The sequence below is a fragment of the Paraburkholderia sp. BCC1876 genome, assembly GCF_902833695.1.
Classification (GTDB): Bacteria; Pseudomonadota; Gammaproteobacteria; order Burkholderiales; family Burkholderiaceae; genus Paraburkholderia.
The window spans coordinates 1-90,904 of sequence record NZ_CADFGI010000018.1; the positions used below are offsets into that span (position 1 = coordinate 1).

General features: G+C 61.9%; 79 protein-coding genes, 2 tRNA genes and 2 pseudogenes. 32 read left to right on the forward strand and 51 right to left on the reverse strand.

What is annotated here, in order from left to right:
* Positions 1-352 precede the first annotated feature (352 nt).
* The 3 genes from HWY05_RS36255 to HWY05_RS36265 all read right to left on the reverse strand — a co-directional run bounded on the left by HWY05_RS36255 (position 353) and on the right by HWY05_RS36265 (position 2,925).
* Positions 353-1,690 carry an ATP-binding protein gene (locus HWY05_RS36255; RefSeq protein ID WP_176061324.1) on the reverse strand — a complete coding sequence of 446 codons (1,338 nt, stop codon included), beginning with the start codon at positions 1,688-1,690 and terminating at the stop codon, positions 353-355.
* A complete protein-coding gene (locus HWY05_RS36260) occupies positions 1,687-2,427 on the reverse strand; it encodes a response regulator (protein WP_176061325.1) in 741 nt (246 codons plus the stop codon). Before HWY05_RS36260 ends, HWY05_RS36255 begins: the two co-directional genes overlap by 4 nt.
* 126 nt (positions 2,428-2,553) lie before the next feature.
* Complete coding sequence (locus HWY05_RS36265; RefSeq protein ID WP_176061326.1) at positions 2,554-2,925, reverse strand: GFA family protein; 372 nt, start codon at positions 2,923-2,925, stop codon at positions 2,554-2,556.
* A 273-nt stretch (positions 2,926-3,198) separates the two neighbouring features.
* Between HWY05_RS36265 and HWY05_RS36270 the strand changes: the two genes are divergently transcribed.
* Positions 3,199-3,738: a thioredoxin family protein gene (locus HWY05_RS36270; protein ID WP_176061374.1), complete on the forward strand. Its 540-nt coding sequence runs from the start codon at positions 3,199-3,201 to the stop codon at positions 3,736-3,738.
* An 86-nt stretch (positions 3,739-3,824) separates the two neighbouring features.
* On the opposite strand, the gene HWY05_RS36275 is transcribed toward HWY05_RS36270, so the two are convergent.
* From HWY05_RS36275 to HWY05_RS36285, 3 genes are all read right to left on the reverse strand, one after another.
* Positions 3,825-4,856, reverse strand: coding sequence for an alpha/beta hydrolase (locus tag HWY05_RS36275; RefSeq protein WP_176061327.1), 1,032 nt, complete (start codon positions 4,854-4,856; stop codon positions 3,825-3,827).
* 200 nt (positions 4,857-5,056) lie between these two features.
* Positions 5,057-5,806, reverse strand: coding sequence for a creatininase family protein (locus tag HWY05_RS36280; protein ID WP_035561605.1), 750 nt, complete (start codon positions 5,804-5,806; stop codon positions 5,057-5,059).
* A 97-nt stretch (positions 5,807-5,903) separates the two neighbouring features.
* Positions 5,904-7,199: an MFS transporter gene (locus tag HWY05_RS36285; protein ID WP_176061328.1), complete on the reverse strand. Its 1,296-nt coding sequence runs from the start codon at positions 7,197-7,199 to the stop codon at positions 5,904-5,906.
* A gap of 149 nt (positions 7,200-7,348) precedes the next feature.
* On the opposite strand from HWY05_RS36285, the gene HWY05_RS36290 reads away from it, so the two are divergent.
* The 4 genes from HWY05_RS36290 to HWY05_RS36305 all read left to right on the forward strand — a co-directional run bounded on the left by HWY05_RS36290 (position 7,349) and on the right by HWY05_RS36305 (position 10,981).
* On the forward strand, positions 7,349-8,281 hold the full coding sequence (locus HWY05_RS36290; RefSeq protein WP_176061329.1) for a LysR family transcriptional regulator: 933 nt from the start codon (positions 7,349-7,351) through the stop codon (positions 8,279-8,281).
* 253 nt (positions 8,282-8,534) lie between these two features.
* On the forward strand, positions 8,535-9,887 hold the full coding sequence (locus HWY05_RS36295) for an epoxide hydrolase family protein (protein ID WP_176061330.1): 1,353 nt from the start codon (positions 8,535-8,537) through the stop codon (positions 9,885-9,887).
* 265 nt (positions 9,888-10,152) lie between these two features.
* Positions 10,153-10,485 carry a DUF4148 domain-containing protein gene (locus HWY05_RS36300; protein ID WP_035561593.1) on the forward strand — a complete coding sequence of 111 codons (333 nt, stop codon included), beginning with the start codon at positions 10,153-10,155 and terminating at the stop codon, positions 10,483-10,485.
* Positions 10,486-10,564: 79 nt separating this feature from the next.
* Positions 10,565-10,981, forward strand: a complete 417-nt coding sequence (locus HWY05_RS36305) for an organic hydroperoxide resistance protein (RefSeq protein ID WP_176061331.1) — start codon at positions 10,565-10,567, stop codon at positions 10,979-10,981.
* Here the strand turns inward: HWY05_RS36305 and HWY05_RS36310 are convergent.
* Complete coding sequence (locus HWY05_RS36310; RefSeq protein ID WP_176061332.1) at positions 10,978-11,907, reverse strand: LysR family transcriptional regulator; 930 nt, start codon at positions 11,905-11,907, stop codon at positions 10,978-10,980. The genes HWY05_RS36305 and HWY05_RS36310 overlap by 4 nt on opposite strands.
* Before the next feature lie 142 nt (positions 11,908-12,049).
* On the opposite strand from HWY05_RS36310, the gene HWY05_RS36315 reads away from it, so the two are divergent.
* Positions 12,050-12,694, forward strand: a complete 645-nt coding sequence (locus HWY05_RS36315) for a glutathione S-transferase family protein (protein WP_176061333.1) — start codon at positions 12,050-12,052, stop codon at positions 12,692-12,694.
* Positions 12,695-12,753: 59 nt separating this feature from the next.
* Positions 12,754-14,817, forward strand: a complete 2,064-nt coding sequence (locus HWY05_RS36320) for a pyridoxamine 5'-phosphate oxidase family protein (protein ID WP_176061334.1) — start codon at positions 12,754-12,756, stop codon at positions 14,815-14,817.
* A gap of 13 nt (positions 14,818-14,830) precedes the next feature.
* Here HWY05_RS36320 and HWY05_RS36325 read toward each other — a convergent pair whose 3' ends face one another.
* From HWY05_RS36325 to HWY05_RS36360, 8 genes and pseudogenes are all read right to left on the reverse strand, one after another.
* Positions 14,831-16,864, reverse strand: coding sequence for a biotin carboxylase N-terminal domain-containing protein (locus HWY05_RS36325; protein WP_176061335.1), 2,034 nt, complete (start codon positions 16,862-16,864; stop codon positions 14,831-14,833).
* A gap of 3 nt (positions 16,865-16,867) precedes the next feature.
* Positions 16,868-17,730: pseudogene (locus tag HWY05_RS36330) on the reverse strand (carboxyl transferase domain-containing protein).
* Positions 17,731-17,784: 54 nt separating this feature from the next.
* The gene (locus HWY05_RS36335) at positions 17,785-19,005 is read right to left on the reverse strand and encodes an MFS transporter (RefSeq protein ID WP_244146794.1); all 1,221 of its coding nucleotides are present in this window, start codon (positions 19,003-19,005) and stop codon (positions 17,785-17,787) included.
* On the reverse strand, positions 19,002-20,087 hold the full coding sequence (locus HWY05_RS36340) for an aminotransferase class I/II-fold pyridoxal phosphate-dependent enzyme (RefSeq protein ID WP_176061336.1): 1,086 nt from the start codon (positions 20,085-20,087) through the stop codon (positions 19,002-19,004). The genes HWY05_RS36335 and HWY05_RS36340 overlap by 4 nt, the downstream gene beginning before the upstream one ends.
* Positions 20,088-20,495: 408 nt before the next feature.
* Positions 20,496-20,993, reverse strand: coding sequence for an Lrp/AsnC family transcriptional regulator (locus HWY05_RS36345; protein WP_176061337.1), 498 nt, complete (start codon positions 20,991-20,993; stop codon positions 20,496-20,498).
* A gap of 44 nt (positions 20,994-21,037) precedes the next feature.
* Positions 21,038-21,763 (reverse strand): haloacid dehalogenase type II, encoded by a 726-nt coding sequence (locus HWY05_RS36350; RefSeq protein WP_176061338.1) that lies wholly within the window; start codon positions 21,761-21,763, stop codon positions 21,038-21,040.
* Positions 21,764-21,789: 26 nt separating this feature from the next.
* Entirely contained in the window at positions 21,790-22,515 is a 726-nt protein-coding gene (locus HWY05_RS36355; RefSeq protein WP_176061339.1) for a haloacid dehalogenase type II, read from the reverse strand.
* Between the two features lie 140 nt (positions 22,516-22,655).
* Positions 22,656-23,126, reverse strand: coding sequence for a hypothetical protein (locus HWY05_RS36360; protein WP_176061340.1), 471 nt, complete (start codon positions 23,124-23,126; stop codon positions 22,656-22,658).
* Between the two features lie 366 nt (positions 23,127-23,492).
* Here HWY05_RS36360 and HWY05_RS36365 point away from each other — a divergent pair, with 366 nt between their 5' ends.
* Positions 23,493-24,371: an NAD(P)-dependent oxidoreductase gene (locus HWY05_RS36365; protein WP_176061341.1), complete on the forward strand. Its 879-nt coding sequence runs from the start codon at positions 23,493-23,495 to the stop codon at positions 24,369-24,371.
* Positions 24,372-24,434: 63 nt separating this feature from the next.
* Here HWY05_RS36365 and HWY05_RS36370 read toward each other — a convergent pair whose 3' ends face one another.
* Positions 24,435-25,049 carry a 2-hydroxychromene-2-carboxylate isomerase gene (locus tag HWY05_RS36370; protein ID WP_176061342.1) on the reverse strand — a complete coding sequence of 205 codons (615 nt, stop codon included), beginning with the start codon at positions 25,047-25,049 and terminating at the stop codon, positions 24,435-24,437.
* Between the two features lie 311 nt (positions 25,050-25,360).
* Here HWY05_RS36370 and HWY05_RS36375 point away from each other — a divergent pair, with 311 nt between their 5' ends.
* A complete protein-coding gene (locus tag HWY05_RS36375) occupies positions 25,361-26,107 on the forward strand; it encodes an SDR family NAD(P)-dependent oxidoreductase (RefSeq protein WP_176061343.1) in 747 nt (248 codons plus the stop codon).
* 113 nt (positions 26,108-26,220) lie between these two features.
* Entirely contained in the window at positions 26,221-26,808 is a 588-nt protein-coding gene (locus HWY05_RS36380; protein WP_176061344.1) for a TetR/AcrR family transcriptional regulator, read from the forward strand.
* A gap of 52 nt (positions 26,809-26,860) precedes the next feature.
* Here HWY05_RS36380 and HWY05_RS36385 read toward each other — a convergent pair whose 3' ends face one another.
* From HWY05_RS36385 to HWY05_RS36400, 3 genes are all read right to left on the reverse strand, one after another.
* Positions 26,861-27,028 carry a cystine transport ATP-binding protein gene (locus HWY05_RS36385; RefSeq protein WP_347880829.1) on the reverse strand — a complete coding sequence of 56 codons (168 nt, stop codon included), beginning with the start codon at positions 27,026-27,028 and terminating at the stop codon, positions 26,861-26,863.
* A 123-nt stretch (positions 27,029-27,151) separates the two neighbouring features.
* Positions 27,152-27,529: a LysM domain-containing protein gene (locus tag HWY05_RS38525; protein WP_244146795.1), complete on the reverse strand. Its 378-nt coding sequence runs from the start codon at positions 27,527-27,529 to the stop codon at positions 27,152-27,154.
* A 750-nt stretch (positions 27,530-28,279) separates the two neighbouring features.
* A complete protein-coding gene (locus tag HWY05_RS36400; RefSeq protein ID WP_176061346.1) occupies positions 28,280-28,549 on the reverse strand; it encodes a porin in 270 nt (89 codons plus the stop codon).
* A gap of 82 nt (positions 28,550-28,631) precedes the next feature.
* Here HWY05_RS36400 and HWY05_RS36405 point away from each other — a divergent pair, with 82 nt between their 5' ends.
* The gene (locus HWY05_RS36405; protein WP_035561540.1) at positions 28,632-28,946 is read left to right on the forward strand and encodes a hypothetical protein; all 315 of its coding nucleotides are present in this window, start codon (positions 28,632-28,634) and stop codon (positions 28,944-28,946) included.
* 381 nt (positions 28,947-29,327) lie between these two features.
* On the opposite strand, the pseudogene HWY05_RS36410 reads toward HWY05_RS36405, so the two are convergent.
* Positions 29,328-30,056: pseudogene (locus HWY05_RS36410) on the reverse strand (PDDEXK nuclease domain-containing protein); the annotation flags it as partial.
* A 987-nt stretch (positions 30,057-31,043) separates the two neighbouring features.
* On the opposite strand from HWY05_RS36410, the gene HWY05_RS36415 reads away from it, so the two are divergent.
* The 3 genes from HWY05_RS36415 (at position 31,044) to HWY05_RS36425 (ending at position 33,394) form a co-directional block, all read left to right on the forward strand.
* A complete protein-coding gene (locus HWY05_RS36415) occupies positions 31,044-31,313 on the forward strand; it encodes a response regulator (RefSeq protein ID WP_176061347.1) in 270 nt (89 codons plus the stop codon).
* Positions 31,314-31,338: 25 nt separating this feature from the next.
* A complete protein-coding gene (locus HWY05_RS36420; protein ID WP_176061348.1) occupies positions 31,339-31,725 on the forward strand; it encodes a DUF3331 domain-containing protein in 387 nt (128 codons plus the stop codon).
* A 118-nt stretch (positions 31,726-31,843) separates the two neighbouring features.
* Positions 31,844-33,394, forward strand: a complete 1,551-nt coding sequence (locus tag HWY05_RS36425; protein WP_176061377.1) for an acetolactate synthase large subunit — start codon at positions 31,844-31,846, stop codon at positions 33,392-33,394.
* A gap of 267 nt (positions 33,395-33,661) precedes the next feature.
* On the opposite strand, the gene HWY05_RS36430 is transcribed toward HWY05_RS36425, so the two are convergent.
* Positions 33,662-36,766, reverse strand: a complete 3,105-nt coding sequence (locus HWY05_RS36430) for an AAA family ATPase (RefSeq protein ID WP_176061349.1) — start codon at positions 36,764-36,766, stop codon at positions 33,662-33,664.
* Positions 36,767-36,914: 148 nt separating this feature from the next.
* Positions 36,915-37,715, reverse strand: a complete 801-nt coding sequence (locus HWY05_RS36435) for an acetoacetate decarboxylase family protein (RefSeq protein ID WP_035561527.1) — start codon at positions 37,713-37,715, stop codon at positions 36,915-36,917.
* Between the two features lie 424 nt (positions 37,716-38,139).
* Here HWY05_RS36435 and HWY05_RS36440 point away from each other — a divergent pair, with 424 nt between their 5' ends.
* Complete coding sequence (locus HWY05_RS36440) at positions 38,140-39,849, forward strand: thiamine pyrophosphate-dependent enzyme (protein ID WP_035561524.1); 1,710 nt, start codon at positions 38,140-38,142, stop codon at positions 39,847-39,849.
* Positions 39,850-39,973: 124 nt separating this feature from the next.
* Here the strand turns inward: HWY05_RS36440 and HWY05_RS36445 are convergent, their stop codons facing one another.
* A complete protein-coding gene (locus HWY05_RS36445) occupies positions 39,974-40,900 on the reverse strand; it encodes a LysR family transcriptional regulator (protein ID WP_347880830.1) in 927 nt (308 codons plus the stop codon).
* Between the two features lie 315 nt (positions 40,901-41,215).
* Between HWY05_RS36445 and HWY05_RS36450 the strand changes: the two genes are divergently transcribed.
* Positions 41,216-42,868, forward strand: coding sequence for an AAA family ATPase (locus HWY05_RS36450; protein ID WP_156126792.1), 1,653 nt, complete (start codon positions 41,216-41,218; stop codon positions 42,866-42,868).
* A 51-nt stretch (positions 42,869-42,919) separates the two neighbouring features.
* Here HWY05_RS36450 and HWY05_RS36455 read toward each other — a convergent pair whose 3' ends face one another.
* The 4 genes from HWY05_RS36455 to HWY05_RS36470 all read right to left on the reverse strand — a co-directional run bounded on the left by HWY05_RS36455 (position 42,920) and on the right by HWY05_RS36470 (position 47,835).
* Positions 42,920-43,906 carry a catalase gene (locus HWY05_RS36455; protein WP_176061350.1) on the reverse strand — a complete coding sequence of 329 codons (987 nt, stop codon included), beginning with the start codon at positions 43,904-43,906 and terminating at the stop codon, positions 42,920-42,922.
* Between the two features lie 204 nt (positions 43,907-44,110).
* The gene (cydB, locus tag HWY05_RS36460; RefSeq protein ID WP_035561522.1) at positions 44,111-45,118 is read right to left on the reverse strand and encodes a cytochrome d ubiquinol oxidase subunit II; all 1,008 of its coding nucleotides are present in this window, start codon (positions 45,116-45,118) and stop codon (positions 44,111-44,113) included.
* Between the two features lie 4 nt (positions 45,119-45,122).
* Positions 45,123-46,511, reverse strand: a complete 1,389-nt coding sequence (locus HWY05_RS36465; protein WP_176061351.1) for a cytochrome ubiquinol oxidase subunit I — start codon at positions 46,509-46,511, stop codon at positions 45,123-45,125.
* Positions 46,512-46,761: 250 nt separating this feature from the next.
* Positions 46,762-47,835 carry a LuxR C-terminal-related transcriptional regulator gene (locus tag HWY05_RS36470; RefSeq protein WP_231585165.1) on the reverse strand — a complete coding sequence of 358 codons (1,074 nt, stop codon included), beginning with the start codon at positions 47,833-47,835 and terminating at the stop codon, positions 46,762-46,764.
* Here HWY05_RS36470 and HWY05_RS38530 point away from each other — a divergent pair.
* On the forward strand, positions 47,767-48,390 hold the full coding sequence (locus HWY05_RS38530; protein ID WP_244146799.1) for a hypothetical protein: 624 nt from the start codon (positions 47,767-47,769) through the stop codon (positions 48,388-48,390). The two genes, HWY05_RS36470 and HWY05_RS38530, sit on opposite strands and share 69 nt — an antisense overlap.
* Before the next feature lie 167 nt (positions 48,391-48,557).
* Here the strand turns inward: HWY05_RS38530 and HWY05_RS36480 are convergent, their stop codons facing one another.
* The 7 genes from HWY05_RS36480 to poxB form a co-directional block, all read right to left on the reverse strand.
* On the reverse strand, positions 48,558-48,956 hold the full coding sequence (locus HWY05_RS36480) for a MucR family transcriptional regulator (protein ID WP_176061353.1): 399 nt from the start codon (positions 48,954-48,956) through the stop codon (positions 48,558-48,560).
* 170 nt (positions 48,957-49,126) lie between these two features.
* Positions 49,127-50,599: a mechanosensitive ion channel family protein gene (locus HWY05_RS36485; RefSeq protein ID WP_176061354.1), complete on the reverse strand. Its 1,473-nt coding sequence runs from the start codon at positions 50,597-50,599 to the stop codon at positions 49,127-49,129.
* A complete protein-coding gene (locus HWY05_RS36490; RefSeq protein WP_176061355.1) occupies positions 50,600-52,144 on the reverse strand; it encodes an efflux transporter outer membrane subunit in 1,545 nt (514 codons plus the stop codon).
* 4 nt (positions 52,145-52,148) lie between these two features.
* On the reverse strand, positions 52,149-54,305 hold the full coding sequence (locus HWY05_RS36495; RefSeq protein WP_244146798.1) for an FUSC family protein: 2,157 nt from the start codon (positions 54,303-54,305) through the stop codon (positions 52,149-52,151).
* Between the two features lie 5 nt (positions 54,306-54,310).
* Positions 54,311-55,402 (reverse strand): multidrug transporter subunit MdtN, encoded by a 1,092-nt coding sequence (gene mdtN, locus HWY05_RS36500; protein ID WP_035561504.1) that lies wholly within the window; start codon positions 55,400-55,402, stop codon positions 54,311-54,313.
* A 25-nt stretch (positions 55,403-55,427) separates the two neighbouring features.
* Entirely contained in the window at positions 55,428-55,799 is a 372-nt protein-coding gene (locus HWY05_RS36505) for a YtcA family lipoprotein (protein WP_244146797.1), read from the reverse strand.
* Between the two features lie 13 nt (positions 55,800-55,812).
* Positions 55,813-57,534 carry a ubiquinone-dependent pyruvate dehydrogenase gene (gene poxB, locus HWY05_RS36510; protein ID WP_176061357.1) on the reverse strand — a complete coding sequence of 574 codons (1,722 nt, stop codon included), beginning with the start codon at positions 57,532-57,534 and terminating at the stop codon, positions 55,813-55,815.
* Positions 57,535-57,569: 35 nt separating this feature from the next.
* Between poxB and HWY05_RS36515 the strand changes: the two genes are divergently transcribed.
* Positions 57,570-57,797: a hypothetical protein gene (locus tag HWY05_RS36515; RefSeq protein WP_176061358.1), complete on the forward strand. Its 228-nt coding sequence runs from the start codon at positions 57,570-57,572 to the stop codon at positions 57,795-57,797.
* A gap of 112 nt (positions 57,798-57,909) precedes the next feature.
* Positions 57,910-58,164, forward strand: coding sequence for a LacI family DNA-binding transcriptional regulator (locus HWY05_RS36520; RefSeq protein ID WP_176061359.1), 255 nt, complete (start codon positions 57,910-57,912; stop codon positions 58,162-58,164).
* A gap of 228 nt (positions 58,165-58,392) precedes the next feature.
* Here the strand turns inward: HWY05_RS36520 and HWY05_RS36525 are convergent.
* The 7 genes from HWY05_RS36525 to fdnG all read right to left on the reverse strand — a co-directional run bounded on the left by HWY05_RS36525 (position 58,393) and on the right by fdnG (position 67,662).
* Positions 58,393-58,488: transfer RNA gene (locus tag HWY05_RS36525), tRNA-Sec, on the reverse strand.
* A gap of 54 nt (positions 58,489-58,542) precedes the next feature.
* On the reverse strand, positions 58,543-60,462 hold the full coding sequence (gene selB / locus HWY05_RS36530) for a selenocysteine-specific translation elongation factor (protein ID WP_176061360.1): 1,920 nt from the start codon (positions 60,460-60,462) through the stop codon (positions 58,543-58,545).
* Positions 60,459-61,889 carry an L-seryl-tRNA(Sec) selenium transferase gene (gene selA / locus HWY05_RS36535; RefSeq protein ID WP_035561492.1) on the reverse strand — a complete coding sequence of 477 codons (1,431 nt, stop codon included), beginning with the start codon at positions 61,887-61,889 and terminating at the stop codon, positions 60,459-60,461. The genes selB and selA overlap by 4 nt, the downstream gene beginning before the upstream one ends.
* 23 nt (positions 61,890-61,912) lie before the next feature.
* Positions 61,913-62,908, reverse strand: a complete 996-nt coding sequence (gene fdhE, locus HWY05_RS36540) for a formate dehydrogenase accessory protein FdhE (RefSeq protein ID WP_035561489.1) — start codon at positions 62,906-62,908, stop codon at positions 61,913-61,915.
* Between the two features lie 94 nt (positions 62,909-63,002).
* Complete coding sequence (locus tag HWY05_RS36545) at positions 63,003-63,665, reverse strand: formate dehydrogenase subunit gamma (RefSeq protein ID WP_035561486.1); 663 nt, start codon at positions 63,663-63,665, stop codon at positions 63,003-63,005.
* Entirely contained in the window at positions 63,652-64,584 is a 933-nt protein-coding gene (fdxH, locus tag HWY05_RS36550; protein ID WP_176061361.1) for a formate dehydrogenase subunit beta, read from the reverse strand. Before fdxH ends, HWY05_RS36545 begins: the two co-directional genes overlap by 14 nt.
* Before the next feature lie 9 nt (positions 64,585-64,593).
* Entirely contained in the window at positions 64,594-67,662 is a 3,069-nt protein-coding gene (gene fdnG, locus HWY05_RS36555) for a formate dehydrogenase-N subunit alpha (protein ID WP_156126789.1), read from the reverse strand.
* 207 nt (positions 67,663-67,869) lie between these two features.
* Between fdnG and selD the strand changes: the two genes are divergently transcribed.
* From selD to HWY05_RS38675, 4 genes are all read left to right on the forward strand, one after another.
* Positions 67,870-68,934, forward strand: coding sequence for a selenide, water dikinase SelD (gene selD, locus HWY05_RS36560; RefSeq protein WP_035561474.1), 1,065 nt, complete (start codon positions 67,870-67,872; stop codon positions 68,932-68,934).
* Between the two features lie 189 nt (positions 68,935-69,123).
* Positions 69,124-70,191 carry a tRNA 2-selenouridine(34) synthase MnmH gene (gene mnmH, locus HWY05_RS36565; protein WP_035561471.1) on the forward strand — a complete coding sequence of 356 codons (1,068 nt, stop codon included), beginning with the start codon at positions 69,124-69,126 and terminating at the stop codon, positions 70,189-70,191.
* A 40-nt stretch (positions 70,192-70,231) separates the two neighbouring features.
* The gene (locus HWY05_RS36570; RefSeq protein ID WP_176061362.1) at positions 70,232-71,287 is read left to right on the forward strand and encodes a permease; all 1,056 of its coding nucleotides are present in this window, start codon (positions 70,232-70,234) and stop codon (positions 71,285-71,287) included.
* 3 nt (positions 71,288-71,290) lie between these two features.
* Complete coding sequence (locus HWY05_RS38675; protein WP_035561465.1) at positions 71,291-71,425, forward strand: hypothetical protein; 135 nt, start codon at positions 71,291-71,293, stop codon at positions 71,423-71,425.
* A 57-nt stretch (positions 71,426-71,482) separates the two neighbouring features.
* Here the strand turns inward: HWY05_RS38675 and HWY05_RS36575 are convergent, their stop codons facing one another.
* Positions 71,483-72,805, reverse strand: a complete 1,323-nt coding sequence (locus HWY05_RS36575; protein WP_176061363.1) for an MFS transporter — start codon at positions 72,803-72,805, stop codon at positions 71,483-71,485.
* Between the two features lie 261 nt (positions 72,806-73,066).
* Here HWY05_RS36575 and HWY05_RS36580 point away from each other — a divergent pair, with 261 nt between their 5' ends.
* The 7 genes from HWY05_RS36580 (at position 73,067) to HWY05_RS36610 (ending at position 78,667) form a co-directional block, all read left to right on the forward strand.
* Entirely contained in the window at positions 73,067-73,810 is a 744-nt protein-coding gene (locus HWY05_RS36580; protein WP_035561458.1) for an IclR family transcriptional regulator C-terminal domain-containing protein, read from the forward strand.
* 60 nt (positions 73,811-73,870) lie between these two features.
* Positions 73,871-74,923: a cyclase family protein gene (locus HWY05_RS36585; RefSeq protein ID WP_176061364.1), complete on the forward strand. Its 1,053-nt coding sequence runs from the start codon at positions 73,871-73,873 to the stop codon at positions 74,921-74,923.
* Between the two features lie 40 nt (positions 74,924-74,963).
* The gene (locus HWY05_RS36590) at positions 74,964-75,665 is read left to right on the forward strand and encodes an SDR family oxidoreductase (protein ID WP_176061365.1); all 702 of its coding nucleotides are present in this window, start codon (positions 74,964-74,966) and stop codon (positions 75,663-75,665) included.
* 2 nt (positions 75,666-75,667) lie between these two features.
* A complete protein-coding gene (locus HWY05_RS36595) occupies positions 75,668-76,627 on the forward strand; it encodes a 3-hydroxyacyl-CoA dehydrogenase (RefSeq protein ID WP_176061366.1) in 960 nt (319 codons plus the stop codon).
* 69 nt (positions 76,628-76,696) lie between these two features.
* Entirely contained in the window at positions 76,697-78,025 is a 1,329-nt protein-coding gene (locus tag HWY05_RS36600) for a TIGR00366 family protein (protein WP_176061367.1), read from the forward strand.
* A gap of 48 nt (positions 78,026-78,073) precedes the next feature.
* Complete coding sequence (gene catC / locus HWY05_RS36605; protein ID WP_176061368.1) at positions 78,074-78,358, forward strand: muconolactone Delta-isomerase; 285 nt, start codon at positions 78,074-78,076, stop codon at positions 78,356-78,358.
* Positions 78,359-78,370: 12 nt separating this feature from the next.
* Positions 78,371-78,667 carry a YciI family protein gene (locus tag HWY05_RS36610; RefSeq protein ID WP_176061369.1) on the forward strand — a complete coding sequence of 99 codons (297 nt, stop codon included), beginning with the start codon at positions 78,371-78,373 and terminating at the stop codon, positions 78,665-78,667.
* Here the strand turns inward: HWY05_RS36610 and dhaK are convergent.
* The 9 genes from dhaK to HWY05_RS36655 all read right to left on the reverse strand — a co-directional run bounded on the left by dhaK (position 78,658) and on the right by HWY05_RS36655 (position 88,300).
* Positions 78,658-80,385, reverse strand: coding sequence for a dihydroxyacetone kinase subunit DhaK (gene dhaK / locus HWY05_RS36615; protein ID WP_176061370.1), 1,728 nt, complete (start codon positions 80,383-80,385; stop codon positions 78,658-78,660). The genes HWY05_RS36610 and dhaK overlap by 10 nt on opposite strands.
* 261 nt (positions 80,386-80,646) lie before the next feature.
* A tRNA-Val gene (locus tag HWY05_RS36620) sits at positions 80,647-80,723 on the reverse strand.
* Positions 80,724-80,802: 79 nt separating this feature from the next.
* The gene (locus tag HWY05_RS36625; RefSeq protein WP_176061371.1) at positions 80,803-82,293 is read right to left on the reverse strand and encodes a M81 family metallopeptidase; all 1,491 of its coding nucleotides are present in this window, start codon (positions 82,291-82,293) and stop codon (positions 80,803-80,805) included.
* A complete protein-coding gene (locus tag HWY05_RS36630; protein WP_176061372.1) occupies positions 82,290-83,582 on the reverse strand; it encodes a Zn-dependent hydrolase in 1,293 nt (430 codons plus the stop codon). The genes HWY05_RS36625 and HWY05_RS36630 overlap by 4 nt, the downstream gene beginning before the upstream one ends.
* 33 nt (positions 83,583-83,615) lie before the next feature.
* Positions 83,616-84,317, reverse strand: coding sequence for an ABC transporter ATP-binding protein (locus tag HWY05_RS36635; RefSeq protein ID WP_035561430.1), 702 nt, complete (start codon positions 84,315-84,317; stop codon positions 83,616-83,618).
* Entirely contained in the window at positions 84,314-85,081 is a 768-nt protein-coding gene (locus tag HWY05_RS36640; RefSeq protein ID WP_035561427.1) for an ABC transporter ATP-binding protein, read from the reverse strand. The genes HWY05_RS36635 and HWY05_RS36640 overlap by 4 nt, the downstream gene beginning before the upstream one ends.
* Positions 85,078-86,157, reverse strand: a complete 1,080-nt coding sequence (locus HWY05_RS36645; RefSeq protein WP_176061373.1) for a branched-chain amino acid ABC transporter permease — start codon at positions 86,155-86,157, stop codon at positions 85,078-85,080. Before HWY05_RS36645 ends, HWY05_RS36640 begins: the two co-directional genes overlap by 4 nt.
* Positions 86,154-87,014 carry a branched-chain amino acid ABC transporter permease gene (locus tag HWY05_RS36650; protein ID WP_035561421.1) on the reverse strand — a complete coding sequence of 287 codons (861 nt, stop codon included), beginning with the start codon at positions 87,012-87,014 and terminating at the stop codon, positions 86,154-86,156. The genes HWY05_RS36645 and HWY05_RS36650 overlap by 4 nt, the downstream gene beginning before the upstream one ends.
* A 77-nt stretch (positions 87,015-87,091) precedes the next feature.
* The gene (locus tag HWY05_RS36655; protein ID WP_035561418.1) at positions 87,092-88,300 is read right to left on the reverse strand and encodes an ABC transporter substrate-binding protein; all 1,209 of its coding nucleotides are present in this window, start codon (positions 88,298-88,300) and stop codon (positions 87,092-87,094) included.
* 285 nt (positions 88,301-88,585) lie between these two features.
* On the opposite strand from HWY05_RS36655, the gene HWY05_RS36660 reads away from it, so the two are divergent.
* Positions 88,586-89,431 carry an FCD domain-containing protein gene (locus tag HWY05_RS36660; protein ID WP_176061379.1) on the forward strand — a complete coding sequence of 282 codons (846 nt, stop codon included), beginning with the start codon at positions 88,586-88,588 and terminating at the stop codon, positions 89,429-89,431.
* Between the two features lie 963 nt (positions 89,432-90,394).
* Positions 90,395-90,859, forward strand: coding sequence for a hypothetical protein (locus HWY05_RS36665; RefSeq protein WP_035561410.1), 465 nt, complete (start codon positions 90,395-90,397; stop codon positions 90,857-90,859).
* Positions 90,860-90,904: the final 45 nt, after the last annotated feature.

The following is a 90,904-nucleotide window of genomic DNA, read 5'->3' on the forward strand; positions in this document are numbered from 1 at the left end:
TGCCGCCAGCGTTCAATCTGAGCCAGGATCAAACTCTTCAGTTCAAACCTGTTACTGTTTTTCGGTTCCGTTAAGAACCGGTCGCTCACTCAACGTACTGACGAATTGTTCGATCGTCTTTCGACGGCCAAACCTTCCTTTCATTACTGTGTGAGACTTGATACTTTCGCTTTGCGGCAGATCCCGAAAGATCCACCTCGCGTCTCGCATCAAGCGCCCACACTTATCGGCTGTTAATTTTTAAAGATCATTTTGCTCAGAAGCTCTGCTTTCTTCGCGTCCGTCATCTAACGGGAGGCGAATTATGCAGACTGAGATTTCATTGGTCAACCCTATTCGCGAAATATTTTTTTCACGGCCTTTTCGCCGTCTCGCTCAAGTTCTTCAACGTGAGTCTCGCTTCCAGTCCGCCGCCCTCGCGATTGTGCAGAGAGAGCGTCGCGTCCATTGCGAGAGCGAGTTGTCTTGCGATGGCGAGACCAAGACCGGTTCCCCCCGTATTGCGATTACGCGATGCTTCGAGTCGGAAGAACGGTTCGAATACGGCCTCCAGCGACTCGGCGGGAATACCGGGGCCGCGGTCCGACACGGTGATCGTGGCCTGCCCATCGTGCAACGCCGCGACCTGGATCTCGGCGGCGCCGCTGAACTTCAATGCGTTGTCCACGAGATTACCGACAATGCGACGCAACGCCTGGGGCCGCGTCATGATCGGCGCGCCGAACGATCCCTGCAACGACACCGACTGTCCGGCGTCGACGTAGTCGCACACCAGACTGTCGAATAGCGCGTCGGGATCGATACGGCAGCGCACCTCCGTCGCGCCGTGCAACGTCCGCGCGTACGTCACGCCCTCTTTCACCAACGCTTCCATTTCCTGCAGATCCTGACGCAGTTTCGCGCCTTCAGGTTCGCCTTCCATCACGTCAACGCGCAATCGCATACGGGTGATCGGTGTTTGCAGGTCGTGCGAGATCGCCGCGAGAATCTGCATGCGTTCGGTCATGTACATCGCGATGCGGTCCTGCATGGCGTTGAACGCTCGCGCGGCGCGCGCCACTTCGGACGGCCCTTTCTCCGACAACCTCGCCGCCTTCAGATCGGGGCCGAGCGTATCGGCGGCGACGGCCAATTCATGCAGCGGACGTGTCGCCAATCGCACCGCCAGCCAGCAGCACGCAATCAGCACGATCAATTGCAGCAGCAAGCCGGATAACAGCCAACCGGACAGCGGCGCGCTCGACATGGGCCGCAGATCGATCGTCAACGGCGCGCCGTCCGAGAGCTTCAGATGAACCTGCAAGCGCTCGTCGTCGCCTGGCACCGCATTGACCGTCAGCGGATAGTTGGTCCCGATCCCATCGGAAATGGAGGCGGCAATTCGTGCCGACAAATTCGCATCGACCGGGCCGCCGCTCACGCCAGGCCCGAGAATAAATTCGTAGCTGCGCCGCGCGAGACGCGGCAACCATTGCGCGCGCTCATTGGCCGGCAAATGATCGAGCAACGCGACCGAACTCGTCACTTCCCGTTCGATATAACCAGTCATGATGTTCGTCATCGTCTGGTCGCGTTCGGTCATGGTGAGCCAGAACGACAACGCCTGCGCCGACGCCAGACCAATGAAAAGAATCACCGTCAGCCGCGCGAACAGCGAGCGCGGCCAATGCAGCCAGGCACTCGCGTTCATTGCTCGTCCTCGATCACGTTGACCGCCGCGGAAAACACATAACCCTCGCTGCGCAGCGTCTTGATGTAACGCGGCTCGCGAGCCACGTCGCGCAGGCGCTGACGCAAGCGGCTCACCATCAGATCGATCGAGCGGTCGAACTGATCGGCTTGCCGACCCTGGGTCAGATTGAGCAACTGATCGCGCGTCAACACGCGCTGCGGATGATCGAGAAACACACGCAGCAACCGGTATTCCGCGCCGCTCAACGCGACCATGGTGCCCTCCGCGTCGAGCAGATGGCGCGCGGTCGTATCGAGCCGCCAGTCGCCGAATCCCAGCATCTGCGAGGACTCCGAGACCTGCATGCCGGGCGGCAGCATGCGCGCGCGGCGCAGTATCGCGCGAATCCGCGCAAGCAGTTCGCGCACGGCAAACGGCTTGGGCAGATAGTCGTCCGCGCCCATTTCCAGACCGAGAATACGGTCGGCTTCTTCATTGCGAGCCGTCAGCATCAGCACGGGCACCGACCGGAACTTGCTGGCCCGCAGTTCGCGGCACAGCACCAGGCCATCTTCACCCGGCATCATCAGATCGAGCACGATCAGATCCGGCGCGCCGTGCTCCAGCGCGGCATGCATCTGCCGTCCGTTGGCCGCGAGCGAGACGCGCATGCCATTCTTCTCGAGGTAGCCGGCAATCAGTTCGCGAATGCCGCGATCGTCGTCGACGATCAGTACATGGTCGGTCGTGTCCATCAACGCATCATCTCTTTTGACGTTTCACCTGCACCCGGCTCGAATTGAGCAACGAACACTGCACCGGGTGCGCTAATTCCGCGGCCAGGCCGCCTGCCACGAAGGCGATGATCGACAGCAGCCGCCTCATGCGTCCTCCACCACGGACAGGCTGGCGCCGTTGGCAACACCGGCTTCCAGCGTATACGGGTCGATCCCGTCAAGGCAACCGATATTGGCGCGCCACAGCAGCGGGTCTTTACGCGTCTGATGAAACGGGTAGATACCGCAATGGCGGCAGAAATAGTGCTTCGCCACCCGCTTGTTGAACTGGTACAGCGTGAGGTCCTCTTCGCCCTGAAGAATCGTCAATTCATTCGCGGGGAACAGCGGCGTCATCAGCGCGCCCTTGCGGCGGCACAGGCTGCAATTGCAGCGCCCGGCGGGTTCGATCGGGGCACGAATTTCGAATTTGACGGCCCCGCAATGGCAGGACCCTTTCAATACATTGGCGCTCATACAGCTCTCCGTGATCAGGCAATGACTGCTTTATAGCGCGGCTTGCCGGGTGATTTGTGTCGCAATGTATCTGCCCTGTCGCCAGACACAAAACATTGCACCGGGACACACCCGCCGACACAAGCCAGATACCCGCGAGCGTTCCAATAAAGCCATGCGATCAACGGCACGACGGCCATGAGTTCTTCTCCGCTACGCCGTTCGATCCGCAAGCAGGTCTGCCGGATGGCGCCTGCATTCGCCACTTACTACTCGCCCCGAAAGGACTACAACATGCTGAATCTCAATCGACTGAAAACGCTGGCCATGACCGCCGCATTCGCCGCCACCGCGGTCATTGGTACGGCCGCCATCGCGGAGCCGCTCAAGACGGGCCCTCGCGCGCCGGAGTTCACCGGCATCAGCACATGGCTGAACAGCGATCCGCTCACGATCCAGAAACTGCGCGGCAAGGTCGTGCTGGTCGATTTCTGGACCTATACCTGCATCAACTGCATCAACACGCTGCCGTATGTGAAAAGCTGGAATCAGAAGTACAAGGATCAGGGACTCACGGTAATCGGCGTCCACACCCCCGAGTACCCGTTCGAGCGCGATACGGATAACGTCAAGACCGCCATCAAGCGTTTCGGCATTACCTATCCGGTCGCGCAGGACAACCAGTATGCAACGTGGAGCGCTTACAACAACCAGTACTGGCCCGCGTTCTATCTGATCGACAGGAAAGGCCAGCTGGTCTACACGCACTTCGGCGAAGGCGACTACGCCAAGACCGAAGCGGCCATTCAGGCACTGCTTGCGCAGAAAGAGTAACGCGCAAATGGTCGAACGGGCCGCAGCGATAAACCTATCGCTGCGGCCCGTTTTTTATGAGCGACTCGTCCGAGTCGCTCACCGTATTAAAGATGGGCAACGTCGATCACCGCATCGGCGAACGCTTTCGGCGCTTCCTGCGGCAGGTTATGGCCGATACCGCCGCCAATGTTGCGATGCGCGTACTTGCCGGTGAACTTCTTCGCGTACGCAGCCGGATCGGGATGCGGCGCGCCGTTGGCGTCGCCTTCCATGGTGATGGTCGGCACGGCAATAGTCGGCGCCGTGGCGAGACGCTTCTCCAGCTCGTCGTATTGCGGCTCGCCCTTGACCAGCCCCAAACGCCAGCGATAGTTGTGGATCACCACCGCGACATGGTCCGGATTGTTGAACGACTCGGCCGAACGCTCGAACGTCGCGTCGTCGAAATTCCATTTCGGCGAGGCCGTATGCCAGATCAGCTTGTTGAAGTCGTGGCGGTTCGCTTCGTAACCCGCATAGCCGCGTTCCGTGGCGAAATAGAACTGATACCACCAGGCCAGTTCCGCTTTCGGCGGCAACGGCGTGCGATTCGCTTCCTGGCTGCCGATCAGATAGCCGCTCACCGACACCATCGCCTTGCATCGCTCCGGCCACAGTGCCGCAATGATGTTCACCGTGCGCGCGCCCCAGTCGAAGCCGCCGAAAATCGCCTTGTCGATCTTCAGCGCATCCATCAGCGCGATGATGTCCACAGCGACCACCGCCTGCTGCCCGTTGCGCGGCGTATCCGCGGACAGAAACCGCGTGGTGCCGTAGCCGCGCAGATACGGCACGATGACGCGATAGCCGGCCGCCGCGAGCAACGGCGTGACTTCAGCGAAACTGTAGATGTCGTAAGGCCAGCCGTGCAGAAGAATCACCACCGGACCATGACGCGGACCGGCTTCCGCGTAACCCATGCTAAGCGTGCCGATGTCGACCTGCTTCAGGTTGTCGAACGACACGAGGCGGGACCCCGCCGGCGTGTCGTTGGACTGCGCGTTGGCGATTCCGCTCAGGCCCAGTTCCAGCAGGCTGAGCCCCGCAATCGTCGTGCCGAGCAAACGACGGCGCCGGGTATTGATCTGATCCGACATGGCTAATTCCCCTAATGTAGTTGCGCTTTGAAAAGCCCATTCGTTGTTGAAGAAACGAACTGGCCTTGAAACCCTTGAAACCATTAGACGCCGCGGACGTATCCCGCTTATGTCGGGAAAGAGCCCTGGTGAATCCTTATGTACCGTACGACGCTACGGATACAGTGCGATACAAACCCACGACAACGCCGCGCGGTTTTTCAGTCCGGCACGCTTTCGCGACTGAACGCCTCCATCTCGCGGATCAGGCTTTGCGCGGCCAGTTCGACCAGCGCGCCGCCCCGCTCCTGCGAAGCTTGACCCGGATCGGAGCCCATCCGTCCATCGGCAAAGCGCGCGCGAAAATCGAGCGCTTCGCGGATCGGCCCCGACGGCGCGATCTGCGGACTGTAGGCCGCGTGCCTGATCGACTCGGGCAGCGCCCATTGCGTAATCGCGATCTCGGACGGCGTGGCATGCGCGCCGTGCCCGGTCGGAAATTGCTCGCGCGCCAGTTCGCCGACGCCTTCGAGGTCCCACCAGTTGCACAGCTTCAGCGCGAAGCCCGCGCGACGCCGCGCGAAGCTGGCCTCGGCATACAGTTCGGAGAATGCGGCTTCGATCGACGCGATGTTGCCGCCATGACCGTTCAGAAACAGGATCTTCTCGAAGCCGTGCAGCGCGAGCGATCGGGTCCAGTCGCCAATGGCGGCAATGAAGGTCGACGGTCGCAGCGAAATGGTGCCCGCGAACGCGAGGTGATGCTGCGCCATGCCGATGTTGAAGGTCGGCGCGATCAGCAGGTCGGCGCGTTTCTCGGCTTCGTACGCGATGATTTGCGGGCACAACCAGTCGGTGCCCAGCAGGCCCGTGGGACCGTGTTGTTCGTTCGAACCGATCGGCACGACGATCGAGCGGCTGCGTGTCAGGTATTGGCCGACTTCGGCCCAGGTCGACAGATGTAAAAGCATTTGAGGTTCTCCGCTTCGCCGTTTCCGGGTGGAATACGGCATGTTGAGTTGCTTGGGGATGCGGGTTTATCGGCGCGGTTTGTACCTGCGCATCGCATCACGTCGACGGCGGCCGCTTAACGGCCAACAACCCATACAACAACCCTGCACCGCACAACGCCAGCGCCGCCACGATCAACAGACCGAGATGCAGATTGCCGGTCGCCGTCCTGGCCCAGCCGAGAATGGCCGGCCCCCAGAATCCACCGGACAGGCCGATCGTATTGATCAGCGCAATGCCGCCCGCGGCCGCATCGCCTTTGATGTGTTCGGACGGAACCGCCCAGAACACGGTATAGGCCATCCAGAGCGAGGCCGTGGCAAGTGTCAGCAGCGCGAGCGTGACGAACAGATGGCCGTCGCTGAGCACCACCGCACACAACAACAACGCCGCGAGCAGCGCCGGCACCGAACTGTGGTAGCGCCGTTCGCCGCGTGCGTCCGAGCGACGGCCGATATAGACCATGCCGAACGCAGCGCCGATATAAGGAATCGCCGCGTACCAGCCGAGTCGGATCGTGTCGTCCACCCCTTGCGATTTGACGATGGTGGGCAGCCAGAAGCTCATCGCATAGATCGACGCGATGATGCAGAAATAGGCACAAGCGAGCAGATAGATCTTCGGGTTGCGCGCTACGTCCCTGAACGAATGACGGCCCTCCGGGACCGGACCCAGTTCGGCCGCGAGCAGACGCTTCTCGTCGTCGCTTAGCCACCTGGCGTCGGCGGGCCGATCCGACAGCACGAACAGCGTCAGCACGCCCATCACGATGCAGGGCAAGCCTTCGGCGAGGAACATCCACTGCCAGCCGGCCAGACCGGCGGTGCCGGCGAGGCGCGTCATCAGCCAGGCCGACAACGGCCCACCGACAATCCCGCCGATCGGCCCGGCAAGAAACACAATCGCGATCGCCCGCGCCATACGCGTGGGACCGTACCAGCGCGACAGATAGAAGATCATGCCCGGCGCGAAACCGGCTTCGAAGATGCCGAGCAGAAAGCGCATGCCGTAGAACATCGGCACGTTGCGAACGAACAGCATGCAGGCCGACGTAATGCCCCACAGCACGAGGATGCGGAAAAACGTTTTGCGCGCGCCGATCTTCGGCAGCATCAGGTTGCTCGGCAACTCGAACAGCACGTAGCCAAGAAAGAAAATGCCGGCGCCGACACCGTAGGCGGCGTCGGAAAAACCGAGGTCGCTTTGCATCTGCAACTTCGCGAAGCCGACGTTGACGCGATCCAGATAAGCGAACAGATAGCAGACCAGCAGAAACGGCAGCAGCCGCCAGTTGAGCCGGTCATAGAGGGCGGACACTTCGTCGCCTGCGAGTGCGGTCTGAGTTGCGGCCATTCCAGTCTCCATTTCAACGTTGTATCCGGCTCATCGTGTAAAGCCAGTTTGGCAACGCCAAATGCAACTAGCAACAGCAACTAAGTTCACGTATCGTTGCCCACAGAGCAACACTAGCCTCGGCCCAAACGGAAGCGAAACGCCCGACCATGCGCGAAATCAATCAGCAACGCCTGCGGTATTTCCACGAAGTGCTGACGCACGGAACGATTCGCGGCGCGGCGGACAGCCTGAACACGTCGCCGTCCGTGATTACGCGGCAAATCAGGCTGCTGGAGGACGAACTCGGCACGACGCTGTTCGAGCGTCAGGCGCGCGGCGTCAAGCCCACCGAGGCGGCGGCGCATCTGCTCGAGTTCTGGCGCGGCTACCGGTCGCAACAGGAAAAGCTCGAAGACCGGCTTCATGCGTTGAAGGGCCTGCAACAGGGGAATGTGCAACTGGCGATCAGCGAGGGCTATATCGACATGCTGGTCGACGAAGTGCTCACGCCGTTCTGTGCGCGCTACCCGAAGCTGGAGATCGGCGTGCAGATGCTGCCCGTCGACGACCTGCTGAACGAAGTGGCGGAAAGCCGCGCGCATATCGGCCTCGCCTACAATCCGCCGCCCGATCCGCGTGTCGAGTATCGGGCCAGTTCGGCGCAGCCCGTGGTGCTGCTGGTGCGGCCCACACACCCGCTGGCGGTACGAGGTGGCGCGGCCAGCATTCACGAGGTGCTGGCCTATCCGCTGGCCTTGATGCCGGCCACCTTCGGCATCGGTCATGCGGCGAAGATGCTGGAGTTCGCCGAGAACATTGAAATACGCGCCACCCTCACCACGAATTCGCTGACCGGGCTCAAGCGGATCGTCGCGTCCGATAATTTTGTAACCCTGGTCGGCGAGTTCGCCGCGTATCGCGAGATCGCGGCTGGCGAGCTGACGATCGTGCCGATCGACCATCCCCTATTTCGCGGCGCCAAGGCGCGCGTGCTCGTCAAATCCGGCCGGCCGCTGGTCGCCGCCGCGCACGAACTGCTCGAGTGGATCTTGCGCCGCATGAGCATGTTCGCGCAGCAAGACGACGCCAAACGCGCTTAGGCACGCCGACGCCGACCCAGTCCCAGGCTTGCCCCTTTGTATCGCAACGTATCTACTGGGTAGATCGATACACGCGCTTGCAGAAACCGTGCTTCACGGAAACAGGCGGGATACATCGGCGCGTTCCAATACGCCCACGCGGAGCGCACTCCGCGTGGCAGGTTGTCTCCACTCGTCCAGCGTTCGGCAACAGCAGCGCCTTCAGCGACGAGACTCCTTCCGACAACCTGCCTTTCCTCCCATCGGAAATCGTATGCCCAACACCACCCTTCCCGAATCGCCGTCACGCCGCCGCTTTGTCGGCGTCGCGGCGGCGGCCGTTGCCGCGGGCTCGCTGAGTCAGCTCGCTTTTGCCGACGGCAATCAGTCCATTACCGACATCGCGACGCCGCCGGGAGGCGACAAAACCGCGCTTCGTCCGCTTCGTATTCACGTGCCGGAATCGCAGCTCAGCGACCTGCGGCGACGCATCAAAGCGACGCGTTGGCCGGACCGTGAGATCGTCAACGACGACTCGCAAGGCGTGCCGCTCGCCACGATTCAGACGCTCGCGCAACATTGGGCGACCGATTACGACTGGCGCAAATGCGAGGCGAAACTGAACGCGCTGCCGAATTTCGTCACCGAAATCGACGGGCTCGACATTCATTTCATCCACGTCCGGTCGAAACACGAAAACGCGATGCCGCTGATCGTCACGCATGGCTGGCCTGGCTCGGTGATCGAACAGCTCAAGATCATCGATCCGCTGACCAATCCGACCGCGCATGGCGCGAGCGCATCGGACGCGTTTCATCTGGTCATTCCGTCGCTGCCGGGCTACGGCTTTTCCGGCAAGCCCACCACGATCGGCTGGGGTCCGGAGCGCACCGCGCGCGCGTGGGTCTTACTGATGAAGCGCCTCGGCTACGCGAAATTCGCGGCGCAAGGCGGCGACCTCGGCGGGATCGTGGCGAACGTCATGGCGAAACAGGCGCCGCCGGAATTGATGGGCATTCACGTCAACTTCCCTGCGACGATTCCACCGGACATCGCCAAGGCGCTTCAGGTCAACGATCCGCCGCCCGCCAGTCTTTCCGCCGACGAAAGGCTCGCCTACGACCAGTTAAGCGCCTTATCCAGGCGACGCGCCTACGCATTGGAGCAGGGCACGCGTCCGCAAACGCTCTACGGTCTGGCCGACTCGCCCATTGCATTGGCAAGCTGGCTGCTCGATCACCCGGACGGTAATGGGCAACCTGCGGCGGCACTCACGTCGGCCGTACTCGGGCGCACGATCAACGGACACGCCTCAAGCGACGTGACACTGAACGACGTGCTCGACGACATCACGCTGTACTGGCTGACGAATACGGGCGTTTCCGCGGCACGCTTCTATTGGGAGTCGCACTTCAACTTTTACGCCGCCGCCGACGTCTCCATTCCCGCCGCCGTGAGTGCCTTTCCCGGCGAGAACTATCAGGCGCCGAAGAGCTGGTCGGAGCGGGCGTATCACAACCTGATCTATTACAACCGCCCCGAGAAAGGCGGCCATTTCGCCGCATGGGAACAGCCGCAAATCTTCGCTGAAGAAGTGCGGGCGGGCTTAAGACCGCTGCGTACGTAACGGTTTTGACATGGCGCGGAGAGTCGCTTTTCGCGCCATGTCCTCGTGCTGTTCCGATTCACCGCCTCATGAGTTTGTATCGCACTGTATCCCGCGAAAACACAGACACACACCGATTCAAAACACCCCTCGACCAGACACAAGCCAGATACCTCCAGACGTTCCAATACACCCATGCCGAACACAGATGCATCGCCGGACACCACAGACCCGGCAAGCACTGCAAGTTGCCGGCAGGCCCTATTCAACGCTCGAGGTATTCATCATGAAATCGTTCGCTCAAGTCGCTCAAGCCGCTCTCGTCGCCGTCGCGCTCGCCGCTCCGCTCGCTTCGTTCGCCCAGTCGAATCAACCCGTCACCCGTGCTCAGGTTCGCGCGGAACTGGTGCAACTGGAACAGGCCGGCTACAACCCGTCGCGCAGTTCGGACACGACCTATCCCGCCGACATCCTCGCCGCCGAGGCACGCGTCGCCGCACAGAATGGCGGGAACACGGGCGTGGGCGGTACGCACAGCAGCTCGTCGGAATCCGGCGCGCGGGTCACTTCGCACGCGCAAGCTTTCGACGGTTTGAAGCCGGTGTATTTCGGCCAGTAAGTCATACGGCGGCCGTGGACGCGCCGCGCGCGGACCGGCCGCTGAGCCCGCATTGCCAACTCAACTGGAGCAAACCCTCATGACCCGCATCGAAAATGTGCTGTACACCGCGAAGACCCACACGACCGGCGGACGCGACGGCGCCGCGCGCAGTTCAGACAACCGGCTCGACATCAAACTCTCGTCCCCGGGTTCCTCGGGCGCGGGCACGAACCCGGAGCAACTGTTCGCGGCCGGCTGGTCGGCCTGCTTTATCGGCGCGATGGGCCTCGCCGCCCGCGCGTTGAAAGTGACGCTGCCCGCCGACACCCAGGTCGATGCCGAAGTGGACCTCGGCACCACCGAAGGCGCGTATTTCATCCAGGCGCGCCTGAACGTGAGCCTGCCCGGCCTCGCTCCCGACGTGGCTCAGGCCGTGGTCGACCAGGCGCACCAAACCTGCCCGTATTCCAAGGCCACGCGCGGCAATGTGGACGTCACGATCACGCTCGTCTAGATCACCTCCGAGCGCGCGCCGGCCGTCGCCTCCCACTGCGCCCTGACCGCGTCGATCAGCACCCTGACCTTGCGCGACGGAAACTTCGTCGCGGGAAAAATCGCCTGAATGCTTGCCGGGGCCGTCGTCCAGCCGTCGAGCAAGCGCACCAGGCGACCCGCAGCGACGTCGTGCGCGATCGAGAAATCGGTGAGCAGCGCGACGCCGCCGCCCGCCAGCGTCGCCGCCCGGCACGCCGTGGCGGTATTGGTCAGAAACGCGGTTGGGTAACGCAGGCTGTCCTTGCGTCCATCGCGATGTTCCAGCGCCACCGACAAAGGCCGCGGCAACGTGGCCACCGCGACATACGGCATGCCGGCGAGCGTCGCCAGTTCCGTGTGCTCGCCGTCGGCGCCCGCCACCGCCGGACTCGCCACCATCCACTTGACGAACTCGCCGATCTTCACCGCGCGGTAGTTCGAATCGGCGAGCCGCCCTAACCGGATCGCCACGTCGATCCCCTCGCCCACCAGATCGACGTATTGATCGACGCATTGCAGGTCGACCTCCAGCTCGGGATGCGCGCGCCGCATCTCCACCAGCGCCGGCGCCACGAACAGCGAGCCGTAGTCGATCGGCGCATTCACACGCAGCATGCCGCGCAACGGCCCGACCTCGCCCGCGATCGCCGATAAACCCTCTTCTGCCGCGCGCAGCACCAGACAACTGGCGTCGTAAAAGGTCCGGCCCGCTTCGGTCACGTTGAGCCGCCGCGTGGTCCGCACCAGCAGGCTGGCGCCCACCTCCACCTCCAGCCGCTGCATGTGCTTGCTGACCATGGTTTTCGCGAGGCCGAGCCGCTCGCCCGCGCCGGTCAGCGAGCCGGCTTCCACCACGGCCACGAACACCGCCAGCCGGTTGAGATTCACATCGCGTACGTCAGCCATGACCGATTGTCCATTATCAGGGGATTATGTTTCGCCAATTATCCCCCTTTCGGAACCGATCGGCACTGACTACTCTTCAGGTCAAGCATCGATACAGCATTTTTTCGACGCCAGCCCATCTCAACTTTTTCGGATCCCCATCATGCCTACCACGCAACCCGCCGCCCCCATCCGCCTTCACACGACGCTGCTGTCGGGTCACGGTCATCGCGTCAGGCAACTTCTCACGATGCTGGGTCTGCCGTTCGAGATCGTCCCGATCGACATGAAAGCCGGCGACAACCGCCGTCCCGAATTTCTCGCGATCAGCCCGTTCGGCCAGGTGCCGGTAATCGAAGACGGCGACGTCGTGCTGTTCGATTCGACCGCGATCCTGGTGTATCTGGCGAAGCGCTATGGCGACGCCTCGTGGCTGCCGACCGATCCGCTGGGCGCGGCCGCCGTGCAACGCTGGTTGTCGCTCGCCTCCGGTCAGATCGCTTACGGCCCGTGCCGTGCGCGACTCGTGACGGTGTTCGGCGCGCCCTACGATCACGAGACCGCCAAGTCGATCGCGGTGAATCTGTTCAACGTGATCGAAACGGAATTCGCCCACAAGCGCTTCGCGGCCGGCGACGAACCGACCATCGCCGATATCGCCGCGCACGCGTATATCGCGCATGCGCCGGAAGGCGGCGTGTCGCTCGAGCCGTATCCGAATCTGCGTGCCTGGCTGCGACGTGTCGAGGCCCTGCCGGGATTCGTCGCGATGCCGGCGAGCAAGGCCGGCTTGCTGGCCGACGCTTGATGCGCTGAACCCAGCCGTCTATTCCCACGTTATTCGCCGCGACGCGCAGAGGCTCTCTCATGTCCGATGTCTACATTCCCCTCGCCGATCTCTCCACGCCGGGTTCGCCGTTTCACGCCGGCGAACTGGCGGTGCAGACGCGCGCCGGCGTCGTCGACTTTGCGAACTCGGTCGGCCGTCGCAGCATTCGCACCGAGATGCCGGAGCAGCATCAACAGTTCTTCGCGGAGCGGCCGTTCATGGTGCTGGGCGGCATCGACGCTTCCGGTCAGCCGTGGGCAACCCTGCGCGTCGGCGCGCCGGGCTTCGTGTCAGCGCTGGACGCGCGCACGCTACGCATTGCCGGCAGCGCGCTGCCCGGCGATCCGCTGGCGGGCACGTGGCAAGTCGGCGCAATGATCGGTGGGCTTGGCGTGCAACCGGAAACGCGCCGCCGCAATCGCGTGAACGGCGTAATCACGTCGCTCGATGAAAACGCGGTCACGCTGAGGGTCAGCCAGAGTTTCGGCAACTGCCCGAAGTACATTCAGAGCCGCACGCCAAGCTTTATTGCGCGCGACGCGGCCGAACCGCTGCTGCCGCCAACCCGCTCGACCGAGTTAAGCGACGCCGATCGCGTGCTGCTGCAAAACGCGGATACGTTTTTCATTGCAAGCGCCAACGGCGCCGACGACGCCGGTTCGGCGCGCGGCGTGGACGTGTCGCATCGCGGCGGCATGCCGGGCTTTGTGCATATCGACGCAGCCGGCACGCTGACCGTGCCCGACTTTAGCGGCAACCGTTTTTTCAACACGCTCGGCAACCTGGTGCACGATCCGCGCGCCGGTTTGCTGTTCGTCGATTTCGCGAGCGGCGATCTGGTCTATATCGCGGTCGATGCGGAAATCATCTGGGAAGGCGCGGAAGTCGCGAGCGTTGCCGGTGCGGAACGGCTGATGCGCTTTCATGTGCGCGAAGTGCGGCGCACGCCGGGTGTGTTGCCGTTTCGCTGGTCGCCGGTCGAGTACGCGTCGCAATTCGCGTCGATGCGCAGCGAACCTGCGGCGGTAAAAGTCGAGAATCCCGCGAACGTATGGCACACGTTCAACGTGGTCGACGTGCAGGAAGAAACGCCGGGAATTCGCTCGTTCTATCTGCAGGCAGCGGACGGCCGTACGCTGCCCGCGTTCGAACCGGGTCAGTATTTGCCGATCCGGATTCCCGTTGCAGGCAGCGATCAGCCGCTGGTGCGCACCTACACGTTGTCCGCTGCGAGCGACGGTTTGCGTTACCGGATTTCGGTCAAGCGCGAGGGGGTCGCGTCGACGTGGCTGCATGAACACGCCAAGGTCGGCACGCGCGTTCAGGCACGCACGCCGCGCGGCGCTTTTACCTTCGACGCCGCGAGTACGCGGCCCGCGGTATTGCTGTCGGCGGGTATCGGCATTACGCCAATGACGGCGATTCTGCACAGCCTGATCGCGGCACGGTCGACCCGGCCGGTGTACTTCATTCACGGCGCTCGTACTTCGCAGGACCGGCCTTTCGCGAACGTGTTGCAGCAGATCGCGTCGGCGCATCCGCATGTCGCGGTGCATCTTCTGAACAGCTCGGGCGATTCGTCGGTTGTCGCGCTAGATGGAACACGCGCCGGCCGTGTCGAAATCGACATGGTGAAACGGCTGCTGCCGTTCGACGACTACGACTTCTATCTGTGTGGCCCCGCTGCTTTCATGAGCGACCTGTACAACGGCTTGCGGGCGTTGAATGTACCGGACGAACGTATCCGTTTCGAGGCGTTCGGACCGGCCAGCGTAAAGCGCACGCCGACGATTTCCGCCGCCTCGGCGCCCACTGCTTCGACCATTCCGGCGCACACCGCCGAAGTGATCTTCGCGCGCTCGCAACGCACGGTGCAGTGGTCCGCGCAAAGCGGCACGTTGCTGGAGTTGGCCGAAGCCAACGGCATACCGGTCGAATCGAGTTGCCGGATCGGCGAATGCGGCACCTGTTCGACACGCCTGCAAAAAGGCCGCGTTGCGTATCAGGGCGAGGTCGCGGCGGATATCGAAGCAGGTTGCGCGTTGTTGTGCGTCGGCAGGCCGGATGCGGCGGAATCCGGCCCGGTGGTGCTCGATCTTTAAAGCACTGACGGCGTCATGGACCTCGACCTCGACGAGCGACGCATGCAAGCGGGTCTGGGAACATTAAAACTACGCCGTGCCGGTTGCGATGCTGGCCAGCGTTTTGCCCCGCCGCCACGATGTCGCCCAGGCGGCAGTGCAGCGCGCTCAGCGTGCCGGCAGCCGGCGCGTAGATGCGATTCTCCATCTTCATCGCTTCCACGATCGCGATCACATCGTCCTGCTCGACCCGGGCGCCGATCTCGATGGGCAGCGCAACCACGGCGCCCGGCATGCGCGTGACGACATCGCCGCCGTTTGCCTTGTCGAGCTCGCCCGCCACATCCTGGCGAGTCAGCAATTGAACCCGGGTGCCCGCCACGTTCAATTCCAGAACATCGCCGAACCTGGCGGCGGCCCAAACCCGCTCGCCGATGCGGCCTTTCCATAAGCCGCCGGTTTGCGTTCCGCTTACCGCGAAACGCTGCTGCGCCACCTCGACTTCCGCGCCATCGTGGTCATGCCGGAGCAAGCCGGCTTGCAAGGCCTGGCCCTGGCACTGATAGGTCAGCCTGCCCAACGGCGCGTCAGGATCCAGCGCGATCCGGTCCAGCGGACCGATACTGCCGGCCCATGGCGAACGCGCTTCGTGGCCGGCGGCCGCGATCGCGTCGGCGCTGTCCACGAAAGCCGCGCATGCGACAGCCGGCTCGATCGCGGACAGCGGCGCGGCACGACCGATGAATTCATCCACCCGATGCGTATCGATCTGCCCTGCCTGTACGCGCGGGTCGCGCAGCACGCGTTGGGCAAACCCAAGGTTGCTCGTCAAGCCGAGCAGGGTCGTCTCCGCGATGGCGGCCAGCAGCCGCCGCAAACTCTCCGGCCGATTCGCGCCATACGCGATCAACTTGGCGACCATCGGGTCGTAAAACGACGGCACCGGTCCCTGCCGGTCAAAAGCCGCATCCACGCGGCAACTATCCGGCCATTGCACCCGCAACGCTTCGCCGGGCATCGGGCAGAAACCCTGATCCGGATCTTCCGCGTAGACCCGGCATTCGATCGCGTGGCCGGCAAAGCGGATCGCGTCCTGCTGCAACAGCAACGCTTCGCCCGCCGCTATCCGCAATTGCCACTCGACCAGGTCGAGGCCGGTAATCGCCTCGGTCACGGGATGTTCGACCTGAAGGCGGGTATTGACCTCCAGAAAATAAAACTGATCGTCCGGCGCAAGAATGAATTCGAAGGTGCCGGCGTTGACGTAGCCGATGGCTTGCGCGCCACGCACTGCCGCGGCCAGCAACCTGGCGCGCACGTCCGCCGGCAGATTGCTGGCGGGCGCTTCTTCGACGATTTTCTGGTGACGTCGTTGCAACGAGCACTCGCGCTCGAACAGATGCACCACGTTGCCATGGCTATCGCCGACTATCTGCACCTCCAGATGCCTCGGCGTGGCGATATAGCGCTCCACCAGCAGACGGCCGTCGCCGAAATTCGCTTTGCCGATACGGATCGCCGCATCGATCGCCGCGGCCAGCTCGCGGCCCTCCGTGACCACCTGCATGCCTTTGCCGCCGCCGCCCGCCACCGGCTTGAGAATGACGGGGTAACCGATCTCCTCGCAGGTTTCGCGAATCAGACCGTGCGATTCGGTCGCCTCGCTCGAACCGGGCACGACCGGCACACCGGCGCCGGCCAGCATTTTTTTGGCCGTTGCCTTGTTGCCCATACTGTCGATCGTCCGCGCGTCCGGCCCGATAAAGACCAGGCCGGCCTGCTCGACCGCCGCCGCGAACGCCGCGTTTTCCGACAGAAAGCCGTAACCGGGATGAATCGCTTCGCAGCCGGTGCGAAGCGCCGCGGCAATGATCGCTTCGGCGTTCAGATAGCTGCTGCTCGCGGGCGCCTCGCCGATCGGCTCGCGCTCGACCGCGCCCTCGAGATGGGCCGCGTTGCGATCCGCCGCCGAATAGACCGACACGTATTCCACCTCCAGGCGCCGGCAGGTTCGGGCGATGCGGCGGGCTATTTCACCGCGGTTCGCAATCAATATTCGTTTGAACATGGGTTACATCCTGAAGACGCCGAAGCGGGTTTCCTGGAAGGGTGCTGCCGCGGCGAGGGCCAGACTCAAGGTGAGCCACTCGCGGGTCCGGGCAGGGTCGACAATGGCGTCCACCCACATTCGCGCGGCGACGTAGAGCGCTTCCCCTGGCGCTCATAGGACTCGCGAATCGGGCGCTTGAATGCCTCTTCCTCTTCCGGCGTAAACGAAGTGCCCTGTTTCGCCGCCTGTTCCGCGCGGATCAAGGCCAATACGGTGGCAGCCTGTTCGCCGCCCACGACCGAGGTCTTGGCGTTGGGCCACATCGCCATCAATTGCGGGCCGATCGAGCGGCCGCACATCGCGGACATTTCGGCGATATTGCGAAAGATCTTTCCGAAGTGATGTTCGTCCGGAAAGATCTCTTCCTGCAACGGCAGATAGACACCGCCGGAATCGACCAGGTACAGGCACGGCAAGCCCTGCTCCCGCGCGATCTGCTGGGTGCGCAAATGCTTGCGCAGAGTCAGCGGATAGTAAGTGCTGCCCTTCACCGAAGCATCGTTGGCAAAAATCGCCACCGCGTGTCCCTCGACGATCCCGATGCCCGTGACAATGCCGGCGCACGGCACCGCGTGATCGTAGACATCATGGGCCGCCAGTTGGCCGATCTCCATGAACGGCGTGCCGGGGTCGAGCAGCAACGAAATGCGTTGCCGCGACGCCAGCTTGCCCCGGGCTCGCTGACGCGCCTGGGCCTCCTTACCGCCGCCGAGTACAGCCGCTTCGCGCACGGCGTCGATCTGCTCGCGCAATGCGCCAAAGGCCGCCATGTTCCTGATAAACGCTTCTCCCGACGACGGGATGCGTGATTCGATACGTGACATGATCGGTATTCCTGTTTTTGACGGACCGGCCGTCATCCGGCCGGCACCGGCGCATCAAAGCGATCGGGTTCTTACTTTCAACTTCACTTGAAGCAGGGTCAGCGCACCGAGCGCGAACACGGCTAGCGTCCACGTACCGTCGTGATGCAGTAGCACCGAGACCGTCGCGGCGACGCCCGCCAAGCCTTGCTGCAGGAAGCCGCATAGGGCCATTGCATGCGCGCCGTAGTCGTGGGCGTCGCTGACGGCGGTCGCCATGCTGTTGGGAAACAGCACCGCCTGGCCGAAAATCGTCAGGCAATACAGCGCGATGAAAATCCACAGGCCGGCAAAATGATTCAGCAGGCCACCCAGCCAGGACACCAGCATCAGCGTGGTCGCGAGCGCGATCAGCGTCGCGCCGGCATGCATCAGCCGCGCGCCGCCGAACCGGCTCACCAGGCGATTGACCAGCATCGCGCCACTGAAATAGGCGACGCCGATCAGCAGGCCGATGCTGCCGAAGCCCGTCACCGGCAGTCGAAAATGCTCCTGGAACACGAACGGACTCACTTCCTGCAAGGTCACGGTCGTGGCGAATCCCAGCCCGCCCGCGCAGGCCGGCCACAGGAACCCGGGGCGTCGCAGCACCGCCCAGTAGGTCGCGGCCATGGCCGAGGTGGCGGCTGTGCGGCGCCCCGTCTTCAACGGCAACGAATACGACATGCCGATCGCCAGCGCGGCGGTCACGGCCATCAGCACGAAACCCGCTTGCCAATGGCTGTACTGCCCGATCAGTCCGCCGATAAACTGGCCGCCGCCCAGCGCCGTGATGAAGGCGATCGACAACACGGAAAGCCGCCGCGCCAGTTCGTCGCCACGCCAGTTATCCCGCACGATGATGCGGGCGATGATCGCGGCGCCGCCGCCCGCAATGCCCTGACTGGCGCGCAACACCAGCAACGCCAGTGCGGAAGTACAGCTCGCGAGCAGCAGACTGCTGGTCACGAACAGCAGCAGCGAAATCAGCAAAGGCCCGCGTCTTCCCCAGCGCTCGGCGGCGGCACCCCAGAACAGGACCGGTAGCGCCGCGCCGATCACGTAGGCGGAGATCGACAACTCGACGGCACTCTGCGTCATCTTCAACTCGCGCATGACGATCGGCAAAGACGGCAGATAAACCGTCGTCGCCATTTGCGCCATGAAGACGATCAGGCACGCCAGCGCCATCGCGCGAAACGCCGAGGCGGCGTTTTCCAGCGGTGCGTCGGCGGCGACAGCAGGCTTGTCACTCATGACGTGTAGAAGCCTTGCTCCAGCAGGCTTTTCGCAAAGAAAATCGTATTGTCTTCGGAGCCGATGGAAATGAAACGGATCGGCAATCCGTCACCGCGGCTATCGGATTCGATCTGTTCGTCGAAATAGCGGACGTTGTCCTGCAAGCGGTTTTGCAGTTGCGGTAACGCGTCCGACCGATGAATCGCCGCGGATGCGATGATCGCCCCCAGACCCGCGGTATTGATACGTTGCGACCAGGTGATCGGGCCGCCGAAACGCGTGGCCAGGTTATGGCGCTGGTGGTTATGACGCGGCCCGAGAAAGATCGCGCCGCCCGACGCGCCGAAGCCCTTGTTCAACGACGTGACGATCAGGGTCCGGTCGTTGATCGCGCCCATCTCTTCGAGCACCAGTCCACGGCCATGCCGCCCCAGGGTCGAGAAACCATGCGCTTCGTCGAAGAACAGGAACAGGCCGTATTTGTCCTGCAATTGCAGCAATTCCCTGACCGGCGGCTGGCCGCCGGTGCTGTAGACGCCATCCGCGACGTAAGCCACGCGCGGCCGGGTCTTGCAAAGGTCCTCCAGCGCCTCGAGATCGTTGTGCCGGAGGGTGACGACTTCCGCTTCGTCGGCGCAAATCGGCTTCATCAGGTTCAGGCAGAAATGCGCGTTCTTGTCGAACACCATTAGCGGCGCGACCTCGTCGGTCAATGCGCCGGAGGCCAGCAAGGGCAAGCTCGCCGCCGCCGCCGCGGCGCACGAGGGCGTGGTCAGCACGTCGGCGTCGACCAACTCCGCCAGCGCTTCTTCCGCGCGTTGCAGAATATCGAACTGCACCCGGATTCTGGAAATGGACGTATTGAGAGAACCGGTTTCCAGCACGGCATCGGCCGCCGCCCGCAGAATAGCCGGATGCGAGTCTAATCCGAGGTACGAATACGACGACATGTTGAGAAACGATTTTCCCGTGGCAATCGCTTCATGCACGCCGTCGTTCAGATTGCGGGAGACGATATTGGCCAATCCAGCCTGGGTGGTGACGTCCCAGAAATTATTGCTGATCTGGATAGCCTTTTTTGTATTAGAGAATAAATGCATGGAATGTCCGGAGATGACCAGCCGGCGCCGACCCGCACTCCGAAGAGACGGATCACGCTATGCGATAGGGTTATTTATCAACCCCGGTGGCCGCAGGTTAAAAATCAGGCTGAATCGGATCTGGACGACCGATATTCAATGCAGCAAGCCTAACTTTCCCCCGGAAATAAACCTAAATAATTTTTCGATATAACGATAGCTGCCTTGATAAGGCGCTATGTTTTCATGCGGTTTTCAGGCGAAATCAACGCATTATCGCTATATCGAATAATTATTCTATTGATCCGTTTTCAGAAAAACCTAATACGCAAAACTATCAATCCGCATTTTTTAATCTGATTGAAAGGCCGCTGCCGAATAGGGCGCATACGCACCGTCCGCTCAAACGGCACACGTCGGCGACCGGCTTTATGTCTCATCATCCGTCAACAACCGTTCGAGCGGCGCGGCATGCTTCACGAACGGCGAGCGAATGACGATATAGCTGAAGTACTTCTCGATCCCAAGGTTCAGATCCAGCAGCTTCTCGACCACCTCCTGATAGTGGCCGATATTGCCCACCAGAAACTTCAGCAGGTAGTCGTAGCCGCCGCTGACCAGATGGCATTCGGTGATTTCGTCGATTTCATGCACGTTTGCTTCGAAGCGGATGAAATCTTCACGCCGATGGTCTTTCAGCATCACCTCGGTAAAGACGGTCACCGTGCTCGTCAATTTCGACAGGTTGATATGCGCGCCGTAGCCCGAGATCACGCCGGACGCCTCGAGCCGTTTGACACGCTGAAGGCACGGACTCGGCGAAAGCCCCACCGCATTCGCCAGATTCGCGTTCGTGATGTTGCCGTTCTTTTGCAGCTCCGCCAGGATCTTGATGTCGATCCTGTCCAGTTTTTGTCGAATGCTCATGTCGTGCTCTCGCGTCGGCTGATGCTGCTGGCTGCGTGATCCGTTCACCCTTTGCTGAGTTCTTCGTGGTGCGCCTTCACCAGTTGCGCCATGCTCGTCCACTTGAACTCGACCGCGGGTTCACCCACCGTGCGCACGGTCGCGCCAAAACCGCGCTGTTCGAAGCGGCGGTAGATCCAGCAGGATCGGAGACCGAGTTCGCTGCACGGTTGAAGATCGTGAAAGTGGCTGTCCGCGACATGCAGCACTTCGTCCCTGCGCACGCCGAGCGACGGCAGAAGATCGAGCATGTAGTCGAAATTGCGCCGCGCCGGCTTATAGGAACCCACGTCTTCGGCAGTGATCACCGCGTCGAAATCGACCTGCAATTTCGCGTTGCTATGCGCGAAGCTCTCATTGTCCACATTCGACAACACCACCAGCTTGAAGTACTTCTTCAGGTATTGCAGCGTGCTCGCGGAGTCGGGAAACGCGGGCCATTGTTTCACCGATTGCCCATAGGCCGCGGCTTCGTTTGCCGCTGCGTGGACACCCCATTCTTCCGCCAGTCGCCTGAACACGACGGCAAGCAGATCGCTATACGGCATCTCCGGCGTGTAGCGCTGCTGCTGCGATTCATGGCGCGCGTGCGCTTCGAGCACCTCGTCGCGCGTCAACGGCTTGCCGGCGCGTTCGACCAGCGGCGCAAGCGCGGCCGTGATACCGCGCTCCCAGTCGATCAGCGTGCCGTAACAATCGAAGGTCAGCGCCCTGAAATCCGTGAGTCGCATCGCAGCCTCCCCAAGAGTCGTCGCCATTACTTCTGCAGCACAGCGTCCTGATGCGCCTTGACCAGATCGGCCATGCTGTCGAAGCGGAAATCCACCTTCGGCTGCAAGCCCGGATTCATGGTGGCGCCGAACCCCTCCTGCCCGTGACGGCGATAAATCCAGCACGACGCGAGACCGAACCCGTTCGCGGGCTTGTGATCGTGGAACAGGCTTTCGGCCGTATGCAGAATCTTGTCTTTCGCGATGCCGCGCTCGCCGAGCTTCTCCAGCATGTAATCGAAATTGCGCGGCGACGGCTTGTACGAGCCCACGTCTTCGGCGGTGAAAATCGCGTCGAACTCGACCTGCAATTTCGCGTTGCTATGCGCAAAGCTCTCATTGTCCACATTCGACAGAATCACGAGCTTGTAGTACTTCTTCAGGTACTGCAATGCGGCGACCGAGTCGTCGAACGCCGGCCAGTTCTGCACCGACTGGCCGTACGCGACGCAATCGGCGAGCGTGAACGGCACTTGCCATTCCTCGGCGAGCCGCTTGTAGACGATCGGCAGCAGATCCCGATAGCGCCGGGCCGGCGTGTACTTCTGTTGCGACGATTCGTGCCGCGCGTGCGCTTCCAGTACCTGATCGCGTGTCAGCGATTGCTTCACACGTTCCAGAAGCGGCCGCAGCCCCTCGAAAATGCCGGTTTCCCAATCGATCAACGTTCCGTAACAGTCGAACGTCAGCGTATTGAAGTCGGTGAGATTCATGCCAGGTCCTTTTGTGGGTTCACAGAATGAACTCACAGTGTATTGACTCGTGGCAGCAGGGGTAGCCGAAGTGAAGGGCGCCAGCGGCAGCCGGTTTCGCGCGAGCGCAGCCGGACAGCAGATTCTGCTGTCCGGCGGGCTTATTTGAACGGCGCCTTTTCCGGCTCGGCCGCGTACTTGTCGCGGATCGCGTTCACGCAGGTGGTGAAGCGTGTGCGGAAACCGACGGGGTCGACGCTCGGCGGCCGAAGTCCGTCGGAGGTCACGGTCCAGCCGTCGGCGGTACGGGTGGCATCGAGATCGAAGGACTCGCCCGGCTCGTCTTCGAGAATCACCGTCTCCCGCACATCGCGACCTCCCGCGCGGATCATCGCCTGGCACGCCTGGCGCAACCGGCCGGTGGTATGCGTATTGCCGGCGCCCGGGGCCAGGTTCTCCGGCACGGCGCCGTACATTCGGATTGACTGGAATTGAGCCGGCGTGCCGGCGGTCACGAAGGCGATGTCGGTATCCGACATCCCGTCACTGCAGGCGGTGAGTCCGCCGGCAATCGCAGTCAGCATGAGGCAGGCGAACGCGCGCCGGGATCTCGGGAGGGTATGGCGTAGCATGGTCGGTCCAGGTACTCGCGGTATGTTGTTGTAAGTGTCTTGCGGTGGTGTCTTGCAGTGGCCGGAGCCCCGGAACAGCATCAACGAGAACATGTCGATCTCGCCCGGTCCAATGCGGCAGTAAGGATAGCCGATAGCGATGGCAACGATCTAGCTATCCCTATCAAACGAATGCGAAGCGGAGGCCGGGCGGTCGCGCTGCCGTCTGCGGCAAGCCTTGAGTACGGGAAATGAGGTGAGTGCGCCTCATCTGTCGTCAACATTTTTTCCTTTGCCGCCGCATGCTGTACCTGACATGATTCTTTCGATAAGCGCCGGATGATCTCGCATGCCGAACCCGGTTGCGGACCGGCAACGGAGATAAGCATGGATCTGGGTTTCATCGGTATCGGTGTCATGGGCCAGCCTATGGCGCTCAATCTGATCCGGGCGGGCACGCCGCTGACTGTCTGGAATCGGTCGCTCGACAGCGTCGAACCGTTGCGCGCATTGGGCGCAACGGTGGCGGCCAGCCCGGCCGACGTGTTCAGACGAACCTCGGTCGTCATTCTGATGCTCGCTCACGGCGACGCCATCGACTCGGTACTCGGCCGCGGCACACCTGAATTCGAGGCCAACGTCGCTCGGCACACGATCCTGCATATGGGCACGACCTCGCCCGAGTACTCGCGCGCGCTCGACGCCGACATTCGCGCTGCGGGCGGCTTCTATGTCGAAGCACCGGTTTCCGGTTCGAGAAAACCCGCCGAAGCGGGAGAACTCGTGGCCATGCTAGCCGGCGACGCCGACGTGATCGAAGCAGTCCGCGCGCTGCTCAAGCCCGTCTGCCGCGAGACTTTTGTGTGTGGACCGGTGCCGAATGCCTTGCTGATGAAGCTGGCGGTCAACATCTTTCTGATTACCTCGATGACCGGGCTCGTCGAGGCGGCTCACTTTGCCGACCATCATGGCCTGGACATGCAGCAATTCCGCGCGGTCGTCGATGCGGGGCAAATGGCTAGCAGTATCTCGCGCGTCAAGTCTCTCAAGCTGGTGGATCGCGACTTCACGGTTCAAGCGTCGATCACCGACGTTCTGAAGAACAATCGGCTCATTGCCGAAGCCGCGCGAGAAGCCAAAGTGGCGTCACCGCTACTGGACGCGTGCTATGCGTTATTCGGCGAAACCCATGCATTGGGGTACGACAAGGACGACATGATTGCAGTGGTCCGGGCGCTTGAAGCGCGTACCCGCTCGCTAAGCTGATCGTGCTGTTCGCTGGCGCGTGATAGGTGCCGGTGTGCGCGCGGTGTGACATTGCGTCGCTCTTTATCGAGCAGCTAGCGATATCGCGTCTTCTAAACGATCGTTGCCCCAGAACATTTCGTCACCGACAAAGAACGTAGGCGCGCCGAAAATACCGCGCCGCACCGCCTCGTCCGTTTGCGCGCGCATATCGCGCTTGTTTTGCTCAGACAGTGCGGTGGCGATGATCTCTTCTGCCGGCAAATCGAGCTCGCTCAGCGCCTGCGCGACGACGTCCGGATCGTCGATATGCCTGTCATCGACGAAGTTGATCTGCATCATCCGCTTGCAGAACGCCCCGATCCAATGCTGCTGCGCACCAACCAACGCGACGCGCAGCGGAAGCAGTGCCCGGCGCGGAAACTCGCTGGGCTGGGTCCAGGGCAGGTCGTATTTCTCGCACTGGCGAACCATATCGCGCCATACGTAAGCGCCCTTCTCTTTCTGCAACACGAACGGCGAGTTGTCCCAGCCAAACGACCTGAAGATCGCACCCAATAAGAACGGACGCCATTCGATTGCGACGTCGCTTTGCTGCGCCAACGCCTCGATGCGCATCATGCTCAGATAGCTGTAAGTGCTGCCGAAATCGAACCAGAACTGCAGTGAAGGGCGCGTCGTGAAATCGGGGCTTGTCATGGGTTCTCCGAAACCGGTCGTTTGGTAGCGAGGCATCGCGCCTCGCTATTTTTATTTCTGTCTGCAGCATGTGCCGGCCTGGCGATTCGAAGTCGGCGAGCCGGACTTTGTCCGCGAATTATAGTCTGGCTGCTTGAACGCCTCTTACGCCTCGGGCGCCTCACTTTTGAAGCCCCGCGATTGTTGAGCCTGGTGAAACGGTGCATTCATTTCCAGGTGCTTTATCGATTTAATACGTTCGTCCATATTACGCACACACCGATGCCTCTCTAACGACAGGCATCGACACCCTCCCCTTTGAGAGACACATCATGAAAACGACTGGCAACACGATTCTTATCACCGGCGGCGGTTCAGGCATTGGCCGCGGTCTCGCTGAAGCGTTCCACCGGCTCGGCAACCAGGTCATCATCGCGGGTCGGCGTCGCGCGAATCTCGACGAAACCATCGCTGCCAATCCGGGCATGCAGGCCATTGAGCTCGATATCGGCGATCCTCAGAGCATTGCTGCGGCGGCCCGTGAATTGATCGCCAGGTGGCCTTCGCTGAACGTGTTGATTAACAACGCCGGCGTGATGCATATCGACGATCTCAGCCAGCCGGTCGATGACGCGATGCTGGTGTCCACGCTGACCACCAACGTGATGGGTCCAATCCGGCTGACGGGCGCACTCGTCGAACATTTGAAACAGCGGGCGGATGCGACGATTATCAACGTGTCGTCGGTACTCGGTTTCGTACCGATGGCGATGGCCGGCGTGTACTCGTCGACGAAAGCCGCGATGCATTCGTATACGCAATCGTTGCGTTACAAACTGAAAGACACGTCGGTACGCGTGGTCGAAATCGCGCCGCCGTGGGTTCAAACCGACCTGCTGAATAGCAAGGACGAACCGCGCGCCATGCCGCTCGCGCCGTTCATCGAGCAAACCATGCACGAACTCGGCACGGATGCCGAGGAAGCGCTGGTCGAAGTCGCCCGGCCGCTGCGCAACAACGCCGGCCCGAACGAAGCGGCCTTCGTTACGCAGTTCAACGACATGTTCGCTGCCGGCTGACGCGCTTTTCATCAACTGGCTCGGCATGTCGAACTGATTGAATCGAGCTCACACGGCTCGGGCGAGCGGATGACATAATCCGCTCGTCCATCTTTTTCAATAGGGAATTGACGATGCCGAAACCTTCCCATAAAGACACGTTGATTACCGAGGGCATGCGTGTCATTCACGAATACGGCTTCAACGGCGCCAGTGTGCGCGATATCGTTCAGGCGGCAGGCGTACCGCATGGTTCGTTCACCAACCACTTCGCGTCGAAAGAAGCGTTCGGGCTCGAAGTGATCGAGTTGTATTTCGCGGCGGCCCAAAGCGACCTTCGCGACACGCTGTGCAATGACGGGATGAAGCCGCTCTTGCGGCTGCGCAAGTATCTGGACGTGCACATCAAACTCATCAGCCGCAACGACGCTCGCAACGGCTGCCTGCTCGGCAACTTCGCGCTCGACTCGAACGACAGCGAGCCGATCCGTGCGCGCATCAGCGAGATTTTCGCCGAGGTCGAGCGGTGTGTGGTGTACTGCCTGGATGCCGCGGTCGAAGCCGGTGAATTGCGATCTGCGATCAGCAATCAGCAGCTCGCCTCGTTCATCGTGGCGTCCATGCAGGGCGCGTTTCTGCTGGCCAAAGCGCAGCGCGATCCCGCACCGGTCGTCAATCTGAAGGACATCCTGTTTTCAACCGTGCTGCAACGAGCGAAATAGGCCTAGGCCCCGGCAACCTCGGTGTCGACGACATCCCAACGCGCAACCTCAATCAAATTTCGATGAGATTGAGAAACTGACGCACGCGTTCGCTGCTCTGCTCGCCGAAAAACGGCTGCGAGGTAGTGTCTTCCAGAACCATCCCGCCATCCATAAAGACGACTCGACCGGCGACGTCGCGGGCAAAGCGTACCTCGTGCGTGACGATCAGCATGGTCATCCCTCGTCCGTCAAGATCGCGCATTGCCGTCAGCACGTCTTCGCGCAGTGGCGCGCCGGCAGGTTCGGTGTGGTATCCCCCACCGCGTGGCTGGGGTCGTACGGTTTGAACGTTTTGCCGTCTTTATTGATGCCGCCGGACGTCGTCGGAATCGTCAGCGTCTGGCCGACCTTGGTCGGCGCCGCTGCGCAGGTTGTTGGCATCCGCGATCAGATACCACAACGGGTTGTCGCCGTACGCACTGCGCGCGATCGACTGCAGCGTGTCGCCCGTCATCACCCGGTAGCTGCCCACGCCCGCCGACGGATAGCTCACATCGATCGGCCGATAGCCGATGTTGAAGCGCTGCGTGTCGGTAAAGTTCGGCTTGCCGTTGCTGGCCGGATTCTGCGCGTCGATGCCCATCCCCGATGCGCCGATCTCCTGGCCGTTCGCGCAGATGAAGTACTCGCGATTGCCGCCCTGGTTGCGGTACAGCACATGGCCCGCGGCATCCTTCACGAGGCTGCCCCTGCACGATGCCGCCTTGGGGCGTCGTGCCGTCGACCACCATCTGGCGGTTCATCGCATCGTAGGCATACCAGAGGTCGCTGTCCTTCGCGGGGTCCTGCATGGTCAGAACGTGCGTGTGCTCATGCACGCGGTTGCCCGCGTTGTCGTAGTCGATCGTCAGATGCACGCGCGTATCGGCCACATCCCTCAAGCGCCCGAGTGCATCGTAGGCGAGATGGCTGTCCTGACAGATCACGCCACCCTGAGTCGTCCTCTCCAGCACGCGAGCCCCGGACGCGTTGTAGGCGTAGTCGGTTTGCTGGCCGATGGCGGCGTCGTCGATATGAACGAGCTGGCCGACGGCGTCATATCGATCGCCGAACGCGTTGTACGCGTGACGCACCAGGACGCCGTCGGCGTGCCGCTCCGACGCTGGGTTCGTCTCCGCGTTCGTAGCCGGCCGCCACATTCCACGGCCCATTGATGTACTGGACGACCACGTTGTAGAACCCGATGCCCTTACCCGACCCGGTCGACGAGTCACGCAATGCCGCCATGAATTTGGCATTCAGCCCGTTAAACGTGGGTGTGTAATAGGAAATACCATTGTTCGGCGCGGACGATCAGGCCGTTGAAATTATTCATGGGCGACGCAATGCTTTTAACCCACGAAGGATCCGTTGCTGCTTGCAGCACGTCGTATTGCGGCGAGTTTTGCAAGCCGAAGCGGACTTCGCCGAAACCGCCCGACAGCCCGACTTACGCCAGACGATTGAACGCTTCGGCCGGGTTGGTCGCCGTTCCCGTCTGACCGGAGAAGGCCTGCTCCAACTGGAAATTGACGTGCAGGCCGCCGCCGATATCCTCGCTGCCCTTGAAGCCGTAGCGTGTCGCGAAAAGTCCGCCGGGTACGGCGCGGATCGCCGAATTGCTGCCGCTTGAACTTTGATAGACGAATCCATTGTCGAGCACGCCATACAGTGTGACCGTGGACTGCGCGAACGCGGGGGTGGCGCACGCGCAGGACAAGACCGCGCCGGATGCGAGAGTGCAAAACCTTTTCATGCAATGCCCGCTGCTAGAATAACGGACCTTTTCTTAGGAGCAACAAATGTCCTGGTTCATCTATGAAGTGCCTGAATACCACGAAGACGGGGCGCGTATCGAACCGTTCGGCGACCTGCGTAACCGTGTCCTGAAAGTAAGCGGGCAAGCAATGGTCGACGAATTGGAGAGCGTCCGCGCGAACGCCGCGACGACGGCGGACACGCCCACGCGCCCCTTGCGCGCGGCGGAAAATCCGCTTGTATTCCCCATTCCCTACGCCGACTCGATGATCCTGGTGGGGTTCATCTTCGAACTGAAACGCGAGCTCCGGCAACTGGTGGTGTCGCCGGTGGAAATGCCGTGGTTGAAAGACGCGTGAAAATGGCCTGATCAAGGCAGCACCTAACCGGAGATGCGAACCAGACGGTCGGTGGCGTCAATTGACTGGCTGAAGAATCGGGCAGAGAACTGACAGCTTCGATCGCTGACAGTTGAGCGTCGCCCAGCCCGTACCTGCGTTTGATGTCGCCGGCGAGACTCCGGGCGGCATCCCGACACTCGGGCAAGCAGGTCCTCACTTGGGCCAGGAGTATCTGGAAATCAGGGCTGTCGGGATTTGTAGGGTGATGTACTTAATATGCCAGATCAGTTAGAGCGACAGCGCCACAATATAGTGTAGGCACGCATGGATGCTCGCTATCGCCCACCGGTCTCCGCGCAATCGAGCAGCCCAACCCGCTTTCGCGGGTATCGGTGAACTTCATATGTTCTCCAGCAGGCGGGCGATGGCTTCAGGCGATGGCAACTGATCCTTCAGCTTCTTCGGCAGCGTCTTGGTGATTTCGTAGGTCGCTACACCGATGGGCTTGCGCGCGTCGCGTAGTGCGTACTCGACGATAATGCGCTTCTTATCCTTGCACAGAATGATGCCGATGGAGGGGGTTTCGTCCCCTTGCCTCACCTGAGCATCCAGCGCGGCAAGGTAAAACTGCATCTTGCCGACGAACTCCGGCTCGAACTCGCCAATCTTCAATTTGATGGCAACCAGCGCTCGCAAACGCCGATGGAACAGCAGCAGGTCGATGAAATATTCCTTGCCTTCCACCTCCATCCGGTACTGACTTCCCATGAACGCGAACATGCCACCCATTGCACGCAGGAAGTCCTCGATTCGGGCAATCAGCGCACGCTCCAGCTCGCGCTCGCTATGCTGCTCGCCGAGCTCAAGGAAGTCGAAGGCGTAGTCGTCCTTCACCGCCAGCTTGGCCTGCGCACGCAATGCCGGGGTTAGCGTTTTGTCGAAATTGGTCTGGCCCAGGAGCGACTTCTCGTCACTCTGGTTGTCGATCTGGTGCGCAAGTACGTTCTTCGACCAACCGAATTTGCGCGTCATCCGCAGGTAGAATTCGCGCTCGTGTGTATCCTTGCAGCGTTCGAGGATGACCAGGTTATGGCTCCAGCCGATTTCTCGCACCAGTGGTGCGAGTTTCTTGGCAGGTTTTTTTACTCGTCACCGTTGGCATACTCCTCCTCGATGCTGTTCACTTCATCGTCACCAAACGCGGCGATGTCGCCGTCACTCACCATATAGTCCAGTCCGGACGGGCCATGGCATCACGTCGAAACGATACCATCCTTTGTTTCATTAAAAATCGCGCTTCCTCGTGCCGAGGCATACCAGCCCGTGTCGGACGAAACCACAAAAACCATGTGGCTGGCCCATACTTCATGCGTAAACCGTCTGAAGCCTTACGGGAATCAGCAAGCACGCCGTTACCCATAAACCGAATTGAAATCGGCAATCTAGAGGACGTTTTCGGAAGATTGTGGAGGAGCTCGAATGCCTTCCGGAAAATTAACCAAATATCTTCCGTTTTTGCCCGATTCCGCAGTCAAAGCCGGGATCAAGCACCGGGTCCGTTACGCAAATAACTTCCGAGATCGACACGTTTCAACCATAAATCTTCCGTTGTCGCAAACGGACGTCAACCGAAGGTCCGACTTCGCCCAAGCCGAGTGTCTCAAGACCGGCCAGAGCCGCCATTAGGACGGGCTGAGTTTTACGTCAGCAATGTGGCGGATTGCTAACGGTCGCGACATCGAGCCGCCGGACGTCAGCCTCCCTCATCAGCGAACTCACACTCCCGACCCCGTACGGACACAGAAGCGGGCGCCACCTCCACGGCGTCTTTCAGGGTGCCGGCCATTCACGCCGCTAAGCCGGTTGGCAAGTCATCGGCCAAAGGCGCGGCTCGTGAGCGCGTCGCTAGTCGGATCAGCGAGCTTTCTGCTCGTCCTGCGCCATCGAAAATGACCGCAACGGGTTAGCCGGCGCTTGACGGTTTTTTTCGCGCTCGCCGCACACGCACCCATTCGGGTGATTGTAAGTCGGGGATGCAGCCTCTAGCCTAGCTATACGTCCAGCCACCCGAGACCTCGCGCTTTTCCGGCAATGCTGACTCTGATGGAGGAGGTCATGGAGACCGTTGACGAAGTCGTCTATGTCCTGGATCACGACACGCGCGTTCGCGAAGCACTGTGCGCGGTATTGCGTGTCAACGGCAAGAACGTCCGCGCCTTTGCGTCCCGCAACGCGTTTCTCGCGTGCCGCCGAGGCGGCGGCGCATCCTGCCTGTTACTGGACATGCGCATGCCTGACATGAGTGGACTCGAGGTCCAGAACCTCGTGAATCGCGAGGCAAAGCTTCCTATTATCGAAATCAGCGTCGATCCAATTCGACATTGACGGCTATGAAGTGAGGAGCGACGCAATGTCAGAAGCCATGCACCTCGACCGCCCTTGGGCCTACGTTACGTCTCTCCTGTCAGGGAACGCTCAACCTTTGCCCCATGCCAGCCGGTCACGCACGAAGCTCACCGCGGCATCCCGCCTGCGCATCAAAATTACCGTGCTCGAACGTCATGGTCCGTTGAGCGCCGTCGTCTCGTGGTCCGATTCGACTGCGTGCTGTTACTGGGAGCAGTTGTGGCGCCGCGGCCGCGCGCGCAAACGCGGCTTTTGCGCACTCACCGGCACCCCGATCGTTGCGGGCGACGAGGTTTTTCGCCCCAGGCTCGTCGCGCCGACTCCCGCCAACATCGACGCCATGATTCTCGCGTCGGTGATGGAAGCCATCCCTCTCGGCGAATTGGCCTGAGGCTTATCCGGCTGAGCGCGGCTTGGAGCCTCGACCTGCCATGCGCACAAATGATGTTGCACCAGAAGTCTGCGCGCAAACCGCTGGCTGCGGCCGGCCCTCAATCAAAGGAACTACCATGAATGGAGCAGAAAGCCTCCTTCGGTCACTGGTCGCCAGCGACGTTACGGTCTGCTTCGGCAACCCTGGCACGTCGGAGATGCATTTTGTCGCGGCGCTCGACGCGGTACCCGGCATGCGGCCGATCCTGGGCTTGCAGGAGAACGTTGTCACGGGCTCGGCCGACGGCTACGCGCGGATGGCGGAAAAGCCGGCTGCCACCCTGCTTCACCTGGGCCCGGGGCTTGCCAATGGTCTGTGCAATCTTCACAACGCACGCCGGGCCTCCAGTCCGGTTGTCAACATCGTGGGCGATCACGCGTCGTCGCATTCGCTTTACGATGCGCCGCTTGCCTCTGATATTCAGGGCTTTGCACGACCGGTTTCGAACTGGGTCTATGCGTCGAAAAGCGCCCGGACAGTCGGCGCGGACGTCGCGCGCGCCGTGCACGCGGCGAAACAGAAACCGGGCTATGTCGCCACCCTCATCCTGCCCGCCGACGCAGCCTGGGACAGCGCCGACGAGGTCGCGCCGCCGCTGCCCGACACGCCCTGCGCCCACGCCGGCGAGGCAAACATCGGCCGGATCGCCGACCTGATCCGCGCGGGCGCAAAAACCACGTTCCTCTTGCGTGGCGATGTGCTGCGAGGCCGCGGCTTGAGGGTGGCAGGGAAAATCGCGGCGAAGACCGGAGCACGCCTTGTCTGCGATACCTTCGCGCCGCGCGTCGAACGCGGTGTAGGACGTGTCAGCATCGAACGCTTGCCGTACTTTGGCGAGATGGCCGTCGCTTTTCTGGAAGGCACGGAATTGCTCGTTCTGGTGGGCACACAACCGCCCGTCAGCTTCTTTGCGTATCCCGACAAGCCGAGTTGGCTGACGCCAGCCGGATGCCGGGTCGTGACGCTGGCTCATCCGCACGAGGACGGCATCGCGGCGCTCGACACGCTCGCGTCGGCATTGAACGCGCAAGGTAGCGAGGAGCGTCTGTACGAACGCAAAGAATCGACACTCTCGCTAGATGGCGATCTGGACGGGCGAAGCATCGTGCAGATGGTTGCCCGCCATTTGCCGGAGAACGCCATTCTGGCCGACGAAGGCGTGAGCGGAACACTACTGTTCTACGACCTGCTCGAAGACGCAGCCCAGCACGATCACCTGAATCTCACGGGCGGCGCCATCGGCAGCATGATGGCGGTCTCGACCGGCACCGCAGTGGCGTGCCCGAACCGGAAGGTAGTGACACTGGTCGGTGACGGCAGCGCCATGTACACAGTCCAGTCGCTGTGGACTCAGGCCCATGAAAACCTCGATGTCGTTACCGTCGTCTTTGCCAACCGGGGCTACAAGGTCCTGAACAACGAACTAAAACGCGTCGGCGCCGCGACGGACGGCCCGCGCGCATCGCGCATGCTCGACATTGCCGCCCCCGCGCTGAGCTGGACGGATCTTGCGCACGGCATGGGCGTGAGCGCCACGCGGGTCGAGACGCGCCGAGCTTTCGATCAGGCGTTCGCGGCTGCGATGAGCGTGCCGGGCCCGCATGTGATCGAAGCCATCGTGAACTAACGTCAATCCGCCGCCAACCCATACCGGTTAGTGATATGAACCTTGGCATCGAAGGTTGAAGGGCACTCGTGAGCGGCGCAAGCAGCGGCCTGGGCCGGGTCTGCGCGCTCGCGCTGGCGCTGGAATCGGTCAGCGTCGTGATGTGCGCGGTGTATTGATAACCGGCGTGGTGACCGCATCGGCTGTCTATCCGGTCCAACCGGCCTCGCATCGCCCCGTCCCTCGAAAGGTTAGCTCGCGGACGACAGCGTGGCCTTTCGACGCTCGCTAGCGTTCGCGCAGACGCAGACCGGCACCCGGGTTCGCAGCAAGCGAGCGATACAGGCGCAGCCGACAGTCGCTGGACAGCCGCGCTTCGCGTGCACTTGCAGCTTCGTCGCCACACGCCCGATGAACGGCCGCCGCTGTGCGATGCAGCCGCCAGTCCACCAGCGGCGTGTCGAATCCGTCGGTTGCCGCAAACGCCGCCCTTGAATGCGTCATGGCAGCACCCAGACGGCCGGCTTCGAGCGCGGCCTGAGCCATGCGCTCCCAGGCCAGCCCATGCCAGACCCGCTCGTCGGTCGCCAGCGCCAGATCGAGAAACTGTCGAGCATGCCGCGCGCTGTCGTCATGCGCGCCTTTGCCGAGCGCCGCGCCCGAGATTCCCCATGCGAGTGCCAGGCGCCAGTGCCAGTCGAACATCACCGGCTCACGTTCCATGTCGCGCTCGACTTCGGCAAAGCGCGCCGCGGCGGCGGCGGCGTTGCCGATCCCCGCCTGCGCAAGCCCGACGACCACGTTCCAGGCCCGCCGTTGCGGCGCGAGCAACGCATCGCGATTGCCGAGGTGCCGGCACTCATCCGCGAGGATCGCCTCTGTCGCGCTGCGGAACTGCTTATCGGCGGCCAGGATGGTTTCGTAGTCCATCGTGTGGACGAGCAACCAGCCCCGATACACCTCGAGCGTGCGAGCGGCCAGATAGTTGCCATTGTTCTGATAGAAACGAATGCCCGCTTCGAACTGACGAAATGAGCGGCTGAACTCGCCGAGCATCAGAGACGCCCACGCCGAGCCAAGCTGCATCATCCACATACCGCGCGCAAGGTCGACCTGCGGATACTCATGAGCATGCGCGAGCAGGATGCCAAAACCAGCCTCTACGTGCGCAAGCGCGGCAGCATAGCGCGTCGACACGATTTCGGGCATCGCATACTCGAGTTCTCCCCGCGCTAGCGCCAGCGTGTCGCCGCTTTCGCGCAACGTCTCGAGCGCCGCATGGCAAGCTTCGTCGTCCCCCTTACTCCAGCCGAGTATCCAGATACGCCTGACGTGGCAGTTGATCCGCGTCAAGGCCCTCACCTTGAGGTTCGGGTGCGATGCGCTCAGACGCAGGGCATCGTCGAGGCTCGCTACGGCCTGGCTCTGACTGGTCCAACTGAATACATGTGAGAGCCCGAGGAGGGCCCGCAACTGCACGTCGAGATCGCCATGGCGGCTTGCATCGTCGAACAGGCGCACGTATGCGTGAACGGCAAATGGATCGTGCGCAACGGTGAGCAGCGCGGCGCGCACTTCTCCGAACTCGATGCGCCAAGGTCGTTGTGCATCGGGATTGAGTTGACCAACGAGTTTGTCGCTCTGATCGAGCAACGCCAACGCGTCGCGGTGCGAATAGCGTGCTCTCGCGAGTTTCAGCGCAATACGCAGGTAGTCGAGCGCTTTTTCCCAGAGCCTCGCGTCGCTGAAATGAAGACAAAGCTCAGCGGCAATATCGCTGCGTTGATCCTGTGGAAATCGCTGTTCCAGTTGCGATGCAATGCTGCGATGAGAGGCCGAGCGACGTCCGATACCTTGACGCACATAGAACGCCTGCCTGATCAATGCATGCTGAAAAGCAAACCGCCGCGCGGTTGAACCGTCCGGAAACTGTTCGACGTCGAGATCGCGGATGAACTGCCCGCTGCGCAGCAGCACGTCACACGCTTCGTCGAACGCCGATGGCGACATGGACACCACGCTTGCCACCGTGGCCGAGGAAAACACCTGTCCCGCAACGCTCGCTGCCTCAAGCAGACGCCGCATGTCTGTGTCCAGTCGCTGGATCCGTGCTTCCAATGCCCGCATGACGGTCGGCGGCAGCGCCGAGCGAATCGTAGCGGCGCTCGCAAGCGGGCGCCAACCATCGCCATGCCGGCATACGAGCGAAAGTTCGAGCAGATGGTCGAGCAGCGCGCGCACGAACAAAGGATTGCCATCAGTGCACTCGGCCAGCAGATGCGCGAACTCCTGATCGACGGGCGACGCCGAAGCGCCTGCCGTCAGCCATAGACCGATCGCTTCATGTGAAAGCGATGGGAGGCGCAGTACGGTGCAGCCCCGATGCGTTGCAAGCGCGGACACCAGTTGCTGGATTTTGAACGGTGCGGCTTCCACGTCTTCGACGCGGAAACTGCAAATGACCATCAGGCGTGCTCTCGCGTGGCGTTGGACCAGCATCGAGAGTAGATCGATGCTGGCGAAATCGGACCATTGCAGATCGTCGAAAGTGAGCAGGAGCGTTCGTTCGGCCGCCAACGTTTCGAACAGCATGCAGCCCTCGCGCATCATGCGTTCGGGACCGGCGCCGATCAGATCGGCCCGCAGGGCACGGCGCCGTTGCGCGGGAACATGAGCCGGCATCACTACGGCCCAGGTCGGCGCGATCGTGATGATCGCTTCCAGCACGTCATCGCCCCCGGCAACGCGGCAAAGTCGGCCCAGCGCCTCGAAAAACGGATAGAACGGTTCCGCGCCACCATAGCCCTCGACGCAACCGCCTCCTGCACTGCGCAGGTCCTCCCGCGCAGAGGAATCGCGCCAACGCCCTATGAGCGCGGTCTTGCCAATGCCTGCCTCGCCCGCCACGAACACGATCTGACGCTCGCCCGTCTGCGCGCGGCGCAGCGCGTCAAGCAGCAGATCCTGCTCCTGCGTGCGGCCGACGAAAGGGTCCGTCTTGTCTTCGGAGGCGCGTGAACCCCCAACTGCCTGCGTGGCGTGGTCGTCGAGGATGAGACGATAGCCGCGTCCGCGAACGGTCTCGACGATACGCGGATGCGTCGCGCTATCGCCCAGCGCTCGACGGATCGCCGCGATATGCGATTTGATGATTTCAGGTTGCACATAGGCGTCGGGCCAGACGGCGTCGAGCACTTGAGCGGGACGAACCAGTTCGTTGGCGTGTTCCGCGAGGTAGCGCAGCACGTCGAAGGTTTTCGGCGGCAAGTCGACGCGCGAACGCGCACCTGCCGCGGCGGGCGCGCCATCCAGAGACCAAAGGCACTGGTTGACGGCATCGAGCAGGAAGCCTGAGAAACGGATGCCCGCCTGGGCCCGGAATGCGTGACTCAATCGAGAAACTCCAGGGTGGCTGACCGGGTTTCCGGCAGGCCGCGATGATCAGCGCCCCGGTTCCGCGCCGAAGGTTCCGATCATTCGAATTAGCGTAGTCCGGATGATGACCCGGCTACGCTCATTCGTCAAAAGACCGCAACGGCGATCAGGCCGCGTAGTTCTTCAGAATGCGCAGATCCGTCACGGTATACGACATGCCCAGCCGATACCCCTTGCCGACGCGCAGCGGGGCAATCAGGTGCATCTCTTCACCGTCCACCTCGGGAATCTTCAATTCGGCTGACCCGGACCAGACATCCACGATCGCGAGATCGTCGGTTAGCGACATCGTGAGTTCATCCACGGGCGGCTTGTTTTGACCGGCGGCAGCGAGCTGCGGAAAGTAACGGCGCATTGTCGTTGGCCGATTGAAAACGGCCGCCGGATCGGCAACGGGCTCCTCCAGTTGGACGCGAGCGGTCACCAGACGTTCTCCGTGTGCGGTGCAACTCGCGCCGAAGCGACTGCCTGCGGCCAGCGGAGCCGCTGCCGCGCTGGGTGCCGAAAAACTGCGCGTCTGAAAGACACTTGCCAGTTTCTTCGGAAACCCCTGCGCCCAACCGCGGGCAATCGCCGCATCGTTATCGACGAAGATGTACGGGCAGTAGTTGATCGGTGTGCCCTCGAAGAGCGCTTCGACCATGACGAAGGCTTCGCGATACTGGTAGCGCGCGGGGTCCGTCAACTCGTCGTTCGAGCCCGTGAACTGCCAGTCCAGAAACCACAGGAAACAGCGCCCATCCGACTTCTCATCGAGCGTGACGCCCGGCGGCAGGAGCGCGGCGAGCGCCTGTTTGTCGGCCCAATATTCGATGACGAGGCAGTCGCTGGAGTAGTGCCACGGCGGCATCGTCGCCAATGCGGACTTGCCCTGCGGAGTGATAGGAACTGAGAAAGCCTTAGCCATTGTCGTTCATCCTTGATCGAGGCGGCCGGAAGTCGCCGTTCATCGGGGCCGGCCTTTGGAAAACGGCAGCGAGTCACCTCAGGGCGACCATTCGAACGTGCACGTTGGCGGGACGCGTTGCCCCTTCTGTCCGTCGCCATGAATCATTATTGGCGAACGCCCTGATACATCCTATCCCCCGATCAGGGGGCCAATAGCGGCTTCGAACGCCACCTTGCGTGTCGCGTCTCTGCAAGATTCGACTCTGGCGCACTCCCCCGTTCGGGTGAGCCCCGAACGAGGGATTGAGCTGCCTGTTTCGAAACTCCACACTGCAACCCTCGGTGAGTGGCGCGAGATGGCCGGCGCCCGCTCGCCACCAACAAGCGCCATGTCTCCACCGACAGCGGCGCATTCGCCAAACCCTCCCCCGGATAGAGTCACCATGAGCAAGAAAGTCGCGGAAGTCATCGTCGAGGTTCTCGAGCAGGCCGGTGTTAGCCGCTGCTATGGAATCGTCGGCGATACCCTGAATCTCATTGCTGAACACCTCGATAAAAGCACGATCGACTGGGTTCACGTTCGCCATGAGGAGGCCGCCGCATTTGCAGCCGGTGCGGAGTCCCTTCTGACCGGTCAACTGACCGCTTGCGCCGGCAGTTGCGGACCGGGCAGTCTGCACTTTATCAACGGACTCTACGAAGCAAACCGTAATCGCTCTCCCGTGGTTGTGATTGCAAGCCAGGTGGCCATGACCGAAATTGGCTTCGAGTTCATTCAGGAAGTCGATTTCCAGAATGTATTCAAAGAATGCTCCGTGTTCTGCGAAATGATCCTCACGCCGGATCAGGCCCGCCGCAAAGCCGTCATGGCATGCCAGGCCGCACTGGCCAAACGCGGTGTCGCTGTACTGATCGTGCCCGTCGATATCTCGCATGGCGAGTTGCAGGACGACCCGCCGTATCGGGTCCATCACAGTCGACCGACGATTCGCCCGAACGATCACGAGATCGCGGAAATCGCCCGTCTGCTCAATAGCGGCGAGAAGGTGTCGATCTACGCGGGCGCGGGCAGCCAGGACGCACTCGAAGAAATCAAGGCCGTCGCCGGGAAACTTTGCGCGCCGATGGCGCATACGTCGCGTGCAAAGAGCTTTCTCGAATACGACAATCCCTTCAATGTCGGCATGACTGGGATTCTCGGCAGCGAGGCCGGTTATCGCGCAGTGCTGGACTGCGATACGCTGCTTCTGCTCGGTGCCGACTTCGCGTGGAAACAGTTCTATCCTGACCACGCACGGATCATCCAGATCGACGTCGACCCGACCCATCTCGGTAGACGCCACCCGGTCACGCTCGGCGCGGTCGGTGATATCCGGCCCACGCTGCAGGCGTTACTCCCGCACCTCGAACAGAAATCCGACGCGTCGTTCCTCAACTCGTCGCTCGCGCTCTATAGAGAGTCGATGGACAAATGGGCCAGGCAGCTTCATCCGGGTCACGGCGACAGCATCCCGGCCTCGTGGCTGACCTCCGTGATCGACACTCACGCGGACAACGACGCGCTGATCGCCGCCGACGACGGCTCACCCATCGTCTGGGCGTTGCGATTCTCCCATTCGAATGGCAAGCGGCGTCTGTTCGGCAGTCTGCTGCACGGCACGATGGCGAGTGCCCTGCCCAGTGCATTAGGGCTCGCGAAGGCCGCACCGGACCGTCAGGTGATTGCCTTGTGCGGAGACGGTGGCCTGTCCATGCTGTTCGGCGAACTGATGACGACGATTCAGGAGAAGGTGCCGGTCAAGATCTGCGTGTACGACAACAGCAAACTCGGTTTCGTCGAGATCGAACAGAAGTCGGAGGGCATGCTCGATACGTTCACCAAGCTGACGAATCCCGACTTTGGCAAGGTGGCCGAGGCGATGGGTCTGTGGGGCCGGACAGTACGCAACGCCTCGGAACTTGAAGGCGCCGTCGAAGACTGGCTGGCACAGCCGGGGCCGGCGCTTCTCAACGTGCTGGTCAATCCGCTGGAACTGGTCACGCCGCCGAAAATCGAATTCAAGCCGGCGCTCGGCATGGCTTTGTATTCCGCGCGTGCCTTTCTTAACGGCCGGGGCGCCGACGTACTCGAAATGATCCGCGAAAATATCTAGCGTTAAAGCGAGATAAAACCCTCGTGTCCACGGGCTTTTTTGCGCGCGTGGACCCGCCGGGTCGGTCTCGAGAAATGCCCTTTGAAATCGTGGGGCGCGGCTCCACATGACTGGATCGATCGAATCAGGCGCCGGTCCTGAGTTTAGGCGACCGGCTATGATCGAGTGCGAGAAAGTACTCGCGCAGATATGCGCAGAGCTTCTGCACCGAGGGCGTCAATTGCCGCCAATGCGGACAGATGAGACTCAGCGGCGACAACTTCCCCTCTATTTCGGGGAGAACAACTTCGAGTCGCCCGGCAAAGACGTCGTCTGCGACGTCCAATTCCGATTTGTATCCTATCCCCTGCCCTGCAACGGCCCAACGCCGCACGACGTCCGCGTCGTTCGCCACCAGCGGGCCCGATACATCGATCCATTTGCGTCCCTCGCCGTCGGGGAATTCCCAGCGATCGTAGGGGCGGCCGCTCAGCATATAGATCAGGCAGTCATGCTCGCAGAGTTCTTTAAGCGAGCCTGGCCTGCCGTGTGCGTCGAGATACGCCGGCGATGCGAACAGTACGCGCCGGTTTCGAGGCACAATGGGTAGCGAAACGAAACTGGCGTCTTCGAGAATTCCGTAACGTAAGGCGATATCGGCGGGCTCCCGAAAAACATCCGTGAGCTGATCCGATAGAAAGAGTCGCAGCTCAAGCCCTGGGTGTTCGAGCCGAAAGTCGGTGAACGGCTTGAGAAGAACGTTTCTTCCTAGATCGGACGGCGCCGTGATCTGAAGCACGCCGCTGAGGTCAACGTCCTGTAGACGAAGATTCTCCTGACCTTCGCGCAATGCCGATAGCGCGCGCTCTGCAAAAGGCAGATATCGTTCGCCATCCGCTGTTAGCCGCAGGCTGCGTGTCGATCGAGCAAACAGCCGAATGCCTAGCTCCATCTCCAGCCGCTTGATACTCGCGCTGATTTGCGCCGGAAGGACATCTATCTCGCGGGCCGCATTCGAAAAGCTTCCGGTCGTCGCCGAGCGGACAAAAGCAGTGAGATCGTCAAAGCGCATTATTGCGGTCCCGCCTCGGTTGCGTGTCAATTACAGAAACCTTTCGCGAAGGCTGATCTTCGTTGATCCAATGAAACTGCTGCACGATTGCGCTACTTAAAAAACAGCAAAGCACTCTGTAGCATCGAGGGCAATTAGCACGATTACAATGGAGATACAACGCTCGATCGGGCACTCCGCAACCGGCATTCTATCGCCGTTTTTCGCCGGCCTTTGCACTCGAAAACCCGGCCTGGCGTTGTCTCGTCCCGACGAAACATACGACGCCAATCAGTCCGCCCGTCAATTCAAAATGTCCTGGATCGGAGAACCTGAGTGATAGCCTTCGCCACCTTCCGTCTGGATAGCGAAAACCGATGCGTCTGGCGTTTCTCCGATGACGGCCCCGATTGCCGGTTGCCGCTCACCCCGCGTGCATTCGATATGCTGCAATATCTGGCGGATCGGCCCGGACGGCTCGTCACGCACGATGAACTGCTGGATGCCTTGTGGCAGGGCCGGGCTGTACAACCGGAAGTGCTGAAGACCCATGTCCTGTCCATCCGCACAACGTTAGGCGACGATCCCCGTTCGCCCCGTTTCATCGAAACCCATCGCGGGCGTGGCTACCGTTTCATTGCCCCCCTTCGAGCCACGCCGGCGCGCGGCGCTCTGCCTGCTACGCCAGGCGCGCAGAACACGTTCGTTGGCAGGACCTCGCAATTAGAACGCCTGACCGGCGTGCTCGACGAAGTTCGTCAAGGTGCAACCCGCATCGTGTTTGTTTCCGGTGAACAGGGAATCGGCAAGACAGAACTGGTCACACGCTTCCTGAATACGCTGGCCGACGACACAACGGTTCTGACGTCGATCGGTCGTTGCATCGAGGGCTACGGCGGAATGGAGAACTACTACCCCGTGCTCGGCGCGCTGACGAAACTCGTCCGTGGGCCAGCCGGGCCGCTCGTCGCACAAACCCTTGCCGCGGTTGCGCCGACCTGGGCTTTCCACATGGCCGGCGCGCTGCCGCGAGAATACCAGCGGGACCCCACTTATCAAACCGGGGCCGGTGCGAGCGCGCGCATGCTGCGCGAAATCTGCGGGTTTCTCGACGAGTTGACCCGGCAGCGTCCACTGGTGTTGGTACTCGAGGACCTGCATCAGTCCGATTACCTGAGTGTCGACATGCTCTCTGCGCTGGCGCGTCAGCGTGGCGAGTCGCCTCTAATGGTCGTCGCGACGTACTGCGCCGAAGAGGCGGCCATGCTCAGGCATCCGTTGCCCGTCCTCAACATGGAATTGCGACTGAAAGGTCTGTGTCACGACATCGTACTGGAGCCGTTGAGCGAAACCGCCGTCGCCGACTATCTGAGCGTTGGTGGGCAAGCGCCTGACGGCGCTACGGCGCAAGACGTTGCCACACTCCTACGCGATAGAACCGGTGGCAATCCGCTTTTCCTGGCCGCTACATTGGATCAGCTTGCCGCGCTAGGGATGGCGCGGCTCGCACCCGATGGCTGGCGCTTCGATTCCCTGCCGCACAACGCGCTGCTTGCGGTCCCGACCGCGTTGGGCCAGGTCATCGAGCATCGCATCCGACGCCTGAGCGCCGTACAGCAACATATTCTCGAGATCGCCAGCGTCGCAGGACAGACCTTCAGCGCGGCGAGTGTCGCAGCTGCCGCCGATATGTCGCACACGGAGGTCGAGCATGTCTGCGAGGTTCTGTGTGCACAGGAAAGCTTTATCCGACGTGACGCCCATTCGTCGTCGGCACATCACCTCGATTCCGGCAGCTACCGGTTTCGCCATGTGATGTACCGGCAAGCGTTGTACGAAAGGCTCGGACTGCTCCGCGTAGCGAGCCTGCAAACCCGCATGACCGAAACACCCGAAGCGCCCATACCGATCGATGAGTTCAGTGAGATCGACCCAAAGCCCGGCTTGCGCATCGAAGCGGCGCATTGGCTCAACCGGGACCTTCACTAACGACGCGGTCTCGCGCCTTGCATCCAGCGCATATAGACAGCCAGACGCCCTTCACGACTGATGCTGCCAGCGCTGCGCACTCATGCCATAGACGACGCCGCGCACCCGATTCAGGTTACCAAGCGGACGGAACAGCGGCGGTGCATTCCATGGATTGAACGCCATTGCGTCGACTTCTTGCGCGGCCCTTACGCCTTCTTCGTCATAGATGTTCTGGCAAGGAATATGCAATGTTGCGATCTCAATCGGCGCAGATATCTCTTCTCGCCATTGCACGCCGGCATCCTCGATCGGTGTCTTCTCTTCATCGACGAAACGCTGAACCGCGAGGCGAAAACTAACCGGAGCGACAACAAGGCGATTCGACAACTCTTTACGCAGATCATCCGACACCTCGTCTGCGGCAGCGACGGCGCTGTGGGACCACGCCGGCCGAAGATCGAACCGGACCGCCTCTTCGCCCCACAGAATCGCTCCCCGGCTCCAGAAACGTTGCATCGCCAGGCTCGTGCAGGGACGCGCCCCTTGCTGAATGTTGTCGAGCATGCGTTTTGTCTCGGCTTCTCCGAAACTCGATAACAGACGCTCCTTGAACGTCTCCCGCGGACCTTGCGCGAGCGAAGCGAAATCGACGAATTGCCGCGCATTGCGTGCGTGCGAGACTGGAAAGCTTGTCAGAAGGAAATCATGGATCGCGGTTTCATTGAGCGTCATCTTCAAGGCGATCCCGCGCATATCGGGAGCCGAGTCCGGTTGTGGAATCGCACTGGCGTTGGAGAAGCGCACCGCCACCGGAATCGTCGCACCCGGCTGAAAATGCAACACACGGAACGCTTCGGGAATGATGTCGTCTACGATCAACGAGGCATTGGTGACGCCGACCACCATCTTCGAATGAAGCGTGCGGTCGTACCGAGTCTTTCCAGACCTGACCATGTTGTTCTGTTGAATCTCGAGCATCTTCGCCGCCAGATCGAGAAAGATCTGTTTTTCCGCTTCCGGGGATCCACCGTCGTACACCTCTCTCCACGCTTGCATGAGAACCTCCATTTTCCAGAACTCCGATCAGTGACGCATCGCCAAGGCAATCAGAACGTGAAAGGGAAGCACCAGCAGCGCCGTGCCCACAACCCCAGCCAACCATAAGAGCACAAACCATCCAGCACCTTTGCCGGACGAGACAAGCCTTCGGATTGCAGTTTTCTGCATGGTTGTGTCGATGTCGAAGAATCGATCGGCGCTTTAGTGATAGCCCGACTCACCGCCCCTCAGCTTGCCTTTGAACACCCGGTACTGCATCGCGTTGTACACCAGGATGATTGGCAGCACGATCGCAGTGCCCACCAGCGCGAACAGCTGGCTCGCGTGACTCGACGATGCTTCCCAGATCGTCAGCGAGGGCGGCACGATATTCGGCCAGATGCTGATCAGCAAACCGCTATAGCCGAGAAAGCACACGACCAGCGCCAACACGAAAGGCGTCGCTTCGTGGCGCAGCTTGATGGAGCGCAGAATGCCCCATGCACACGCCAGTACCAGAACGGGCACCGGCAGAAACCAACGAAGATCTCCAGCGCCGAACCAGCGATGTGCAACGGCAGGCAGACCCATCGTCGTCCACAGACTGATCGCGCCGATCATGCCGAGCAGCAGCCACACGAGTACGCGCATCACTGAGCGCATGCTCCGTTGCAGATCACCCTCGGTCTTGAGGATGAGCCAGCCACAACCGAGTGTCGCATAGGTGACGAGCACACCGATACCGCAAAAGAGGCTGAACGGCGAAAGCCAGTCGAACGGACCGCCGGCAAACCGATGGTCGACGATCCGGATACCTTGCAGCAGTGAACCCAGCACGATTCCCTGGCACAGCGCCGCCAGTGCCGATCCACAGGTAAAAGCCAGATCCCACGCATGCCGCGTACGCGTTGCCTTCGCACGCAACTCGAACGCCGCGCCGCGGAATATCAGGCCGACCAGCATCAGGATGAGAGGCAGATAGTTGGCAGGCAGCAACGTCGAATAAACCACGGGAAATGCGCCGTAGAGCCCCGCGCCGCCGAGCACGAGAAAAGTTTCGTTGCCGTCCCACACGGGCGCAATCGTCTCGATCATGACATCGCGGTCACGTTTCGCCTCGAAGAAAGGAAACAGCAGTCCGATACCCAGATCGAAACCGTCCAGCATGACATAGATGAACACGCCGAGTCCGATGATGGCCGCCCAAATCACGGGAAGATCAATCTGCATGACGTTACTCCGTTTCCAGCGCGTCGAGCGCGCGATTGTGCAGCACCGGATGTTTGCGCTGCCCTTCTCCCTCGAGATATTCTTCCGGCCCGCGTTTCATCATCCGCAGCATGTAATAGATGCCGGTGCCGAACACCGTGAAATAGACGATCACCAAAATCAGCAGCGAGACGCCTGCCTGCTGCGCGTCGATCGGAGCGAGCGAGTCGACGGTTCGCAACACGCCATAGACGGTCCAGGGCTGCCGGCCGACTTCGGTCGTCACCCAGCCGGCCAGCAACGCAACGAGTCCAGACGGTCCCATGCACAGCACGAGCCACTGATACCAGCGGGTTTCGTAAAGTCGGCCGCGTATTCGGAGCATTAGTCCAAGCAGCACGGTCAGAAGCATCAACATACCGAGCCCGGCCATGATGCGGAAGGTCCAGAAGATGATTGGAGAAAATGGCCTGTTTTCCGGTGCAAATTCTTTCAGGCCGCGAATCTCGCCCGTCCAGCTATGGGTCAGAATCAGACTGCCCAGATGCGGTATCTGGAGGGTGTAACGCGTTACTTCCGCGTTCATGTCCGGCAGGCCGACCAGGTTCAGCGCGGTTCCGCCCTTTTCCGTCTCCCAGAGCCCTTCTATCGCCGCGATCTTTGCCGGTTGATACTTGCGTGTGTTGAGACCGTGCGCATCGCCGACAAAAATCTGAATCGGCGTGAGCAGTAGCAGAATCCAGAGCGCCATCGAGAAGCTGCGGGCCACGGGGGTGTCGCGTCTGCCGTGGAGCAGATGCCACGCGCCACACGCGGCGACGATGAAGCCCGCAACGATGAACGCCGCGATGGTCATATGCGCGAGCCGGTAAGGAAAGGACGGATTGAAAATGATCTTGAGCCAGTCGACTGGCACGATCCGGCCATTTTCGATGGCGTATCCCTGCGGCGTCTGCATGAAGCTGTTCGATGCCAGAATCCAGAACGTCGAGATCAATGTGCCGAGCGCGACCATGAGGGTCGCAAAGAAATGCGCTCGCGGACTCACACGCTGCCAACCGAACAGCATCACACCGAGAAAGCCGGCTTCCAGAAAGAACGCGGTGAGCACCTCATAAGTCAGCAATGGCCCAGTGACATTACCCGCCACGTTCGAAAATCCGCTCCAGTTGGTGCCGAACTCGTAAGCCATCACCACGCCTGACACGACGCCCATGCCGAAACCCACGGCGAATATCCGCGACCAGAAGGCAAACATTTCACGGTAGGCGCGGTCGCCTGTGAACAGCCAGAGCGCTTCGAGCACGGCGAGAAAGCTGGCCATGCCGATACTGATCGCCGGAAACACGATATGGAACGACACCGTGAAGGCGAACTGCAGCCTTGCGAGGTGGAAAGCATCGAACATGTCCATAAGCGTCACTCCCTCTCCGGCTGATTGCGGACGAATCCGGCACACGGCATCCAGACGGCCGGGTGGAACTTCGGACCTCGGCACTAGCTACAGTGTGCTGCGGCCGCAAACGTGTTCCTATCCCCCTGGTGGGGGCTCACCTGACAGAGGGATGTGCTGCGAGCGAACGTGGGTGTGCTTTGGGTGGGCGTATGCTTACGCTAGATTGGCCAGCGGGCCGATCACCTCCAATGACCGGCGCCCCATACCGCTAAACAAGACCGTAGCGGCTTGCCAGTGTGACTGCTTCGGTTCTATTTTTGACCGACAGCTTTTCATAGAGATGCTTTGCGTGTGACTTGACGGTTTCCGGTGCGATGCGCAAATGCGCGGCGATCTGCTTATTCGTGAGGCCCGAGCCCATCAGCCGGACGATCGTGTGTTCGCGCTCGCTCAGACCCATCGGCGGCGTCAGTTTGCCGAGCCTGACGGACGCCGCGCGCACCGTTCGCGATTGGATCTCGACGCGGCGGCGCATCATCAACGCGCCCAGATAGGGCAGCAATTCGCGTTGATCTTCAACGAGCTCACTCTCCCCGCGAACGATGACTTCGATGAGTCCGCAGACCGGTTCGCTGCAATCCACTAGCGTCTGATGCAGGCCGGACTGCGCAGCCGATTCGATCAGTGTCACGAGCAACAGCATCGCTTCGTCACGCCGGTTGGTAGCGAGTATTGCTTCCACCAGCAATAGCCCGATCATCGCGGCGCCGTAACGATCCCGTCGTACGCGGCTCACCTCGTAGAGCCGATGCAGCGCATCCGTGTCGACCGTGTCCGGCGCACGAACCAGCGCAAGGCGCGCCTCGCCGAGTACACGATAACGCAGGATCTCGAAGTTGACGCTACTGTCAGATACCTCTTGTTGCTCGTCCAAACGCGCCAGCCGCCTAACGCGAATTTCAGCCTCGTCGGCGCAATGTCGTATCAGGTGCGCTTCGATCTGCCCTGCAAGACTTGCGGCCTGGAGCCGCGGCCAGCCACGCCGGATCGCGAGCGTTTCGGCTTCCTCGAGGAGCGTGATCGCGCGGCCCACCTGCCCCCGTTGCAAGGCGATGCGGGCGAGCAGGCCATAACTGCGCACGGCGATTTCAGGCGCTGCGCCCTGTGAGATATGCCGCAGGCGTGGCGCGAGCAGCGCCTCTGCGTCGTCGATGCGACCGGCTTCGTAAAGCACTTGTGCGGCGACACAGGCAGGAAACGCGTCGATCAACGTATGACCCATATGACGGCGTGCGAAATCGAGTGCATCCTGCGCAAGAACGCGTGCGGCCCGGAAATGCATTTGACTGAGCGCAATCGCCGCGTCGATCGCCAGGTCGAATATCCCGGTTATCGCGTGCAACGCGCTGGGCTGGGAACCGGGCTGCCGGCGCTTCACGGCATAGAGCTTCTCGATATCGCCGAGCCGCCAGTAGACCCAACGACACGCCGTCAACGCGACCGGCGATGTGACGCCCGAACGCAAGGCAAATTCCACGGCGGACAATGCGTGCGCAACGTCGTCCTGAAGGACGAAAGCCGCCGCGCACAACGCGGCCGTTTCGCCTCGGACTGCGGCGGCGGCCGATCCTGGCAAGGTCGCAGCTTGCAGGTCGACGCGTTGCGCCGAACGAAGCGCGGCGTCGATATCGAATTTGGCGAGGTGGTGCCAGCCGCGGGCAAGGCCGCGCTGCAAATGACCGGGTCTGCCACCCGGCACTTCATTGAAAGGCAGCGTCAAGGCATGTTCGCTGGCAAAAATGCTCGGGCGTGGCCGAACGACACGTCGCTCACGTTGGGTCCTGTCTGGAGTGAATTTGCAGATCAGCGCTTCATTCATGTCACGCTCCGTCGGTAACCGGATGGCCTACACCAGTCGGCGAATATCTGAGTCAAGACTAAACTCAGATCCGCTAAAGAGCGTGAAGATGAGGTTTTATTTTGGTAAAGGTCGCGTCATTAACCGTCTAACTTATGACTAAACGGAAATGAAAGATTTATTCGAGGGAATGTAAGGCGGCGCGCTCACTCGCGCGGTTTGTCCGGCCTGACCGGATTGCGCCTGGCAATCGAAGAGCGCAATGCGGAGTAGGCAGGGGCCACCATCGGGTAATCTGCGGGAAGCGACCACTTCGCACGATATTCGTCCGGGGTCATGCCAAACTGGCGTTGCAGGTAACGCTTGAGCGATTTCAGCTTTCGTCCGTCTTCCAGACAGACCAGATAATCATTGTGTACCGATTCTTCGATCGGCACAGCGGCGCGTTGCCTGATGCGTTCGGTTGCGGACTCGTAGAGCGCCACGAGTGCGGCGTGTGTGCTGGAGATGAGCGCCGGCAGTTCGCCCGTTGGCAGCGGATTGCTGGCAACGTAACTCGCCACAATCTCTACTGTGAGCTCGATAAGGTTGGCTTCGCGGGGCACAGGTGATTGGAATCAGTCAAACGATGAATGCGTGACCGCCGGACCAACGACGAATAACCCACACACGGCAAGACACGTTTCTTCGCGACATCGTGACGTCTCCTCAGGCAGGCCGAAGTTCACTATGAATACGGATCGCGACGCACACAATCCCCCACATGGGGGCTGCGTTATACCCGCAAGCCGTGCAGCGTTTGCATGGTGCGCTCAAGCCACGCCAGCAGACCGTGATGTGTCGTGGGCTGGTCGTGGCTGACCTGCATCAACGCCTGCCCTCGCCGTTCACGCTCGGCGAGTTTCGCGGCCAGCGCCTGCGACATCCCCGGGTGCACGCGCAACAGGCCCGCGACGGCACTGGCGGGCAGATCGAACACGATGACGTGTGTTCTCGCGAAAAGATCGGCGTCGACCGCGACCCCCGCGACCGGCCCGCTCTCGCCGAAGTACTCGCTCGGCGAGAAGCGCATCACTTCGACGATCTTGCCATCGCGTTGCGTCGACGCGCTGACCACGCCGTAACCCACGATGCTAATTGCCGCAGGCACCTCGCCGGTGTGCAGCAGAACATCGCCCGGGGCGAGTTCACGCACCGTCATGGCCCCGGCAAGCTGGGTTTTCTCGAGCGTCGACAGCAAACCGAACACGTCGATACCGTCGATCAGTTTCCGCGCGAGTGGATGGTCTCCGGTCTCCTTGAGAGCGTCACGCGCGTCGGTGAGCGTTGCAAGCGCCTCGAGATGGCGGTGCGCCGCGTCGAAGAAGACATTCTTCGTTTTGTTGGAATCGCCTTCGCCGGAGACGAAAAAAGTAATCTCGTAGTCCACCGCCTGCCAGCCTACCGACTTCGTCACGATATCCACCGGCTTTGCCTCGTCGATATCGACACACGACTCGACGGCCAACCGCAGCGCGGTAATGACCGTCGACGGCCGCAGAGTCGGCACCGCCTGAAAGTTCACGATGGTCGCGTGCACGCCGCCCGGCACACTCGTATTGGTCACGCGCGTTTTCGCGATCGTCGAATTGGGCACGACGATCAGGTCCTGATTGCGCTTGAGAACATGCGTCGCGCGCCAGGTGATTTCGAGCACCACGCCTTCCGTGTTGTCGTCGAGCGAGATGTGATCGCCCACCCGGTAAGGTGCCGTCGCGTTGATGACGAAGCCCGAAAACAGATCGGCCAGTGTGCTCTGCAGCGCGAGACCGAGCACGATGGCGACGGCACCGGAAGTCGCCAGCACGCCTTTGAGGGGAATGTCGAATACGTCTGCGACTATCGCGACCGCCGCCGTCAGATAGAGCAGCGTCTCGACGACATCTAGCGTAAAGCGTTCCTGGCGGGTCCGGTCGTCGAACGCGAAGTACAGACGCGCCAGCAGGCTCGCAGTCGATGCCGCCAGCAGCCACCAGACGATCTGCACCGCGCCGCGCACGAGCCGGTATTCGGCCGCCGCGCTCAGATCGGGCGTCTGGGTCGGGGTAATGTGCGCGCGGAAGATCGCAACGGTGAGAAGCAGAAACGCGGCACAGCGCAAAGCCGCACGCAGCGCGGTGAGACGGCGCCGCCCGCACCACAGCAGCAGCACGCCGTTGAGCGCGACGGCGCCCAGCGGCATCATCAATTGTTCGAAGCTGCCCGGCATCTAAGGGCTCTCCAGATCGGCAACGCCTACTTTGGTCTCGCGATCCGCAGGAAGATCGCCGCTTCGATAACCGCCTCCCAATGCCATCGTCAACCCGATTGCTGTCTGCAACTCGTCGCCAGAGAGCTTGACGAGAGCGAGGCGCGCTTCGATAACGGGCGCATTCGCGTCCATCGCGCTCACCTGATCCGACAGGCCGGTTTGATAACTCGCCTTGGCGCTGTCACTGGCGAAACTGAGTGCGCCAATTCGCTCACGCTGCAACTGCATGCGATGGTCGATGTCTTCGATCGCGCTCCCGCTTTGTGCGACGTCGCGCACCGCGTTCAGGACCGCCTGGTCGTATTGCTCGATCAGCGTATTACTCACCGTACGCGCACCGTGCAGATTGGCGTTCAGACGGCCACCGTCGAAGATCGGCAATGTGAGCCCAGGAATGATATTGATCTGCTGGGCCGAGTGCGTGAACAGATCGCGCAGGCGTAGCGCGTCCAGACCAAAAAATGCGGCGATGTCGAAGCTGGGATAGAAAGCGGCCTTGGCCGCATCAATCCGGTCAAGCGACGCCTCGATCAACCACCGCATTGCCTGGAGGTCCGGGCGACGTGCCAGCAATTCGTACGAGAGCGAGGCGGGCAACGACACGGACGGCGTCGGTAATGGCACCGGCACGATCGCGGGCAGGTTGTCGGGGCCGGCGCCTGACAGCGCACGCAGCGCCTCTCGTGCATGCACGATCTGCTCTCTGGTCGATTCGATCTGCTGGTCGATCGCAAGCAATTGCGCGTGGGCCTCGTTGGACGGCGTCAGCGCTTCGAGGCCGCGCCCGCTGCGCGCCGCGTGAGCGTCGTAGTCGAACGCGCGGGTCGCGCGAAGCTGCTGCAAAAGATCGAGGCTCGCATAAGCAGTCTGAATCGTGAAGTAGAGCTCGGCGACGCCTGCCGCGACTTCAAGCTCGGCCTGCGCCGCCTCTTCGCGCTGCGCGTTCTGTTCGCCTAGCGCAGCGCGAACCTGATCGCGCTGCTTGCCCCAAATGTCGATATCGTAGTGCCCGTCGAGACCGACTAATCCTGAGGTGTACCACGGGCCGTATGCGCCAATCGGCGGATTGTGATCGGCGTAGGCACTCAGGAAGCCATGATCCGACACGTGCTGCTGATCGATCTCCGCATGTGCGGAGATTTGCAGATCGGTGGCTGCGCGAGTCAGTTCCACCTGCGCCCGCGCCTGGGATACATGCTCCTCGGCAATCACGAGCGTTGGTGCGTGAGCCAGCGAGAGCTCGATCAGCGTGTTGAGTTGAGGATCGCCGTACTGGGTCCACCAATGCGCCGAGGGCCACGCTTCGCTCGGCAGACGAATGCCGTCGTCGATGCGCACCTGCTGCGGCGTGATCATCGCGGCCGGCGGTCGATCGTGGTGGATGATCGCGCACGACGCCAGCAGCGGCACGATCGACGGCACGATCCATCGCGCGAAATAGTGCTTGCCTTTGCCGATGACGGCACTGGAGCGAAAACGCGATTCCCGAATGACGCAGATCATGGCGTCACCCGAGCACCGGTTGTTCCGCAATTTCACGCGGATTGGCCGTCCAGCGCGGTAACCCGGCTAGCGCGCCGTCGATTCTTCGCGTATGCCAGACGAGCGTGCGCGCCTTTGCGTCTAGCGATGGCGCGAACGGACCCAACGCACTGAAGTCGATCGGCAATGGCGGCATCGCGTCGGGAATCTGCATGACCAGACCGTCCGCGTAATGGTCCAATGCGTCGGCGACGTTGGCTTGAAATTGTGCAGCGTGCGGCACGATCGATTCCGTCACCGAGCCGAGTGTCGCCTCGGCATTGAAGGCGTTGATCGCGAGCAGCAATGCGCGGCCTTGTGCGAGCACCGCTTGCGACAGAATGGTCACGTCTGGAATGTCACCTTCGCGCCAGTCGGGTTCGAGCGCGACGCGCGCAAGCATGGCCGAACAGTCCGCGAGTTTGCCCCATAGCGTCGACGGCGCCGGTTCGGCCTGCGCCTGAGAAGCTGCAGCGCCGCGCAGGAGCTTCGTTGCATTCGCCCGTGCTACCGCCGCGATCTCGCGTAGCACCGAGGCAAGTTGTGAGCGCAGCGCGTCACTTTCGCCTTCCGGCCACACCCACGTTTGAATGAAAATCGCCACGCCGACACCCAGCAGAATGCCCACGATCCGGTCGCGAATCTCCGTGAGGTCGGACGGTGGCGAAAACGATACGAGCAAGGCCAGCGAGAAAGTGAACATGATCTGCGTGCCGGCATAGCCAATCCGCTCCGAGCCGGCCGATAGCCACGCGCCAAGCGCAATCACGGGGAGTGCCATCAGCAGGAGCCCGGTAATGCTCTCAAGATGGGGAATCACGAATGCGACCATAAACAGCGCGAGCCCGCTGCCGGTCAGCGCACCACACGCGCGCAAGATGCCTTGACGCGCGGATGCGCCGAGACTCGGCAACGCCACGATGAGGCTTGTCAACATGATCGTGTGAATACCCGGCCATTTCACCGCGTTATAGAACACGTAACAGATCAGCACCGATAGCAACGTGCGCAGCGCGAAGCGTGCATAGCGTGGATTGGTCAGGGCGTCCGGCTGGAAGAACGCGGCACGGGTCGGCGCATTTTGGGCGAGATCGCCGGGCGCGCCCGTTCGGGTCGATCGCGCGTCGCTCGGCTCGCTACGCGCTGCATCCGCCAAAGCGCTGAGGGTACGCTCCATCATGTCGACGCCCGCAATCGAAGTGGGCCGCGGCGCTCGGGCCGGCGCGTTCCAGCGTGGCCACTGTGCATCGTCGCCGATCGCCTGCGACATTGAAGCGAGTTCGCCCTGCACGATGCGCAGGGTTTCGGTCCGGTTCGCCCCGGACACAGGAATGCGCTCCGGCAGATAGGCTGCCGCTTCCACGATGCGCGACACGGCCGCTACGCTCGCCAGCATCGCAGACGCCTCCGCTTCGCTCAAATGGCGGCGCATCGTCGTAAAGCGCAGCAGCTTCTGCAGCGTCATCGTATCGACTTGCAGCGCCAGCGCACTGACTGGTTCGAGCGGACCGCGTGCATCGGCCAGCGCCGCGAGCCTTGCTTGCGTCACGGTCAGCAGCCGTTGCATTGCGGCGCGCAATTGGCGCTCCGGTTCCGCCGGCAACAGCAGTGTGTTGAGGATCAGCGCGGTCACGACAGGATAGTTGACCGCCACCCACACCCACAGGCAGCTTCGCACGAGCATTTCGGTGTTATCGGTCAGGTCGCCGAAACTCTGCGCATAGATCACGATCAGCGAGACCAGAAAAAAGACGAGCCCGAACCGGGTCACCGCGCGCATCAGATAGACGCCACAGAAAAAAATCGCGCTCGCGATCAGGATGCGCAACATCGGATAGCCAAAGGCGATCGCATATAAAGCGACCACGCAAGCCACCGCAAAAGTGACGCCGATCACCAGATTGGCCGCAATGACACGTGTCAGTACGATGTTCGACTGCGTAACGTAAAAGATCACCAGCAACGACAACGGCAGTTCGGGCACCCGCAAAGTCATCGACACGATGATGACGAACGCGCCGCCCAGTACGCAACGCAGGGTGACATTGCCGCGCCCCGGATAAGGCGCGAGTTCCGTGCGCAGGAAAGCCGCGAAACGGGTCAGCGGCGCGGGCCAATCCAGCATCGACCGGGTGCTTTCCATATTGCTCACGACGGCGCTCCGTCGCGTGCGGCCTGCGCCTGCCGTGCGTCGTCACGGGTCGGACGCAACACCGCAACAGCCGAGGTGCCGATCCGGAACAGCCGTGGATTGGGCTGATCGACCAGGATCTTCACAGGAAAACGTTGCGCGACGTGCACCCAGTTGATGCTACGTTCGATGGACGGCAAGCCATTGGCCGTACTGGCGCCATCCTGAGGATCGACGCCGAAGCCGATCGAATCCACCACTCCGTTGAAACGGATCCCGGTGTCGCTCATCAGGTAGACGGTGGCCGGCGTGCCAGGGCGGATGTGACTCAGTTCGTTTTCGCGGAGATTTGCAATCACATACCAGTGCCGCGTGTCGATCAGCGTGAACACCGGTTTTTGCGCCGATACGTATTGCCCGATCGACGTCCGTAGTTCAACCACAAGGCCATCGAACGGTGCACGCACGGTTGCATATTCAAGGTTGAGCCGGGCTGTCTGGATCTGAGCCTGCAAGACCGAGCGCTGCGCGACGAGCGCGTCGACACCGCTGACGGCCGCCCGGGCTCCGCGCTCCTGCTGCTCGGCAGCATCGAGTTCGGCCTGTGCGGAACGTTGTGCGGTTCGAGCCCGCTCCAGTTCATCTGCGGAAACGTAGCCCATCGTGATCAGCGGCCTGGTTCTGGCCAGGGTGTCGGCGGTCTGCTTCGCCGCCGCTTGCGCACGGATCACTGCCGCTTTGGCGCCCGCAGCGCCAAACACTTGTGCGTTCACACTGCGTTGAGTGAGCGGAATCTGCGCGTCCAGTTGAGCGAGTTCGGCTTGCGCCCGTTGAAGAGCATATTGATAGGGCCTTGGGTCGATCTGAAGCAGCAGATCGCCTCGCTTCACTCGCTGATTGTCTCGCACAGCGAGCGTGACGATCTTGCCGCTCACCTCCGGCACTACGCCGATGGTGTCCGCGTAGGCGTACGCGTCGTCGGTGCGCGGTGTCGTGTCAACGCGCCAGATCACTGCGCACACCGCGAGCACGGCAAGCAGGATCAGAAGGATAGCCAACCAGGGTCGGGGACGACGCTGGTCTGCATTCGCGCGGTTCGAAGCTGTCATGTTCACACCGTCGCTCGCATGTCGATCATAAATTGAACCCGGCAGTCCAGAGCGCGACTGCGAATAACACTGTCAGCGCGGGGTAGACGAGTGCAGGAGGTTCGAGCAGGGCACCTCGTCCACTGCGCGACAACAGCACATGCACGCAGGCGACGGCCAGCACGGCGCCCGCGATGCAAAACAGCCAGTCAGGAAAATAGGCACCGAGTATCGCGATCGTGGGCGAACCGCTGCACCCTGCCGTCAGGACGCACAGCGGCAAAACGAAGCCTCCGCGAATCCGCCTGAGCCAATTGAGCCGGGCCGGCGCGGCGCGCTGTCGTGTTTCGGGCATGGCTTGACCCGAGAAACGAGCCACATTCTTCGCCGGAGGCCGCGCCCGGGTTCGACTCTGCATGGTTCTGTCCGATTCAGCGCGTCAGATTGACCTTCGCGATGTCGATCAATTGACTGCCCCGGCCGTCCAGCACCGCCTGCATCATGAAGATGCCGAACTTCCACGCTTCGTCCACGGTAGTCTTGGGCGGCATGATCAGTTCCTGGCGGGCACTGACTACGTCGACGAGTACCGGGCCGTCGTGCGCAAGCGCCGTTGCAATCGCACCTTCGAGTTCCTGAGGCTTCTCGACGCGGATGCCCTTGACGCCCATCGCCTCGGCCATGTTCGCAAAGTTCGGATTGACGAGATCGCAGCCGGTGTCGATAAAACCGGACGCCCGCATTTCAATTTCGACGAAACCCAGCGTTCCGTTATTCAGCACGATCAGCTTCACTGGGAGCTTGGCCTGCACGAGCGTGATGAAATCGCCCATCATCATGGTGAAGCCGCCATCGCCTGACATCGAAATCACCTGCCGATCCGGAAACGCGCACTGCGCTCCGATCGCGTGCAGCATGGCATTGGCCATCGAGCCGTGATTGAACGAACCGACCAATCGGCGCTTACCGTTCAGCTTTAGATAGCGCGCCGTCCACGCGATCGGCGTGCCGACGTCGCAGGTGAAGATGGCGTCGTCAGAGGCAAGTTCGCTCACGAGTCGCGTCACGTATTGCGGGTGAATCGCGGTGCTCGACGGACCACTTTCGGCCAGCTCGTCCAGATCTTTGCGCGCCTTTTTGTAGTGCGCGAGTGCACTGTCGAGGTGGTCCGAATCCGGCTTGTCGTTGACCGACGGCAACAGTGCGGCCAGCGTATCCTTCACCGTGCCGACTAGACCGAGATCCAGCGAACAGCGGTTACCTAATGCTTCAGGACGAACGTCGATCTGTACGATCTTCGCGTTCTCCGGGTAGAACTGACGATAGGGGAAGTCAGTTCCGAGCAGCAACAGCAGGTCACAGGCCTTCATGGCGGCAAAGCCGGAAGCAAACCCGACATTGCCGGTCATTCCGACGTCGTAGGGATTGTCGTGTTCGATATATTCCTTGCCGCGCAGCGAGTGGACAATCGGCGCTTTCACGCGCCTCGCCAGCTCGATCACTTCGTCGCGCGCTCCCGCGCATCCCGCGCCGCACATGAAGGTCACCCGTGACGCATCGTGCAGCATGTCGGCGAGACAGGCGAGTTCGTCATCGGACGGGCGCAACACCGGGGCACTGGTGGGAACCACCCAGGGAGCGACTTGTGCGATCGTTGGCGAGAGTGCCACGTCACCCGGAATCACCACCACGGCGACGCCTCTTCTGCCGACCGCGACCCGCATGGCGCGTGTCAGGATTTGAGGCAACTGGCCGACATCCGACACTAGCTCGACATAGTGGCTGCATTCGCGAAACAGGCTTTCCGGGTGCGTGGCCTGAAAGTAGTCGATGCCGATTTCTGTGCTCGGAATGTGCGCGGCGATCGCCAGTACCGGCACGCCACTACGGTGCGCGTCGAACAAACCGTTGATCAGATGCAGATTGCCCGGCCCGCAACTACCCGCGCACACGGCAAGCTCACCCGTCAGATGCGCTTCGGCGGCCGCTGCGAATGCAGCGCCCTCTTCATGGCGCATGTGAACCCAATCGATCTTGCCGGTCCGTCGCAACGAGTCGGATATCCCATTGAGCGAGTCACCAACCACACCATAGATCCGTTTTACCCCGACATGCGCAAGGGTATCGACGAGATAGTCCGCCGCTGTACTCATATCGCCTCCTAAGAATGGGAAGGACCGAAACGCGCTTGTCGCTGATCGATAAGCTGAGCGAGCGTTGTCACGAGGCTCGTTTGGCACCAGCGAAGTTTGCCTTTACCTGCCACCTCGAAGAAATCCCCCTGACGGGGGATAAAGTGCGGGAGGTCGATTGCTTTCATATTTCCGACCTTTTAATTCAAACTGATTACGCAACCGCCTCGAAGTGCAGACGTTTTGTTTCAAACGCAGCGCTGGATTTTGATAAACGCGTTTAACTTTTAAAGTTCTTTCACTTAAGTTACGCTGAGTGGGAACTGATACGAATTGGTACTGCGGTAGTCGCTTCCGAGGCGCGTCACCCAGCGGGAAATCACACAGCGAGCCCATGTGTCGCAGTCGACGATTTCGTTGATTCCTGGAGATTGCGCCCAACCGCTCTTCCCCGCTGAGACGCTCGAACGCGTGTTCAATGCGGTAAAAGAATTAGGCTATACGCCGAACGTTCTTGCGCAGGCGCTCAAGACGAGTCGCACCATGACCTTGGCATGCGTGGTGCCGGACGTTGGCAATCCCTATTATCCGGCGCTCTTCAGCGGCGTCCGGGCTGCTGCGGAATTGGGGGTTACGATGTCATCGTGCTGAACACCCACTTCAGTGAAGATCGCGAACGGCACTTCCTGTAGTGGGGCATGCAGGGACGAGTCGACGGATACAGGCACGCGATGCACGAAGCCGGCTTCGAACCCGACGTTGCAGTGCATAAGAGCTTCGACGAAACGGGAAGCGCCAGCGCTGCCGGAGAACTGCTGTCGCGCCCGCAGCGGCCCGCGGCTAACCGAAAAGATATCGGAATGCCCCGGAAGGCTTACTTGGCGGAAGGCAGCCGGAGTCGAACCGACCTGAGCGTGTCTGACACCCTCAACTGGGTTTGAAGCCCAGCCGCACCACCGGATGCGAATGCCTTCCTACGGTGATTGAACTACTTCAGCGACTTGAACTACGTAAGCGACACATTGCGTGTCAAAGCAGATCGAGCCAACGACTTTCCGCGCGCATGAGATGCAGGCCACGGTGGAAGCGAGTATAGCCAACGCGATCAAAGAACTCCAAAAGCTGGATCGCGCGTTTTCTCCCCAGCCCCGTGACATCGCGAAACGGCGCCGCGGCTACCGTACCGCTATTTTTTTCAGCTTCATCGGCCGCAATCGCAGCCAGTTCGCGAATCACATCCTGGTGATAAAAGAGATCACGCACGACCTGAAACAACTCGCCTTGCCGCGCGAGTTTGCGCATCAATAGCCGCATGCGTTCTTCTGAAACACCATGTGCGGTTGCCAGATCGCGCACCCACGGAGGATCGAAGCACCCCGCTTTCACTACAGGCAGCAACGCTGCGGCGAGCGTTCGATCGGCGTCGTCGAGCGTCACTGCATGACCCGGCAGATGCAACCATGGCCCGCGTTTGACGATGTCCCCACGCGCAGCTGCATCGTCGACCAAGGCGCGCCACAGCGCATCGTCAACCAACGGTGCAGCGATACGCCGCAAACGCGACACGTCCGGACCGAATTCATCCGGCGAACGCTCATGGTACTGACCGAGCGATGTGATCAACCGGTTCGCCAGCGCCAGCCATGACGCCTCCGCGACCAGCAAGGCATCGTCGCCATGAAGCTCGACCGCGCGAGTATCGTGCGGCAACGCAGCCGCAAACGCGTCCGCTGGCCGGCCCGTCAACCGCTCCAGCAGAGAGCGCGACAACCCATACGGCACTCTTGCAAACAACGCATCGAGCGTGCCGGTATCGAGCATGTTTTGAATTGCATCGAGCCACGCCAGCCGCTCAACCGAGCGACGCTTACGCGACGGCGCAAACGGATCGAGCACCCGTCCACCGCCCACCGTGCGACTAGCCTGCGCGTTGCGCACCACAAACCGATCACCCGGCAGCGCACACACCGGCCGCTCGAACACGAGTTGCACGCGCGCCTGTTGACCGGCGCCGAGTGCTTCGCCATCGAGCAACGCCACACGCGCCACCTGATGCTGCGTGCCCAGATGAACATGCAGCGGCGCCCAATGCTCCAGCTTGAGCGACGCATCGGCGAGCAGATTCAACATGACGTCGATACGTTCCGACGCTTGCGACAGACGCGGATCGACAATCCAGTCACCCCGTTCTATCGCACTCTTCTCGATGCCAGCGAGATTCAATGCGCAGCGTTCGCCCGCTCGTCCGCGCTGCGCCGGACGATTCTGCGCGTGGATACTCCGCACCCGCACAGGCTGATTCTTCGGCGCCAGCAGCATCGTATCGCCGACGCTCACGCTGCCCGACACCACCGTCCCCGTCACGATCGTGCCTTGCCCGACCAACGTGAAGACGCGATCCACCGCGAGACGAAACAGACCGTCGTCGCGTTTCATCTGCCACGCTGCGGCGGCTACATGTAAATGCGCCTTCAACGCGGCCACACCGGCATCGTCGGGCCGCGTCGCGCAGGTTTCGAACACAGGCGCATCCCGCAGTACGCTATCGCTCAGCAACGCGGCCACTTCATCGCGCACTTCGCGTAGACGCGGCTCATCCACCCGATCGATCTTGGTTAACGCAACCGCACCGCGCTGAATGCCCAGCAATTCGATAATCGCCAGATGCTCGCGCGTTTGCGGCATGACGCCGTCGTCGGCGGCGATCACGAGCAGCGCAAAGTCGATACCGCTCGCCCCGGCGGCCATGGTATGCACCAGCTTCTCGTGACCCGGCACGTCGATCAGACCGAGTACCTCACCGTTCTCAAGCGGCACATAGGCGTAGCCCAACTCGATTGAAATGCCGCGCGCTTTCTCTTCCTTCAGACGATCGGTATCCACGCCCGACAGCGCTTTCACCAGACTCGTCTTGCCGTGGTCGATATGCCCTGCCGTACCGACGATCATGCCGGTGCGCTCTTCAGTTGCTCGATCAGTTCCAGTTCGTCGGCGGCTTCGAGACAGCGCAGATCGAGACGCAGTGCGTCATCCGCGATACGGCCGATCACCGGCCGCGCCATCTCGCGCAGCAGCTTTTCCAACGCGAGCAACTGACGGCCGCCGCGCTTGCCATCAGCGGTTCTGATCACGAGGCCGTAGCTCGGCAGCACGTCCACCGGCAAAGCACCGCTGCCGATCTGGCTGAACATCGGCTCGGCCACCACCGCATAACGCTCGCCGATCGCGCGCTGCAAGACGGGCTGCACACGTTCGGCGACGAGCCGGATATCGTCGGCAGCACGCGTGAGTAAGCGCAGCGTGGTCAACCGCTCGGCGAGTTTCTCCGGCGCGCGATAAAGCTGCAAAACCGGCTCCAACGCCGCAAGCGTCAGTTTGCCGACACGCAGCGCACGCTTGAGCGGATGCTTCTTGATCTTCGCAATCAGATCGCGCCGGCCGACGATCAGCCCCGCCTGCGGCCCACCCAGCAATTTGTCTCCGCTGAACGTGACGAGATCCGCGCCCGCTTCGACGGTTTCGCGCACGGTCGTCTCGCGCGGCAAGCCCCATTGCATCAGATCGACCAGCGTGCCGCTGCCCAGATCCACCGCGACCGGCAGGCCGCGCGCATGCGCCAGCGACGCGATCGCGTCGACGCCGACCTCTTGGGTGAATCCGCTGATCGCGTAATTGCTCGCGTGGACTTTCATCAGCAGCGCGGTACGCGGGCCGATGGCGTCCTCGTAATCCTTCAGGTGCGTGCGATTCGTCGTGCCGACTTCGCGCAGCCTGGCGCCCGCGCGACTCATGATGTCGGGAATCCGGAACGCGCCGCCAATCTCGACGAGCTCGCCGCGCGACACGATGACTTCTTTCTTCGACGCCAACGCAGAGAGCGTGAGCAACACCGCAGCGGCATTGTTATTGACCACGGTCGCGGCCTCCGCGCCGGTCAGTTCGCCGATGAGTTCGTCGACCAGATCGTCGCGATCGCCACGTTTGCCCGAGTCGAGATCGAATTCGAGGTTGGCGGGCTGCGTGAGTGCTTTCATTACGGATTGCACCGCTTCATCCGGCAGCAGGGCGCGGCCGAGATTCGTATGCAGCACCGTGCCGGTCAGATTGAACACACTCTGCAAACGCGAGCGGTTGCGCCGGCGCAGCGCGCTATCGACCACGGCCTGCAAACGCGCGACGTCGAGCGCGCTCACCGACGCATCGCCCGACTGTGCGCTCGCACGCCAACGGTCGAGTGCGTCGCGCAACACCGCTAGCACCTGGCTGCGGCCATACGCGTCCACCAGCGCCGCGAACTCCGGCGACGCCATGACCTTGTCGACCGACGGCACGCGCGCCATGAGCGCCCGCAATTCGGAGCCGCTGACATCACTCACGAAGCAATCCCCTTCTCGTCGTTCTAATCCGACTCGCTGGAAGACTCGTCCGCGTGGTCGGCCTGTTCGGGCCACAGCCACGGATGCGGCGACGCGCGCCGGTAGCCCTCCGCGCCCATTAGCAGATCCAGCGTGAGGCTGGCGAGATCGTCCGCGAACGGTTCGAAATCGTAGTCTTTCGACTGAATGCCGATCTTGCGGTAAGTATGGCATTCGTCGCAGGATTCCGCCTTCAGGGCGGCATTTCGGGTCGCGGCTTCGCGTTCGGTTTCGTCGGCGTCGGGCGAACCGACGGCGTGATAGGCAATGCCCTTGGTCGAATCGCAATTCGAACATTTCGTGCGGACCATGTGCCACTCGGTCGCGCACAGGCCGCATTGCAGGTAGCGGTAATTGTCATACGCGCCGCCCACGCGCACGAGGCTCGCCACCGGATGCGATCCGCAAACGGGGCATAGACCCAATATCTCGATGTACGGCACCGCGCGCCTGTCGATATCGGCGGCGAGATCGGTCCATACCACTTGCAGCGCGGCCATGATGAACGGTGCGCTCGCCGGATCGACTTCGCCGAAGCGCTGCGCGAAGATCGCATCCGCTTGCGCTTCGAGCGTGGCGGGTTCGAGCGTGCGCAGCTTGCCAATCAGCGCCACGAGCGGCGGCGTCAGCGGACCCGCGGCTTCCACCTTGTCGAGCAACTGGCGCAGCACGTCTTGCCACGCCGGATCGCGCACGCCGGAGAGCGCCGGAATCAGCGGCATGGAATGCTGCTGCGCGCTCGCGATCAACTCGGCGCTCGGCGGCCGCGCCTTGAAGCCCGTCATCACGGCCTGCTGCGCGTCGGCCAGCACGGCCATCAGGCGCAAATAGCCGGCAATCGGATTGCTCTGCGCCGCCAGCTGGCGCAGCCGCGCGGCGCGCGTTGCAAACACCGCGAGCCGTTCCGGCGTGCGAATACGCGGAATCGCGGTGTGATCGAGCGCTTCGATGTCGCCGGCTTCGAGAATACGTTGGACCACAGTGTCGACCTCTAAAAACTGAAAAGCCGCCGCCGTTCATAGGAACCCAAGCGGCGGCCCGGAGTGCGGCGCGCAACAAACCGCGCGGCTTGCTTCAATCCGATTTGCCGATGATTTCCTTGAACCAGTTCGGATGATGCTTTCTCGCCCAGCCATACGTGACCGTGCCGCGCGTCATCGCACCGATCGATCCTTTGATCCACAGCGCCGCGTAGATATGCACGACGATCCCGACGATCAGCACGAACGCCGCGGCCGCGTGCACTAGCGCCGCGAGGCGGATGATCTCGATCGGGAAGTAGAACGAGAAATAGCGCCGCCAGATCACGATGCCGCTTGCCAGCAACAGCAGCAGGCACATCACCATGGTGAAAAATAGCAGCTTTTGACCCGCGTTGTATTTGCCGATGGCGGGGAGCTTTTCTTCGCGATTGTTCAGCACGTCGCCGATCTGCTTCATCCACTGAATGTCGGCGCGGTCGAGATAGTTGTGGTGCCAGAAGCGCAGCGCAAGAATCAGGAACGACAGAAACATGACGCAGCCCACGAACGGATGCAGAATCCGCGTCCACTGCCCGCCGCCGAAGATCGCATAAAGCCACGACATGGCCGGATGAAACATCGCCAGCCCGGAGAGCGCGAGCAGCACGAAGCTGATCGCGGTGATCCAGTGATTCGTCCGCTCATTCGGCGTGTAACGCTCGATCAGGCTGTGGCCTTTGACGTCCTTCAACTCGCCTTGCTCACCGTGTTTCATCGGGGGCCTCCTGAGAACGGCGTACCTCGCCGGCTTCGTGCTGGGCCTCGGCTTCGTCCGCCTCGGACACCTCGTTCGGACCGATCCGCGTGTAGTGGAAGAAGCCGGCCAGCGCCGCGAACGCGATGCCGGCCAGCGCCAGCGGCTTCGCGAGTCCCTTCCACAAGTAAACCATCACGCTGATCTTCGGGTTCAGCGGCAAGCCGTGATACAGCGTCGGTTTGTCGGCATGATGCAGCACGTACATCACATGCGTACCGCCCACACCGGCGGGATCGTACAGACCGGCGTTCTGAAAACCGCGCTCCTTCAGATCCTCGATACGGTCCGAGGCCTGCTGTTTCATGTCCTCTTTGGTGCCGAACATGATCGCGCCGGTCGGGCAGGTCTTCACGCACGCCGGTTCCTGACCGACCGCCACGCGATCCGAACACAGCGTGCACTTGTAAGCACGATTGTCCTGCTTCGAAATGCGCGGCACGTTGAACGGGCAACCGGTCACGCAATACCCGCAGCCAATGCAGTTTTCCTCGTGGAAATCCACAATGCCGTTCGTGTACTGCACGATCGCACCCGGTGACGGACACGCCTTCAGGCAGCCCGGATCCTCGCAGTGCATGCAGCCGTCCTTGCGGATCAGCCACGAGAGATCGCCTTCCTCGTTCTCGTATTCGGAAAACCGCATGACGGTCCACGAATGCTCGCTCAGATCGCGCGGGTTGTCGTAGACGCCGGTCGTGATACCGATCTCGTCGCGCAGATCGTTCCATTCCATGCAGGCGGTCTGACACGCCTTGCAGCCAATGCACTTCGACACGTCGATGAGCTTGGCGACCGTGCCCGTGACCGGCACACGCACTTGCGGTTCAGGCAAGGTCGTGGCCGACAGGCGTTTGATATCCAGTGATTGCAGTGCCATCTCTGTTCCTTATGCCTTTTCGACCTTGACGAGGAACGACTTGAATTCCGGTGTTTGTGAATTCGCATCGCCTACGGAAGGCGTCAGCGTATTGACGAGATAGCCCGGTTTCGCGAGCCCCTTGAAACCCCAATGCAGCGGCAAGCCGACGGTCTGGACTTTCTTGCCTTCGATCATCAGCGGTTTGATCCGCTTGGTGACGAGCGCCACCGCAATGATGTAGCCGCGATTGGACGACACCTTCACGCGATCGCCCGCGACCACGCCAACCTCTTTCGCCAGATCCTCACCGATCTCCACGAACTGCTGCGGCTGCACGATCGCATTCAAACGCGCGTGCTTGGTCCAGTAGTGGAAATGCTCAGTCAGACGATAGGTGGTCGCCGTATGCGGGAAGTTCTCGTGCGTGCCGAATGCGGCGCGATCGTCCGGGAACACGCGCGCCGCCGGATTGCTGACCACCGCTTTGTTCTGCGGATGCAGCGGGTTGTAGCCGAGCGGCGTTTCGAACGGCTCATAGTGCTCGGGGAACGGACCTTCCACGAGACCATCGCACGCGAAGAAACGCGCCACGCCTTCCGGATTCATGATGAACGGGTTCATGCCGTTTTCCGGCGGTTCGTCCGCCTTGAAGTCGGGAATATCGGGCCCCGTCCACGCCGTGCCGTTCCACGCGATCAGCTTGCGCGTAGGGTCGAACGGTTTGCCGCTGACGTCGCACGAAGCGCGGTTGTACAGAATCCGCCGGTTGGCCGGCCACGCCCACGCCCAGTTCAACGTATTGCCGATCCCGGTAGGGTCCGAGTTGTCGCGCCGGCCCATCTGATTGCCCGCTTCGGTCCAGGCGCCACAGAAAATCCAGCAACCGCTCGCGGTGCTGCCGTCGTCGCGCAACTGCGCGAAGCCCGACAGTTGCTCGCCCTTTTTGACGAGTACTTTGGTGGCGTCTTTGGGATCCGTGAGGTCGGCGAGCGCCTTGCCGCTGAACTCCATCGCGAGTTCATCGGGTGTGGGGCTTTCCGGATCGGCGTACGGCCAGCTCATCTTCAGGATCGGATCGGGATACTTGCCGCCGTCTTTTCGATAAGCCTCGCGCATGCGCAGCCACAGCCCCGACATGATCTCCAGGTCGCTCTTCGCTTCGCCCGGCCCGTCCGCACCTTGCCAGTGCCATTGCAGCACGCGGCTGGAACTGACCAGCGAACCGCGCTCTTCCGCGAAACAGGTGGTCGGCAAACGGAATACTTCGGTTTGAATCGCTGCCGGATTGACGTCGTTGAATTCGCCGAAGTTCTTCCAGAACTCCGAGGTTTCGGTGGCGAGCGGGTCCATGACGACGAGCCACTTCAGTTTGGCCAGACTCGCGCCGATCTTCGCCTTGTTCGGCGCCGCGGCGAGGGGGTTGAAGCCCTGCGCGAGGTAGCCGTTCATCTTGCCTTGATTCATCAGTTCGAAGGCTTGCAACAGGTCGTACGATTTGTCGAGCTTCGGCAGATAGTCATAGCCGAAGTGGTTCTCGGCGCTCGCGTTATCGCCCCACCAGGACTTCATGAAGCTCACGTGAAACGCACGATAGTTGCGCCAGTAGCTCAACTGATTCGGCCGCAACGGCTGCGTTGCGCGCTTGGTGATGAACGCGTCGAAGTCCTGCTCGTCTTCCATCGGCAACGTCATATAGCCCGGCAACAGGTTCGACATCAGGCCGAGGTCGGTCAACCCCTGAATGTTCGAATGACCGCGCAGCGCGTTCATGCCGCCGCCCGCAATGCCGATGTTGCCCAGCAGCAATTGCACCATTGCGCCGGTGCGGATGATCTGCGCGCCGACCGAATGATGCGTCCAGCCGAGCGCATACAGTACGGTGCCGGCGCGCCCCGGCACCGCTGTCGAGGCCAGCATCTCGCACACCTTGAGGAACTTGTCCTTCGGCGTGCCGCAGGTACTCTCGACCTGCTCGGGCGTGTAGCGCGCGTAATGCTGCTTCAACAACTGATAAACGCAGCGCGGGTGCTGCAAGGTCGGATCGACTTTGGCGAAGCCGTCGTCGCCGAGTTCGTAGTCCCACGAACTCTGATCGTACTTGCGCTGGTCGGCGTCGTAGCCGGAATACAGTCCATCGGCAAACGAGAAATCCGCACGAACGATAAACGACATGTCCGTGTAGTTCTTCACGTACTCGTGCTGGATCTTGTCGTTCGTGAGCAGATAGTTGATCACCCCGCCGAGGAACACTATGTCCGAGCCGGTTCGAATCTGCGCGTAATAGTCCGCGACCGAAGCCGTGCGCGTAAAGCGCGGATCGACCACGATCAGTCGGGCCTTGCGGTGCGCCTTCGCTTCAGTGACCCACTTGAAACCGCACGGGTGCGCCTCGGCCGCATTGCCGCCCATCACGAGAATCACGTCCGCGTTCTTGATGTCGACCCAATGGTTCGTCATCGCTCCACGGCCAAACGTCGGGGCAAGACCTGCCACCGTCGGACCGTGTCAAACACGCGCCTGATTGTCGAATGCCAGCATGCCAAGACTGCGGGCCGTCTTGTGCGTCAGATAACCCACTTCGTTGCTACCGGCAGATGCCGCAAGCATGCCGGTGGTCAGCCATCGGTTGACCTTCTTGCCGTCTTCGGTCGTCTCGACGAAGTTGGCGTCGCGGTCTTCCTTCATCAGCTTCGCAATGCGGTCGAGCGCGTCTTCCCAGGAAATACGCGTCCATTCATTCGCGCCGGCCGCACGATGCTCGGGATACTTCAGACGGCTCGGACTATGAATGAAGTCGATCAGACTCGCGCCCTTCGGGCACAGCGTGCCGCGATTGACCGGATGATCGGGATCGCCTTCGATATGGATGATGCTGGACCTGGCGTTCTTGGCGCCGTCGCCGAGTCCGTACATCAGGATGCCGCAACCGACCGAGCAATACGGACAGGTGTTGCGGGTTTCAGTGGTACGCGACAACTTGTACTGACGGACTTCCGCTAACGCGGGCGCCGGCGAGAAGCCCAGCAGGGCAAGACTCGATCCGGCTAGCGTGGTGGCGGACACCTTCAGGAATTGTCGCCGGGACATGTGGGGCATGTATCGGCCTCGGCTCTTTTTGGGATGCTGAGTTGATTATAGGGGCGGAAATAGTGTCGTGCTTCATATCTTGCCATCTTGAGTACATTGTCAAATATGAAGCGGCATAACCGATTCAATGAAACGCTAACCTTGGCGCGCTCCAGGGCGTGCCGCCCGAACTACCCGCATAATGCGGTCATTTCCAGTCCGCTCTTCAGCACCACCATGACCGATAACGCCACGCACGCAACGCAGTCGCCCCGCTTGACCAGTCTGTCGCACGGCGGCGGCTGCGGCTGCAAGATCGCCCCCGGCCTGCTTGCCGATCTGCTCAAGCGCAGCGCACCGCTGCCGTTCTTCCCCGACCTGCTGGTCGGCAACGATACCGCCGACGACGCCGCCGTCTACAAGCTCAACGACGAGCAGGCGATCGTCGCGACCACCGACTTCTTCATGCCGATCGTCGACGACCCGTTCGACTTCGGCCGTATTGCCGCGACCAACGCGCTGTCCGACGTCTACGCGATGGGCGGCAAGCCGATCATGGCGCTGGCGATCGTCGGCATGCCGATCAACGTGTTGCCGCATGAGGTGATCGCGGCCGTGCTGAAGGGCGGCGAGTCGGTCTGCGCCGAGGCCGGCATTCCGCTCGCCGGCGGCCATTCGATCGATTCGGTCGAGCCGATCTACGGACTCGTCGCGTTGGGCGTGGTTGATCCGAAGCGCGTCAAACGCAATGCCGGCGCGCGGGCCGGCGACGTGCTGATTCTGGGCAAACCATTGGGCGTCGGCATTCTCTCGGCCGCGCTGAAAAAAGACCGGCTCGATGCCGCCGGTTACGCCGCGATGATCGGCGCGACCACCCAACTCAATCGCCCGGGCGCCGAACTGGCGAAGCTGGACGGTGTGCATGCGCTGACGGACATTACCGGCTTCGGCCTGCTCGGCCATACGCTGGAATTGGCGCGCGGCTCGCAGTTGACCGCCCGCGTACGCTACGCCGATCTGCCGTGGCTGCCGGACGTGCTCAGTCTCGCGGAAGCCGGCATTTTCACCGGCGCATCGGGCCGCAACTGGGACGCGTATGGCAAGGACATCGTGTTGCCGTCCTCGTTGCCCGCGACGGCACGCACGCTGCTCACCGATCCGCAGACCTCGGGTGGCCTGCTGGTGTCGTGCGCACCGGAATGCGTCGACGACGTGCTCGCATTGTTCCGCGCCGATGGTTTCAGCGACGCGCGCGTGATCGGCGAGATGGTGGGCGGCGAAGGCCGTGTCGAAATCGTTTAAGGGCAGCGCCCGGCACGCGCGGCGCAGCGGTGGAACGACAGACGAGTCAATCAACTGACGATCCGCCGCACGAGCGCTAAGAGCAACCCTAAGAGCAGCCCTAAAAGCAGTCCTGATTGCCCCGCCTGCCGGGTTTGGCGGCGCATGCGATAATTTCACCCTTCCGCTGCGCCGCCCTGTCCGTTCCCCTTGAAAAATCTTCTCGTCAGCCTCGAAAAAGCCGGTGATTTCGACGAAATCATCGATGTACGCACGCCCCTCGAGTTCGCGGAAGACCATATTCCGGGCGCGACCAACGCCCCCGTGCTGAGCAACGAGGAACGCGTACTGGTCGGCACGACTTACAAACAGGTGTCGCCGTTCGAAGGCACGCGGATCGGTGCCGCGCTGGTTGCGCGCAACATCGCGCATCATCTGGAAACGACCTTCGCGGACCGGCCGCGTAACTGGCGGCCGCTGATCTATTGCTGGCGCGGCGGCAAACGCTCGGGCTCGGTCACGACGCTGTTCAACATGATCGGCTGGCAGGCACGCCAGCTCGACGGCGGCTACAAGAGCTACCGGCGGGCCACGCTCGACACGCTCGGTACGTTGCCGACCCGCTTCATTTATATTGCGCTGGTGGGTCCCACCGGCAGCGGCAAAACACGCCTGCTCGCCGCGCTGAACCAGGCGGGCGCGCAAACGCTGGATCTCGAAGCGCTGGCGTCGCATCGCGGCTCGCTGCTCGGCGCATGGGCGGGCGTGCCGCAGCCGTCGCAAAAGCGTTTCGACACGCTGCTCGCCAGCGCCCTGCGCGCCTTCGATCCCACGCGGCCGGTGTTCGTCGAAGCGGAGAGCCGCCGCATCGGTTCCATTACGCTGCCGCTTGCACTGCTCGATACGTTTCATCAGGGCGCCTGCGTCGAAGTGCAGTCGAGCCGTGAAGATCGCGCGGCGTTTCTGCTGCACGACTACGCGCATCTGTTCGACGACCCCGAGTCGCTGAAAGGGCAGTTGCAAAGAATGATCGGCTTACACAGCCGCGAACGCATCGCCGGCTGGCAACACCTGGTGGACGGCAATGCGCGCGCCGAACTCGCCCGCGAGCTGATCGAGCGGCACTATGATCCGGCGTATGCGCGCAGCAGCCACCAGCATTTCGTGCAGTTGCCGCGCGCGTTGCCGCTGCTTTTCCGTCCCAACGACACGGATGTCGTCGACCAGGCGAAGGCGCTGCTGGCGCAACTCGACAACCACACGCTCGTGGTTACCTGATCACCTGATCACCCGATTAAAACTTACGTTTAACACCATCATGCAATCAACCCTCCGTCAGCCGCGCGTCGCACTGGGCTGGATCGTGTTTCTGCTGATCGCCGTCGTCGGCCTCTTCTATGTGAAGTGGTTCCCGTACTACAACCGCGCGTTCGTCGCGGCGAGCCAGCATTCGATCGGCAAGTCGATCCTGATGGGCGCCTCGGCCAGTGCGCCTGCGGCATCGTGGCAAGCCGCCGTCGACTACGCCCTCGCCTACGGCAAGGCGATCTGGCAAGCCATGGTGCTCGGCCTGCTGCTGGGGTCGGCGCTACAGGCGTTGATCCCGCCGCAATGGGTCGCGCGTGCGCTCGGCCGCAGCGATTTCAGCAGCGTCGTGAAGGGCGGCCTGATGTCGTTGCCCGGCATGATGTGTACCTGTTGCGCGGCGCCGGTCGTCGCCGGTTTGCGCGCGCGTCAAGCCGCGCCCGGCGCGGCGATCGCATTCTGGCTCGGCAATACCGCGTTGAATCCGGCCACGCTGATTTTCATGGGCTTCGTGCTCGGCTGGCAGTGGATGGGCCTGCGGCTCGCCCTCGGCATCGTGATGGTATTCGGCCTCGGCTATCTGGTGAACCGCATGGTGACGCCGAAGGAAGCCGAAGCGTCGCGCGAAGCCATGGCCCAACTGATCACGCTCGACGGACCCGGCACCGCCTTCACGCGCTGGGTCAAAATTCTCGGCACGATGACGCTGCGGCTGATTCCCGAATACATCGTGCTCGTGCTGATTCTCGGCGCGGCGCGCGCATGGCTGTTCCCGCACATCGGCCCGAATATCGACAACAGTCTGCTGTGGATCGTCGCGCTGGCGATTGCCGGCACCTTGTTCGTGATCCCGACCGCGGGCGAAGTGCCGATTATCCAGGCCATGCTGTCCTTCGGCATGGCGGCCGGTCCCGCCGGCGCGTTGCTGATGACGCTGCCGCTGATCAGCGTGCCGTCCATGGCGATGCTCGGACGCTCGTTCCCGCGTCGCGTGCTGACGGTGGTTGCGCTGGCGGTCGTGGTGTGTGGTGTGGTGAGCGGCTTACTCGCCGTCGCTTTGGGGTTTTAACTTATGAAACATATCGCCGCATTCGCTCTGACGAGCTGGTCCGCTGCGGGCCTGCTTTACTTCGGACAGCACTCGGTCGCGATGATCATGGTCAGCGGCGTGGTCGCGTTGGCCGGGTTCGATCTGTTTCGCCCTTGATGGCAAAAGACGTCCACCGAGGACGTCTTTCTTCAAGGCAACGATCGTGCGGCAGCCTTAGCCTTGTACGAGCGCGGCCTCACGCGCCGCGTCGCGCGCGCCTTCCTGATGCATGCGTGTGATCAAACCGAGCGCGCAGAACAGCGCGATCAACACATGCAGCACGCCAAGCGCGACGACCGACAGAATCGAACCGGTCGCGCTGAGCAGGTACTGACCGAGAATCGGCGTCGTGCCGGCGAACACCATGCCGCAAATCTGATAAGAAAGCGAAATGCCCGTGTAGCGCACCTGCACCGGAAACGACTTCGCGAGAATGCCCGCCATTGCCGCGTAGTACAGCGAGTGCGGAATCGACGCGAGCGCCATGCCGAGCATCGCGAGTTTCGTCGAGCCGGTGGCGATCAATGAGAACATCAGCGGCAGTGCGACGATTTCTGGCACCAGCATATAAATGACCGCTTTTTTCAGGTCCATTTTGGTCGCCAGCACCGCGCCGAATGGTTGCACGATCAACTGCACGATGATCGCGCCCGTAATCACGGTGAGAAACTGCGTGCGGTCGAAACCAATGCTCGTCACCGCCCACGACAACGCGAACGTCGTCTTGAAGTAAGTCGCCGACAAACCGATCACGCACGCGCCCACGCCCATCGCAACGAGGCCCTTGTGGTTGCGGAAGACTTCGGCGATAGGCAGTTTGGCGACCTTGTTCTTGTCCTTCAACTCCTGCATGGCCGGCGATTCCTCGACGCTCATCCGGATGAACATGCCGACCGCCACCAGCAGCGCCGAAAACAGGAACGGCACGCGCCAGCCCCACGTCAGGAACTCGTGATCGGGCAGCATCGACGTCAGCAGAAACGCCACCGTGGCGAGCAGATTGCCCGCCGGCGACCCCTGCTGCGCGAACGCGGAATAGAGAATCTCCTTGCCCTTCGGCGCATGTTCCGACGACAGCACCACCGCACCGCCCCACTCGCCGCCCATCGCAATGCCCTGCATCAGGCGGAACAGAATCAGCAACGCGGGCGCCAACAGGCCAACCTGGTTGTAGGTGGGCAGCAGTCCCATGCCGGTCGTGCAGCAGCCCATCAGCATCAGCGTGATGATCAGCGTTTTCTTGCGGCCCACCCGATCGCCGAGGTGGCCGAAGATGATGCCGCCAATCGGCCGCGCCAGAAAGCCCACCCAGAACGTCGCAAACGCGGCGAGCGTGCCGGCCAGCGCGGAGGTGGTCGGAAAGAAGATCTTGCCGAGCACGAGCGCCGCCGCCGTGCTGTACGCGTAGAAGTCATACCACTCGATGGTTGTCCCAACGAATGATGCGATGCCCGCCTTGCGGGCGTTACGGCGTTGTGTGTCGAGGGTGAGCGCCATCGGGGTACGTCTCCATGTTGGTATCGCGAATGCGTCGGAGGAACTTGAAACGCCTCCGCTTCTGTCCGTTTTCATGTCGACAAATGTTCGACTGATGAACTTAACTTCCGTAAACGAACAGAAAGCGCGACTATAGGGAGCCCCCACAACTAGCGTCAACTAAGGAATTACCCTGCGGCACCAACAGCCACGCCCGCACGAACTAGGTGTATACCCCGTCCGCTATTGCCATCTAGTTATCGGTATGTCGATAATGTTCTCATGGATGTGAAAACAGCAGTACGCGTCTTCGACGTGATAAACCTCTTTGCCGAAGTGCGGCAACCCATGATCTACAGCGAGATCGCGCGTCGAACCGAGATCCCGCTGTCGAGTTGCCATGCGCTTTTGCAGACCATGGTCGCCAAGGGCTACCTGTACGCGCCGGGCGTCAAGGCCGGTTACTACCCGACCCAGCGGCTCCTGCACGTGGCGCGCGACATCTGTAGCGAAGACCCGTTGACGCTGCTGTTCCAGCCGCTGCTCACCGCGTTGCGCGACGCCACCGGCGAGACCGCGGCGCTCGCCACACTGGCCGGCAATCGCGTCGTCTATCTCGACGTGATGGAGTCGCGCCAGAAGATTCGCTACAGCGACGAACCCGGCGGCTTCATGTACGTGCATGCGAGCGCGGCCGGCAAGGCGCTGCTCGGCGCGCTGTCGGTGGAGGCGCGCCGCAAGCTGCTGGACAGTTGCGAACCGTGGACCGCGTCGACCGACGGAACGGTGATCGAGCGCAAGACGCTCGAGATCGAAGTCGAGCAAGGCGTGACAAACGGCTGGCATCGCTCGACCGGCGAAAACGTCGAAGACGTCGCCGGGCTCGCGCGCGGCTTCCTGATTCACGGCGAGGCGTTTGCGCTGGTGATCGGCGGCCCGAAGGCGCGGCTTCTCAAGAACGAACAACGCGCAATCGAAGCGCTGCTCGACATTTACGGCCAGATCCCGCCCGCCTTGCTCGCGTGACGGCGCGCTTCACGGCTCGCATCGTGAAGCGCGCAGGCCAGATCAGTAGAGGAAGTGGCAATGCGCTGGAAGAACAAACCTGAAGGATCGAACTGGGGCGACTTCGGCGCCGACGATCAACTCGGCAGGCCGAATCTGATCGGCACGGAACAGGTGCTCAAAGGCGCCCGCGAGATCCGCGCGGGGTTGAGCTTCTGCCTGTCTTTACCGCTCGATTTTCCGGGCGACAGCAAGCTGAACGCGCGCCGTCATCCGCCGGTATTGCGGCCGACTTTCAAGGACGGCCTGCCCTATGTGAACTTCCCCTTCGCACGCAACGCACCCGGCGCGACGGACGTGATCAGCGACGATCAGGTGCTGCTCAGCCTGCAGTACTCGACGCAATGGGATTCGCTCGCGCACGTGGGCGCGCGCTTCGACGCGGACGGCGACGGCGTGGCCGAAAGCGTCTACTACAACGGTTATCGCGCGCAGACGGACATCGTCGGACCGATCGACTATCGCGCCGACGACGATTTCGCGCCGCACGCCTGCGGCGGCGAACACAGTCACGCGGACGTGCTCGGCATCGAAAATCTCGCGGTCAAAGGCATGCAAGGACGCGGCGTGCTGATCGATCTGGTGGCGCACTATGGCCGCGAGCATCGCACGGTCGGTTACGACGACCTGATGTTCGCGATCGAGACCGACGGCGTGCAAATAGAACGCGGCGACATGCTCGTGCTGCGCACCGGTTTCGCCGAGATGGTGCTGGAGATGAATCGCCACCCCGACGAGAGCGTGCTCGACAGCCATTGCTGCGCACTCGACGGCCGCGACGAACGCCTGCTGCAATGGATCACCGATTCCGGCATCGCCGCGCTCGCCGCCGACAACTACGCGGTGGAGCGCTATCCGGCTCGGCCGCCGACCATTGAAGGCGAGCATCCGTTGCTGCCGCTGCATCATCACTGTCTGTTCAAACTCGGTTTGCCGCTCGGCGAACTCTGGTACTTGCGCGACCTCGCCACGTGGTTGCGCGCGAACGGCCGCTCGCATTTCATGCTGACCGCGCCACCGCTGCGCTTGCCGGGTGCGATGGGTTCGCCTGTCACGCCGATCGCGACCGTGTGACCGCTTGAGCTTCTCCTCTTTCATCTTCTGATTCTGAAACATGGCCGAAGAACGAGTTTTGATTACCGGCGGCGCTGCCGGCATCGGCGCCGCGTGCGCGCAGCGTTGCCAGGAAGACGGTTATGACGTGGTCGTGATCGACCGCGTGGGCGACGGCTTGATCGCCGATCTGTCGGACCCGCAGGCGACCGCGGTGGCACTCGAACGCGCGTTGGAAGGCGGCCCGATCACGCGCCTCATCAACAACGTCGGCGTCGTGATGCCGGCTAGCGCCGATCAGCAATCGCTCGAAGAACTCGAACGCGCGTGGGCGCTCAACGTGCGCTGCTCGTTGCAATGCATGCAGGCGCTGCTGCCCGGCATGAAAGCGGCGGGCTTCGGACGGATCGTCAACATGTCGTCGCGCGCAGCGCTCGGCAAAGAATTGCGCACCGCTTACTCCGCGACTAAAGCGGCCCTGATCGGCATGACACGGGTCTGGGCGCTCGAACTCGGCGCGTTCGGTGTGACCGCGAACGCGATCGGTCCCGGCCCGATTCGCACCGAACTGTTCGACCGCGCGAATCCGCCGGATGCGCCGCGCACGCGCGCGATCATCGACAGCGTGCCGGTGAAGCGCGTCGGCACGCCGGACGACATCGCGCACGCTGCGTCGTATCTGCTCGACGCGCGCAGCGGCTTCGTCACCGGTCAGGTGTTGTACGTGTGCGGCGGCATGACCGTCGGCGTCGCGGGAGTGTGAACATGCGGGCTCAGGTGACGCGACGTGCGGGGATTGTCGGCGGCGGGAGTATCGGCATTGCGTTTGCCGTGGTGTTCGCGCGGGCCGGCTGGCAAGTGCGTTTGTACGATCCGGCGGTCGAACGGCGCGAGTTGGCGGCGGCGGAAATCATGCAGCGGCTCGACGAGCTGACCCGTTTCGGCTTGCTCGATGAAGCGGCTAGCGAGATCGCCGCGCGCGTGGCCATCGTCACGACGCTCGAAGCTGCCGCCGCGGACGCCGATCTCGTGCAGGAATGCGCGCCCGAGCGTGAAGCCATCAAGCGCGACCTGTTCGCGCAACTCGATCGCGCCGCGCCCCCGCATGCGATTCTCGCGAGCGCCTCATCGTTTCTCGCAGCGTCGCGCTTTGTCGACGAAACCTTGCCTGGCCGCGGCCGATGCCTCGTCGCGCATCCGGGCAATCCGCCTTATCTGATACCGGTCGTCGAAATCGTGCCCGCGCCGTTCACGGACGCCGATGCGGTGACGCGCGCCATGAAACTGTTCACGGAAGCCGGACTCAAGCCCATACGCGTCGCCAGAGAAGTGGAAGGCTTCGTTTTCAACCGGCTGCAAGGCGCGTTGTTGCGCGAGGCGTATTGCCTCGTGCGCGACGGCGTTGCCTCAGTGGACGACGTCGATACCGTCGTGCGCGAAGGTCTCGGTTTGCGCTGGTCGGTGATCGGCCCGTTCGAAACCGTCGATCTGAATACCCGCGGCGGCATTGCATCGCACGCGCAAAAAATGGGCCCTTCGTATGCGCGCATGGGCGCCGAACGCGGTCAGCACGATCCGTGGACCAGCGAACTCGTCGCCGCCGTCGATACCGCGCGCCGCAGCGCGTTGCCGCTCGATCAATGGGAAGCGCGCGTTGCGTGGCGCGATCGCGCGTTGATGAGCCTCGCTCGCTATCGCAAGGAATCCGCCGCCAACGATTCATAAGCAACACCGTTCGTCGTATCTCGCCGCATGACCCGATAACTATTATTCGACCAATCCAGAGACCGTCACATGCAGAAAGTCACCGCCTTCTTTACCGAGCTGATGCGCAAGTATCTGCCGGACCCGTTCGTGTTCGCCATCGGCCTCACGTTACTCACGATGATTCTCGCCGTGCTCGTGCAAGGCCAGGCGGTCAGCGCGCTCACGCTGAGTTGGGGCAAGGGCTTCTGGGCGCTGCTCGCGTTCACGACGCAAATGGCGGTGATTCTGGCCATGGGCTATGTGCTCGCCACCGCGCCGCTGACCGAGCGGTTCCTGGACCGGCTCGTCGCACGCGTGCACGATCCGCGCATGGCGGTGATCGTCGCGACGCTGGTGGGCGGAATCGGCAGCTATCTGAATTGGGGCTTCGGTCTGGTGATCGGCGGAATCGTCGCACGCAAACTCGCGATGAGTATCAAGGGCGTGCACTATCCGTTGATTATCGCGTCGGCGTATAGCGGCTTCACGCTGTACGGCCTCGGTCTGTCGGCCAGCATTCCGGTGCTGATCTCCACCAAGGGACATCCGATGGAAGCGCAAATGGGCGTGATTCCGCTGTCGGAAACGATCTTCTCGCCGACCATGCTGATAACGAGTCTGGTCGTTATCATCACGCTGCCGCTGCTGAATGCGTGGCTGCATCCGAAGCCGGGCCAGGCGGTCACGGAGATCGACCGTGCGTTGAACGCAGCGCCCAAAAGCACGACGCCCGCCGTGGATACCGACGAGAGCAACACGCTCGCGAATCGCCTGAATAACAGCCGCTTGCTGAGCTACCTGATCGGCGCGATCGGCGTGGTTTACGTGGTGCTGTATTTCCGCGGCGGCGGTTCGATGGACCTGAACCTGATCAACTTCATCATTCTGTTTCTCGGCATCATTCTGCTCGGCACGCCGATTCGCTACGTCGAAAAACTGAATGAAGGCATTCGCACGATCAGCGGCATCATCCTGCAGTATCCGTTCTACGCGGGCATTATGGCGATCATGGCGTCGTCGGGACTGGTCAACACGTTCTCGCATTTCTTCGTCAAGATCGCCACGCCCGCCACGTTGCCGTTCTGGGGTCTGGTGAGTTCGTTCTTCATCAACTTCTTCGCACCTTCGGGCGGCGGTCACTGGGTGATTCAAGGCCCCTTCATGATCGAAGCGGCCAAGTCGATCGGCGCGTCGGTCGGACACACCGCGACCGCCGTGATGCTCGGCAACGCATGGAACGATCTGGTCCAACCGTTCTGGATTCTGCCGGCGCTCGCGCTGTCGAAGCTGAAACTGAAGGACATCATGGGCTATACGGTCATCATGATGTTCTGGATCGGCATTGTGTACACCGTGGCGATTCTCGCCTGGGGTTAAATAGACACTTCGGCCGCCACGCGCGGTCTATTCGATGGAGGGAATGACATGTTGTATATGGTCCATATGCAGGTTCAGATTCCTGCCGACGCCGACACGGCGCTGATCGATCGCCTGAAGGCGGAAGAAAAGGCGTTCTCGCAAAAGCTGCAGCATGAAGGGAAATGGCGGCATCTGTGGCGCGTGGCCGGACAGTACGCGAATTACAGCGTGCTCGACGTCGAATCGAACGACGAGCTTCACAGCTTGCTCAGTTCGTTGCCGCTGTTTCCGTACATGGTGTTGAACGTCACGCCGCTCGCGCAACATCCGTCGGCGATTGTGCCGAACTGACGCGGAGCGCGCATGCCCTACATCATCGAAACATTCGACAAACCCGGCCACGCGCACGTCCGCGTGCGTGAGCGCGAAACGCACCTGGCGTTTCTCGAGCAGAACAGGGCGCTGCTGCTCGCCTGCGGCGCGAAGCTGAACGACGACGGCAGCGGCGCGGGCGGCGGCGTGTACGTGGTCGATCTGAACACACGTGAAGAAGCCGAACGGTTTATTGCGGCCGACCCGTTTTCACAGGTCGACCTGTTCGAGCGTGTGACGATCACCAACTGGCGCAAAGCCTACTTCGACGGCGAGTGTTACCTGTAAGCGCTTGCGATCGCCGCGAGCCATAACGCCACGGCATGCGCGCCCGGATCGACATGGCCGAGCGCGCGGTCGCCGACATAACTCGACCGCCCTCGCCGTGGATGCATCGACGCCGTTTGCGCGGCGCCTTCGGTGGCCGCATCGACGGCGGCCTTCAATGCCGCGCCGGTTTCGTTCGAACTGGCGAGTGCGGATTGCAATGCATCGGCGGCGGGTTTGAGCGCATCGACCATCGTGCGATCGCCGGGATGCGCCCCGCCCAGTTCCATCAGTCCTATTACGCCTGCGCTGAACGCGGCGGCCCAATTCTGCGCGGTGGCGGTAGCGGTCGCTGGGGTTGCAGTGGTTCCGCTCGACTGTTCCAGCGTGACCGCGGCACGCACCAGCATCACCGCATAGAGCGGCCCCGATGTCCCGCCGACCATACGCCTTACTGTCGCGGAGATACTGCGCAACACGGCGCCCGGCGTCGCTTCGGTGGGATAGGTATCGATCTCGCCAAGAATCGCGCGCGCACCGCGTGACAGACTGATGCCGAGATCGCCGTCGCCGACGCGTTGATCCATGTCGGTCAGCGTCGGCTCGGCTTCCAGCAGGCATGCGCAAACGGCTTCGATCGCGCGGCGCAGTGGCGCTTCGTGCGAAAGCGTCGGACCATTCACGCTCTCAGCTTTAGCCGGCGCTGGCCGTACAGAAACCTGTGCAACGCGCCCGCTCAATGCAGGCCATGCGCTGGTGTGCGACGCGGCATCGAGCCAGCGCAGGCGCTCGTCGTCCACGCGCAGCAGCGACAGCGAAATGCCCGCCATTTCCAGTGCGCTGAGGAACGTGCCGGCCCACGCGCGCTCGACCTTGATACTTTTGCCCGCCAGATAACGCAGCGCGGACCCCGCCACGACATTCAATTCGCTCGACGGCGTCCCGCCCAGGTTATTCACCAGCAAAGCCACGCGCTCACCAGCCTGCAACGACAGATCGCCGACGATCTTTGCCAGCAGTTTGCCGACGATAACGTCCGCCGACTCCATCGCACCGCGCTCCACGCCGGGTTCGCCGTGAATGCCGAGTCCCCATTCGATTTCATTGTCGGCCAGTTCGAAGCCGGGCTTGCCGGCGGCCGGCACCGTACACGGCGTCAGCGCAACACCCATGGTGCCGAGCGCGCCGGCCACCTCGCGTGCGATCCGTGCCACTTCCGGCAGGCTCCGCCCCGCTGCTGCCGCCGCGCCCGCGATCTTGTGGACCAGCACGGTCCCCGCGAGTCCGCGACGGCCCGCGTGGTCGCCGCTCGCCGTCAGCGCGACGTCGTCGGCGACGATCACCATCTCGGTGGGAATGCCCTCGGCGCGTGCGATCTCGGCAGCAAGGCCGAAATTGAAGCGGTCGCCCGTGTAGTTCTTCACGATCAGCAGGACGCCTGCGGCGCCGGCTACCGCGCGTATCGCGTCGAGCACGGCGTCGGTGGAAGGCGACGTGAAGACTTCGCCCGCCACCGCCGCGCTCAACATGCCTGCGCCCACATAGCCGCCGTGTGCCGGTTCGTGGCCCGAGCCGCCGCCCGAGATCAACGCGACTTCGCCGCGCGCCGCAGCGGATTCCGCATCGGCACGCACGACGATCGAACCGCCTTGCAACAGGGAGAGATTGGGATTGAGCGCCGCGAGTCCGTCGAGCATGTCCGGGACGACCGCGGAGACGTCGTTGATCAGCTTCTTCATTGCGTCAGCTTCCTTTTTAAAGCTGCCGGCGCTGCGTGGCGAGCACGGCAGTTTATTCAGTGGCGAAACGGAGAGGCTTAACTGTACCGCGCATTGGCGATAGACGACGTGATACACGAGCTTGGTCTGCGCGAGAGCATGACGCTGCGATGGATGGGGTATGACGGAGGGAGTGACTGCGACAGACTGAACGCCTGGGTGAGACGTTTTACAGGACCGTAGACGAAAGCGGAGCCGCTTTCGTCTACGTCACTGATGCGTTGGTAGGCTCGATTGGATTCGAACCAACGACCCCCACCATGTCAAGGTGGTGCTCTAACCAACTGAGCTACGAGCCTTTAGAGGCGCGAATTATAGAGACTCGGCGCGCGTTGCACAAGCCCCGGATTGCACGAAGTGGCTGACCTGTGAATCGATTCAGTGAGTGGACGTCCATTCGGCGTCGACATCCAGTGGATAAACAGGTCGATTCACGTGCTTGAACTCGAACAGGCCGTAATCCGAACTCGTCACGCCGCGACTGTCGCATTCCACCAGCGCCGCGCCGATCGGCACGAAAACCGGCCGGCAGTACATGCGCGATTTGAGCAGCAGGAAACGCGCGCGGCGCGGATCGATGCCGACGCTTTCGAACACGCCAAGATCCCACGGCTCGTGCGTGCGCTCGGTGAGCACGAGCTTTACCGTGCCCGTGTCGAGTACCGCGGCGCGTCCCATGAACGCGCGCTGACCCGTGTAGGTCGGCCCACTGATCACATACTCGCCATCAGTCAGCGCACGCACCACACCCGTGACGGCGACCGGCGGCCGTGGCGTCACCGCGCTGCCCGCCACCTTATTGCCGATAGTCACGGTCACCGTGCTGCCAACGCCGGCCGCCATCAACGCCGCGACCGCTTGCGGATCGCACAGTGGTCCACTGACGATGCCGTCGAGCTTCTGCTTCAGCGCTTCCTCGAACAGATCCATGGTGTCGCACGTGCCGCCCGACATGCAGTTGTCGCCGTGATCGAGCAGCAGCACGGGTTTATCGGCGCCCTGCGCGAGCGCGGCCGCCTGTGCGACCGAATCGGCAAGCGGCGCGCTGCGATAAACGAAATCGTCGCGCTCCGCCCAGATCTGCCGGGCGATGCGTTCCGCGGTTGCTTCAGCAAGCGCGCGGTCGCCGTTGCTCACGACGATCACGCTGATGCAAGGCGCGGCGATATCGGCCAGCGAGAAGCCCGACAACACCGAGACCGCGAGCAGGCCGTCGGCTTCGGCCGCGCGCGCGGCGTCCACGGCGCGCTTCATCGCGCCCTCGGCGGTCGCGCTACGCAGCGTGTGCGTGAGCAACGGCGGCTGCCGCCAGGCGATCACCGGTTTCGCGTTGCCGTGTACCAGGTCGAACATCAGCCGCGCCGCGTGCGCGCCGGTCTCGTACATGTCGACGTGCGGATAGGTTTTGAAACTGACGATCACGTCGGCGTTGTCGATCATCTTTTGCGTGACGTTGCCGTGCAGGTCGAGCGCTACCGCGATCGGCGCATGCGGTAACGCGGCGCGCACGCGTTCGAGCAGATCGCCTTCGCCATCGTTCGAATTTTCAGCGACCATCGCGCCGTGCAGATCGAGCATCACGGCGTCGCAGCCGGTTGCGGCCGCAACGATCGCGTCGCAAATCGCGTCGTACGCGGCGGCCTCGACCGGTCCGCTCGGATTCGCCGACGCGGATACCGGGGTGACGATCTCCGCCTGCTCGCGCTCGGCGGCGTCGATAAAGGCGGCCATCGCCGTCTGCATGCCCTTGTTCTCCTTGAATGCGTCCATGCCGTAGCTGGGGCCGCTGCGGCCGAATGCGGCCAGCGGTGTAGCGACCGGCGAGAAGGTATTGGTCTCGTGGTTCATCCGGGCGATCAGAATTTTCATGCGCCGACGCTCCCCGGTTCGCTTGGCACTCGTTGCGCCGCATTTAGCATGGCCTGCAACAGCACATTGCAACCGGCTTCCAGATGGTCCGCGCGCGCGTCTTCGATTTCGTTGTGACTGATACCGTCCTTGCACGGCACGAAGATCATCGCGGCCGGTGCGACTCGCGCCAAATAGACCGCGTCGTGACCGGCGCCGCTGATCACGTCCATCGATGAAAATCCCAGTCGTTCCGCACCTTGCTTCACGGCGGCGACCAGTTCCGCGGCGAAAGGCTGAGGTGGGAAATAGACGACCTGTTCGACGTCTATCGCGATGCCGGTCTTGGCATCTGCCTGCGCGCATGCAGCTCTTAAGGCGTCGTCCATTACGGTCAGCGTGGTGTCGTCGGCCGCGCGCAGATCGACCGTGAGTGTCACGCGGCCCGGAATCACGTTGCGCGAGTTCGGATGCACGTCCAGCCAGCCCACGGTGCCGCGTCCGTGCGGCGCGTGATCGAGCGCGATGCGGTTGACCGCGTGAATCAGATCCGCCGCAACGAGCAATGCGTCGCGGCGCAGTTCCATCGGCGTCGGGCCCGCGTGGGCTTCCATGCCGTGCACCGTCACGTCGTACCACCGTTGACCGAGCGCGCCTTGCACGATGCCGATGGTTTTGTCGTGTTCCTCCAGAACGGGGCCTTGTTCGATGTGGGCTTCGAAGTAGGCGCCGACCGCATGCGGGGTTTTATCTTCGCCCGCATAGCCGATTGCCGCCAACGCGTCGCGCACCGAGATGCCTTCGCGGTCGCGTTGTTCGAGCGCGTGCTCCAGCGTGAACGCGCCGGCAAACACGCCGGAGCCCATCATCACGGGCACGAAACGCGAGCCCTCCTCGTTGGTCCATACGGCGACTTCCAGCGGCGCCTGAGTCCGCACACCGGCATCGGCGAGCGTGCGCAACACTTCAAGTCCCGCCAGCACGCCGTAATTACCGTCGAACTTGCCGCCGGTCGGCTGCGTGTCGATATGGCTGCCGGTCATCACCGGCGGCAAGTCGTCACGCAAGCCCGCGCGCCGCGCGAAGATATTGCCGATCGCGTCGATCCGCACCGTGCAGCCGATCTCCTTCACCCACGCGATGAACAGGTCGCGAGCCTCGCGGTCCAGCTCCGTCAACGCGAGCCGGCATACACCGCCTTTGTCGGTCGCGCCGAGCTGCGCGAGTTGCATGAGACTGTCCCAGAGCCGCGCGCCGTCGACTCGCAAATCGGCAGACGTCGCGACGGATGTTGATTCGTGAACTTGCATCAATGCTTCCTCGTGTTGAAGACAGATTGCGCGTTAGACGACGCCAACGCCGAGATAACGGTCCTTGATCGACTCGTCCGCGGCGAACGACGCGTTGTCGCCCGAATAGACGATCACGCCCTGTTCGATGATGTAATGGCGGTCCGCGAGCTGCGTGCAGACTTCGAGGTTCTGCTCGACCAGCAGAATCGCCACGCCGGCCTCGCGAATCAGTTTGAGCTGTGCGACGATTTCTTCGACGATCACCGGCGCGAGTCCCTCCACCGGTTCATCGAGCATGAGCAGCCTCGGGTGATTCATTAGCGCGCGGCCGATCGCGAGCATCTGCTGTTCGCCGCCGGACAGTTGCGCGCCTCCGTTCGTACGCCGCTCTTTCAGACGCGGGAAAATGCGGTAGATGTCGTCGAGTTGCCACGGAGAACCTTTGCGTGCGCCGAGCCTCAGGTTCTCTTCGACAGTCAGCAAACGGAAGATGCCGCGATGCTCGGGCACGAAGCACACGCCGTGCGAGGCGATCTTGTGCGAAGGCAGGCCGCCGATCTTCGCGCCGTTGAAGGTCACGGTGCCGCGCTGCGGCGTGACGACGCCCGCAATTGCTTTGAGCGTGGTCGATTTGCCCGCGCCGTTGCGGCCTAACAGCGTGACGGTTTCGCCTTCGTTGATCTGCAGCGTGACGCCTTGCAGAATGTGACTCTTGCCGTAGAAACCGTGAATGTCCTGCACGTCGAGAATCATGCGCGGCCTCCGGTGATCATATTGCCGAGATAGGCGCTGCGCACGCGCTCGTCGCCGCGAATTTCGTCGGGACGGCCTTCAACCAGCACACGCCCTTGCTGCATGACGGTGATCGTGTCAGAGATATCCATCACGATCCCCATGTTGTGCTCGATCAGCACCACCGTGTAGTCATCGCGCAGGCCGCGAATCAACTGCTTCATATCGTCGAGATCGTCGATGCCCATGCCCGATGTCGGCTCGTCGAGAAAGATCGCCTTGGGCCGCGCGGCGAGCGCCATGCCGACTTCGAGCCGGCGCTGCTGACCGTGCGACAGCGCGCTCGCCGGCACCTCGCTGAAACGCTGCAATGCGAGCCGTTCGAGTACACCGTCGACCGTCTCCGCATGCGTGAGCGCGCCGTGCGGCGGGGTCCACGCATTTAATGCGCGGATGGCGTCGACGCCTTGCGCGGCGAGGCGCAGATTTTCTCGTACGCTGAGATTGGCGAACAGGCTCGTCACCTGAAACGAGCGCGCGACACCGCGGCGCACCCGCTTATGATCCGGCTCACGCGTAACGTCGTGACCGTCGAAAATGATCTTGCCTTCCGTGATGGGCAACGTGCCGGTCAAGACATGGAACAGCGTGGTTTTGCCTGCTCCGTTCGGCCCGATTACCGAATGCACGGTGCGCGGCAGGATGTTCAGGTTGACGTCGGAGAGCGCGGTGAATTTGCCGTAGCGTTTTACGATGCCGCTGGCTCGTAGAATGGCTTCGCTCATACGGGCTCCTGGGTGGCGTCGTTGTCTTTCTGGTCTTTGTTGTCTTTGTTGTCCCTTTGCTCAGCCTTGTCGCGCAGCGCTTGCCAGATGCGTTCACCCAGCCCCCACAAGCCGCGCTGCATGAACAGGCTGACCGCGATCAGCACAATGCCTAGCAATAACAACCAGCGCGGCCACAGAGTCGACAGCCAGTCGGCAAACAGCACGTAAAACGCTGCGCCTAATACCGACGCGAACAGATTACCCGTCCCGCCGATCACCGTCATCACGAGGATCATCTCGCTCGTGTGATAGTCGATGTTGGACAGCGGCGCGATACCGGTCATCAGCGCGTGCAGCGCCCCAGCGAGACCGGTGACTGCCCCGGAGATCACGAACGCCATCAGCTTGAAGCGTTTGACGTCATAACCAACTGCCGCGGCACGCGCCTCATTGTCGCGAATCGCAAGTAGCGTGCGGCCGAACACCGAATGGGACACGCGCATCAAAAGCCAGAACACCACGAGGAAAAGCACGGCAACGAAACCGTAGTATTGCCACGGCGATGCCAACGGCACGAGTGTCTTTCCAAACAGTCCGAGCGCCGGGCGCGGAATGTCGAGCAAGCCGTTATCGCCACCGGTCAGATCAGGCGTGGTGTAGGCCAGAAAATAGAACAATTGCCCGAACGCGAGCGTCAACATCACGAAGTACGTGCCGCGCTGGCGAATCGAAAACCAGCCGACCAATACGGCGGCCGCTGCGCCGATCACGATCGACGCGAGCAACGCGACCGGAACAGGCAATGCTGTTTTAGTGAGAACCAGACCGGCGCAATAACTGCCAAGCCCGAAGAAAATGCCCTGACCAAATGAAAGCAAGCCGGTGTGGCCGAGTAACAGATTGCAGCCGAGCGCGGCGAGTGCGAACACCAGCACCTCCGTGGCCAGCGATCCGGAACGCAGTGTCAGCGGCAATACGCACACCACTAAAAGCGCGAGCAGCAGGAAACGATAGCGGTACAGTGCCGGTTTTACACCGCGCTGGGTCGTTGCGGACGAAACGTTTTGCTCACCGGGTTTCGAGGTATCGATCATGCCGCCCTCCCAAGCAAGCCGTTCGGACGCAGCAATAGAACGGCGGCCATTGCGACGTAGATCATCAATCTCGCGCCTTCCGGCCACAACGTGCTCATTACGCTCTGCACGATGCCCACCAGCAACCCGCCGACGAGCGCGCCAAGGAAATTACCCATGCCGCCGACCACGACCACCACGAACGCAACACTGAGTGCCTCGATGCCCATGAACGGATCGACGCCGCGAATCGGCGCGGCAAGTACCCCCGCCAACGCGGCCGTTGCTGCGCCAAGCGCGAACACCAAACTGAAAACACGTAACACGTTGATACCCAGCAGCGACACCATCTCCGTCGATTCGCTACCCGCCCGCACCGCGCTGCCAAGCCGCGTACCTTCCAGCACCCACCACAGCAACGCCGCCAGCACGGCGGTGAAACCGATCACGAACAGCCGGTACTTCGGATAGACGAAACTGCCCCATATCACCACGCCGTTCAGCATGTCCGGCACCGGCACGTTGTCGCCGATCGGCCCCCAGATCAGGATCGCGCATTCCTGCACGACGAGCGCAAGGCCGACCGTCACGAGAATATGAAACTCGTGCTGCTGCGCGTAGACGTGCCGCAGAATCAGTTTCTCGACGACCCACGCAAGCGCACCGACCACAATCGGCACGACCACCAGCGCGGTCCAGAAACTCATCGACCACTGCATCGCCTGATAGCAGAAGTAGGCGCCGAGCAGATAGAACGCGCCGTGCGCGAAGTTCACGAAGCGCAGCAGGCCGAACACGATCGACAAGCCGACCGCGAGCAGGAAATACAGCATTCCCACTCCGATGCCGTTGACGATCTGCAGAAGATAAACGTTCATGGCGTCCGTCTATAGGATGGGCGAAAGGAGACCGTTGCGGGCACACTTGCGGCGCCCGACAGCACCGCACGGCGGCATCAGGTCATCTTGCAGCCGGTTTTGTCGAGCGGCAGGAACGACTGGCCTGAGCTCACGATATCGGCGTAATCGTCGGCGTTTTTCATCTTGTTCTTCGCCTTGCCTTTCAACAGATAATAGTTCTTCAGTACCTGATGGTCGCCTTTGCGGATTTCTTCAGGACCGGTCAAACCGTCGTATTTCATGCCTTCGAGCGCGGCGACCACTTTCTTCGGATCGACATTGCCCGCTTTCACGATGCCGTCGAGCAGAATCTTCGTACAAATGTACGAGCCCGCGAGGCTATAGTTGGGGTTCGCTTTGAATGCGGCATTGGCGCGTTTGACGAGGTCGCGATTGAGCGGCGAATCGATGCCGTGCCAGTACTGCGCGCCGAAATAGACGCCTTCGCACAGGTCCGCGCCGAGCGATTCGAATTGCTCGAGACCCGACGCCCACGCCATCAGAATCGTGCAATTGTTCTTCATGCCGAAGCTCACGGCCTGGCGCAGCGTGTCGGACGATTGCGAACCGAAGTTCAGAATCAGCAATACGTCGGGCTTCGCCGCGACCGCGTTCGTCAGATAGCCACTGAATTCTTTCTCGTTGAGCGAGTGATAACTGTTACCCACATGCTCGATGCCCTTCTCTTTGAAAATCGCTTTCGCCGCCGATAGCAAGCCGTCGCCGAACACGTATTGCGGCGTAATCGTGTACCAGCGTTTTGCTTTCGGCAGCGTCTGGATCAGCGGACGTACCGTTTGCTCGATCGCGCCGTAGGTCGGCACCGACCAGCGGAATGTGGCGTCATTGCAGTCTTTGCCGGTGATTTCGTCCGCGCCAGCCGTGGTGATGAAAACGCCGCCGGCCTTCTGCACTTCCTTGCCCATCGCCAATGCTTCGGATGACAGAATACCGCCTGCAAAGAAGCGTGCATTTTTCTGCTGCGCGATTTCCTGTACGCGACGCACCGCTGTTGCAGGCTTGCCTTCCGTGTCGAGCACCGTGTAAGCGAGCGGCTCACCGAGTACCTTGCCGTATTGCTCGATCGCGAGCTTCATGCCGAGGTCGGCGTATTTGCCATTCGCGGCGAACGGCCCCGACATCGGCACCGGACAGGCAAATTGCAAGGTCGTGGCCTGCGCGAACGCGCTACGCGCGACCAGCGAGCCCAACGTCCCCGGAACGGCCGACAACGCGGCCAGCTTCAACATATTTCGGCGATTCAAAATGACGCTCCTTAGGAAAGAGACACACACTGACCGACTACGAAACTGCACGCATTGCGCGAACGACTGCTTGAGACTGCTTGAATTTGCTGCCCGCCGCGAAGTTTTTCACCGCATCGGTTTTGTTCTATTTATCATGATAAATAGGTTGGACTTGATCGTAGGTACAATAAATTCGAGTGTCAATAAGGCAAAATTCCTGGCAGCATCGAAGCGGCCTTGCTGGTCGTTGAGAGGCCGGTGGACCGATCGGGGATCGCGCAGGACAAACTGGGAGCATCGAATATGGCCATGGACCGCGCCAAGGCTGGCGCCGCGATTGAGATCAAACAGCAGAAGCGCGGCGATCTGGTCGCGGAGGAAATCAAACGGCTCATCACCGAGAAGGACCTGAAGCCGGGTGATCGGCTGCCGCGCGAGGTGGAGTTGCAGCAGCTTTTTGCGGTGAGCAAAAGTACGATCCGCGAAGCGCTGAAGTCGCTTGAGGTGCAGGGGCTCATCAAGGTGACCACGGGCCCGAGCGGCGGCGGAATGGTGGTGGAGGTGCCGCTGGATCGCACGTTGCAGCTATTGCAAAACTATCTGTTCTTCAAAGACGTTTCCATCGACGACATTTACACCGTGCGCAAATTGCTGGAGCCGGAACTGGCGGCGGGGGCAGTGCCGCATCTCACGGAACAGGATTTCGATGCGCTGGAAGCGAGCATTGCGTGCTGTGATCGGCCGGCTTCTTCGCACAGTGGGAAAGATATCGTGCGGCAACGTCAGGAAGACGTGAACTTTCATGACATTCTGGCCGCGGCAAATCCGAACCCGTTTCTGCGTTTCAGTTGCGAGTTGATCAACGAAATGATCCGGCAGTTGATCGAGTTTCGGAACGACACGCCGCAGTCCGAGCACGAGCGGTTCGGCCAGGCGAACGTGAAAATTCACAAGGCAATTACTAAAGCGGCGCGTGAGCGTGACGTGGAGAAGGTGCGCGAGTTGATGGTGATCCACATGACCGAAGCGCCGCGCTACGTGAAGCGGATGAAGGGGAAGCTACGTGGGCGGCTGATTCTGGATTCGGAGATTCGCCGACGTGTTCGCGCACGTAGCGTGGCGCCGGCTGATAGCGATGGTGAAGGGTGACGGGGTGCGGGGTGCGGGGTGCGGGGTGAGGGGTGAGGGGTGAGGGGTGAGGGGTGAGGGGTGAGGGGTGCGGGGTGCGGGGTGCGGGGTGCGGGGTGCGGGGTGCGGGGTGCGGGGTGCGGGGTGCGGGGTGCGGGGTGCGGGTAGGACGATAGTCGAGCGCTGGGGTGGGAAAGGGGCTCGTCCGGGTGGATGTGGGAGGCCGTGCGCCGGAACATGTGGGCTGTGTTAACTGGTGGGTACTCGATGTGCCGGAAATGCCGGACATACGCCACGAGGATATCGTCCGGCCTGGTCGGAGAATGTGGGGCCACCAGGTATCGAAGCTCATGCTGCCGTCTGGCACTTTGTGCTTGGTGCTTGGTGCTTGGTGCCTGGTGCCTGGTGCCTGGTGCCTGGTGCTTGGGACATGGCGCTTCGGCGGTCGGCGGTCGGCGGTCGGCGGTCGGCGGTCGGCGGTCGGCGGTCAGCGGTCAGCGGTCAGCGGTCAGCGGTCAGCGGTCAGCGGTCAGCGAAATTTACGGCGCAGCGCGTCGCTGCAGCGGACGCCTCCCTTCTCTCTTCACGGAAACGCAACGATCAGGTGAGCGACACGTGGATGAATCCGCGCCGTGTGTCGCTTCAGACGCCGCCGTTTGCAGAATCGCTGTGAGCATCTTTCCGGCCAACGCCATACGCCTGGTGAGGACACATAGCCGCAAGCGCGGATCGTTTCACGGCGTTATTAAGACATCGACGATTCAGACGATGCAGTCGACGAGATTCACCGCAACATGAAGGCCAGCCGAAAGATTCAGGTCACGCGGATTAAAGGATGCGCGCAGCAAGGATAGCGCTGAGTGGCGTGAGCGCGGCCATCGACCGGCATTCCAACCAATCGACCTGCTGCATGATCAGTGAGGGCTCAACCTTTTGCGGGCCGCGCCGTTATTGCATCTGCACAGGCATAAACATTGGATCTTCATGGCACAACCTATCCCTTTATCCCGCCACACTGGCGCTGCGCGTGCGCGGCATGCCAAGGTCATGCTGTTGCCGATCGCCCGGCAAACCGCCGATGACCTTGCGTTGCGGGTACATCTGGCGCTCGACGCCCTGCGCCGCGGCGCAGGCAGCATGATCGACGCGCAAACCCTTACGCAGACCATGCTACTGACCGGTTTTCTGGCCGAGTCCGGCTTCGGCTCAGCATCCGGCGAGGAACTTGGCGCTGCGGAACGTGCGGTATCGATGGTGTTCGATATCGGCAGAGACACCGGTGAATGGAGATTGGATAGTGCCGGAGTCGCACTTTTTGCCGCAATTGCGACGAATTACGACCAGCAGTTGCACCGTGCCCCACTGTGGGCGATCACCGAGGCGAGCGAACGGCTGGATCGCTTTACAGCAGGCATGACCTATCAGACGCCAGCGCGAAAGCGCGCCTGAGCGGACTGGAAGGGAAACTGGTCCGCTGCGCCCGGGTGACGCAGC

What these genes read in the sequence shown, in the direction of transcription:
- HWY05_RS36255 (WP_176061324.1), bottom strand. Translation starts at nt 1,690, where the DNA reads ATGAACGCGAGTGCCTGGCTGCATTGGCCGCGCTCGCTGTTCGCGCGG.
- HWY05_RS36260 (WP_176061325.1), bottom strand. Translation starts at nt 2,427, where the DNA reads ATGGACACGACCGACCATGTACTGATCGTCGACGACGATCGCGGCATT.
- HWY05_RS36265 (WP_176061326.1), bottom strand. Translation starts at nt 2,925, where the DNA reads ATGAGCGCCAATGTATTGAAAGGGTCCTGCCATTGCGGGGCCGTCAAA.
- HWY05_RS36270 (WP_176061374.1), top strand. Translation starts at nt 3,199, where the DNA reads ATGCTGAATCTCAATCGACTGAAAACGCTGGCCATGACCGCCGCATTC.
- HWY05_RS36275 (WP_176061327.1), bottom strand. Translation starts at nt 4,856, where the DNA reads ATGTCGGATCAGATCAATACCCGGCGCCGTCGTTTGCTCGGCACGACG.
- HWY05_RS36280 (WP_035561605.1), bottom strand. Translation starts at nt 5,806, where the DNA reads ATGCTTTTACATCTGTCGACCTGGGCCGAAGTCGGCCAATACCTGACA.
- HWY05_RS36285 (WP_176061328.1), bottom strand. Translation starts at nt 7,199, where the DNA reads ATGGCCGCAACTCAGACCGCACTCGCAGGCGACGAAGTGTCCGCCCTC.
- HWY05_RS36290 (WP_176061329.1), top strand. Translation starts at nt 7,349, where the DNA reads ATGCGCGAAATCAATCAGCAACGCCTGCGGTATTTCCACGAAGTGCTG.
- HWY05_RS36295 (WP_176061330.1), top strand. Translation starts at nt 8,535, where the DNA reads ATGCCCAACACCACCCTTCCCGAATCGCCGTCACGCCGCCGCTTTGTC.
- HWY05_RS36300 (WP_035561593.1), top strand. Translation starts at nt 10,153, where the DNA reads ATGAAATCGTTCGCTCAAGTCGCTCAAGCCGCTCTCGTCGCCGTCGCG.
- HWY05_RS36305 (WP_176061331.1), top strand. Translation starts at nt 10,565, where the DNA reads ATGACCCGCATCGAAAATGTGCTGTACACCGCGAAGACCCACACGACC.
- HWY05_RS36310 (WP_176061332.1), bottom strand. Translation starts at nt 11,907, where the DNA reads ATGGCTGACGTACGCGATGTGAATCTCAACCGGCTGGCGGTGTTCGTG.
- HWY05_RS36315 (WP_176061333.1), top strand. Translation starts at nt 12,050, where the DNA reads ATGCCTACCACGCAACCCGCCGCCCCCATCCGCCTTCACACGACGCTG.
- HWY05_RS36320 (WP_176061334.1), top strand. Translation starts at nt 12,754, where the DNA reads ATGTCCGATGTCTACATTCCCCTCGCCGATCTCTCCACGCCGGGTTCG.
- HWY05_RS36325 (WP_176061335.1), bottom strand. Translation starts at nt 16,864, where the DNA reads ATGTTCAAACGAATATTGATTGCGAACCGCGGTGAAATAGCCCGCCGC.
- HWY05_RS36335 (WP_244146794.1), bottom strand. Translation starts at nt 19,005, where the DNA reads ATGAGTGACAAGCCTGCTGTCGCCGCCGACGCACCGCTGGAAAACGCC.
- HWY05_RS36340 (WP_176061336.1), bottom strand. Translation starts at nt 20,087, where the DNA reads ATGCATTTATTCTCTAATACAAAAAAGGCTATCCAGATCAGCAATAAT.
- HWY05_RS36345 (WP_176061337.1), bottom strand. Translation starts at nt 20,993, where the DNA reads ATGAGCATTCGACAAAAACTGGACAGGATCGACATCAAGATCCTGGCG.
- HWY05_RS36350 (WP_176061338.1), bottom strand. Translation starts at nt 21,763, where the DNA reads ATGCGACTCACGGATTTCAGGGCGCTGACCTTCGATTGTTACGGCACG.
- HWY05_RS36355 (WP_176061339.1), bottom strand. Translation starts at nt 22,515, where the DNA reads ATGAATCTCACCGACTTCAATACGCTGACGTTCGACTGTTACGGAACG.
- HWY05_RS36360 (WP_176061340.1), bottom strand. Translation starts at nt 23,126, where the DNA reads ATGCTACGCCATACCCTCCCGAGATCCCGGCGCGCGTTCGCCTGCCTC.
- HWY05_RS36365 (WP_176061341.1), top strand. Translation starts at nt 23,493, where the DNA reads ATGGATCTGGGTTTCATCGGTATCGGTGTCATGGGCCAGCCTATGGCG.
- HWY05_RS36370 (WP_176061342.1), bottom strand. Translation starts at nt 25,049, where the DNA reads ATGACAAGCCCCGATTTCACGACGCGCCCTTCACTGCAGTTCTGGTTC.
- HWY05_RS36375 (WP_176061343.1), top strand. Translation starts at nt 25,361, where the DNA reads ATGAAAACGACTGGCAACACGATTCTTATCACCGGCGGCGGTTCAGGC.
- HWY05_RS36380 (WP_176061344.1), top strand. Translation starts at nt 26,221, where the DNA reads ATGCCGAAACCTTCCCATAAAGACACGTTGATTACCGAGGGCATGCGT.
- HWY05_RS36385 (WP_347880829.1), bottom strand. Translation starts at nt 27,028, where the DNA reads ATGACCATGCTGATCGTCACGCACGAGGTACGCTTTGCCCGCGACGTC.
- HWY05_RS36405 (WP_035561540.1), top strand. Translation starts at nt 28,632, where the DNA reads ATGTCCTGGTTCATCTATGAAGTGCCTGAATACCACGAAGACGGGGCG.
- HWY05_RS36415 (WP_176061347.1), top strand. Translation starts at nt 31,044, where the DNA reads ATGGAGACCGTTGACGAAGTCGTCTATGTCCTGGATCACGACACGCGC.
- HWY05_RS36420 (WP_176061348.1), top strand. Translation starts at nt 31,339, where the DNA reads ATGTCAGAAGCCATGCACCTCGACCGCCCTTGGGCCTACGTTACGTCT.
- HWY05_RS36425 (WP_176061377.1), top strand. Translation starts at nt 31,844, where the DNA reads ATGAATGGAGCAGAAAGCCTCCTTCGGTCACTGGTCGCCAGCGACGTT.
- HWY05_RS36435 (WP_035561527.1), bottom strand. Translation starts at nt 37,715, where the DNA reads ATGGCTAAGGCTTTCTCAGTTCCTATCACTCCGCAGGGCAAGTCCGCA.
- HWY05_RS36440 (WP_035561524.1), top strand. Translation starts at nt 38,140, where the DNA reads ATGAGCAAGAAAGTCGCGGAAGTCATCGTCGAGGTTCTCGAGCAGGCC.
- HWY05_RS36445 (WP_347880830.1), bottom strand. Translation starts at nt 40,900, where the DNA reads ATGCGCTTTGACGATCTCACTGCTTTTGTCCGCTCGGCGACGACCGGA.
- HWY05_RS36455 (WP_176061350.1), bottom strand. Translation starts at nt 43,906, where the DNA reads ATGCAAGCGTGGAGAGAGGTGTACGACGGTGGATCCCCGGAAGCGGAA.
- cydB (WP_035561522.1), bottom strand. Translation starts at nt 45,118, where the DNA reads ATGCAGATTGATCTTCCCGTGATTTGGGCGGCCATCATCGGACTCGGC.
- HWY05_RS36465 (WP_176061351.1), bottom strand. Translation starts at nt 46,511, where the DNA reads ATGGACATGTTCGATGCTTTCCACCTCGCAAGGCTGCAGTTCGCCTTC.
- HWY05_RS38530 (WP_244146799.1), top strand. Translation starts at nt 47,767, where the DNA reads ATGACCCATATGACGGCGTGCGAAATCGAGTGCATCCTGCGCAAGAAC.
- HWY05_RS36470 (WP_231585165.1), bottom strand. Translation starts at nt 47,835, where the DNA reads ATGCATTTCCGGGCCGCACGCGTTCTTGCGCAGGATGCACTCGATTTC.
- HWY05_RS36485 (WP_176061354.1), bottom strand. Translation starts at nt 50,599, where the DNA reads ATGCCGGGCAGCTTCGAACAATTGATGATGCCGCTGGGCGCCGTCGCG.
- HWY05_RS36490 (WP_176061355.1), bottom strand. Translation starts at nt 52,144, where the DNA reads ATGATCTGCGTCATTCGGGAATCGCGTTTTCGCTCCAGTGCCGTCATC.
- HWY05_RS36495 (WP_244146798.1), bottom strand. Translation starts at nt 54,305, where the DNA reads ATGGAAAGCACCCGGTCGATGCTGGATTGGCCCGCGCCGCTGACCCGT.
- mdtN (WP_035561504.1), bottom strand. Translation starts at nt 55,402, where the DNA reads ATGACAGCTTCGAACCGCGCGAATGCAGACCAGCGTCGTCCCCGACCC.
- HWY05_RS36505 (WP_244146797.1), bottom strand. Translation starts at nt 55,799, where the DNA reads ATGCAGAGTCGAACCCGGGCGCGGCCTCCGGCGAAGAATGTGGCTCGT.
- poxB (WP_176061357.1), bottom strand. Translation starts at nt 57,534, where the DNA reads ATGAGTACAGCGGCGGACTATCTCGTCGATACCCTTGCGCATGTCGGG.
- selB (WP_176061360.1), bottom strand. Translation starts at nt 60,462, where the DNA reads ATGATCGTCGGTACGGCAGGGCATATCGACCACGGCAAGACGAGTCTG.
- HWY05_RS36545 (WP_035561486.1), bottom strand. Translation starts at nt 63,665, where the DNA reads ATGAAACACGGTGAGCAAGGCGAGTTGAAGGACGTCAAAGGCCACAGC.
- fdxH (WP_176061361.1), bottom strand. Translation starts at nt 64,584, where the DNA reads ATGGCACTGCAATCACTGGATATCAAACGCCTGTCGGCCACGACCTTG.
- selD (WP_035561474.1), top strand. Translation starts at nt 67,870, where the DNA reads ATGACCGATAACGCCACGCACGCAACGCAGTCGCCCCGCTTGACCAGT.
- HWY05_RS36570 (WP_176061362.1), top strand. Translation starts at nt 70,232, where the DNA reads ATGCAATCAACCCTCCGTCAGCCGCGCGTCGCACTGGGCTGGATCGTG.
- HWY05_RS38675 (WP_035561465.1), top strand. Translation starts at nt 71,291, where the DNA reads ATGAAACATATCGCCGCATTCGCTCTGACGAGCTGGTCCGCTGCGGGC.
- HWY05_RS36575 (WP_176061363.1), bottom strand. Translation starts at nt 72,805, where the DNA reads ATGGCGCTCACCCTCGACACACAACGCCGTAACGCCCGCAAGGCGGGC.
- HWY05_RS36580 (WP_035561458.1), top strand. Translation starts at nt 73,067, where the DNA reads ATGGATGTGAAAACAGCAGTACGCGTCTTCGACGTGATAAACCTCTTT.
- HWY05_RS36585 (WP_176061364.1), top strand. Translation starts at nt 73,871, where the DNA reads ATGCGCTGGAAGAACAAACCTGAAGGATCGAACTGGGGCGACTTCGGC.
- HWY05_RS36590 (WP_176061365.1), top strand. Translation starts at nt 74,964, where the DNA reads ATGGCCGAAGAACGAGTTTTGATTACCGGCGGCGCTGCCGGCATCGGC.
- HWY05_RS36595 (WP_176061366.1), top strand. Translation starts at nt 75,668, where the DNA reads ATGCGGGCTCAGGTGACGCGACGTGCGGGGATTGTCGGCGGCGGGAGT.
- HWY05_RS36600 (WP_176061367.1), top strand. Translation starts at nt 76,697, where the DNA reads ATGCAGAAAGTCACCGCCTTCTTTACCGAGCTGATGCGCAAGTATCTG.
- catC (WP_176061368.1), top strand. Translation starts at nt 78,074, where the DNA reads ATGTTGTATATGGTCCATATGCAGGTTCAGATTCCTGCCGACGCCGAC.
- HWY05_RS36610 (WP_176061369.1), top strand. Translation starts at nt 78,371, where the DNA reads ATGCCCTACATCATCGAAACATTCGACAAACCCGGCCACGCGCACGTC.
- dhaK (WP_176061370.1), bottom strand. Translation starts at nt 80,385, where the DNA reads ATGAAGAAGCTGATCAACGACGTCTCCGCGGTCGTCCCGGACATGCTC.
- HWY05_RS36625 (WP_176061371.1), bottom strand. Translation starts at nt 82,293, where the DNA reads ATGAAAATTCTGATCGCCCGGATGAACCACGAGACCAATACCTTCTCG.
- HWY05_RS36630 (WP_176061372.1), bottom strand. Translation starts at nt 83,582, where the DNA reads ATGCAAGTTCACGAATCAACATCCGTCGCGACGTCTGCCGATTTGCGA.
- HWY05_RS36635 (WP_035561430.1), bottom strand. Translation starts at nt 84,317, where the DNA reads ATGATTCTCGACGTGCAGGACATTCACGGTTTCTACGGCAAGAGTCAC.
- HWY05_RS36640 (WP_035561427.1), bottom strand. Translation starts at nt 85,081, where the DNA reads ATGAGCGAAGCCATTCTACGAGCCAGCGGCATCGTAAAACGCTACGGC.
- HWY05_RS36645 (WP_176061373.1), bottom strand. Translation starts at nt 86,157, where the DNA reads ATGATCGATACCTCGAAACCCGGTGAGCAAAACGTTTCGTCCGCAACG.
- HWY05_RS36650 (WP_035561421.1), bottom strand. Translation starts at nt 87,014, where the DNA reads ATGAACGTTTATCTTCTGCAGATCGTCAACGGCATCGGAGTGGGAATG.
- HWY05_RS36660 (WP_176061379.1), top strand. Translation starts at nt 88,586, where the DNA reads ATGGCCATGGACCGCGCCAAGGCTGGCGCCGCGATTGAGATCAAACAG.
- HWY05_RS36665 (WP_035561410.1), top strand. Translation starts at nt 90,395, where the DNA reads ATGGCACAACCTATCCCTTTATCCCGCCACACTGGCGCTGCGCGTGCG.